This is a genomic window from Hyphococcus formosus (assembly GCF_046736345.1).
In the GTDB taxonomy this organism is placed as follows: domain Bacteria; phylum Pseudomonadota; class Alphaproteobacteria; order Caulobacterales; family Parvularculaceae; genus Hyphococcus; species Hyphococcus formosus.
Map to the genome: position 1 here is coordinate 3006082 of NZ_CP157210.1, position 115343 is coordinate 3121424.

General features: G+C 50.9%; 101 protein-coding genes, 1 tRNA gene and 1 pseudogene (2 of these 103 only partly in view). 62 read left to right on the plus strand and 41 right to left on the minus strand.

Annotated elements, in window-relative coordinates; genetic code table 11:
- The 4 genes from ABFZ83_RS14040 to hisS all read left to right on the plus strand — a co-directional run.
- Window positions 1-1766, plus strand: the 3' portion of a protein-coding gene (locus tag ABFZ83_RS14040) for a protein-disulfide reductase DsbD family protein (protein ID WP_411817177.1). It extends 331 nt beyond the left edge of the window; the window shows 1766 of its 2097 coding nt (coding positions 332-2097); the start codon falls outside the window, past its left edge; the stop codon is at window positions 1764-1766.
- A 275-nt stretch (window positions 1767-2041) separates the two neighbouring features.
- Window positions 2042-3703, plus strand: coding sequence for a glucose-6-phosphate isomerase (gene pgi / locus ABFZ83_RS14045; protein ID WP_411817178.1), 1662 nt, complete (start codon window positions 2042-2044; stop codon window positions 3701-3703).
- 7 nt (window positions 3704-3710) lie between these two features.
- Window positions 3711-4307: a peptidylprolyl isomerase gene (locus tag ABFZ83_RS14050; protein WP_411817179.1), complete on the plus strand. Its 597-nt coding sequence runs from the start codon at window positions 3711-3713 to the stop codon at window positions 4305-4307.
- 66 nt (window positions 4308-4373) lie between these two features.
- Window positions 4374-5846 (plus strand): histidine--tRNA ligase, encoded by a 1473-nt coding sequence (gene hisS, locus ABFZ83_RS14055; protein WP_411817180.1) that lies wholly within the window; start codon window positions 4374-4376, stop codon window positions 5844-5846.
- Here the strand turns inward: hisS and ABFZ83_RS14060 are convergent.
- Window positions 5843-6775, minus strand: coding sequence for an AEC family transporter (locus ABFZ83_RS14060; RefSeq protein ID WP_411817181.1), 933 nt, complete (start codon window positions 6773-6775; stop codon window positions 5843-5845). The two genes, hisS and ABFZ83_RS14060, sit on opposite strands and share 4 nt — an antisense overlap.
- Window positions 6776-7055: 280 nt before the next feature.
- Between ABFZ83_RS14060 and ABFZ83_RS14065 the strand changes: the two genes are divergently transcribed.
- Window positions 7056-7412 (plus strand): DUF2794 domain-containing protein, encoded by a 357-nt coding sequence (locus ABFZ83_RS14065; RefSeq protein ID WP_411817182.1) that lies wholly within the window; start codon window positions 7056-7058, stop codon window positions 7410-7412.
- Here the strand turns inward: ABFZ83_RS14065 and ABFZ83_RS14070 are convergent.
- From ABFZ83_RS14070 to ABFZ83_RS14080, 3 genes are all read right to left on the minus strand, one after another.
- Complete coding sequence (locus ABFZ83_RS14070) at window positions 7409-8632, minus strand: tetratricopeptide repeat protein (protein WP_411817183.1); 1224 nt, start codon at window positions 8630-8632, stop codon at window positions 7409-7411. The two genes, ABFZ83_RS14065 and ABFZ83_RS14070, sit on opposite strands and share 4 nt — an antisense overlap.
- Window positions 8633-8757: 125 nt before the next feature.
- A complete protein-coding gene (locus ABFZ83_RS14075) occupies window positions 8758-9486 on the minus strand; it encodes a Bax inhibitor-1 family protein (protein WP_411817184.1) in 729 nt (242 codons plus the stop codon).
- 179 nt (window positions 9487-9665) lie between these two features.
- Window positions 9666-11216 carry an RsmB/NOP family class I SAM-dependent RNA methyltransferase gene (locus tag ABFZ83_RS14080; RefSeq protein WP_411817185.1) on the minus strand — a complete coding sequence of 517 codons (1551 nt, stop codon included), beginning with the start codon at window positions 11214-11216 and terminating at the stop codon, window positions 9666-9668.
- 142 nt (window positions 11217-11358) lie between these two features.
- Between ABFZ83_RS14080 and ABFZ83_RS14085 the strand changes: the two genes are divergently transcribed.
- The 7 genes from ABFZ83_RS14085 (at window position 11359) to ABFZ83_RS14115 (ending at window position 19360) form a co-directional block, all read left to right on the plus strand.
- On the plus strand, window positions 11359-12081 hold the full coding sequence (locus tag ABFZ83_RS14085) for a YbjN domain-containing protein (RefSeq protein ID WP_411817186.1): 723 nt from the start codon (window positions 11359-11361) through the stop codon (window positions 12079-12081).
- Between the two features lie 158 nt (window positions 12082-12239).
- Window positions 12240-12788, plus strand: a complete 549-nt coding sequence (locus tag ABFZ83_RS14090) for a TadE/TadG family type IV pilus assembly protein (protein WP_411817187.1) — start codon at window positions 12240-12242, stop codon at window positions 12786-12788.
- 2 nt (window positions 12789-12790) lie between these two features.
- Complete coding sequence (locus ABFZ83_RS14095) at window positions 12791-13372, plus strand: TadE/TadG family type IV pilus assembly protein (RefSeq protein WP_411817188.1); 582 nt, start codon at window positions 12791-12793, stop codon at window positions 13370-13372.
- A gap of 168 nt (window positions 13373-13540) precedes the next feature.
- Window positions 13541-14518 carry a helix-turn-helix domain-containing protein gene (locus ABFZ83_RS14100; protein ID WP_411817189.1) on the plus strand — a complete coding sequence of 326 codons (978 nt, stop codon included), beginning with the start codon at window positions 13541-13543 and terminating at the stop codon, window positions 14516-14518.
- Window positions 14519-14653: 135 nt separating this feature from the next.
- Complete coding sequence (locus tag ABFZ83_RS14105) at window positions 14654-17035, plus strand: TonB-dependent receptor (protein ID WP_411817190.1); 2382 nt, start codon at window positions 14654-14656, stop codon at window positions 17033-17035.
- A 72-nt stretch (window positions 17036-17107) separates the two neighbouring features.
- A complete protein-coding gene (locus tag ABFZ83_RS14110; protein WP_411817191.1) occupies window positions 17108-18046 on the plus strand; it encodes an alpha/beta fold hydrolase in 939 nt (312 codons plus the stop codon).
- Window positions 18047-19360 (plus strand): spinster family MFS transporter, encoded by a 1314-nt coding sequence (locus ABFZ83_RS14115; RefSeq protein ID WP_411817192.1) that lies wholly within the window; start codon window positions 18047-18049, stop codon window positions 19358-19360.
- A gap of 76 nt (window positions 19361-19436) precedes the next feature.
- Here ABFZ83_RS14115 and ABFZ83_RS14120 read toward each other — a convergent pair whose 3' ends face one another.
- The 3 genes from ABFZ83_RS14120 to ABFZ83_RS14130 all read right to left on the minus strand — a co-directional run bounded on the left by ABFZ83_RS14120 (window position 19437) and on the right by ABFZ83_RS14130 (window position 23963).
- On the minus strand, window positions 19437-19640 hold the full coding sequence (locus tag ABFZ83_RS14120) for a cold-shock protein (RefSeq protein WP_411817193.1): 204 nt from the start codon (window positions 19638-19640) through the stop codon (window positions 19437-19439).
- 188 nt (window positions 19641-19828) lie between these two features.
- Window positions 19829-23257, minus strand: a complete 3429-nt coding sequence (locus ABFZ83_RS14125; RefSeq protein ID WP_411817194.1) for a hypothetical protein — start codon at window positions 23255-23257, stop codon at window positions 19829-19831.
- A 40-nt stretch (window positions 23258-23297) separates the two neighbouring features.
- The gene (locus ABFZ83_RS14130) at window positions 23298-23963 is read right to left on the minus strand and encodes a DsbA family oxidoreductase (protein WP_411817195.1); all 666 of its coding nucleotides are present in this window, start codon (window positions 23961-23963) and stop codon (window positions 23298-23300) included.
- A 127-nt stretch (window positions 23964-24090) separates the two neighbouring features.
- Here ABFZ83_RS14130 and ABFZ83_RS14135 point away from each other — a divergent pair, with 127 nt between their 5' ends.
- Window positions 24091-24627, plus strand: coding sequence for a DsrE family protein (locus ABFZ83_RS14135; protein WP_411817196.1), 537 nt, complete (start codon window positions 24091-24093; stop codon window positions 24625-24627).
- On the opposite strand, the gene ABFZ83_RS14140 is transcribed toward ABFZ83_RS14135, so the two are convergent.
- The 3 genes from ABFZ83_RS14140 to rplU all read right to left on the minus strand — a co-directional run bounded on the left by ABFZ83_RS14140 (window position 24624) and on the right by rplU (window position 26706).
- The gene (locus ABFZ83_RS14140; protein WP_411817197.1) at window positions 24624-25706 is read right to left on the minus strand and encodes a DUF2855 family protein; all 1083 of its coding nucleotides are present in this window, start codon (window positions 25704-25706) and stop codon (window positions 24624-24626) included. The two genes, ABFZ83_RS14135 and ABFZ83_RS14140, sit on opposite strands and share 4 nt — an antisense overlap.
- A gap of 148 nt (window positions 25707-25854) precedes the next feature.
- The gene (rpmA, locus tag ABFZ83_RS14145) at window positions 25855-26115 is read right to left on the minus strand and encodes a 50S ribosomal protein L27 (RefSeq protein ID WP_411817198.1); all 261 of its coding nucleotides are present in this window, start codon (window positions 26113-26115) and stop codon (window positions 25855-25857) included.
- A gap of 3 nt (window positions 26116-26118) precedes the next feature.
- Window positions 26119-26706: a 50S ribosomal protein L21 gene (gene rplU, locus ABFZ83_RS14150; RefSeq protein ID WP_411817199.1), complete on the minus strand. Its 588-nt coding sequence runs from the start codon at window positions 26704-26706 to the stop codon at window positions 26119-26121.
- A gap of 236 nt (window positions 26707-26942) precedes the next feature.
- Between rplU and ABFZ83_RS14155 the strand changes: the two genes are divergently transcribed.
- The 5 genes from ABFZ83_RS14155 to ABFZ83_RS14175 all read left to right on the plus strand — a co-directional run bounded on the left by ABFZ83_RS14155 (window position 26943) and on the right by ABFZ83_RS14175 (window position 33104).
- A tRNA-Ser gene (locus tag ABFZ83_RS14155) sits at window positions 26943-27032 on the plus strand.
- A gap of 337 nt (window positions 27033-27369) precedes the next feature.
- A complete protein-coding gene (locus ABFZ83_RS14160; RefSeq protein ID WP_411817200.1) occupies window positions 27370-27558 on the plus strand; it encodes an AAA family ATPase in 189 nt (62 codons plus the stop codon).
- Window positions 27559-28098: 540 nt separating this feature from the next.
- Entirely contained in the window at window positions 28099-30318 is a 2220-nt protein-coding gene (locus ABFZ83_RS14165; RefSeq protein WP_411817201.1) for a TonB-dependent receptor, read from the plus strand.
- 96 nt (window positions 30319-30414) lie between these two features.
- Window positions 30415-32073, plus strand: a complete 1659-nt coding sequence (gntH, locus tag ABFZ83_RS14170; protein WP_411817202.1) for a guanitoxin biosynthesis MBL fold metallo-hydrolase GntH — start codon at window positions 30415-30417, stop codon at window positions 32071-32073.
- An 11-nt stretch (window positions 32074-32084) separates the two neighbouring features.
- Entirely contained in the window at window positions 32085-33104 is a 1020-nt protein-coding gene (locus ABFZ83_RS14175) for a CobW family GTP-binding protein (RefSeq protein WP_411817203.1), read from the plus strand.
- Between the two features lie 25 nt (window positions 33105-33129).
- Here the strand turns inward: ABFZ83_RS14175 and ABFZ83_RS14180 are convergent, their stop codons facing one another.
- Entirely contained in the window at window positions 33130-34158 is a 1029-nt protein-coding gene (locus ABFZ83_RS14180) for an AraC family transcriptional regulator (RefSeq protein ID WP_411817204.1), read from the minus strand.
- Window positions 34159-34527: 369 nt separating this feature from the next.
- Here ABFZ83_RS14180 and ABFZ83_RS14185 point away from each other — a divergent pair, with 369 nt between their 5' ends.
- The 7 genes from ABFZ83_RS14185 to ABFZ83_RS14215 all read left to right on the plus strand — a co-directional run bounded on the left by ABFZ83_RS14185 (window position 34528) and on the right by ABFZ83_RS14215 (window position 41054).
- Window positions 34528-36024: a flavin-containing monooxygenase gene (locus ABFZ83_RS14185; protein ID WP_411817205.1), complete on the plus strand. Its 1497-nt coding sequence runs from the start codon at window positions 34528-34530 to the stop codon at window positions 36022-36024.
- A gap of 9 nt (window positions 36025-36033) precedes the next feature.
- Window positions 36034-36831 carry an SDR family oxidoreductase gene (locus tag ABFZ83_RS14190; RefSeq protein ID WP_411817206.1) on the plus strand — a complete coding sequence of 266 codons (798 nt, stop codon included), beginning with the start codon at window positions 36034-36036 and terminating at the stop codon, window positions 36829-36831.
- A gap of 317 nt (window positions 36832-37148) precedes the next feature.
- Window positions 37149-38447, plus strand: coding sequence for an acetamidase/formamidase family protein (locus ABFZ83_RS14195; protein WP_411817207.1), 1299 nt, complete (start codon window positions 37149-37151; stop codon window positions 38445-38447).
- A 171-nt stretch (window positions 38448-38618) separates the two neighbouring features.
- Entirely contained in the window at window positions 38619-39839 is a 1221-nt protein-coding gene (locus tag ABFZ83_RS14200) for an aromatic ring-hydroxylating oxygenase subunit alpha (protein ID WP_411817208.1), read from the plus strand.
- Window positions 39840-39859: 20 nt separating this feature from the next.
- The gene (locus ABFZ83_RS14205) at window positions 39860-40234 is read left to right on the plus strand and encodes a hypothetical protein (RefSeq protein ID WP_411817209.1); all 375 of its coding nucleotides are present in this window, start codon (window positions 39860-39862) and stop codon (window positions 40232-40234) included.
- Window positions 40234-40749, plus strand: coding sequence for a nuclear transport factor 2 family protein (locus tag ABFZ83_RS14210; RefSeq protein ID WP_411817210.1), 516 nt, complete (start codon window positions 40234-40236; stop codon window positions 40747-40749). The genes ABFZ83_RS14205 and ABFZ83_RS14210 overlap by 1 nt, the downstream gene beginning before the upstream one ends.
- A complete protein-coding gene (locus ABFZ83_RS14215) occupies window positions 40749-41054 on the plus strand; it encodes a non-heme iron oxygenase ferredoxin subunit (RefSeq protein ID WP_411817211.1) in 306 nt (101 codons plus the stop codon). The genes ABFZ83_RS14210 and ABFZ83_RS14215 overlap by 1 nt, the downstream gene beginning before the upstream one ends.
- A gap of 86 nt (window positions 41055-41140) precedes the next feature.
- Here the strand turns inward: ABFZ83_RS14215 and pcaD are convergent, their stop codons facing one another.
- Genes pcaD through ABFZ83_RS14245 form a run of 6 tightly spaced genes read right to left on the minus strand, consistent with a single transcriptional unit; the run spans window position 41141 to window position 46250 of the window.
- Complete coding sequence (pcaD, locus tag ABFZ83_RS14220; protein ID WP_411817212.1) at window positions 41141-41926, minus strand: 3-oxoadipate enol-lactonase; 786 nt, start codon at window positions 41924-41926, stop codon at window positions 41141-41143.
- Window positions 41923-43119, minus strand: a complete 1197-nt coding sequence (gene pcaF / locus ABFZ83_RS14225) for a 3-oxoadipyl-CoA thiolase (RefSeq protein WP_411817213.1) — start codon at window positions 43117-43119, stop codon at window positions 41923-41925. Before pcaF ends, pcaD begins: the two co-directional genes overlap by 4 nt.
- 57 nt (window positions 43120-43176) lie before the next feature.
- Entirely contained in the window at window positions 43177-43878 is a 702-nt protein-coding gene (locus ABFZ83_RS14230; RefSeq protein WP_411817214.1) for a CoA transferase subunit A, read from the minus strand.
- Window positions 43875-44780, minus strand: coding sequence for a dioxygenase (locus ABFZ83_RS14235; protein WP_411817215.1), 906 nt, complete (start codon window positions 44778-44780; stop codon window positions 43875-43877). The genes ABFZ83_RS14230 and ABFZ83_RS14235 overlap by 4 nt, the downstream gene beginning before the upstream one ends.
- A gap of 22 nt (window positions 44781-44802) precedes the next feature.
- A complete protein-coding gene (gene catC, locus ABFZ83_RS14240; protein WP_411817216.1) occupies window positions 44803-45087 on the minus strand; it encodes a muconolactone Delta-isomerase in 285 nt (94 codons plus the stop codon).
- A complete protein-coding gene (locus ABFZ83_RS14245; protein ID WP_411817217.1) occupies window positions 45087-46250 on the minus strand; it encodes a muconate cycloisomerase family protein in 1164 nt (387 codons plus the stop codon). Before ABFZ83_RS14245 ends, catC begins: the two co-directional genes overlap by 1 nt.
- Window positions 46251-46351: 101 nt before the next feature.
- Between ABFZ83_RS14245 and ABFZ83_RS14250 the strand changes: the two genes are divergently transcribed.
- The gene (locus tag ABFZ83_RS14250; RefSeq protein WP_411817218.1) at window positions 46352-47269 is read left to right on the plus strand and encodes a LysR family transcriptional regulator; all 918 of its coding nucleotides are present in this window, start codon (window positions 46352-46354) and stop codon (window positions 47267-47269) included.
- Here the strand turns inward: ABFZ83_RS14250 and ABFZ83_RS14255 are convergent.
- Genes ABFZ83_RS14255 through ABFZ83_RS14265 form a run of 3 tightly spaced genes read right to left on the minus strand, consistent with a single transcriptional unit; the run spans window position 47258 to window position 50045 of the window.
- A complete protein-coding gene (locus tag ABFZ83_RS14255) occupies window positions 47258-48484 on the minus strand; it encodes an NAD(P)/FAD-dependent oxidoreductase (protein WP_411817219.1) in 1227 nt (408 codons plus the stop codon). The genes ABFZ83_RS14250 and ABFZ83_RS14255 overlap by 12 nt on opposite strands.
- Window positions 48481-49692: an aromatic ring-hydroxylating oxygenase subunit alpha gene (locus ABFZ83_RS14260; protein WP_411817220.1), complete on the minus strand. Its 1212-nt coding sequence runs from the start codon at window positions 49690-49692 to the stop codon at window positions 48481-48483. The genes ABFZ83_RS14255 and ABFZ83_RS14260 overlap by 4 nt, the downstream gene beginning before the upstream one ends.
- Window positions 49689-50045: a hypothetical protein gene (locus tag ABFZ83_RS14265; protein WP_411817221.1), complete on the minus strand. Its 357-nt coding sequence runs from the start codon at window positions 50043-50045 to the stop codon at window positions 49689-49691. Before ABFZ83_RS14265 ends, ABFZ83_RS14260 begins: the two co-directional genes overlap by 4 nt.
- A gap of 338 nt (window positions 50046-50383) precedes the next feature.
- On the opposite strand from ABFZ83_RS14265, the gene ABFZ83_RS14270 reads away from it, so the two are divergent.
- From ABFZ83_RS14270 to ABFZ83_RS14295, 6 genes are all read left to right on the plus strand, one after another.
- Window positions 50384-51136, plus strand: coding sequence for an aspartate/glutamate racemase family protein (locus ABFZ83_RS14270; protein ID WP_411818845.1), 753 nt, complete (start codon window positions 50384-50386; stop codon window positions 51134-51136).
- Entirely contained in the window at window positions 51137-52165 is a 1029-nt protein-coding gene (locus ABFZ83_RS14275; RefSeq protein ID WP_411817222.1) for an AraC family transcriptional regulator, read from the plus strand. It begins immediately after the preceding gene.
- Between the two features lie 284 nt (window positions 52166-52449).
- Window positions 52450-54867 carry a TonB-dependent receptor gene (locus ABFZ83_RS14280; RefSeq protein ID WP_411817223.1) on the plus strand — a complete coding sequence of 806 codons (2418 nt, stop codon included), beginning with the start codon at window positions 52450-52452 and terminating at the stop codon, window positions 54865-54867.
- 59 nt (window positions 54868-54926) lie between these two features.
- Complete coding sequence (locus ABFZ83_RS14285) at window positions 54927-55412, plus strand: nuclear transport factor 2 family protein (protein WP_411817224.1); 486 nt, start codon at window positions 54927-54929, stop codon at window positions 55410-55412.
- A 28-nt stretch (window positions 55413-55440) separates the two neighbouring features.
- Window positions 55441-56694 (plus strand): aromatic ring-hydroxylating oxygenase subunit alpha, encoded by a 1254-nt coding sequence (locus ABFZ83_RS14290; protein WP_411817225.1) that lies wholly within the window; start codon window positions 55441-55443, stop codon window positions 56692-56694.
- 12 nt (window positions 56695-56706) lie between these two features.
- Window positions 56707-57054: a hypothetical protein gene (locus tag ABFZ83_RS14295; RefSeq protein ID WP_411817226.1), complete on the plus strand. Its 348-nt coding sequence runs from the start codon at window positions 56707-56709 to the stop codon at window positions 57052-57054.
- 349 nt (window positions 57055-57403) lie between these two features.
- Here the strand turns inward: ABFZ83_RS14295 and ABFZ83_RS14300 are convergent, their stop codons facing one another.
- The 6 genes and pseudogenes from ABFZ83_RS14300 to ABFZ83_RS14325 all read right to left on the minus strand — a co-directional run bounded on the left by ABFZ83_RS14300 (window position 57404) and on the right by ABFZ83_RS14325 (window position 62264).
- A complete protein-coding gene (locus ABFZ83_RS14300; RefSeq protein ID WP_411817227.1) occupies window positions 57404-58177 on the minus strand; it encodes a hypothetical protein in 774 nt (257 codons plus the stop codon).
- Between the two features lie 23 nt (window positions 58178-58200).
- Window positions 58201-58410 carry a helix-turn-helix transcriptional regulator gene (locus ABFZ83_RS14305; protein ID WP_411817228.1) on the minus strand — a complete coding sequence of 70 codons (210 nt, stop codon included), beginning with the start codon at window positions 58408-58410 and terminating at the stop codon, window positions 58201-58203.
- 107 nt (window positions 58411-58517) lie between these two features.
- Complete coding sequence (locus tag ABFZ83_RS14310) at window positions 58518-59414, minus strand: hypothetical protein (RefSeq protein WP_411817229.1); 897 nt, start codon at window positions 59412-59414, stop codon at window positions 58518-58520.
- Window positions 59411-60598, minus strand: a complete 1188-nt coding sequence (locus ABFZ83_RS14315) for a tyrosine-type recombinase/integrase (protein ID WP_411817230.1) — start codon at window positions 60596-60598, stop codon at window positions 59411-59413. The genes ABFZ83_RS14310 and ABFZ83_RS14315 overlap by 4 nt, the downstream gene beginning before the upstream one ends.
- Window positions 60599-60820: 222 nt before the next feature.
- A pseudogene (locus ABFZ83_RS14320) lies at window positions 60821-61551 on the minus strand (SDR family oxidoreductase).
- Between the two features lie 224 nt (window positions 61552-61775).
- On the minus strand, window positions 61776-62264 hold the full coding sequence (locus ABFZ83_RS14325; RefSeq protein WP_411817231.1) for a DUF2938 domain-containing protein: 489 nt from the start codon (window positions 62262-62264) through the stop codon (window positions 61776-61778).
- Between the two features lie 63 nt (window positions 62265-62327).
- Here ABFZ83_RS14325 and ABFZ83_RS14330 point away from each other — a divergent pair, with 63 nt between their 5' ends.
- Both ABFZ83_RS14330 and ABFZ83_RS14335 read left to right on the plus strand, forming a co-directional pair.
- Complete coding sequence (locus ABFZ83_RS14330) at window positions 62328-62738, plus strand: helix-turn-helix domain-containing protein (protein WP_411817232.1); 411 nt, start codon at window positions 62328-62330, stop codon at window positions 62736-62738.
- An 88-nt stretch (window positions 62739-62826) separates the two neighbouring features.
- A complete protein-coding gene (locus tag ABFZ83_RS14335) occupies window positions 62827-63225 on the plus strand; it encodes a hypothetical protein (RefSeq protein ID WP_411817233.1) in 399 nt (132 codons plus the stop codon).
- A gap of 13 nt (window positions 63226-63238) precedes the next feature.
- Here ABFZ83_RS14335 and ABFZ83_RS14340 read toward each other — a convergent pair whose 3' ends face one another.
- Window positions 63239-63421: a DUF3008 family protein gene (locus tag ABFZ83_RS14340; protein WP_411817234.1), complete on the minus strand. Its 183-nt coding sequence runs from the start codon at window positions 63419-63421 to the stop codon at window positions 63239-63241.
- 44 nt (window positions 63422-63465) lie between these two features.
- Here ABFZ83_RS14340 and ABFZ83_RS14345 point away from each other — a divergent pair, with 44 nt between their 5' ends.
- Entirely contained in the window at window positions 63466-64074 is a 609-nt protein-coding gene (locus ABFZ83_RS14345; RefSeq protein WP_411817235.1) for a YqaA family protein, read from the plus strand.
- A gap of 57 nt (window positions 64075-64131) precedes the next feature.
- Here the strand turns inward: ABFZ83_RS14345 and ABFZ83_RS14350 are convergent, their stop codons facing one another.
- Both ABFZ83_RS14350 and ABFZ83_RS14355 read right to left on the minus strand, forming a co-directional pair.
- On the minus strand, window positions 64132-65199 hold the full coding sequence (locus tag ABFZ83_RS14350; RefSeq protein WP_411817236.1) for a dipeptidase: 1068 nt from the start codon (window positions 65197-65199) through the stop codon (window positions 64132-64134).
- A 65-nt stretch (window positions 65200-65264) separates the two neighbouring features.
- Entirely contained in the window at window positions 65265-65894 is a 630-nt protein-coding gene (locus ABFZ83_RS14355; protein ID WP_411817237.1) for a helix-turn-helix domain-containing protein, read from the minus strand.
- Window positions 65895-66212: 318 nt separating this feature from the next.
- On the opposite strand from ABFZ83_RS14355, the gene ABFZ83_RS14360 reads away from it, so the two are divergent.
- Window positions 66213-68639 (plus strand): TonB-dependent receptor plug domain-containing protein, encoded by a 2427-nt coding sequence (locus tag ABFZ83_RS14360; RefSeq protein ID WP_411817238.1) that lies wholly within the window; start codon window positions 66213-66215, stop codon window positions 68637-68639.
- Between the two features lie 111 nt (window positions 68640-68750).
- On the plus strand, window positions 68751-69707 hold the full coding sequence (locus ABFZ83_RS14365) for a hypothetical protein (protein WP_411817239.1): 957 nt from the start codon (window positions 68751-68753) through the stop codon (window positions 69705-69707).
- Between the two features lie 91 nt (window positions 69708-69798).
- On the opposite strand, the gene ABFZ83_RS14370 is transcribed toward ABFZ83_RS14365, so the two are convergent.
- Window positions 69799-70776: a hypothetical protein gene (locus ABFZ83_RS14370; protein WP_411817240.1), complete on the minus strand. Its 978-nt coding sequence runs from the start codon at window positions 70774-70776 to the stop codon at window positions 69799-69801.
- Between the two features lie 19 nt (window positions 70777-70795).
- Window positions 70796-72337, minus strand: a complete 1542-nt coding sequence (locus ABFZ83_RS14375; RefSeq protein ID WP_411817241.1) for an aldehyde dehydrogenase family protein — start codon at window positions 72335-72337, stop codon at window positions 70796-70798.
- Window positions 72338-72741: 404 nt separating this feature from the next.
- On the opposite strand from ABFZ83_RS14375, the gene ABFZ83_RS14380 reads away from it, so the two are divergent.
- From ABFZ83_RS14380 to ABFZ83_RS14405, 6 genes are all read left to right on the plus strand, one after another.
- A complete protein-coding gene (locus ABFZ83_RS14380; RefSeq protein WP_411817242.1) occupies window positions 72742-73386 on the plus strand; it encodes a 4'-phosphopantetheinyl transferase family protein in 645 nt (214 codons plus the stop codon).
- 110 nt (window positions 73387-73496) lie between these two features.
- Window positions 73497-75575, plus strand: a complete 2079-nt coding sequence (locus ABFZ83_RS14385; RefSeq protein WP_411817243.1) for an HAD-IIIC family phosphatase — start codon at window positions 73497-73499, stop codon at window positions 75573-75575.
- Window positions 75572-78424, plus strand: coding sequence for a type I polyketide synthase (locus tag ABFZ83_RS14390; RefSeq protein ID WP_411817244.1), 2853 nt, complete (start codon window positions 75572-75574; stop codon window positions 78422-78424). The genes ABFZ83_RS14385 and ABFZ83_RS14390 overlap by 4 nt, the downstream gene beginning before the upstream one ends.
- A gap of 35 nt (window positions 78425-78459) precedes the next feature.
- Complete coding sequence (locus tag ABFZ83_RS14395; RefSeq protein WP_411817245.1) at window positions 78460-81759, plus strand: aminotransferase class III-fold pyridoxal phosphate-dependent enzyme; 3300 nt, start codon at window positions 78460-78462, stop codon at window positions 81757-81759.
- Window positions 81760-81778: 19 nt separating this feature from the next.
- On the plus strand, window positions 81779-83566 hold the full coding sequence (locus ABFZ83_RS14400) for a non-ribosomal peptide synthetase (protein WP_411817246.1): 1788 nt from the start codon (window positions 81779-81781) through the stop codon (window positions 83564-83566).
- Between the two features lie 2 nt (window positions 83567-83568).
- Window positions 83569-86904 (plus strand): amino acid adenylation domain-containing protein, encoded by a 3336-nt coding sequence (locus ABFZ83_RS14405; protein WP_411817247.1) that lies wholly within the window; start codon window positions 83569-83571, stop codon window positions 86902-86904.
- On the opposite strand, the gene ABFZ83_RS14410 is transcribed toward ABFZ83_RS14405, so the two are convergent.
- Window positions 86894-87637 (minus strand): thioesterase II family protein, encoded by a 744-nt coding sequence (locus ABFZ83_RS14410; RefSeq protein ID WP_411817248.1) that lies wholly within the window; start codon window positions 87635-87637, stop codon window positions 86894-86896. The two genes, ABFZ83_RS14405 and ABFZ83_RS14410, sit on opposite strands and share 11 nt — an antisense overlap.
- A gap of 174 nt (window positions 87638-87811) precedes the next feature.
- On the opposite strand from ABFZ83_RS14410, the gene ABFZ83_RS14415 reads away from it, so the two are divergent.
- The 9 genes from ABFZ83_RS14415 (at window position 87812) to ABFZ83_RS14455 (ending at window position 98952) form a co-directional block, all read left to right on the plus strand.
- A complete protein-coding gene (locus ABFZ83_RS14415; protein ID WP_411817249.1) occupies window positions 87812-88630 on the plus strand; it encodes a hypothetical protein in 819 nt (272 codons plus the stop codon).
- On the plus strand, window positions 88627-89493 hold the full coding sequence (locus tag ABFZ83_RS14420; protein ID WP_411817250.1) for an alpha/beta fold hydrolase: 867 nt from the start codon (window positions 88627-88629) through the stop codon (window positions 89491-89493). The genes ABFZ83_RS14415 and ABFZ83_RS14420 overlap by 4 nt, the downstream gene beginning before the upstream one ends.
- A complete protein-coding gene (locus ABFZ83_RS14425; protein ID WP_411817251.1) occupies window positions 89486-90991 on the plus strand; it encodes a lipopolysaccharide biosynthesis protein in 1506 nt (501 codons plus the stop codon). The genes ABFZ83_RS14420 and ABFZ83_RS14425 overlap by 8 nt, the downstream gene beginning before the upstream one ends.
- A gap of 181 nt (window positions 90992-91172) precedes the next feature.
- Window positions 91173-92036: a methylenetetrahydrofolate reductase [NAD(P)H] gene (gene metF / locus ABFZ83_RS14430; RefSeq protein WP_411817252.1), complete on the plus strand. Its 864-nt coding sequence runs from the start codon at window positions 91173-91175 to the stop codon at window positions 92034-92036.
- Complete coding sequence (locus ABFZ83_RS14435; RefSeq protein WP_411817253.1) at window positions 92036-93100, plus strand: homocysteine S-methyltransferase family protein; 1065 nt, start codon at window positions 92036-92038, stop codon at window positions 93098-93100. The genes metF and ABFZ83_RS14435 overlap by 1 nt, the downstream gene beginning before the upstream one ends.
- 12 nt (window positions 93101-93112) lie before the next feature.
- Window positions 93113-95758 (plus strand): methionine synthase, encoded by a 2646-nt coding sequence (metH, locus tag ABFZ83_RS14440; RefSeq protein ID WP_411817254.1) that lies wholly within the window; start codon window positions 93113-93115, stop codon window positions 95756-95758.
- Window positions 95759-95872: 114 nt separating this feature from the next.
- Complete coding sequence (locus ABFZ83_RS14445; protein ID WP_411817255.1) at window positions 95873-97078, plus strand: dipeptidase; 1206 nt, start codon at window positions 95873-95875, stop codon at window positions 97076-97078.
- A gap of 144 nt (window positions 97079-97222) precedes the next feature.
- A complete protein-coding gene (locus ABFZ83_RS14450; protein ID WP_411817256.1) occupies window positions 97223-98104 on the plus strand; it encodes an SDR family oxidoreductase in 882 nt (293 codons plus the stop codon).
- 5 nt (window positions 98105-98109) lie between these two features.
- Complete coding sequence (locus ABFZ83_RS14455) at window positions 98110-98952, plus strand: MOSC domain-containing protein (protein ID WP_411817257.1); 843 nt, start codon at window positions 98110-98112, stop codon at window positions 98950-98952.
- Here ABFZ83_RS14455 and ABFZ83_RS14460 read toward each other — a convergent pair.
- Complete coding sequence (locus ABFZ83_RS14460) at window positions 98949-99170, minus strand: hypothetical protein (RefSeq protein ID WP_411817258.1); 222 nt, start codon at window positions 99168-99170, stop codon at window positions 98949-98951. The genes ABFZ83_RS14455 and ABFZ83_RS14460 overlap by 4 nt on opposite strands.
- A 77-nt stretch (window positions 99171-99247) precedes the next feature.
- Here ABFZ83_RS14460 and ABFZ83_RS14465 point away from each other — a divergent pair, with 77 nt between their 5' ends.
- Window positions 99248-100177 carry a histone deacetylase family protein gene (locus ABFZ83_RS14465; protein WP_411817259.1) on the plus strand — a complete coding sequence of 310 codons (930 nt, stop codon included), beginning with the start codon at window positions 99248-99250 and terminating at the stop codon, window positions 100175-100177.
- Between the two features lie 40 nt (window positions 100178-100217).
- Window positions 100218-100832, plus strand: coding sequence for a histidine phosphatase family protein (locus tag ABFZ83_RS14470; RefSeq protein WP_411817260.1), 615 nt, complete (start codon window positions 100218-100220; stop codon window positions 100830-100832).
- Window positions 100833-100855: 23 nt separating this feature from the next.
- Here the strand turns inward: ABFZ83_RS14470 and ABFZ83_RS14475 are convergent, their stop codons facing one another.
- On the minus strand, window positions 100856-102049 hold the full coding sequence (locus ABFZ83_RS14475; RefSeq protein ID WP_411817261.1) for an NAD(P)/FAD-dependent oxidoreductase: 1194 nt from the start codon (window positions 102047-102049) through the stop codon (window positions 100856-100858).
- Between the two features lie 119 nt (window positions 102050-102168).
- Between ABFZ83_RS14475 and ABFZ83_RS14480 the strand changes: the two genes are divergently transcribed.
- On the plus strand, window positions 102169-102414 hold the full coding sequence (locus ABFZ83_RS14480; RefSeq protein ID WP_411817262.1) for an exodeoxyribonuclease VII small subunit: 246 nt from the start codon (window positions 102169-102171) through the stop codon (window positions 102412-102414).
- 2 nt (window positions 102415-102416) lie between these two features.
- Here ABFZ83_RS14480 and ABFZ83_RS14485 read toward each other — a convergent pair whose 3' ends face one another.
- Window positions 102417-103022 (minus strand): 2-hydroxychromene-2-carboxylate isomerase, encoded by a 606-nt coding sequence (locus ABFZ83_RS14485; protein WP_411817263.1) that lies wholly within the window; start codon window positions 103020-103022, stop codon window positions 102417-102419.
- An 8-nt stretch (window positions 103023-103030) separates the two neighbouring features.
- Window positions 103031-103771 carry an SDR family oxidoreductase gene (locus ABFZ83_RS14490; RefSeq protein WP_411817264.1) on the minus strand — a complete coding sequence of 247 codons (741 nt, stop codon included), beginning with the start codon at window positions 103769-103771 and terminating at the stop codon, window positions 103031-103033.
- 317 nt (window positions 103772-104088) lie between these two features.
- Here ABFZ83_RS14490 and dxs point away from each other — a divergent pair, with 317 nt between their 5' ends.
- Window positions 104089-106002 carry a 1-deoxy-D-xylulose-5-phosphate synthase gene (gene dxs / locus ABFZ83_RS14495; RefSeq protein ID WP_411817265.1) on the plus strand — a complete coding sequence of 638 codons (1914 nt, stop codon included), beginning with the start codon at window positions 104089-104091 and terminating at the stop codon, window positions 106000-106002.
- A gap of 31 nt (window positions 106003-106033) precedes the next feature.
- Here the strand turns inward: dxs and ABFZ83_RS14500 are convergent, their stop codons facing one another.
- A complete protein-coding gene (locus tag ABFZ83_RS14500; RefSeq protein ID WP_411817266.1) occupies window positions 106034-106606 on the minus strand; it encodes a type 1 glutamine amidotransferase domain-containing protein in 573 nt (190 codons plus the stop codon).
- A gap of 160 nt (window positions 106607-106766) precedes the next feature.
- Between ABFZ83_RS14500 and ABFZ83_RS14505 the strand changes: the two genes are divergently transcribed.
- The 3 genes from ABFZ83_RS14505 to ABFZ83_RS14515 are packed head-to-tail and all read left to right on the plus strand — an operon-like array spanning window position 106767 to window position 109842.
- Window positions 106767-107492 (plus strand): TlyA family RNA methyltransferase, encoded by a 726-nt coding sequence (locus ABFZ83_RS14505; RefSeq protein WP_411817267.1) that lies wholly within the window; start codon window positions 106767-106769, stop codon window positions 107490-107492.
- Window positions 107493-107520: 28 nt separating this feature from the next.
- Window positions 107521-108765, plus strand: coding sequence for a class I SAM-dependent RNA methyltransferase (locus ABFZ83_RS14510; protein WP_411817268.1), 1245 nt, complete (start codon window positions 107521-107523; stop codon window positions 108763-108765).
- A gap of 3 nt (window positions 108766-108768) precedes the next feature.
- Window positions 108769-109842 carry a class I SAM-dependent methyltransferase gene (locus ABFZ83_RS14515; RefSeq protein WP_411817269.1) on the plus strand — a complete coding sequence of 358 codons (1074 nt, stop codon included), beginning with the start codon at window positions 108769-108771 and terminating at the stop codon, window positions 109840-109842.
- Window positions 109843-109851: 9 nt separating this feature from the next.
- Here ABFZ83_RS14515 and ABFZ83_RS14520 read toward each other — a convergent pair whose 3' ends face one another.
- Entirely contained in the window at window positions 109852-110814 is a 963-nt protein-coding gene (locus tag ABFZ83_RS14520; RefSeq protein WP_411817270.1) for an alpha/beta fold hydrolase, read from the minus strand.
- A 43-nt stretch (window positions 110815-110857) separates the two neighbouring features.
- Window positions 110858-111961: a chorismate synthase gene (gene aroC / locus ABFZ83_RS14525; protein ID WP_411817271.1), complete on the minus strand. Its 1104-nt coding sequence runs from the start codon at window positions 111959-111961 to the stop codon at window positions 110858-110860.
- A gap of 104 nt (window positions 111962-112065) precedes the next feature.
- On the opposite strand from aroC, the gene pdxH reads away from it, so the two are divergent.
- Together pdxH and ABFZ83_RS14535 are read left to right on the plus strand one after the other, a co-directional pair.
- Complete coding sequence (gene pdxH, locus ABFZ83_RS14530; RefSeq protein WP_411817272.1) at window positions 112066-112722, plus strand: pyridoxamine 5'-phosphate oxidase; 657 nt, start codon at window positions 112066-112068, stop codon at window positions 112720-112722.
- Window positions 112723-112794: 72 nt separating this feature from the next.
- Window positions 112795-113133, plus strand: a complete 339-nt coding sequence (locus ABFZ83_RS14535; RefSeq protein WP_411817273.1) for a hypothetical protein — start codon at window positions 112795-112797, stop codon at window positions 113131-113133.
- Between the two features lie 4 nt (window positions 113134-113137).
- On the opposite strand, the gene ABFZ83_RS14540 is transcribed toward ABFZ83_RS14535, so the two are convergent.
- Both ABFZ83_RS14540 and ABFZ83_RS14545 read right to left on the minus strand, forming a co-directional pair.
- Window positions 113138-114043 carry an MBL fold metallo-hydrolase gene (locus ABFZ83_RS14540; RefSeq protein ID WP_411817274.1) on the minus strand — a complete coding sequence of 302 codons (906 nt, stop codon included), beginning with the start codon at window positions 114041-114043 and terminating at the stop codon, window positions 113138-113140.
- Between the two features lies 1 nt (window position 114044).
- Window positions 114045-114983: a hypothetical protein gene (locus tag ABFZ83_RS14545; protein ID WP_411817275.1), complete on the minus strand. Its 939-nt coding sequence runs from the start codon at window positions 114981-114983 to the stop codon at window positions 114045-114047.
- Window positions 114984-115116: 133 nt separating this feature from the next.
- Between ABFZ83_RS14545 and ABFZ83_RS14550 the strand changes: the two genes are divergently transcribed.
- Window positions 115117-115343: the 5' portion of a hypothetical protein gene (locus ABFZ83_RS14550; protein WP_411817276.1), read on the plus strand. The gene runs 124 nt beyond the window's last position; the window shows 227 of its 351 coding nt (coding positions 1-227); it begins with the start codon at window positions 115117-115119; its stop codon lies beyond the right edge, outside the window.

The following is a 115343-nucleotide window of genomic DNA, read 5'->3' on the forward strand; positions in this document are numbered from 1 at the left end:
AGGGCGAGCCGGTTTTTTTAGTACCGCTTGAGGTCCCCTCCGATGCGCCGGTCGGCAGCGACGTCGAGATTGTGATTGATGCCTCGTGGCAAACTTGTGAGGAAATCTGCGTCCCGGAGGAGGGGCAATTTTCCTTCCGCATGCCTGTCAGGGCTTCCGCGCCGCTCATTGAGGAGAATGCGGAAATTTTTGCGACCGCGCGGGAAAAATTACCGGATAATTTATCTGGTAGCGCGTCTGTCTCGCCGAACGGTGACCGGTATGAATTAGTAGTTGAAGACTTTTCTGACGCGCGTGGCCAAGAGGTTTTTTTCTTTGCGGAGCCCGAAGGGCTAATTGAGCCGTCTGCGGAGCAAAACGCAGAGCGGTTTGAAAATAACTTAAAATTATCCATGAAGCCGGGTTGGCTCGACCGGTTTGATGCGCAAACCCTCAATGGCGTCCTGCTTGTCGATGGGCAGGGGTATGCCGTGTCAGCGGCATTAACGGCACCCTTAGAGATTAAAAATTTAGCGCCCGCGCCAACGGTGCAAGCCGCCGGGCAGAACTTTGTCTTCCTTCTGATGCTGGCCTTGTTGGGCGGCCTCATCCTGAACATCATGCCATGCGTGTTCCCGATTGTTTTCATCAAGGCCGCGTCTTTCATGAAGAGCGCGCAGTCGTCACCAGAAGCCGTTCGATTGCATGGCCTTCTCTATACCGCTGGCGTGATCTCCATGTTCTTTCTACTGGGTGGGAGCTTGTTACTGTTACGCGCAGGTGGTGAACAATTTGGTTGGGGATTTCATCTGCAATCGCCGATCGTCGTCGCGTTTTCGGCATTGGTCTTATTGATGGTTGGCCTCAACCTCGCAGGGCTTTATTCGGTCGGTGCAGGATTGGCCGGTACCGGCCAGAACCTTGCGGCGAAAGATGGAGCGCTTGGGGCGTTCTTTACGGGTGTGCTTGCGGTGGTGGTCGCCGCACCTTGTATCGGGCCGCTAATGAGCGCGCCGATGGGGGCCGCATTAATCTTGCCACCACTTGCCGCGATGGGCATTTTCCTCGCGCTCGGTCTTGGCTTGGCATTGCCCTATCTGGTGCTTTCGCTAGCGCCAGCCTTGAGCGCTTATCTCCCAAAACCGGGACCTTGGATGGTGACTTTCAAACAAGCGCTCGCATTCCCTGTTTTTGCTGCCGCCGGATATTTTCTTTGGGTGCTGGCGCAACAGGCGGCCGGATCAGGGCTTGCGATCGCAATTGCCAGCGCAGTCGCATTGGCCTTGGCGGCGTGGCTTTTTGAAAAGAGTAAGACCGAAGATCGACGCGGATTTGTTTTGCGGATCGTTTCCGCCGTTATCACCGTTTTTGCGATTGCTCCCGTCGCTAACCTCGAATCGAATATGTCGCGAAAAACCGTGATGGTTGGCGAAACCCACGGCGCGATGCGGGCCGTACCCTATAGCGCCGAAGCACTCGACCAATATCGCCGTGACGGGGTGTCGGTTTTCATCGATTTTACAGCGGCATGGTGTGTGACCTGCCAGTTCAATAAGCTCACCGTCTTTTCTGATGAGGAACTCGGAGCCGATTTTGCGGCGGCTGGAAATGTTTTCATGGTAGCCGATTGGACTGTTCGTGATCCTGAGATCACAGCCGCGCTTGAGGCCTTTGGGGCCAGCGGTGTACCGCTATATGTGGCATATCCGGCGGAAAAAGAGCCAGTGATCGTGTCGCAGCCATTAACCAAAAATAGCGTCAGGGAGGCGATGGGCCTAACGCGTTAGCGTTGAAATTTGGGCGATCTGGGGCGGATTTTCATTGGCCCGGTGTTCCATTTCATATGCCTTGGCACCAAAAATAAAGGTTATCACCATGAGCGCTGTGACGCTCGTTAGGGCGCGTTTGAGCAATCGGGTTTTCAAAGATAATGTTGAATTGGGCGAGTTTTCCATAAGCGGTTGTTTACTGGGTTTTCCTTAAAACGCGTTGAGGATGACATTTAAAATCCGTATTACTTTCAGAAGTTTACTAAGAAATTGCTAGAAAGGTGCCGCACTCGATGATCGAGCCCTCCAAGACACCAGAATGGTCCGCGCTGAACGCTGACGCGGAAAACCTCGCTGACAGCCACATGCGGACCTTGTTCGCCGATGATCCGGCACGTTTCGAAAAATATTCACTCGAAGCGGCGGGACTGTTTCTGGATTATTCCAAGAACAAGATCACTGATGATGTTCTTGATCACCTGATTGCGTTGGCAAACGCCGTAGATCTCGAAGGTGCACGGGGGCGGATGTTCAGTGGTGAGCCCATAAACAGTACCGAAAATCGCGCGGTCCTTCACGCCGCTTTGCGCGACTTTTCCATGCGCGATTATTTCGTCGATGGTGAAAAGGTAACGCCAAAAATCCGTGCAGAACTCAAAAAGATGGAGAGTTTTGCGAGTGGCATTCATCGCGGTGGGCGTACTGGATACTCCGGTAAACCGCTCGATACGGTTGTGAATATCGGTATAGGCGGTTCTGATTTGGGGCCTCAAATGGTTGTTGAAGCGCTGCGCCCATACTGGATAAAGGGCCGCAGAAGCTTTTTCGTGTCGAATGTAGATGGACAACAACTGACCGATACATTGGCGCAGATTGACCCCGAAACAACCCTGTTTGTTGTTGCGTCAAAAACCTTCACCACGCAGGAAACCATGACTAACGCAGAAAGCGCGCGGAAATGGTTTATTGATAATGGCGGCAAAGATGTCGCGAAACATTTTGTTGCGCTTTCGACCAATCGATATGCAGTTGAAGCTTTTGGTATCGATACGGATAATATGTTCGAGTTTTGGGAATGGGTCGGTGGACGCTATTCCCTTTGGTCGGCGATCGGGCTCTCAATTGTGCTTCAAATAGGGTTCGAAAATTTCAAAGCGCTGTTGAAGGGCGCGCATTTGATGGACGAGCACTTTAGAAGCGCGCCCTTGCGGCAGAATATGCCGGCTTTGCTAGCATTGGTTGGTGTCTGGAACCGTAATTTTATCGGTGCCGCTTCGCATGCGGTCTTGCCTTATGATCAACATTTATTACGTCTTCCCGCCTATTTGCAGCAGGCCGATATGGAATCAAATGGCAAGCGAACAAATATTGACGGTGAGGTTGTAAAGCATGCAACCGGGCCAATTATATTTGGCGAGCCGGGGACCAATGGGCAACATGCATTTTACCAATTGTTGCATCAGGGTACGGATATAATATCTGCTGACTTCATTGCACCAGCGATCAGCCAGTCTGAAACCGGCGATCACCATGAAAAATTATTGTCGAACTTCTTGGCCCAAACCGAAGCGTTAATGCTGGGCAAAACCGAAAAAGAAGTGCGCAATGAATTGCGTGAAGACGGCACGGCAAAACCGCAAATTGATGCGCTGGCACCGCACAAGGTTTTTCCGGGCGATCGGCCAACCAACACCATTTTAATGGAAAAGCTGACACCAGAGACGTTGGGTGCGCTAATCGCGCTTTATGAGCATAAAATCTTTTGTCAGGGCATTGTTTGGGGGGTCAATTCTTTCGACCAATGGGGCGTCGAACTGGGTAAGGTGTTGGCGAAGTCAATTTTGCCGGAATTGTCACCCATTGCGGGTTCAAAGCCCGAGGCGGCGAACCATGATGCGTCAACAAATGGCCTTATTAACCGGATAAATAGTCTGCGCTCTCAAGCGAAAGATTGAGGTATTCATGATACGGAAAATTATAGCTTTTTTTGCTGCTAGTTTGCTGTTTGTCGGCATGGCGCATGCTGACGACGCAGTCGCCACGCACGCAAAGATTCAAACATCGATGGGCGATATAATCGTCGAGCTATATCCCGAAGAGGCACCGATTACGGTTGAGAATTTTCTGCAATACGCCACCAAAGGCCATTACGACCGCACGCTTATTCATCGTGTTGTGCATGGCTATGTGATTCAGGGCGGCGGTTATTCGCGGCTCTACACAGAGCGCATCACGCGTGATCCGATCCCCTATGAGGGCGATAACGGCGTGAAAAATGACCGGGGAACCATTGCGATGGCGCGCGGCAACAAACCCGACAGTGCGCAAGCGCAGTGGTTTATCAACCTCCAGGACAATCCCAAACTTAACCACCGGGTCACCGATCTCGGCCCGATCTATGGCTATACTGTTTTTGGCAAGGTAGTCGAAGGTATGGATGTCGTAGACGCAATTGGCGGCGTTTCTACGGGGGCCGCAGGGCCTTTCGACGCCGAAGTGCCAATAGATCAGATCTTCATCAACCGAATTGACCCAATTGAGTGGCCGGCGGCGGAATAGGGGAAATTGCCTCGATGCGCGGGGGATCATTGCCCCTAGCGGCGTTATCATATATCCCGCGCTATTATGGCGAAAAAACAAAAGACATTCCGACCCAAGGCGCGGGTACCGCGCGGCTTCCGTGACCGTTTAGGCGCAGAGATTGTTGCTGAGCGTGAAATGCTCTCGCGGATCAGTGCCGTTTATGAAGCGCATGGGTTCGACCCGCTCGAAACGCCGGCGTTCGAATATACCGATGCGCTGGGCAAATTCCTGCCGGATGTAGATCGTCCCAATCAGGGCGTTTTCTCGCTACAAGATGATGACCAGCAATGGATGAGCCTGCGCTATGATCTGACCGCACCCTTGGCGCGGTTCGTGGCTGAAAACTACGATAGCCTGCCAAAACCATTCAGGCGTTATCAGGTTGGGCCGGTTTGGCGAAACGAAAAACCGGGACCAGGGCGTTTTCGCCAATTTACGCAATGCGACGCCGATACGGTCGGAGCGCCTGCGCCATATGCGGATGCAGAAATGTGCGCCATGTTTTGCGACGTCATCGAAGCCGCCGGGATTAACAAGGGCGAATATTTTATCCGGGTCAGCAACCGAAAGATTGTTGACGGGCTATTTGAAAAAATTGGTCTTGATGGTTACGATAGCGCTGAGATGCGACTTACCGTCATGCGGTCAATGGATAAGTTTGATCGTCTGGGTGATACCGGGGTGGCGTTATTGCTCGGCGAGGGACGCAAGGACGAGTCCGGTGATTTTACCGAAGGCGCTAAGTTGGATGATGCCAATATCGAGGCGGTGCTTTCATTTTTGAAATCGGGGCAGGCGGACAATCCGCTTGGTGCCATCGAAGCCATTCTCGGAGAGACAAATAGCGGTAGCGCAGGACTTGCGGAGCTTAACGGCATTCAAAACGCTATTCCGGATTTTGCAGACCGGTCGATTTTGTTCGATTGCTCTGTGATCCGTGGGCTCGAATATTATACCGGGCCAGTATTCGAAGCCGAGCTAACCACTACGATCAAAGACGCCAAAGGGCGGCCCGTGCAGATCGGATCAGTGGGCGGCGGCGGGCGCTATGATGGATTGGTGAAACGGTTCAAGGGCGTAGAAGTGCCCGCCGTTGGCTTTTCGGTTGGCGTTTCGCGCTTGCTTGCGGCGCTTGAATTACAGCAGGGTGCACGATCAGCGGCAGAAGGGCCGGTTATTGTTCTTGCGCTCGAAAAAGATCAGATGGCGTCGTATCAAACCATGGCTGCTGAATTGCGCGCCGCAGGTATTCGAAGCGAAGTTTATCTCGGTGGGTCGAACTTCGCCAAGCAATTGAAATATGCCGATAAGCGTGCGGCACCGCTCGCGATCATTCAAGGCGAAGATGAGCGCGAAAAGGGTGAAATCACGATCAAAGATCTCATCCTCGGGTCCGAATTATCAAAGCAGATCGAAGATAATGCGGAATGGCGCGAAGAGCAGCCAGCGCAATTCTCTGTCCCTAGGTCCGAACTCGTTTCCGCCGTCAAAAAAACGATTGCGCGGCATCGCTAGGTAAAAATAAACAAGACCGTCGCGATTGTGATGACTGACAGCAAGGTCGTGAAGCTGACCGCTGCAGCGCTTTCGCTTTTGTAATGGCCATATTGGCTAGCCATGACAAATGATCCGACCGCTGACGGCACAAAAACAAACAGGGCTAACGCGCCACGATAGTTCGGGTCCGTAACGCCTAAGAAATGCCCGCAAACCAGCGCAATAATCGGGAGGAACACCAATTTCGCGGCAGCAATCATTGAAACCCGGCCCGCAACCGATTTGAATGCCGGGAATTGGTGTGTGGTCAAAAATAAGCCAAGCGAGAAAAGAGCGGTGGGACCAGCTGCACGGCCAAGCAGTCCAAAGAATGTCTCCGCAGCGCCGCCATAAGGAAGACCGATAGCAGAATAAATAAAGCCGGCAGCCATAGCGATCACGAGCGGGTTTTTAATCGGACCGCTAAAATAGTTTGCAAAACGGACAAGGCCGGTTCCGCCTTCGCGGCGCGGTGCCATTAAGGCGCTTGCAATGGCAATAATCATTGTCCCTTCGATCAACATTAACGTCACAAAGGGGCGTGCCCAGCCGTCGATTGCGAGCGCAATCGGCAGGCCGAGAAAAACGGCATTTCCAAGTGTCGAAGTGAGCGCATGCGCACCCGCTTCTTGTTTGGTAATGTGAAAGACTGCCCGCGATAAATGGTAAGAGCCAATAAGGGTTCCGAGGCTCGCAACGGCAAAGGAAATGGCAAGAGCAAGGTCTGCCTTGCCCGGGGGCGTCGTTCCGGCGGTCAAACCAAAGAGGGCCGCCGGCATCGCAAATCGAAACACAAATTTGTTCAGCGCTGCACTATCTGCAGCGTTCATTAATTTGGACCTGCCGGCGATCAGACCGACGGCAATAATCCCAAAAACAGGAAGTGCGACCGAGAAAACTGAGTTCATGAAAAAGGACTTGTGCGGCTAAAGCTGCACGGTCTCACAATCCTTGACCTATGCGTCAAGCTCAAATTTCTCGAAAAGATATGCCGGGCGGAGAGAAAGCCTGATCTCCCGGGGGCTGGGGGCGATGGTTAAAACCGGAAACTCCTGCCTTACCAACCGCCCGGCAAGGCTAATATGCTTGCCGATTGGGGCGCAGAAAGGGATCAATTAAGGCCATATTAAGGACGTTGCACGAGCCGAGGGGCTTGCCCCAACGGCCCTTACGGGCGAAACTTTGGTCATGCACAGCAAAGTCGCCAAGTTTTCCCCAGACCCTGCGCAATCGCAACGCCGGCCAGAGCCGGTGGCCTTTAACCGGACAGAACTGGGAAGAATTTTATCGGTTTATGGGTATTTCGTAGCGGGTGGGGAGTGGCGCGATTACGCGATCGATTCGCTCAATGACGTGGCTGTTTTCTCAATTTTTAGGCGTGCATCAGAAATGCCTGTTTACCGGATCGAGAAATGCCCCAAACTCGCGAAAAAGCAGGGCGCGTATTTAATTCGGTCCATGAGTGGCGAAGTCCTTAAACGTGGTCATGACCTAGGGCAGGTATTGAAATTGTTCGACCGCCAGAAACTCAAATTGGCCACCTAATGTTGCGCGGCGCTTAGGGGGGCTTTGCAAGCTTCGAAAGTCTCTACGAACAAATGCCGTTGCGCGTGGCTACCGCCGAGCAGATGCAAGTCATTCAAAACCGGTGACAAAACCTCCGCCGCTACGGGGCGGTTATTATCTGTAAAGGCAATAATTGCATGCGCGGTCGGCAAGCAGATTTTGCCCCATAAACGAGCGTCCGCGCCGGTAGCGGAATTAGCCTTTCGCTCAAGGGAGCGAATAAGATCCGTAGTCGCACGATCATTACCAACGCGCGACAGAGCAATGAGATAATGTAAATCATGAAATGGAAACAGATGTTCACCGATGCGTTTTTCTGCCTGTTCCGCGATGGGTTGCCATCGGTCGCCAACATCCATGCCGCGTAACTCAAGTCGCCAGAGCATTGATGCGGCACCAATTTTCTCTTGCGGAAATTCCGGCCATTCGCCCCAAAGGCGCTGATCGTATATTTTCAATGCTTCTTCATCGCACCCTAAAGCCAATTGGAATAAGGCTGCATGCCACCAATTGTGGATACGGATGAATATGCCCTTGGAATCCCAGATATGCGCGCAATGCGCGAGCCATCGGGCTCCTTCGTTCGCGCGCCCTTCGGTTTCCAAGACATGAGCCAATGCGTGATGTGCCCAAGCGTCGTCCATTGCGACTTCAGTTGCTCGGCGTGCTTCGTCTTCGGCTTTGCGCAGCTGATGGTTCTGTTCGAGCGCAAAGGCATGCATGCCATGAACATAGGGCGTATCTTCGTGAATGATTGCTGCGCGTTGTCCCATGCGTAGAAGAGCAGCCTGATCACCGAGATTGAATGCGTGATATTGCGCCCATTTCAGCGCGCATAAATCGGCGGGCCAACGGACGGTCAACTCGTCCAATAGCGACAGCGCTTTTCTGAATTGTCGGTTTTCCCATGCCTCTATCGCTGCGCAAAACAATTGCTCGCGTTCTGTGGCTGACCGTGCGCTGTCGCGCATCCGCGCCAGATAGGGCTGAGCTGCTTGCCAACCTTCTGCGCCCTCAAAGGCCATGTGCAGCGCCGCAGCGTGCGCGTTGATGAAGGGTGCGTCTGGCGCTGCGTCCGCCGCCGGAAAGAGCGCGCGGATATCCGCACCATAGGACAGAAATTCACGAACATATTGGTCGTAGGCGCTGACTGTGTCGGCAGGGGTATTGGTCAGCGGTAGGTCAAAACAATCACGCATAGGATAAACCTAAAAGGGCATTGGGTGTTTTCGCAAATCGCAATTGCTGACGGCCTCTCACGGCTATGTCATTTGAATCAAAAAGCCCCGCCGAAAGGCGGGGCTTTAAGATCGATTGATTGGGCCTAGTCGCGCATGATCCCGAGGATATTGAGGATATGCACAAACAGCGTCACGAAAGAACCGTAGAGCGCAAATGCACCAAAGATCGCAGCACGGTCATTCATAGAGCTACCTTCGCGATACATGGATTTGATCTGCTGGGTTTCGTAGGCGGTTACGCCGGCAACAAACACAACGACCAAAGATGAAATCGCAAGGCTACCCATCGTGCTCTTGAAGATCAGTGCATTGAGGACAATCGCGATCAACAGGCCGATGCCCGCCATGCCAAGGAAGACCGCCATGCCCGAAAGGTCTTTTTTAGTGGTGTAACCCCAAAGGCTCAGCGCGCCGAATACCGACGCCGTGATAAAGAAGGCGCGATAAATCTCAATCGCTGCGCCAGCTTGGGTGAACGCGTACAGCATTGGCGCGATCATCAGGCCCCAGAGCGCGGCGTAGGTCCAGAACATTGCGTGGGCCGCAGCTTTCGAACCTGAGAAAATGATTTTCGGTGCCATCATGCCGATGCCGATGATGCCGATGAAGCCAACCCATTTGAGCGGGGTGCCGGCAATCAGACGCATCAATTCGACATTGCTGGAAATCAGCATCGAAAACACACCGGTCGCGGCGATGCCGAGCGCCATATAGTTATAGACGCCGAGCATGTATTGGCGCAGGCCCTGATCAATCGCGACTCCGCCGGTTTGCGCGACTGAGCCGCCATAGTTTCTGCGGGGTTCGTTCATAAAAGGTAGTCCTTTCCATTCGCCATTAGACGGGAGCGCACTTCGCCCCGTACATTTCAACGGGTAATATCGTTGGCGTGGTGGAGCGGATCAAGAGGTTTCGGGAGGCTATTTGTCGATTTTCGGCGAAATTCGAACGGGTTAACCCCCCGAAGAACGAGCAATTTTAGCTAAATTGCCTAATCCTTGTGTTTGAACCTAACCGCAAAAAAGCCATCCAGACCGCCGTCGTCAGATAACATTGCCGGCGTGGTTCGCAGATCGCCGTCGCGATTGATCAGCTTTTCAAGGCCGCCAATCTCTTCTGGTCGAACTGGGATCCGCTCAATAGATGGATTGCGCTTGAGGGCGGCTTTCGCTTGGGCTTCGCCTTCTTCCCGCTGCAAGGAGCATACGCAATAGACGAAAACACCGCCGGGTTTGAGCAATGAGATCGCGTGATCGATCATTTTACCTTGTAAATCCGCGAGCGCGGTCATCGTGGTTTCGCCCTTGTTCCACGGAATATCCGGGTGTCGCCGAATGGTGCCAGTGGCCGTGCATGGGGCATCTAGGAGGATCGCATCGGCTTTTTCCTCGGGGCGATATCTCAGGACATCTTCCTCAACCAAAAATGCTGTGAGGTCTGATCGTTTGAGATTGGTGACAACGCGCTCCAAACGAGCACCGGATTTGTCGAGCGATGTCACTTTTCCGCCAAGGGCGGCCAGTTGCAGCGTTTTCCCGCCCGGCGCGGAGCACAGGTCGAAAACCCGCTTTCCCGCCACATCGCCTAGCAATTTCGCAGGGAGGCTCGCTGCCAGGTCCTGAATCCACCATGCGCCATCATCATAGCCTGGCAATGACGAAACATCGCTGATGCGGCTCATTCTGATCGTTCCGGTCGGCATGATCCGCGCGTCGTTTCCGGCCTCAACAAAGCGATCGCGCCAAGCCTCAAGGTCTTCACCCGGCTTGAAGCTCAGATCGAGCGGTGCTGGTTTGCGGTGTGCTTCGGCGATGGCTTTTACGCCGTTTGGTCCATAGGCACGTTCCCAGCTACGCCACAACCAAGAAGGCGTATCGGTTCGCGCGGGCAATTTTTCGAGGATGGCTGGACCATCAGCAGCAATTTTTCGGGCGATGGCATTCACAAGTGAAGAATAGCCCTTGGTTTCGGCGCGGTCATTGGCGAGATCAACAGAGGTTGAGACCGCAGCATGGGGCGGCGTGTCCATTAACAAAGATTGCGCAGCGGCAATCCGCAATATGTCCATCACGCGCGCTGATTTCTTCGGCAGCGGGCGGTCGAGATAGCCGCCGATTATGTGATCGATGGATCCGCGGCGACGAAGGGTTTCACTTGCCAGCGCGCGGGCGAAACCGCGATCCGAACCTTCGAGATTTTCAAAGGGCCGTGTTCGGGCCAGTGCGTCTTCGAGTGTCGCCCCTTCATGTACGCGATCCAGAATCTCGAGCGCGGCATACCGGCTTTCCAGCCCGGCGGGGAGGGGCTTGCGGGCAGGCGCTTCGTCGCTTTTCGGGCGGTCATTATCGCGGCCTGGCTTTACCGGCCCACGATCTGACCGTCGGTCACCCTTGGCACGGTCTGGGCCACCACGGTCTGGCCCACTACGGTGCGATCTTTGCGGACGGTCGCCGTTTTTTGCGCCGCGGTCGCGGGGCCCACCGGGCCGGCCAGAAGCGGCGCGCGGGCGGGCTGGGCGGTCATTTTTCGATTTTTCATTCATTTGCAGCGCTAAACCATGCCTTAGCCGGAAAGTCACCCGAAAAACGCGAAAAATATCATATCTGGCCGTTTGGGCAGTTTTCGCTTAAGGTTTTTGCCTGATCGGTGGTTTGCCGAGCAAGGTTAAGGGGAAGTGAGGGGTCATGAAATCGACTTTTGCCGCAATTAGTACCGCTGCTCTCATTGGATTGAGCAGTGTTTCCGGCGCATATGCGCAAAACCAGATGGGGAGCTCCGGCGGGCTGCAAAATCCGTCGAATGTCGTTTCGAATTTCAGTGTCCAGTCCGTGGGGCCTGTGTTGAACGAGCTTGGCATGCAATGGCAGGTCAAACAGCTCGATAACGGAAAGCAATTCATTCACGCAATCAGCGGGTCGATGCAATTCGTTTTATTTTTTACGGTCTGCAAGGATACTGGCTGTTCAGGCATGCAGGCCGTAACATTTTTCTCAAATTCCGGCGCAAACCCGCAGACGGTGCAGGCATTTAACGTTCGTTATCCTTTCGGTACCGCTGGTGTCGACGCGGATGGCGTTGCCTATGTCAGCCGGTATGACATCGCTGATTTTGGTATTCCGCGTGGAAACATTGCGTCCTCGCTGATCAATTTTATTGGGTTGGCAGAAGGCTTTGCGGCTGAACTCGCAAATTCTCATCAAACAGTTAGCCTTGATGGCTATGCTGATGACCTGGCGTCGGGGCATCTCAACCGGCAAGGGCTTGAAAGCTTTGGCGTCGTAACCCGCGAAACAATTAATGGTCCTAAAGGTCACCAAATTGGCTTTGAAGAAGGGGCCGAATTTATCGGTGAGCTTCTAAAGAACGAAGCGACACCGCGGAACAAAATCGAGAACAAGCTCGATTAATCGCGACATCCAATTGAACCATCAAAGGCGCTCATCGGAGCGCCTTTTTTGTTAACTCTATTTCATGACGCTTCATTAACCGGGTATCGGTAAAAGTTTAGGCTTATTAGCAAAATGCTAAAAACGACATCCAGAAGTGGCGTTAAGAGCCTTAAATTATGCGGCCAAGTATTTTTCGCGGGTGGGTGAAGAATCGGAGTGGTTCGACAGCGGTCGAATTCGCGATGATCATGCCGCTATTTCTAGCGATCCTCTTTTCCATTTTTGAGGCGGGCTGGTTCTATTTCGTCTCGACATCCGTTCAGCAAGCAAATGCGAATGCCGCGCGCCTAATCCGTACGGGGCAGGCCCAATCAGGGGCATTGTCAAAAGACGCATTCTTTAAAGAAATTTGTGACGTCGTCGACGCCTTTGGCTCCTGCGAAGAAAAGCTCACTATTGATATCGCAAAGTATGACAATTTTGCCCAACTCGCTGCGGATGTGTCCGAACCCGTCTGTCGGGATAAGGATGACCCCACAATTGAGGGCGCGCAATTTGGCTCAAATGATTACGGACATGGCGAAGAGATAATCAGGGTACGTGTTTGTTTTCTTTATAAACCCATGACCCCGGCACTGGGGCTAAATCTTGCGAAAACAAAACACGGCGACCGCAAGCTGGTGTCTGTTTCTATTTTCCGCAATGAACCCTTTGCGAGTTTATAATTATGGCTAGCAAGTTCTCATCCATATTATCGGCAAAGGGGAAGGCACTGAAAGAGTGTCAATCCGGCATTGCTGCAATTGAATTTGCGCTCATCGCGCCGGTATTGATCATTTTCTTGTTTGGGGTCATCGAAGGCTCGGATGCCCTTTCCCGCAGCCGCCAAGTTACACTCGCCGCGAATACGCTTGCCGATCTCGTTTCGCAGGAAAATGAATTACTGGTTTCTGATGCGGATGATCTTTTTGACGGCATCGAACAGATCGCGGCACCAAGTGGCGGATCAATTTCGATTAAACTTGTTAGTGTCATCAAGGATCCGCTCGGAAACAATATCGTTCATTGGAGCCGCGATAATTCCGGTAACACGCCATATCTACCGGGCACGCCGTATAATAAGCTTGCAACATCTACACTGATAGATGACGGCGCATCGATTATTGTCGGTGAGATCGACTACAGATATACGTCAAAGCTTAGCCGCATTGTGATGCCGGCAATCAGATTTCATCGCACAGCAACGCGGTGGCCTCGCCGCAGCGTTCGCGTGCAACTATGTCGGTATAAAGGCCTCTGTACGACCTGACACATGGATGTGTTTGTGCAAGCATGGCAAAAATGATTATGACCATGTAATTGTTTTACGAGTGATATTTTTCGTCGTGACGAGGTCAGGGTGACAGTCCATATTTCTGTTTCATCGAGCAGGCTTGCCCCTCTCATAGAGCAAGCTCGTGGGGCAAAAATTGACGTCTTGGACCTCGTGGAATCGTTAGGCCTGCCTGCAAAACTGCTTGAGTTTAATCCTGATGACCGCGTGTCCCTTGCGGACTACTACCGCTTGCGTAGTCGGTTGAGTATTTTGTTTGGTGATGAAACATTGCACCTTTCGACCCGCCAACTTCTGCCTGGCAGTACGGATTTCGTTCTTCAGCATGTGCATGATTGTAAGAACCTTTTTGAGGTCATGCGCGGTATCGCCCGGTCGTATAACATATTGCATGGCGGGCAATATAATTCGGTTGTTCGGCGGCAATCATCGGTAGATTACGTAATTGATGATCGCAAATTTCCATACTCCAATGATCAGCCTAAAGAGTATATATATTTTGCAATCGAAACTGTGCTGGTCTTTTGGCATTGCATGCTGATGGTTGTGTCCCCGCTCGCAACAAATGCGGTGAAAAGTGTTCACATCAGGCGGCCGACACCGGGCGGTGATTGTGCGCACCTCGGATATTGGGACGCCCCAATTAAGTTCGGTTCTGATGTGTATAGAATATCGGTTGATCCCGACATTGCTATGACGCCAATCGTCGTTCCTGCATCCGAGAATTTAAGCTCTAACGCGGTCTACCAGAAAATTTCATCGGTGATTGCAGAACGGGGTGGGCGCGGAAAGCCCATCCAGTCAACCGTATCGCATGTGCGGGATGCCTTGTCTCGCGGCGTGATTGAGCAAACAGATGTCGCTTCCCAGATGAATATAAGCGTGGCGACTCTTCGGCGCCGCCTCAGCGATGAAGGGACCAGCTTCCGAGAGCTTCGTCGAGACGTTTTGAACGAAACTGCCCAGCGCTTGCTACTGGATGGTCAAACTGTTGCCGACGTGGCTGAGGCCATTGGATTCTCGGAGTTTCGAGCCTTTAATCGCGCATTTCGCGATTGGAATGGCGTCACGCCAAAGGCATTCGTGCGCGAAGCGAAAAACCGCTTAGGCATTGAAAAATAAGCGAAAAATTAATTCCGTTGTTGTTTTTGAGCGAAAATGTTCACTTTTGTTGAGCCAAGCCGTCATTATGCGGTTGTTTCGGACAGCATAGCGTCATCAAAAAAATAAACGGGTAATTACATTGGGAGGCGACCTATGGCTGTTCACACTCAGTCGAAGACTTTTTCGTTTGCGAGCAAAGCTGGATTGTTCGCTTTTTGCTCAACATTATCGCTGACAGCAGGGGGAGGTGTAGCATCCGCGCAGGATAATGCATCAGCGTCTGGCGACGATGTCATCGTTGTTTCAGCGCGCCGCCGGGATGAATCTTTGCAGGATGTTCCCGTAGCGGTTTCCGCCTTTTCAGGCGATCAGCTTTCATCAATCGGCGTGGCAGACCTCACCGACCTCGAGGCCATCACACCAAACGTAACGCTCGAAACGTCACGTAGTACAAACTCCACTCTAACCGCCTTCATTCGCGGCGTCGGGCAGCAAGACCCCGTCGCTGGTTTCGAAGCGGGTGTCGGCATCTATCTTGATGATGTCTACCTAAATCGTCCGCAGGCGGCATTGCTTGATGTGTATGATGTAGAGCGGATCGAGGTTCTGCGTGGTCCGCAGGGGACGCTGTATGGCCGCAACACAATCGGTGGTGCCCTCAAATATGTAACCAAGGGTCTGAGCGACGAGCCAGAAGCGCGGCTCCGTTTGACTGGGGGGACCTTTGGACAGTTTGAAGGTGTCGGCTCTTTCAGCGTCCCACTTGCGACCGATTCCTCTATTGGTGACCTTAAGTTCGGTGGTGGTATCGCCTATCTTCGCCGCAATGGCTTTGGCGATAATCTGACGCTCACGGATCTTGAGAATTACAACAAGGATCTCCTTTCTGCGCGCGCAAGCATTGAGTGGGAACCTTCAGACAACATCTCATTCCGCGTGGCCGGTGATTGGACTGAAGATAATTCTGATCCGAAGCAGGGACACCGTTTGATTGAAATCCCCGGTGCGCCTGTCCTCGACAATGTTTTTGACACCCGCGCAAGCCTGAATACGCCGGAGCAAAAAGTTACGGCCAAAGGTATTTCTGGTGTCGCCGAATGGGCGGTGAACGAAAACTTTACGGTAAAAAATATTCTCGCCTATCGTGAGGATGACACATACTCACCAATCGATTTCGATAGTTTACCGGTTGCTGATCTGGACGTTCCGAGCTTCTATGGAAACTCGCAATTCAGCGAAGAATTCCAGATTCTTTATTCCAGCGATCGTCTAAACGGTCTCGTCGGTTTCTACTACCTTGATGCCGATGCAATTACGCAGTTTGACGTTGTATTGGATGAAACGGCAGCGCTACTAATGCTTCCGGGGATCAACGCCTTTACTTCAAGCGACGTAGGGACAAAAACCTGGTCGATTTTTGGTGATTTCACCTTTGATGTCACTGATCAGCTCGCCGTGTCTTTCGGCGGCCGATACACATCAGACGAACGGTCGATTGCACTTGATCGTTCTCGTTATTTCACAGCCGGATACTCGCCGACATTTGGTGGTCCGGATCGTGCGCCGACCTTGGTGGATGCTGATCTCGATGCGACAGCTGATTTCGATGATTTCAGCCCGCGTGCGTCAATTACCTGGCAGCCGACAGACGAACACACATTCTATGTGTCATACTCACAAGGCTTTAAAGGCGGCAGCTTCGATCCGCGTTGTGGCGCGAACGCAGCTCCGGATCTGGATGATGACGGACTTTCAGGTGCAGCAGACCCGGATGATCAAATCGAGTTCTGTAGCTTTGATCCGGAAAACATCACAACCTATGAAGGCGGCTGGAAGAACAATCTGTTTGATGGCCGCTTCCGGTCCAGCCTTGCGATCTTCTACAGTGACTACAGTGACGTTCAGGTGCCGGGTTCAATCGGTATCGATGCTGACGAAGATGGTGTTGCGGAAACATTTGCTGGCGTGACCACAAACGCGGCTGAAGCCACACTCTATGGTCTCGAATTCGAAGGCAATGCGATCCTCGCTGAAGATATGTTCCATGGCGGCGATTCATTGGCCTATCAATTCTCGCTCGGTTATATCAATGCGGAGTTTGACAGCTATACCGGACGTACAGGGACGGATATTTCTGATCTCGCTCGGTTCCAGAACACGCCAAAAATTACGGCGTTCAGTCAGTTGACCTACACCAAGCCAATGAGCCTCTTTGGGCGTGGTGGCGATATCAGCGTTTACACATCCGGCTCTTATCGTAGCTTGACCCACCAGTTCGGTTATCCTTCGCCGCAACTTGATCAGCCAGAATATGCACTGTTGAATGCTGGTCTGAACTGGGTCTCTGAAGATGGCGGATTGAAAATTTCAGTCCACGGTACAAACTTGACCGACAAAGAGTTCATTGTTGCCGGTTATGACTTCGTAACGACCTTCCCTGAGTTTGGTAACTCGGCTTTGGGCACGACCGGCGTGTTGACCGCATTTTACGGTAATCCGCGTCAGGTCTTCGGTACAATCGAAGTCGCGTTTTAACGACAGTCCAATCGTGACATGATGCGAAGGCGACCTCTGGGTCGCCTTCGGCGTCTCTGACTGAGGTCCTTTATGAAAAAGCTATCGGCTTTGCTTGTGCTGTTACTGGTGGGTGCGGGCGCGTATTTTTATTTAACGGGTCAAAGTCACGACAATACGGCCGAAATACGCGCGGCCTATTTGAAACCTAATGATCGTCTGGTCGAGATCGCTGGCGCGACTGTGCGTGTGCGTGAAGAAGGGGTGGCCGATGCGCCAGCGCTTCTTTTAATCCACGGATTCAGCCATAGCTTAGAGACATGGGATGGATGGGCCGAGGCACTGAAATCCGATTATCGCGTCATCCGTTATGATCTATTGGGCCATGGTCTAACAGGGCCCGACCCAATGGAGCGTTATGCACCGACCGAACGCGCCGCGTTTATCGGTGACGTTCTTGAGGCGCTTGACCTTGATCAGGTTCTGATTGCGGGCAACTCACTGGGGGCTCTTGCGGCATGGCGCTATGCGGCGACCAATCCTGAAAAAGTGAGCCGAATGGTGTTGATTTCGCCGGGAGCATATCCGTTTGGCGAGGTTGGCGATCAGCCGGCACCAATACCGCCTATGATGAAATTCTACCTTTTGAACGCGCCGGAGGCGGGCGTTCGCGCCAGTGCGGAATTGATTTATGCAGATGATGCAAAAATCACTGATGAGCGGGTAAAGGTCATGGGTGATATGATCCGCATCAAGGGAAATGGCGAGGCAATGATTAAGTCATTGGAAGAGTTTTCCCTGCCCGACCCGACAGATGATTTGGCAAAGGTTACGGTTCCGACCCTGATAATGTGGGGCGAAGGTGACAATATCATTCCAATCGCCCATGGTTCCAAAATGGAAACCGTTATGCCAAACGCAAAATTGCTGACCTATCCCGGCGTTGGGCATGCTGCACAGGAAGAAGCCCCCCAACAAACGGCTCACGATGCCGACACGTTTTTTAAAGACAACCTTACGGACGTTGAATAGATGAAAGAACCATCACCACTTTATCGTGGCTATGTCTTGTTCATCCTTGTGGTGGTTTACACCTTCAATTTTATAGACCGGCAGATCGTTGGAATTCTGGCAGTTCCGATCAAGTCAGAATTGGTACTCACTGATACCCAATTAAGCTTGATGGGCGGATTGGCTTTTGCCTTGTTTTATACATTGCTTGGAATACCGATCGCGATGTTGGCTGACCGATCATCAAGAACATGGGTGATGACGGTCGCCTTGGCGGTATGGAGCGCAATGACGGCCGCCTGCGGGTTCGCGCAGAACTTCATGCAATTGTTCCTAGCGCGCCTTGGGGTCGGCGTTGGAGAGGCCGGCGGCGTAGCGCCGGCATATTCACTTATTTCTGATTATTTCCCGCCGGAAAAAAGGGCGCGGGCATTGTCAATTTATTCGTTTGGAATCCCCGTGGGTTCCGCGCTCGGTATTCTTCTCGGGGGTGTGCTGACAAGTTATCTCGGGTGGCGTTCAGCATTTATCATTGTTGGTTTGGCGGGGTTAGCGATTGCGCCAATTTTCCGCCTGACTCTTCGCGAACCAAAGCGCGGTGGGTTAGATGGTGCGGCCGCAATTACGACGCCGGCCAAAATTGGTGATGTGGTTTCGACATTAGTTCGTAAACCAAGCTTTTGGGGCCTTTCGTTTGGTGCGGCGAGTTCTTCGATGATGGGCTATGGCCTGATTTTCTGGTTACCGTCGTTCTTCGTTCGTAGCTTTGGAGACGCGTTACCGGAATTTTTCAGTTGGATGCCAGCATTTTTGATGCCTGAGAATCCGTCACCTTTATTGTTTGCCTCATATTTCTACGCCACGATCCTTTTATTGGGCGGTGTCATTGGTATTTGGCTTGGTGGGGTCATGGCCGACAAATATGGTCCCGATAAAAAAGCAACCTATGCGATCGTCCCGGCCGTAGCCTTTTTAACAACTATCCCGTTTTTCGTTGTCGGGGTTACCGCATCCTCGCTTTGGCTGGCATTTCCCGCGTTTCTGGTTTTGCAGGCCCTAAGCCTCGTGTGGCTTGGTCCGGTCTTGACTGCATTCCAGCAGCTTGTTCAACCAAATATGCGGGCAACGGCCTCTGCTGTATTCTTGTTTGTCAATAATTTGATTGGCATCGGATTAGGGAACCTCGCGATTGGCGCAATTTCAGACGGCTTGAAAGCTGCCTATGGCGATGAGTCCCTACGTTACGCGATATTGTCAGGAACCGTTTTCTACTTCATTGCTGCAGGGTTGTTTTTATTGACCGCGCCGCGATTGAAAAAGGACTGGGCTGAATAAAAGGTCCATACGGAGCAATGATATATCAAAAAACGCCGCCCCAAGGGGCGGCGTTTTCATTACATTAACATGACTTTTAGGCGGGCTTGAGATTACCAGCCGAAGTTTTTCCGCGCTGTTCGGTAAGCTCATAAGAAATACGCTGACCCTCTTGAAGGTCGGCCATTCCAGCTTCTTTAACCGCAGAAATATGTACAAATACGTCCTTACCGCCGTCATCGGGAGCGATAAATCCATATCCTTTTGTGGCGTTGAACCATTTGACAGCGCCTGTAGCCATATTTGATCTCCTATTCATGGCATCGTCCGCATATTGCTATGCGGGTTGGGTGGGCAACCATGTCTTGGGATCTTATCATTCGGCCGTAGGCAGGCATGGAAAGGTCGGGCAAAACAGAGTCGCATGTAATTTAGAATACAGCTGTGCTTACGCGTCAAGACTGCGCACTCAGCGCAACTCTTTCCAAGTCATTCGGAAATGATGATTTGGTCGGGTGAAATACGGGCCGCATTAACGCCGCGAAGCGTTATCTGGCCTGCGTTCGCGGGAAATTGGATGACCGCGCCATCAACCTGATTAGTTGTCGCTGATTGCACCGCCTTAAAGCTTGGAAAGATTTCTTTCGAAAACATTATGCGGTCCTGTGATGGATCAAAATCCGAAATCGTTTTGTTGCCCAGATTTGGGACATTTCTGATAAACGCGAAGCTGAAAATGTCTCGCCCAATCCCGCCAGTCAGGTTGTCATTGCCGCTTGATACAACCAGGTGGTCATCGCCCGGACCGCCATCAAGAGTGTCGTCACCGCGTAGACTGACGATGATGTCGTCTCCCCGCCCGCCGGAGAGTTTGTCATTTCCATTATCACCGACGATAAAGTCGTGGGTGTCATTGCCATTCTTACCGAATATAATTTGATCGCGTTTATATGAAATGCGTCCATTACCATTCAGTGCAAAGAAGAAATTGTTATAACGTTTTACGCTGCCCGGCGCATAAGGTTCCCAAATGCGTGCATTCTTGTTCCGCTTCAAAGACGTCGCGAGTGCGATGAAACTCCGAGGGGAGCCCGATGTAGAGGCGAGCGCAGTCAGCGCGGCTTGCGCAGAGGAGACATAACCATAGGCGAGACCCGGATACCCGGCAGTCCCTTCTTCCAGCGCGTCGGGGCTATTCTTTATTTTGTCCGCGAGCAATGACCAACTCGTGACGAGCGATTTTTCGTCTTCTGACTTCGCGGGGAAGCGGTAAGCATTCGCATAGTCGTTACGAAATTCGAGATAACGACCAGTATGGAAGTTCTCAGTCCATGATAACAGCGATTTGGCGATTTCATTATTGCGGCGGGCCTCTAGCCATAGGGCCAGCACAACATAGTCATTTTGCCATGGTGAGATCCGTTCAGGTTCCCCATAAACAGACTCTTCGAAAAAACCCTCTAACTCGCCTGCTGCGGAAAATGTTCGCCTGTCCACATATTTCTGTTTCATTAGGGAAACATTCTCGTCGAGGGCGCGCTGTAGGTATTCTTTCGATGTATGATTATCGGGCAAGAGCCACGCGGCGTTTGAAATGTCCCGTAATGACCAGGCCGAGGCGCGTACTTGTTCGACATCAATTGCTTTAAGCCCGCCTTCCCTCAGGGCGGGCCATCGACCGAAAATAGCCCATGCCGCCTGCATTGCCATTTCATCCGCATAGTAATGATCGGCTGAGACAAGATAGGGAATATAGAATAGATCAGGTTTATGGGAGTGATCGGGGGACCAGCCACCGTCGCTGGATTCGAATATATCTTTGTGCGGTTGGTCAGGCGTGTATCGCTCTTCCAGTCCGCGCTCATCGGCCCAGAAATTAGGACGTTGTTCTATCGATAAAGCGGCACCTGTTTTTTCGTCGATAAAATGCCAAGGCACAGCGCCGCCAGCGATGGCATTATCAAACATTACCCGGCGTGCAGCCTCACTTTGGGTTACAAGGTAATTCGCGACCCAGCGCGGATAGATGCCTATATCATCGCGCCCACCGGTTGACGGAAAGTATTTCGTGATTTCCGCTTGGGCGAGGGGCGGTAAGTCGTTCAGCGCTGCGTCTGCTTCTGCGATGACGGCGGCATTGATACCGATCGTTGGATCAAGGGGTAGGACCGCGTTTGCTGCGATTAGTTGATCAAGGTCGAATATCACATGGGCTGGGCGATGCGGTTTTGACCAGAAGACGCGGTGCCAATTTGCAGACCGATGGTGCCCGATTTTTTGTGCGCTAAAAGCCGGCGATGATTTTTCGCCAATGATAACGTCATATACGTTGTGGCGAATGCCCGGCGAAAAAGTTTTACTGTTATCGAATGTAACGGCGGTACGGATGTCGCCATTACGGTAAACCCGAATGTCAAATCGAAGCTTGAGATGAGCGGCTATATCTTGCTCAATCTTGAGCTCTTTTACTAAAGCCCCGGCCAGCCAAAAATCGGTATTTTCAGATAACGCATCAAGCAATAGGTCGCGCGCATTTAGCGAGATGTTTTTTGCGGGCCCAGTCTCCGAGTAGAGTGTTACGGATACGGGAAAAGAGTAGTATTTTTCGATCAATGCCCGAAGCTCAACTTGCGACGATACGCCTTTAGAAACTGACGTAAATTTGACATCGATCACTTCATCAGGGGCGAGCGTCGGCGGCTCAATCGTAATGGCGGCATGCCGAACACTTCCGTCTTGATGAAGCGCTTTTACATCGATCTGTACAGGGATGGTATTGCCGGAAGCTTCCGCGGCAAGTTCGCGGCTAGGGTTTAATACGCCCTTCGGGAATACCATGCCGAAGGTCACGGGCGCGCTTGTAGGGTCGTTCCAGTTATTTTGCAGTTTGATCTGTGCGACGGAATCCGAGGCTTTGTTGAAAGTAATCGGTCGCACGGTGCCGGACTTTTTGATATTGCGTGGTGCGCGCTCTTCTAAGGTCAAGCCGCTGGCATCCGGGTAATCGCCTCGCAGGGTTGCCGCAGGACTTTCAGTTTCAGCGTATTCAAATGTCCCGCCAGTTTCGTCGCGGATGATATTTTGAAAGATGCGGGGTTCCACAGGGGATTGGTTTCGAAGGAGCTGACCATTGCGTTTGCGGTTGGTGATCCGGTTTCCGCGAATTATTAATCCATCGGCGGACCCGCCACGTGTCAGGTCATAATTTATAATGGCGGGGTTGTCGGCATTCGCAGCCTGCAAAAACTTATTATTCGTGATGTTTGCGTCGCCGCCTTTTGAGAGATCGATCGAATAGCTTGTTCTTCCATCGGCGTCGTCAAATTCAGTTTCTGCAATCGCCGTTTGCGTCGCTAGCGACTTAACGTGATGACCGATTCTCGTGCCGATAAATTTGCTTTTATAAACTTTTGCCATCTGTCCGCGCACGATGTAGATGCCATGAGAATAGCCATCACCATGGCCATTACGTATAAATTGACTGCGCTCGATGGTGATATTTCCGGTTTCGTTGCCGGTTGCGAGAATCCCATTCTCGTTCTCGATAAAGCGGCAATTGATAACCGTTAGGTCGTTTCCGTCATGGCGAATACCTGCGCCATTTTGATCGGGTGAAGTTGCGCCTTCGAACGTAATATTCTCGATACGAACATTGGTATTGGGCTTCGGGTTTAACAGCCCCTTGGCGACCGGCGAAGAAGAGTAAAGCGTCACCGCTCCGCGGCCAGTAATACTTATATCGTGCCGTATCTTAAGATCGGCGATATCATATCGCCCTTGTGACAGAGAAATTTCATCACCATCCGAGGCGCGTTCTACCGCCAGCGCAAATCCACGAGCGCTATCGACGATGGTCTCAGCAGCCGCGCTTTGGAAAAGGAGCAAGTAGATGAGTAATGACGTAAGAAAATTTTTCATACGCCAATTATAGCGAAATAATTCGCAGATTTTATTAAATTCAGCTTTGCTGCTGAGGATTCAGGGCGTGCCGCAAGGTTTCCGCCAGCCGTACCGGCGGCAGGGCACCCGAAAAACCGGTGCGCTCGTTCACGATAAAGGTTGGAACCCCGGTAACGCCAGCTTGTCGAAAGGCATCCGCTTCGGCTTTCATCTCTTCGGCGCTTTTGGGGTTTTCAAGGTCCTTACGCGCGTTATCACCATCAAGCCCGGCGTCGACAGCGATTTGAACCAGCGTGTCATTATCGCCAATATTGGCGTTATCGTCCCAATATGCCGAATAAAGCGCAAGCGCCAACCGCTCCTGTGCGCCGTCAAAATGGGCAAGGCGAATAATTTGGTGGGCTTTGAGTGTGTTTGGCAGAAAGGTTGGTTTTGAAGGGTCAAATGAAAAACCCGCGCCAACCGCCGCCGCTTTCAACTGAAGCGCCATTTCTTCACGCTTTGTCTTGTCAGGAAATTTCTTTTCGTAATATTCCTGCCGGTCGACGCCCTGTTCAGGGGTGTCCGGGTTGAGTTGATAGGCGCGTATGCGAGGGAGGATAATGAAGTCGTCTTTCAGACTATCCCTCGCTGCGAGAAATGACTTGAGGCCCACATAACACCACGGACAAACCGGATCGGAAACGATATCCACTAATATACGTTGGCGATCGGTCTCAGTCATAGGTATCTTTCCCGCAGGTTACGTCATCATTGAATATAGGGATTTGGAAAAAGATTTGAACCTGTGGCCTATCAATTTACCGTCAGCACATTCACGATCATTACACGGCGTATATGAGGAGTTCAAAATGAGACAATGGATAGCCGCTTTTATACTGGTCGCTGCGTCATTGCCTGTGGCAGCGCAACCGGCGCAGTTTTCGGCGGGCCCTGTCATTGAAAAATACGGCAAGGTCGCCGAGGTCGATGCGAGTTTTGAAATCCCGGACGATATCGAATTCCGGATCAGTTTTGATGCGGTAAAGGGTGCAGAGCCGGGTGAGCTTAACCGAACACTGACGAGCGCCGCCCGGTTCATTAACATGCACGCGCGCGCTGGTGTCGATCCCGACGAAATCAACATCGCGATTGTCGCGCATGGGAAAGCTGTCCTTGACCTCACCAATCCGGAATTTTACGACGCAAATATTGGCGGCGAAAATGCGAACGCCGATCTCATCTCTACGTTATTGAGAAACCGTGTTAGAATCGTCGTGTGCGGACAAAGTGCGAGCGCGCAGGGTGTCAGCAATGGAGATCTGTTACCGGGCGTAGAAACAGCATTATCGGCGATGACCGCGCATGCGGTATTGCAATCCAATGGCTATACGCTCAATCCGTTTTAAAAACCGACAACCCAGGCGGCATTTGGTGGCGTTTTACCGGCATAGACTTCTTGCCACGCGTCACTAACCGCCGTTGCGCCAGTTTCGTGTTTAATGGTCAGCCATTCACGACTTTTGATGGCCGCATCGCGCCAAAAGGCCAAGGATTTTTGTTCGAACTGTCCCGGGCCCCAATCTGCGTTTCGTTTTTGGATATGACCCGGTGCGAAAAACATCTGGCTACGATCTCTGATGAAATCGGGACCCATCGCGTTGTCTTCATAATGGGTAGCGCCAACATTTGATGTGTATTTCATATTGTCGCCCAGTCGTTTGTGCAGTTCGTTCAAAACTGCTCCGTTACCGGACATATCGATGATCGCTGAAGGTTTTGACGCGTCGATCTGGTCAAGCTGATCATAGGTCAGGACGATGTCATAAAGCGCTAATTCATCCATCGCGGATTTGTTTCGGGGCGACGTCAGGCCGACCAGAACTGGTGCAGAATCATCGGCTTTAATGGCATAGGCGGTGCCGATAGCGGTTTTGCTGGAGGCGCTGGGGATGAGGATTTGTTCTGCGCCAAACCAGTCATTGTCCTTCATGAAATCGTATAAACAGAACGATGTCGCATAGAGCGGCAGCAAAACCATTCGGTCGTCATCAAAGGTGTTGTCGTAGCCCGGTTCTGCGTTCACCCGGCTATAGCTATTATAAACGGGCGGCAGTTCGGCCCGGTGTTCAGCGCCGTCGAAAAGACGATGTTCGCTAATCCGGGTGGGCGACATCACAAGGTGGCTCGCCATTGGCCAATAGCCGTAAAGCCGGTCGCCAACGGGCACGTCCGGGTGATTTGATTCAATGATGTCGGCAAAGCCCCAAACCGGGATGATGCCGTCGCCATCTTTCTCGACCGGGAAGAACTTCCAATAGCCGATGCGTTCGCCAACGACGCCATAGGTGACGTTGTTCGCTGTCAATGCGAAGCGATCGACCTTTGCTAAGACCTGACCGTCATTCAAGGTCGGGGCATCACGTTCGGCGATCCGTGTTTGGCCAAGATTGTTCTTGTCGACGATGAACTCTGTGATGGTGGTCATGGCGTTCCTCTCATGTGATATTGCCAGAGACTACCATTCCCGCCTCAAAAGGTTGAGCGGCCCAACTGCTATTGCCCAAACGAAAAAAAGGGAAGGCGGAGTGCCTTCCCTTTACGCAATTCAATTCGGTGTCTTTACACCAGTATTCTTATTGATCGCCTGGAATGATCGAGACAAAATTCTTTTTGCCGCGCTTTTCCGCGAATTTCACGCGGCCCGGGACCAAGGCGAAGAGTGTGTGGTCTTTGCCCATGCCAACATTCTCACCTGGGTGGAATTTGGTGCCACGCTGACGAACAATGATGTTCCCTGGGATGACGTCTTCGCCGCCAAATTTTTTCACGCCGAGCCGGCGACCAGCCGAGTCGCGCCCGTTGCGGGATGAACCACCTGCTTTTTTATGCGCCATCTCTTACTCCTTTTCGCCTTTTGCGAGTTCTTTCGCCTGCTCAACCCAGCCTTCGCGTTCGATGCGGCCTTTGAAGTTAAGCAATTCGTCAAATTTTTCGATGTCTTCCGGGCCCCAAGCGGCGATCTGTGCGAATGACGTCACGCCAGCATCATGCAGCTTGGTTTCCAATACAGGACCAACGCCTGAAAGTTTTTTAAGATCGTCGCCACTGGCTTCAGCTTTAGGGGCAGCCTTTGGTGCTGCTTTTTTCTTTGCTGCTGGTTTTGGCTTCGCACCGTCAGTAAGAATTTCGGTCACCCGAAGAACCGTCAAATGCTGGCGGTGGCCCGCTTTGCGGCGATAGTTCTGACGACGGCGCTTTTTGAAAACGATGATTTTCTTGTCGCGCTTTTGTTCAAGAATTTCGGCCGCAACCGCTGCGCCGTCGACGGTTGGCGCACCAACAGTCACATCGCCGCCATTGCCGAGCATCAAAATCTCGTCAAGCGTAATAACGTCACCAGCCTCACCGGGCAGGCGCTCTACTTTCAGAACATCATCTTTGGAAACGCGGTATTGTTTACCGCCAGTCTTAACGACTGCGTACATATTCGACTCCTGTCAGCGTCGCTCTTTGGCGCGCGAAAGTCCTTTTTCACCCCGGTTTCTTGTGCCCGGTTGTTAAAATGAGCGCGCTCTCTAGCCCGCCTAAGAGGGGGCGTCAAGCGCCAAAAGCCCCGAAATACGCGGGGTTGAGGCAGATTTCCCCAAAAACGGCGATTTCGGCCAAATTCAGGGGTAGTTGAAACCATGCCTATGACCCGCTAGACAGCAACCCCCTTCGCGGAGAGGTGCCGGAGTGGTCGAACGGGGCGGTCTCGAAAACCGTTGTGCCTTTACGGGTACCGAGGGTTCGAATCCCTCTCTCTCCGCCATGAATTTTGTGAGTCCTTTGTTTTTGTTGGCATAATCAGTTTGCGTTATTGTGAGACCCACAAAAACACCCCCGGAATATTTTTTCGCTCAGGAAATAGTGTTTTAGCTATCTCGCTCGCCATCTTCGATGACGTTCGTCCAAAAACAGTAATTACTGGATCATTCGCAGGTCCGCCGACCGCTCGGAGTTGATTCCGTCGCCGGAGAATCCGATCATATTAAGCTATGAGCTATTATGGTGAGAGGTGAGACAGAACCCGCCGTCAGGCCACGTTGTCCAGAACGCCATGCGCCGTATCTTGGAGCACTGCTTTAAATTTTTCGGTGGGATTAAGCTTGGCGGGAGCCACCGAAAAATTTGACGGCCAAGAGAAGCTGATTTGCGGGTCTCTTTTCTCGTGGATCAATGACGGTTCTCACTTTGCTATCGACGATTTCTACATAAACTGCGATCCGGAAAAGATCGAACGTTACCTTTCAGTCTTACAGCAAATATTCGAAGCATCCAGCCATGACGGACAGTAAAGAATGATGATGGGCGATGATCATGTCGCCCTACCAATTGTAATTGAAGAGTAAGGCGCGAAAACAATCGTGAATTCATCTCGGTAAAAACAATTTATGGTTGCTAACAAGAGAAATTTCTCCGTGGACCACTATTTCAAATAGCGCTTACAACGACTTATTCTATAAAGATACTATTTCCTGCGCCTATGTGGGGGGGCAATATTTCTGACGGGTCGTCACCCAGAACTTGACCGCAATTGCTGCGATTCCGTGTTCAATGGAGCATTGCTGGGCTAGCCAGTTGTGAGCGACAGGTGCGTAAATTCGCGGGTGGATAAACCATCACTGCGCCGTAAAAAAACAGTGCGCCGGGGTGAGCCTACATTTAGGTTATAAGAGGGAAAGTAAGTGATGCGAGAAAGAATACTGTGTGCGGGGCACGGAACATACGAACGCCGGTTTAAGCTTAACGTCATGTGCGGAACGGCATTGGGGGCAATGATTGCGATTGGTTTCGCAGATGCGAATGCGCAAAATGGTCCGGTTTTAGACGATATCGTGGTTACGGCGCAGAAACGCGAACAGACATCGCAAGACGTACCAATTTCTCTATCTGCAACGGATGGGAAGTTTATTGCAGAAGCCGGTATTGGTGATATCGAGGTTCTTTCCTCATATGTACCAAATCTCACGGTAACTACTTCGCCCGGCATATCGCAAATTATGATTCGTGGCGTAGGTAGCGCCGCAGCGACGCGTTCATTTGAACAATCAGTTGGCCTCTATATTGACGGTATTTATTCGCCACGATCAGTCGGCGTTCATCTGCCTTTTCTCGATGTTGAGCGAGTTGAGGTTTTGCGTGGGCCTCAAGGGGTATTGTTTGGTAAAAACAGTATTGCCGGTGCGATCAGCGTGATTAGTGCAAAACCGACAGATGAATTCGAAGTAGGTGTGAATGGTAAATACGAATTCGAGTATGGAAGCTATCAAGTTGACGGTTATGTGTCTGGTCCGATCACAGAGCGGCTTTTCGTTCGTGTAGCTACAATTGTTGATAAAAATGAAGGTTACGTCCAACCTGTAGTAACGGGCGGCGACGATCAGGCTGAAAGTGAATTATCCGGAGTTCGCGGAACTGTAGTTTGGGAGCCAACTGATACGACGAGAATTACGACCAAAGCGGAGTACTTTGATAATGATACGACGGGTACGACGCTTCAAATGGTGGGGTTTGATCCAACCGCTCCGCGCTCTGGGTTGGCCAATTATATAATTGGGTTGATGAATTCTGCGGGCGAAGATTATACCCGGAACGACAAACATTATTCCGATTTTGTGAATTCAATTGATCAAGAGAATACCAACGTAACTGTTGAAATCGAACAGGGAATTGGCAGTTTTGATCTGACCTATCTGTTTGGTTTTTCTAAGCATGATCGTGTACAGAATAATGCCTTTGATTTCTCTGCGGGTGATATCATCATCCAGACGTTAGATGAGCAATATGAGCAACAATCCCATGAGCTTCGATTGTCGTCACCGCAAGGGGAGACGTTCGAATTTACTGTGGGCGCGTTTTACATTGATCGCTCATTGTCTTTTCCTGGGAGTCGGGTTCGAGTTAGCTTGCCGCCGCTTCCCGTTCCTCCCCCATCGGGAGCGCTGACTGATATTTCGCACACATTCGAACGGCCGTACCTTGAAGAATCCGACGCATGGTCGATTTTTGGACAGGCCACTTGGAATGTAACTGATGTATTGCGGGTAACTGCCGGGGGGCGTTATACCGACGAAACTAAATCGGCCCAGATGACCGGTACATTGAAGGACCCGATTCAAACGCTTGATCAACAAACGTCCGCCATCACTGATATGCTAACGCTTATCGGGATCGCGAACAGCCCCCTTGGTTTTCAAAACTTCAATGTATCTGGTGAAAGAAACGAGACCTCGTTTGATCCGTCCGTAAATATTCAGTGGGATATGACGGATGAGCATATGGTTTATGCGCGGTGGGCGCAGGCATCCAAATCGGGTGGTTTTAACAATAATGATGCCGCAGGCGGAAACTTTGAATTCAATGGAGAGGATGTAACGTCGTATGAGGTCGGCCTAAAGTCGCGGTTCTGGAATGGTCGAGCACAAGCCAATATTGCGCTTTTCTATAACAACTATGATGACCTTCAAGTATCTTTCTATGACGGGACAGGATTTCAAACTGGGAACGCCGCTCGCGCGCGAGTTCGCGGTGTGGAATTGGACAGTCGCGTAGCAATAAGCGATACACTGACAGTAGGAGCTGATGCAGCCTATCTTGACGCGCAGTACAAAGATTATTCTGGGCCGTGTTCTACGAATGCCAATGTGTGGGGGGCTGAGTGTGTTTCAAGTGGCGGTGCGTTTCAGGATTTAACCAGTCGGCAAATGGATTCGGCGCCTAAGTGGAGCACCCATGTTTTCGCTGACAACGACTTACCGTTAGGGCGCGATTTCTATTTCAACACCCGAGTCGATCTATCCTACACAAGCGATTATCCACTTCAAACCGACCAAGACCCTAACAATATTGCTGATTCGTTATTCTTAGCTGATGCCCGCATCGGCCTTGAGAGCGCGGATAGCAATTGGAGTATTGCATTAATTGCAAGAAACCTATTCGATAATCGTATTACCGCTTTCGGTGGTTCGGCACCGCTTCTTCCTGGTGTTTATTGGGGTGACATTACTCCGCCGCGGCAGATCGAGCTTAGTTTTTCCTATCGCTTTGGCGGTTAATAGCTCAACATGGAATCATAGCAAGTCGAAGTAACTGTGACCCTTTCTGTTCAAAGCAACAGCGAGGGGCAGACCTTAAAATACGGAAGGTATGTTGTGGCTGATACCGAAAATGAGAATCCTGACGAAGAAGTAGGTAATGACGGCACTGAAGCGCCAACAGAAAACGCCAGCGAATCCGACGATGAGGTGGTGACAAAAGGCGATCAAGATTCCGGTGATTCTACTCCTCTAGAAACTGACGATGACGGGAATATAAAGGGCACCAATGCGCCGTGGGCATCGTTGGATGTTCATAATCGCCGCAATTTTCTGATTGGTGGTGGTGTGGCCGCGACAGCTGCGGCCGCCGTCGCTATCCCGGCTGTCGTAAATCGCGATAAAGAAACGCCGGTCGCTCCGACAAAAGTTGCAGCACCGGCCTCGCCGCCTTCCGAAGCTGCTGCAGAAAGCGCAAATTTCTATGGTGATCGGCCCGGCGGAGGGATAACACTCCCGGATTATTATCGTCCGTGGGCCGGCATAAAAAATAATAACATGTATATTCCGGGGCAGGAAATTTTGCCGAAACATGAAATGCGGGTGAGTTTTCTTGGAAGTACGCCTTGGCCACCCACGCATGCACAATCAGGAACGTCGATATTAGTGGAGCTCGGTAATGATACGCCAGAACCACGACGTTTCTTTTTTGATTTGGGAAATGGTAGTGTAAAGAATGCGATCGCAATGCAGGTTCCTGCGGCGCTTATCAATGATATTTTCATTAGCCATCTTCATTCAGATCATTTTGCCGATTTGCCTTATTATTACCCTTTCCGGGCTTTTTCAGGTGGGTATAAGCCGTTGCGTGTTTATGGCCCCTCAGGAAGAACGCCAGAACTAGGCATCAAGCATATGATTAAGCATATGAAAGAAATGATGCGTTGGCATGAGGAGAACTTTAGCGCCTGTCCTGTTGGTGATGGTCTGGAAATTGACGTGCATGAATTTGATTGGCGGGAAGAAAATGGCATCTGTTACGACCATGAAGGAGTTGTTGTGCGTCATTGGCCACGTTCTCACGTAAAGGATGGCGCATCGGCATTCCGCCTTGATTGGGAGGACGCTGGCTTATCATTTGTGTGGACCGGCGACGGCAGGCCTGATGAATTGACTGTAAGATATGGGAAAGGCGCGGATGTCTTTGTGACAGAAGGAATGATGGATACGCCAATGCTTTCAGCAATGAAGATTGGCGCGCCCCCCGCGTTATGGGCGTATGTAATCGATATGTACCATACGCCGTATTACGCCGTTGGGTATATGTTTAACGAAGTACAGCCACGCATTGCGTGTGTATGTCACTACGAAGGTGGTGCCGGTCCTCAATTGATGAACGAAGCTACCGCGGAAATCAGAAAAAATTGGGATGGGCTATTCATGTTTGGTGGTCCGGATGTGCAGGTCATTAATGTGACTAAAGACAGAATTTGGTCGCGAGAAGCAATGATCCCGCATGGACCAGCGCCAGCTGCGTTTGATCCGCGATGGTTGTTTCCCAAAGGTGAGCGTCTACCAGATTCCTATACTTTCCCTAATCCGCCGATTGAACGCTTTGAACAGCAATCGCAATTTGTACGCGATCGCGAAATTGACCCACATTTATATTATCCAGAAGGTCTATATCGCGAGCCAGCACAGAAATGGCCGGGTCTGACGGTAAATCCAAGGGCGATGCTGAAAGCGCGTGGCGTTGATCTTGGTGATGATGAATAATGTAATTGTATATGAATATTAATCGAGAAGACATCCTCGCACCAGCACCCAATACGGATTCTGTTATCCAGTCCGATCGGGGGCCTGTTCCTGTAACGTTACTAACTGGCTTTTTGGGGGCAGGTAAAACGACGTTATTGAATCGGATACTGAATGGAGGACATGGTCTGAGGATTGGCGTATTGGTCAACGATTTCGGCGCAGTCAATATTGACGCTGAGCTCGTTGAAGGCGTCGAAGAAAATACAATTCGCCTTACCAATGGATGTGTATGCTGTGAAATTCGAGATGACTTGGTGCGCTCGCTAGATAGTCTGCTTCAGAGGAATGATGATATTGATTATGTGTTGCTAGAAGCCAGTGGCGTTTCTGACCCAGAAGGGATTGTAATGACCTTTCTGAATCAGAAATATGAACAAGTTCTGCGTTTGGATAGCATAACTTGCCTTATCGATTGTGAGGCATTGTTCGAACATAACGAAAACGATGACCTTCTGGGATTGAAGCTACGTCAGATCGGCTTCGCGGATATGGTGGTATTAAACAAAATCGATCTCGTGAGTTCCAAGCATTTAGAAGTCGTACGCGAGTGGGTGGATATTCATTTTAATAGGGTGCGAATGGTCGAGGCCCAACATTGCAATGTGCCTCTTGAAGTTTTGTTGTCTGTCGGTCGGTTTGATCCCGCTATACAACTGGGGGAGATGGACGGGCCAAGTGTTCATCGAAATGCTGGGGATAAATTCGATACGTGGCGGTTCGATAGCACGCGGCCATTTAGTTCTACGGCCTTAAAGACCATGATTAATCGCGAGCTTCCTTCCAGTGTTTTTCGTTGTAAAGGAATTATTCAGTTAGAAGATGATTTGAGCATGCGATATGCGTTGCAGGCTGTGGGGCGTCGAGTAAACCTTACACCGCTTTCACCTTGGCAGGAGGGGCAAGAAAAATCCTCTAGGATCGTATCAATTGGGCGGGAGTTTTCTTCTGAAACTTTGGGTGTCTTGTTTAAAAAATGCTTGAACGCCTAAGTTCCAAACGCTCGACCCAAATGGGTTATTGATATTTTTTGAGAGTCTGAGACGGGAGCTCGCCAAAAAGTTCATTATAATCACGTGCAAATTTGCTTAGATGTGTAAATCCACAAGCCATTGCAACGTCGGTCACCGATTCGTTCCGATCTACGGCTTCTTTCAATCGCTTCCGCGACAATTGCAGGCGGTATTCCTTTAGATAACGCATCGGGGTGGTGTTTCGGAATTGTTGAAACCCTGTATGGAGTGAACGCGCGCTAACTCCGGAAATAGCCGTCATATCCGATAGACCGATGGAGTTTGTGGCGTTGGCGCGTATGAATTCCTCTACCTTTCGAACATAATACGGTGCCGCAGGTGACCTATTCCCGACATATAAATCTGAATGATTGTGAGGCGCTGCAGAAAATATCAGGTGTTTGATTGCGTGTTCTACAGCATTACACGAACGCTCGTGACTATAGGCTTCTACGTCCTCGTCGACATCAGCGCAAATTGTTCGAATAAGGTTGGAAAGGCTACGTGCTTCGCCCTTCAAATCAATTGGTCCCGGTGCAAATTTTAAAGCTGGTCGCACCAACCCTATTTCCTGAAATAATGCAGCCTCTAGGCTGCTTTTTGAAATTTTTACAGTGAAGTGTTTATAGTCGTGTTCTAAAGTTTGGATTATGTCGTCATCAGGCCCAATGACGCAAAATTGGTGAGGGGTTAAAATGAAACTCTCACCATTTTGAATGATTTCAGCCGACCCAGCTAACGTAAATTGTAAAAGATAGATGCCGCCGGACGGAGGAATTTTTATATTGACCCGGCCATAGGGATTTCCATAATCAGTTGCGTTAAACGTGATGTTGGTAAGCGTTTTGCTGTTGTGTCGAAATGCGATAGGTGGCGAACCGCCAGTAAGGGTAAGGCTGTGGTCGCAAAAAACATTGCTCATATGAGCATGTATTTCGTCAATATCCTCCGTGCACAGTTTATTATAGCGGTGAAGGGGAAGGTCGCGCTGCGGTGAAGCGGCGTTGAGTGCGTCGATGTCAGATGTTTTCATAACACGCCTCCCTAACCCTCGGTATTATCAGTCATATTTTTGTAATAATCAAGATTGTCTATCGAAATGCGCATCGGAGACGTAAGCTTTTACGAACATCATAATCGTTAAGTATAGCGGTATACTGAAAACGTATGATGATGAACGATGCTGTAGCTATAGTGGCTCTCGACAGTTTCCCATGAAAATTCTGAAGAATAGGGATCATCTGTTCTGCGATTCGTGAAGGGGATATCGTATGCGCAGGAGTGTTACGGTGCGATCAAAAAACGCCGTATCATAGTTGAATTGTTGAATAGAGTAACGGTCAGGTAAAGCACATACTTTGTTCCCGCGAGTTGGATCAGGGAGAGTTGGAGATGAATTTAGATGACGGTGAGAATTGCGATTATTGGGGCGGGGTTCGCAGGGGTATCGACAGCCAAAACACTATCGTCATTGGGGTACAGCGTTTCTGTTTTTGAAAAAGAGAGTGAGGTTGGCGGGGTTTGGGCTAGTTCGAGGCGATATCCTGGTCTGACAACTCAAAACCCCAGATCCACTTATGCCTTGTCTGATTTTCCGATGCCGGATGATTATCCTGAATGGCCGAGCGGAGAACAGGTTCAGCGATATTTTGAAGATTATATCACAAGATTTAAGTTGCGGAAGTTGATACGTTTCAACACGATGGTGACTGCTGCAGAATTAAGTGCCGACCAAAGCTATTGGACGGTCACTAGCAAGGACGCAAATGGATCAGGTGACGACTTAAAAGAGGAGTTTGACTATCTAATTATCTGTAATGGGATATTCTCAACCCCATCGATCCCACAATATTCGGGAGTGGACGACTGGAAAGCGGCTGGGGGAGAAATTGTTCACACTTGTCAGTATACAGATTTGGAGTCCGTAAGAGATAAAAATGTAGTTGTTATTGGGTACGGAAAATCGTCATGTGATGCAGCAGTAGCGACATTGGGCGTGAGCAAATCAACTACGGTACTGGCGCGAAATCTAATCTGGAAAATTCCAAAAAAAATCGCAGGGGTCTTAAATTTTAAGCATTTGTTTCTCACTCGTTTGGGGGAGGGACTGTTTCCCTATATTGAGTTAAACGGGTTTGAAAAATTTCTTCACGGAACTGGTCGACCTATACGGAATGCGATGCTGGCTACTGTTGAGGCGATTATTGCCGCGCAGCTAAAGTTGAAAAAGATTGGGTTACATCCTGGGAAGCCGCTTGAAACTATTGCGCGTAGCACAGTAAGTCTCGTTACGCCGGGTTTTTATGAGGCTATCGAAAAGGGGACCTTGGCGGTAAAAAGAGAAGCCGAGATTGTCGCGCTTCGCCCTGGGCATGCAGAGCTTTCAACCGGTGAAGTGATACCCGCAGACTACATAATTGCAGGTACGGGGTGGATTCAGCATGTTCCGTTTTTGCCCAAAGACCTTATGGCAAAGATTACGGACACAAACGGAGATTTTAGATTATACCGTTCCATGCTACCTGTGGGCGTGCCAAGGCTGGCATTTAATGGGTACAATTCTTCATTTTTTAGTCAACTTAGCTGTGAAGCAGGAGCGATGTGGATAGCTGAGTACTTGCGCGGTGCTATTGAAGTTCCCTCGGTGAGTGAGCAAAAAGTTGACATCGATAGGCGTCTTTGTTGGATGCGCGAACGCACGGACGGTAAGCATTGCCGAGGAACAAATATTGTTCCGTTCTCGTTACATCACATCGACGAGTTGCTTGACGAAGCGGAGTTAAATGTAAGCTCTCGCGTAAAATTTACGCAATGGTTTTCAGCTGTAGACCCTTCCGTCTACGCTAAAAACTACGAAATACTTGAAGCTAGAGCGATGACTTCATCACAGAAAGAGTAGGTTAAAGCGATGGGTATTCTGCAAGGCCGGGTCGCAATTATTACTGGTGGAGCGGCGTCTATTGGTGCTGCAATCACAAAGAAGATCCATCATGAGGGTGCGCGGGTAGTTGTTGCTGCGCGTAGTGAAGATAAAGGGCACGCTATCGTTAAGGAGTTGGGTGGGAATTCACTTTTCGTACAGACGGACATAACCGATGACAACGCATTGAAATTATTGATTTCAGAGACTCTTGAGGCATTTGGTAGTGTGGATCTTGTGGTCAACAACGCTTGTTCGTATGGCGATGATGGGCCCGCGACGGCACGTGAAACATGGCTATCCACACTAAATACCAATATTGTTTCAGCGGCGATTTTGGGTGAGTTAGCGCGCCCGCATTTAAAGAAAAAAAATGGGTCAATTGTAAATGTTGGATCGGTATCAGGAAATTTTCCTCATATTGGCCGATGGGCGTACCCCGTATCCAAGGCAGCCCTTAAACATCTAACAAAATCACAGGCCGTTAATTATGCGAGTGATAGAATCCGGGTGAATATGGTGACTCTCGGCCATATATGGTCTGATCCATTTGAGGGATTGACAGGAAACAATAGGGCGCATGCCGATAAAGTATCAGTTCCGTATAATCTAATGGGGCGGGTGGCTGACCCAGAAGAAGTCGCAAATGTAGTGGCATTTTTGGCCTCTGAAGCAGCGTCTTATATGAATGGCGGCGAAACACTTGTAGATGGCGGTTATAGTGCGCTTGGTCCTGAGCAGCATTTTCCCTTAATGCCATTGCTCGCAGGCGGTGAACAAAATTGAGGCTAATTTTAAAGCTAACTGGTTTCCAAAGTGCGAGGCATTCTCGGTAAGCGGAGACATACCCTCGTGGTGGAGTTTTTGCTTCACTGTATGGCTATTCATTGCGCTAATACGGTTTTCGGCCTGTCATCACATTCGGTACTCATGCGTGAGTGACGCGGGTCTACCCTGATTTGCTTCAAGAACCGATGTTATTGCTAAGTAGTGGTCACGAAGTTTTCGTATGTCGAAAAGTTTTTTGGGCTCAATAGCTTTTTCGGTAATGGCAATCATGTCGGCAAATGATCCGGATTGGTTGTTGTAACGAGGAGCTTTCCATGGCCGGAATACGCGATGAGGTGGGTGTTTTTGAATATAGCGGCGGTATTGTTGGCCCCGGTATTAGTCCCGCTGCTACAATTAAGAATGGCGGAAAAATCCGTACTGGTACCCCGCCTGGGTGCTGGGGGCCAATGATCACGCCCAAGTTTCAAGGTGGTCACGAGGTTACGAAACCTGTGATGATCGATGGCGCGGAAGTTGGCGATTCTGTTGCAATACACTTGAACAAAGTTCAGGTCACATCACTGGCGACTTCATCAGGTGTTATGGAGTTTGTGGATGGTCGCTATATCGGTGATCCATTTGTTGCAAAACTCTGTCCCGAATGCGGTACAACAGCTCCGTCAAGTCATATCGAGGGCATTGGCGATGATGCCGTTCATTGTGACGTTTGTAATGCGGAAGTAAACGCATTCCGCTTCAGCAATGGATATGTCATCGTACTTGACCGCGAAAACCAAGTTTCTATAACGGTAAATAAAGCGGCGGCCGAAAAGATTGCGGCAAATGCAGAGGTCAATGCATCCATACCGGAATATTCGGACCAACATTCAATTTTAGCTCTCGCGCGGGCGGATATTTCCGGGCTCGCAGCGCGGATGCAACCCTTCCTTGGTAATATCGGAACGATTCCGTCGCGCGATTTGCCAGACTCCCATAATGCTGGTGATTTTGGAGCATTCCTCGTGGATGCTCCGCATGGGTATAGTTTTACCCAATCGGAGCTTGATGAGCATAAAACTGACGGACACATGGACACCAACTCTGTTCGGGAGGGAGCGATTCTTATTTGTCCGGTCAAGGTACCTGGCGCTGGTGTTTATATGGGTGATATGCATGCCCAGCAGGGAAATGGTGAGATTGCTGGTCACGCCACCGACGTATCTGGTGAAGTTGAGCTTCAGGTCGATGTAATCAAAGGGTTGCAACTTGACGGCCCAATTTTGCTGCAAAGAATTGATGATTTGCCACTTCTTGCAAAACCGATGTCCGCAGAAGAGAAAAAGGCCGTTTTCGCTTTAGGCGAAAAATATGGTCAGCACGAAATCGAAGATAATGCCCCCATCACCTTTATCGGTTCTGGTGCAAATCTAAATGCGGCAACTGAAAACGGACTTCAGCGTGCCGCGAGTGTAACTGGTTTGCCGTACGATGAAATTTTGAATCGGGCAACAATAGCTGGCTCTATTGAAATTAGTCGTTTGCCTGGCGTGGTCCGCGTAACCTTCCTGTGCCCGCGTCCAATTTTAAAGAAGATGGGCATCCTCCATCTAATTGAGAAGCAATACGGTTAGGGTTCTTTGTAATCCTGCGGGGTACGCCTAGCACTCTGCGGGATCGGGATAGTGCAGGACACACTATGTCGGCAGGATATCTCCACGGGCAACGCAAAAGAGTTGATCTCTGAGATGCTTAGATCGTGCCGTTCAGAAAAGTAGAACGGAATAATTGGAGAGGAGTTAAAAGTGGCTATACAGACAGGCGCAATTGATAAAGATCCAGGAAGATGGGCGCGTAAATACCCGGAATTGGGCGAAGAGCCGCTACCCGTTTCTCCATATATTGATCCAGAATATTACGAAAAAGAGAAAGAGAAAATTTTTAAGAAAGAGTGGCTTTATGTTGCTCTCGAACGCGAAGTGCCGTCGCTAGGAAGTTACAAGGTAAGGCGAATTGACTGCGCAGACACGTCGGTAATTATTATACGCGGCAAAGATAATGTAATCCGGGCATTTCATAATGCATGCTCGCATCGCGGCAATACGGTTGTAACTGAAAAGGGGCAGGAAACCTACGGAAGAAATCGTGCCGGTGTTGTTACATGCCGCTTTCATGGCTGGGTGTATGATGCGAAGGGTGATCTGATAAGTGTACCTCAAGAAGACCGTTTTTACAGTTGCTTCGATAAAAAAGATAACGGCTTAACGGAAGTCCATTGTGAAAGCTGGGCTGGTTTTATTTTTGTCAATGTAGACCCTGAGCCAGTAAAGCCTTTAAAGGAATTTCTTGGTGGGTATGCAGACCATTTTGGCGGATTTGATTTCGACGCATGCGATCACGGCTTTACCTATCACACAACATTAGATTGCAACTGGAAAGTCGCATCTGACGCTTTTGCAGAAGCGTATCACGTTGATACTATTCATGCTGGCTCGTTCCCGAATGTTTTTGAAGGGGCTATCGAGGACGTAGAATTGTTTGGCCCTCACAGAACATGTTCTGTGCGATTACAGGTCGAGAATCTTCCCCAGACCCCGATTGGTGATTTGGCCAACCAACGGTCGCGAGGGTCACTGGCATCGGTAGGTGGGGCGTCAACTCTTCCTCCAACACTTAATCCAAATCGCGATGAGGATTGGGGATTTGAATTAAGTGTGCTGTTTCCAAGCGTATTGCTCCACGTTTCAGAAGGAATTTGGTTCACCCATCAGTTCTGGCCAATTGCTCACGATAAAACTCTTTGGGAGGGTAAATACTATCTGACCAAGCCGCGAACACATAGCGAGTTGTGGGGATTTGAGCGGTCCATGGTTCTGCAACGTAATGCATGGCTCGAAGATACGGCCACTATGGAAGATACATATCGTGCGATGCTGTCGGGGGCGAAGAAATACCAACATCTGCAAGACGAAGAAATTTTAATCCGTCACAATTGCAAAGTTGTTGACGATTATATTGCTTCTTAAAGGCGAGGAGATTTAGTCCGATGCAAGATGAAATGACCGTGCCACCAGGATTTGAAGCGTTGCAAAGTTTCGCGAAATGGAACCTGATGACTGCGAACGAACGCACTACCGCCCGCCGGGAGGCGACTAAGGATGAATTGCGCGCGTTTTATGATGGTGTGTTGCCGCATATAGAGTCAATACTCGACGAATGTGACAAGTTTGAACTCGGCGCGCTGCCGGAGAGCCATCGTGGAATTTTTAATATTGCGTTGTCGATGGCAGAAATCGCACCGCACATAGAATTTTATAAGGGCGATACAGGGGTACCTTTCGCTTTCGAAGAAGAACGATTTATAGCCGTACACGGAGAAGACGAAACGTGGCAGGCATTGCCGCCTAATGGACCGAGATAATGAGTGTCGATGCATTTGATCTGCGCTTGCGACGCGTAGAGGCATCTGAAGCCATTCGACAGTTAATTGCAGTTTATGCCGTGGGGGCTGATCGCAAGAACGATCCAAATATCCTTGGACCGTTGTTTAGTGAGAATGCTGTATGGGAAGCAAACGGAATTGTTCGTTTGCAAGGTCGTGATGCAATTGCGAAGGGGCTATCGAAGCTCGCCAAAGAATTCGTCACCTGGTCCCTGCATTATATGGTTTCACCGCTAATCAATCTTGATAACACTGTGCAAAAAGCAACCTGTCGTTGGTATTTGTGGGAGCTATGTACAATGAGCCACGAAGACGAAGGAGTGGCGGATACTTGGTATGGCGGATGGTATGATAGCCGATTGAGTTATCATGAAGAAGGCTGGTTATTTGATTGGGTAAAGCTGGACCCACGATTAGCAAGTTCGACCGAAACTCCTTGGACAGGAAAGACTCCCCTCGACCTGAACGCCAAGCTACCTTTCGAGGAAATTTAATGGAACATATACTATGTAGGGCGGAAGACGTTTCTGATGATGAACCGCTGCGTGTGACGCTTGCTGATGGTCATGCAGTTACTGTTTATCGATGGGAAGATAACTTTTATTGCACTGATGATTTGTGTACACATGGAGATGCTTCATTAGCGGAGGGGTATGTAGAAGATGGGGCAATTATTTGCCCGTTCCATTTGGGATCATTCTGTATCAAAAGTGGTGCCCCCCGTGCGGCACCATGCTCCGAACCTATTGCTGTTTACGAGGTTAACGAGAGAGATGGAAACCTTCTCATTCAGCGGTAACGCCCATATATTGTATCGAATTTCAAAGTACTCACACATTCACACGCATGCCTGAGTAGTCGACGTTGGCGAATGGATTATAGATGCTAACGAACAAAATCTAATACGGCCGCGTTGAACTGGGTGGGACATTCTATATTGGACAAATGCGCGGTATCGAGCAAATCGCTTTTGGCTCCGGGAATGTTGTCAACCAAAAATTCTCCCAATACTGGCGGTGTAGCGGGGTCACGTAAGCCAATAATAACCAATGTAGGGCATTTTATTAGCTTAGTAGTGGGGCGCATATCCATATCGCGAATAGCGGCGCAGCAGCCTGCATACCCATGTGGTTGACATTCGTTAAGGCTGGCAGCTAATTCTTCTATGGCGGGTAGGTTTTGCTTGAGGTATTCTGGTGTGAACCACCGATCTAACACGTCCCGTGAAATTGCTTTTATTCCTTTTGATAGGACGGTTTCGATGCGGGTCTGCCATCCTGTTGCCGGGCCCATATAAGCAGCGGTATTTGCAAGGGCCATTCGCTCAATTCGCTCCGGTGCGTGAACGCCAAGCCATTGTCCTGTCATTCCACCTAGGGAAACACCACAAAAAAAAGCTTTCTGTATATCGAGCGCATCGAGTAATTCTAACGCATCACGCCCGAGACGATCGAGGCCATACCCCCCTTGGGGCGCGTCGGATAGGCCGTGTCCTCGAGTGTCATATCGAAGAACACGGAAGTATCGTGTGAAATCAGTAAGCTGATATTTCCACATTTCCCGGTCGGTGCCGAGCGAATTTGAGAGTAACAATGTAGGCGCATCAGCGGGGCCGTCCAACTGCCAGGCAATCGATGCTCCATCACTCATGACGAGCTTGTCTTTGTTCATGATACGCGCTCCATTGCTAGAGAAAGGCCTTGTCCTACGCCAACACACAAGGTGATAATGGCGCGCTTTGCGTCCAAATGTTCAAGTGTACGCATGGCTGTCAGAGCAAGACGCGTACCGGACATGCCCAGAGGGTGGCCTAGCGCGATTGCCCCCCCATGTGGATTAACGTGATCAGCATCGTCTGGTAGGCCAAGGCTACGCAGTACGGCGAGCGATTGAACTGCAAATGCTTCATTCAATTCAATGACGTCGATTGACGAAATATTCCAGCCAAGTCGGTCCAATAACTTCTGTGTTGCGGGCACAGGGCCGATCCCCATAATACGTGGTGCCACGCCTGCAGAAGCCATGCCGCAAATTCGCGCGCGGGGTGTAAGGCCATGTTTTTCAGCGGTACGCGAATTTGCAAGAATTACCGCAGCCGCACCGTCATTTACACCTGAAGAGTTACCGGCCGTAACTGAACCGTCTGAACGAACAATTGGGCGTAAATTTGCCAGAGCTTCAATGGTGGTTTCTCGCGGGTGTTCGTCAACATCAAGAGATCGAGACACTTTGCGGGTGCTTATGTCGAGCGGCAATATTTCACCCGATAGAAATTTGCGAGACGCGGCCACGCGTTGCTGACTGCGTAACGCAAAATAGTCCTGATCCTCGCGTGAGATGTTAAGTTCATCTGCCAGATTTTGTGCCGTTTCGGGCATTGAATTGACGCCATAAGCTTCACGCATGGCCGGGTTTATCAATCTCCATCCAATAGTCGTGTCTTCTAGGCTTTGAGACCTGTCAAATGGTTTATCGGATTTGCCCAACACAAATGGTGACCGGCTCATGCTTTCGACACCGCCAGCAATGATTAGATCACAGTCACCGGATTTGATAGCTCGCGCGGCTGATCCTATTGCATCGAGGCCAGATGCGCATAAACGATTTATAGTCATTCCGCCGACTGACTCGGGAAGGCCGCTTAAAAGCGTCGCCATTCGCGCCACGTTGCGATTATCTTCACCCGCCTGATTTGCGCAGCCCAGATAGACCTCATCTATTGCCGCTGGGTTAAGGTTAGGATTGCGTTTTACAATCTCGCGGATTACCAGCGCGGCCATATCGTCCGGCCGGATATTTGCCAACGCACTGGCGTAACGACCGATCGGTGTTCGTATTCCGTCACAAATGAATACTTCCGTCACATGTTACTCCTGATAAATTAATTTCGCCGATCATACGTTGTGGACGTGGGCGTATAATTACTTACGTGCCCGAACCGTTAGCTTTTCAATGCGCTTTTCATTAATTGTTGAGCGGACGATTCTATCAACATAGATGCCCGGTGTGTGCACGTGGTCGGGATCAAATGTGCCATCAGGAACTACTTCTTCGACTTCGGCAACCGTAATTTTTCCTGCCGTTGCCATATTCGGATTAAAGTTCCTTGCGGTCTTCCGGTATTGTAGGTTGCCAGAGTGATCTGCTCGCCATGCTTTTATAATAGATAGGTCTGATCGAAGCCACGTTTCACGAATATATTCTTTGCCTTCAAATTTTTCTGTATGCTTTCCCTCGGCGACAACCGTACCTACGCCGGTCGCCGTATAGAAGGCAGGAATTCCTGCACCGCCCGCGCGGATTCGTTCGGCAAGAGTGCCTTGTGGTGTTAACTCAAGTTCCAACTCACCAGAAAGGTATTGTTGTTCAAATAATTTATTCTCACCAACATAGGACGAAATCATCTTGTCGATTTGCCGAGTTTCGAGGAGCATCCATAACCCGAAACCGTCAGCACCCGCATTGTTAGATATCACTGTCAGGCCCGTGACGCCCGCAGCTCTAATTTCAGGAATCAGGCTTTCTGGGTTTCCGGAAAGTCCGAAGCCCCCGGACATAATAGTCATTCCGTTAAACAGGATCCCTTCCAGAGCGGCTTTCGGCGTTTCATAGATTTTATTCATATTGAAGCGCGAGCTCGCTTTGAAAAGCGTTCGTCATCGTCCGATTGCGCTTTTTGTAACGTGAAATCGAAATGAATTTCCGGAGAACCGCCGACACGATCAGGGATTGGAAGCAAACCTTCACGGGTTCCGAAAGCGAAATCATCATGTGCGTGAGGGTCGTCACCAAAATTGATTTGTGTTGTGAGGGTGCGATAGCCTGGTGCCTCAATAAAGAAGTGAACGTGCGCAGGCCGGTTTCCGTGTCGCCCGAGTGCTTTCATCAGTTGATCCGTTGCACCATTGGGTGGCACGGCATAGCCACTCGGCATTTTTGAGCGAAATGAATATCGGCCATCTTTCCCAAGCCGGATGCGCCGCCGATTATTAAACGCGCTTTGCGCACCGGTCGGATCAAAGTGTGAATAAAAACCTTTGGAGTTCGCATGCCAAACATGCATGATCGCGTTTCCGACTGGTTCGCCGTCGGGGCCAGTAATCTGTCCCGACATCACCATGTCTTCGGCATCATCAGGATCATCAGTTAAATTGACATCATTTGTTTTTGATAGATCGCCCTCGATTAATGGAGCTCCTTCAACATAAAGTGGGCCTTCGATAGTACGTGGGGTGCCACCTTCCAGGCCTGCTTCTGCGTCCTTTGCGTCCATATGCAGATCCAAGAAATGTTCAATACCAATGCCGGGAGCAATCAGACCAAATTCATTGACGCCGTCTTGAAGAAATTTCACTGCAACCCAGAATTCGTCTTCACTAATGTCGTGTTTTTCGATCGTGCACATTAACCCTTCAAGCAGGTCACGCAGAATAGATTTTAGGCGCGGGTTACCGCCGCTTTGATTAACGCCAGCTGCGGTATCAAGCAAGTTTTGAACTTGTTTTGATTTGACAATATCCGTCATCGTTTCCTCCAGAACTATTTATTCAATCATTTTCAATTGCAGATGGGTGTCTGCATAGCGCCGTCACTTCTGTCGACATGAATGGAAAAAGTGGTAAACTCATCATGATATCGTGCAACTCGTTGGCATCGGCGACATCGAATATGCTTATATTTGCGTACTGACCAGCGATGCGCCACAAATGCCGCCACTTACCAGCGCGTTGTAATTCTTCTGCACGCGCCTTTTCTGTTTTCTTCAAATTTTCAAGCTCTGTTTGATCAAAATTCAGTGGGACGTTTACATCCATTCGTACCATGAACAACATTATACGGTTCTCCTGTTGATACTGCTCGATACTGTTTTTGCTGGCGCATTGCGCCGGAAGTGCTTCACTTTATCCATGTCGAGTTTAATGCCGAGGCCAGGGGCGTTTGGTACCTCGAGTGAAAAATCACGGTACACCAGTGGCGTGGCCAGTATATTTTCAGTCTGAAGAAGTGGGGCAAAAAGCTCAGTTCCCCAATCTAGGTTTTCGAACGTGCTGAATAATTGCGCTGAGGCTATTGTGCCCACACCGCCTTCAAGCATTGTCCCTCCGTAAATCCCAATATTTCCAGCGGTTCCAATCGCAGCAATCTGTCCGGCAGCAAACAAGCCCCCCGCCTGAGCTGGTTTAATTGAGAAGGCATGAGCACCATTCCGCCGCGCGACCTCTAATGCGTCGCCGGGGCCATTTAAAGTTTCATCTGCCATTATTGGCACAGGCGAATACCGCGTTAGTTGTTCAAGGCCGGCTCGATCTGCACGATGCACCGGTTGTTCGATTAAGTCGACGCCGGCATCTGCGAGCATTTTCGTACCGCGGGTAGCTGTATGTTGATTCCATGCTTGATTTACATCTACTCGTATAGAGGCGCGATCTCCCAATGCTCGCTTAATTTTAGCAACATGCGCAACATCATCCTTAAGCGGACGTTTTCCAATTTTTAGCTTGAAGACATTATGGCGGCCGCTTTCGATCATTTGAGTAGCTTCGTCAATGTCCTGTGCAGTATCGCCACTCGCCAATACCCAAAGCACAGGCAGTTTTTGACGTAAACGGCCACCCAGCAACTCTGACATCGCCAGTCCGGAGCGTTGGCCGGCGGCATCAAGAAGCGCGCATTCAAGCGCATTTTTAGCAAAGTGATTGCCGACCACTTGATTACGAAGCAAGGACATTGCGCTTGCCGGTACTTCTGCGCGCTGACCAATCAGAATCGGCGCGCAGTATAAATCAATGGCGAGTTTTATACCTTCCGGACTTTCGTTTCCATAGCTCAGTCCACCAATGGTAGTGCCTTCGCCAACGCCGGTAATGCCGTCTGAGCAGGAGACAAAAACAAGTGTCATTACCTGTTTGTTGATTGAGGTCATCGATAAAACATGTGGCCGAATTGTAGGAACCTCAATAATCCAGGTATCAATCCGATCTATGGTAATTGCCATCCGGCCCTCGTCTAATGTATTGAATTATCGTTATTAGTATGGCTGGGTGTCTTGTCGGTCAAAGACCATTGATGCAAAGTGGAATACCTGAAAGGTATTTTATGGAAATCCGTCATCTTCGATATTTTGTGGCAGTTGCCAATCAGCGGAATTTTACTCGTGCGGCAGAGGCGCTGAATATTGCTCAACCCCCATTGAGCCGACAAATCCGGCAACTTGAAGAAGAGGTGGGTAGCGAACTGTTTGATCGTGCGGCTCGACCGATAAGGCTGACGCAGTCGGGGCGGTTGCTCTACGAATATGCCGTACAGGTCCTTTCCGGCATGGACCAGTTGCAATCCACAATGAAACAAGCTGCGAACCCGAAAAAACGTCGATTTGTGATTGGATTTGTAGGCTCTACACTTTACGGATTGCTTCCCGAGGTTATTCGCCAGTTCCGAAAACATCTTGTCGAGGTTGATGTATCCCTGTTGGAGTGTTCCACCGTAGAACAGATCGCGGCGCTTAAAGACGGCAGGATTGATATTGGGTTCGGCAGGTTGCGAATAAAAGACCCGGCCATCCGACGTATTGTTTTGGCGAACGAGAAGTTGGTTGCTGTGCTGCCAAATGACCACCCGCTTGTAAGTAAAAATCCACCGATATCTCTTGACGATCTGGTGAATGAGCGTTTGATCGTATATCCGCGCCCGGTCCGTCCAAGTTATGCAGATCAAATTTTGGGCGTGTTTCGCGATGTTGGACTTCAGCCGCGATCGATTGCGGAAGTGCGAGAATTGCAAACTGCGATCGGGTTGGTTGCGGCTCACGAGGGTATTAGCATTGTACCGGAATCTGTAAAGCGATTGCGGCGTGATGATATTGCTTATGCACCAATTTCTGATCATGAGGCGCGGTCGCCAATTATGATGATCCATCGCATTGGCGATGTTTCTGACGAGTTGGTCGCGCTCATTGAAATAAGTCGAGAATTGCACGCGACAAATGGCATTGACCATCTTGAATCAAACGAGTGACCTGAGCGGGATGGAGGCATCAGCTAGTTGACTTTGGTCTGTTTGTGCGCAGTTTTGGATAAGTTTACGTGCGGCCATGAAATCCCGTGGAGAATTAACGCAATCAATAGCAATCACTTTTCCATCGCGAGTGTATATTATTGAAAATTTCTTACCATTAATTGGACCACGAATTACTGTGTCATAGTCTGTCCCTAATAAGCCGGCTGACTGCAGTCGAATATCATATTGCTCCGACCAGAAGGTGGGAACATGAGAGTAGGGAATTGCTTCGCCAAGAATTAATTCGGCGGCGACGGCGGCAGAGTCTTGTGCATGTTGCACGGATTCTAATCGCCAAAGTCCACCGGCAAAAATATTGGGATGACGAGAACAATCGCCGATTGCCAACACATTAGGTGCGGCGGTGCGAAAGCTCTCATCGACGATAACGCCGCGATCACATTCTAATCCCGCCTTCTCGGCAAGAGTAGTTTCGGCATCTATTCCAATTCCGCAGACGGCAAGTTGTGTGGGTATATGAGTACCATCGTTCAGGACTGTGGCAGATATATGATCGTTACCAATAAAGGAGGAGACGCCCTGATTTAGATAGAATTGAACGCCCTGCTCTCGATGCTGAGCTTCAAAAAACTTTGAAACAACGGGAGAGGTTACTCGCGCCAGAATGCGGTCTTGTGCCTCAATGACGTTAACCGTTTTTCCTAAAGCTCTTGCGACCGCTGCGAATTCTAAGCCAATAAAACCGGCACCGATGACAGTTACATCGTTTATTTTCATAAGCTCAAAGCGGATACGCTCAACATCGACGATATTTCGGAGATAATGAATTCCCGAAAGAGTAGCTCCAGGACATATTATTTGTTTCGCGCGTCCACCTGTCGCTAAGACGCACCAATCAAAGTTGATACGCTGACCATCAGACAATGTGATCGTAGATTGCCGATGATTTAGCCTTTCTGCTGTATAACCCAGTACAAGATCAATGGACTTTTCGTTCCAATAGGTATCTTGTCGAATAAGTAACTGAGCTTTTTCGGTTTTGCCGAGCAAATAATCCTTAGAAAGGGGTGGCCGTTCATAGGGCGGTGTTGTCTCCTCACCGATAAGTAAGATTGAACCTGCGAAATCTCGTTGCCGTAGGGAGGTAGCTAAGGCTGCTCCAGCATGACCGCCTCCAACGATGACGACATCGTATTTTGTATGTGTACTCAAGATAGCCTCGACTGACTCGAAAAATGTTCATTGATGCAAGCTTCGACGCCACTTCCTAAATGGCGGGCGAGAATCTCTTCATCCTGGAAGTGTATATGGTCTTTAGCGCCGGATTTTAGTTGGGCGCAGATTAGTTCATGGGTATAGCAATCTTCCATCATAGGGTCGCGTAAACTTACTTTTGAATACTCTCGCGCAAATAATTCCCCAGCATTTTTTACCGGGGGGTAGTACCCTTTAATTTCCCATACGCTTCGATCGACGGCCACGGGCCAAATGTTGAATGTGAAGTAAAGGCCGTTCAGAAGGCCAACAAAAAGGTTCGGAAAAATATGCCAAAAATCGAATGATCCGCGAAAACGATAACCGTCACCACTTGTTTCGGATTTGCTGCCGAACGCTTGCATTGTCCCCGTGCCGAATTGACTGGCGAGGGCGGCCGTCGGGGATAGCTCATGAGTGTCCGGAGGTGGAGATCCCAACACCCCATGCAAACCATGGAGCTCGATGCCCGCATGTCGGTATTGACGACCATCAATTTTTACGGCTCTCGCCAAGGTTTTTTCATGCAGGTATGGGAGATGCCACCCTTCCAGCTGTGCTTCCTGAAGGGTCTTCCAGTTTACGTTCTCGTCAATGCGATAGGAAAATGCGGGTGTAAACCCTTCGAAGTCAAACCGCCCAATATCATCCGATACCGGCGCAAGGTGCTCCGTAAGGGTCTCTTCTGGTGTTGGTGCCATGTTGATAAAGATAAAACTTTTCCAAACATCACAATGGACTTGGGCTAGACCGTTCTCTTCTTTCTTTACTGACGGAAAGTTCTCTGCGTCAGTAACTTGGACTAATTTACCTGTCAGATCGTAGACCCACCCATGAAACCGGCATGCGAGATAACCTTTACAGTTACCTTTCTTATCCCACGCGACTGGTGCGCCACGATGGGAGCACATATTGTGAAAAGCTCGGAAAATTCCATCTTTACCATGAATAACAACTAACGATGTTTCAAGAATATCAAGGTCAACAATAAAATAGTCACCGGGGTTTGGTGCTTGAAGTGTATTGCCAACATTGAGCCATTTGCGCCGAAAAACTGCATCACGCTCTTTTTTAAAGTAGTCTTCTGAGGTGTATCGCTCAATCGGAATTGGTTCCTGACTTTCTTCAGGATATCTTTTCATAAAACGACGAGGCGCATCTGTCATTTTTTATCTCCCTGCTCGGCGAGAGGCCATTCGTCATGCGTCGGTATGAATCTCTGAATTGGAAAGACATATTTAGGTTGAGGATCTTCATACATCTCAATGGTGGCGGCAGCCTCAGCGAGGGCCAGACACAGATCGAGTAACGCTCTGTCAGGACCTACAATTTCGTGGAGTGAATACTGGCTCAGATATTCAAGCGCGGCGGGGCCGCGAGCCAACATCGTGTCATAAAACTGCTTGCTTTCCTCTAATGTCGCAGACCAACGTTTTTCATTTCGCCCTAATTCTGTTGGTCGCGCCCAATCGATGAAAGGGGTGAGGTCCTTAAAGTCTTCGGGAAGTTCAGAGGTCACGACGGTGCGCTCCATTTTTATCTTGATGTTAAAAATGATGCGGTGGCGATCACATTGCAGCTATCCGGTCGGTGCAAGATATGGCCCATCAGCGCGACAATGGGGGCTATAAAATCCCCTCGAAGAAAAGGTAAAAGAAGATCTCTTAATGCGCGCAAAGCTTAACAACAGCGCGCCCAATACCCTAAAGGTCTGATGCTTTCGTGTTTGGGTATTGGACAACCTGCCGCAGAGTGCGCATTTTTTGCAAGGTTACTGACGTGAAGCGGTTGGTGGTTTTGCGCGGTCTGTAAGTCAACGGATATTGATGGGTGGCCAAATTGGGTATCAAAATAAAAATGATTGTCCCCGTACCGGTTCCCAAGGACGCATTAGATGCATTTGCTAGCCAAATTCCGGCGGAGATTATTTCATCTGATACAAAGATTGATTTTGTCTGCGCTGCAAAGGGAGGGGCTACATTAGACTCCATTTACGAAGGGGTTATTGCAGATGCTTTTTGCTTAGAAGCGGGCGCGCGCTCAGAAGACGAAGGGTATGACGCTGTTTGCGTTAACTCAATGAGTGATTCTGGGGTGGCAGCGCTTCGTTCGCGACTTTCTATTCCTGTGGTGGGGACGGCTCAGGCAACATACCATTTAGCAAGTCAGCTCGGAAAGAAGTTTTCTATACTGAGTATGTGGGATAGATGGCAGTGGCTTTATGAAAAAGTCCTTCAAGAGCAAGGGTTACTTGATCGATTGGCATCTATCCGGTCAATAGGGGTCAGGCCCGATACAGCAGCACTGCTGGCCGGAAAAGAAGATAGTGTTTTTCCAGAGCTGTTGAGGGCGGCGGAGTTGGCCGTGGAGGTGGATGGTGCAGACCTGCTGGTATTAGGATCAACGACAATGCATCAATCCCATACTTTTCTGTCCGAAAACCTATCCGTACCGGTCTTAAATCCGGGATTGGTGGGATTTGCAACTTGTACCATGTTGATTAATCTTAATGCTGCGCACAGTAAACGCAGTTTCATACCCCCAGAGCGAGTAATCGACGACATATTTGCAACTCGTATGTGTGGGATGAGGCGTGAAGAGAAAATTTAGATGTTAATGCAGGCTCAAGATCATCAACAATGGGATGGAACAGGCCTTCCGCTTTCGTCTATGGCGCGGATGACTAGTCAGGATATTGATGAAGTTCATAGCCATATGAGCCAGATGTTTTGCCCTCATGAACTGCATATAACAGGTGGATGCCCGCCTATTGAATTTAGACATAATCAAGCGTCTTTGAATTCGGTCACATTCAATGCTACGGATTATGGCCATCCTTATGGTAACGTAGTAGTCAGCATACCGCCAATGGATAATTTGTATTTGGTGCAGATAGCATTGAGCGGAAAGGCGGAAATAACACAGGGAAAATCTACATTTGCGTTAAGTCCGGGCGAGATGTGTGTGCTTGACCCTGAAGAAAGAGTCAAGCAAGTATTTTGTGAAGGCTACAAACATTTTACAGTCAAAATGTCCAAAGAAGGGCTAGAGTCTGTGTTAATGCAAGAGCTTGGGTTCCGTCCTCGTGATCTGCATTTTTCTCCCGCACCTGTGCGATTTGAGGGGCATGCGGTTGCGTTTGCTCAAATGGTTCGTACGGTTTGCGACGATTTGAATAATGGTTCGTCCGCGTTTGGACACTCGCGGGCGTCGAAAAGTGTCGAGCAAATTTTACAACGGCTTCTTCTTGCAGCCGTTCCACACAACCATAGTGATCTTTTTGATGCTCCGGCGTCTGTCGCTGCGCCGTACTATGTTCGCCGTGTCGAAGAATTTATTACGCACCGTCTTGGCGATCCCATTACAATGGATGAATTGGTCTCTGTTTCTGGCGTGTCTGCGCGATCATTACACGCAGGATTCCGAAGGTTTCGAGACACAACCCCTATGAATTATTTAAAGAACCGCCGATTGCTTCTTGCACATCGTAGATTGCTAAATGGTGCAGATTCTGGCGCGACGGTTACGGACGTGGCGTTGGCTTGCGGCTTTACACACCTCTCGAAATTTGCGCGTGATTACCACGAACGATTTGGAGAGCGGCCGTCGGAAACACTTAAGAAGATAGGTCAGGTTTGACGGCTGAATATGTCAGCGAATATTTTTTTACTTATTCTCACCTGATAAAAATCATAATCGCGTGCGGAAATTCGTGGCATGAGCCGCGTCAAAGTAAATAGAACAGCACTGTGGTGTTTCATTCAGCACTAGCGGGCTAGTTGGTTTTCTCAGAATGGCAAAACATCGCCTTGTACAGAAGGGGCGGGCTCTTTGCACCCGAACAGATCGTCCTACTGACAATTCGCTTTCTTTTATAGAAACAGGTCAATTGGAAAAGGGTGTTTGGATTTACGGAGAAAACGATGACTATTGAGGGCAATAAAACTAAAAATGAGGATTTCTCCCGTGCTGATGTTGTATTGCGGCGTTGGCGCGGTGGCCTACTACTAGGTGCTTGCGTGTCTTGTTTCATGTTGCCGACGACGAGTGCCGTCGCGCAAGAAAAGGCCAATGCAGAGCAATCAAATGCTGGGATTGAAGTGATTACCGTTACGGCACGCCGACGCGCGGAATCATTGCAGGACACACCGATCTCAATGTCAGCGGTCACCTCAACAGGCCTTGAGGATCGCGGTATCGATACGGTAACAGAGATTGGAGATTTTACCCCGAATGTTAAATTTAATAGTTCGGTACCTGTCTCAGCAAGTAACGCAACGGCTGCGATCTATATTCGTGGGATTGGCCAAAATGACTATCAGCTATCTGCCGATCCAGGCGTAGGACTTTATTTGGATGGGGTTTATATTTCGCGGGGTGTTGGCAATGTGCTTGACGTTCTGGATGTTGAGCGGATTGAGATTTTGCGGGGGCCGCAGGGTACACTTTTCGGGCGAAATACAATTGGTGGTGCGGTTAGTGTTGTAACGAAAAAACCTCATGAAGAACTCAGTGGAAATTTATCCCTTACTACGGGGCGGTTTGATCGGTTTCAGGCAAAGGGATCTGTTAATCTTCCGATAGCTGACGGTGTGTATGCCAGTCTCGCGGGCTTTTATCACACCAGAGACGGGTATGTTGAAGGTGTTGTTACCGATGCGCCGGGCTTGGGTGATACAGATCAGCTGGCAGGTCGATTCGCTCTTCGTCTCGAACCATCGTCGGATCTGACAATTGATATTTCTGCAGACGGCTCTCGTTCGCGCGAAAACTCCGCGCCGGTCGTCGCGCTTGACATTAATGAAAATGCTCCCGCTGCGCAGGTATGGAACGGAGTATATTCCGGAGCGCCAGCGATATGTACTGATCTTTCAAATGCATCACGTTTATCAGATCAGCGATGCTTCAATAGTCAATGGGCGCTCGCGCCATATCAGCATGGCGGCACATTCACTGCAATTTCAGATGCATTTACGAACGGTAACCCCGAGCCTTATCGTTCCGGTTCAGACGTAAATATTTGGGGCATTTCAGGCACGGTCAATTGGCAGGCGACGGATAGGTTGTCGATAAAGTCGATAACCGCATATCGCAAAGTTACAGGCTTTTGGACGCGAGATTCCGACCACAGCCCCGCCAGCATTGTTCAAACCAACAGTGATTGGACGCAGGACCAGTTTTCGCAAGAAATACAATTTTTAGGTGATCTGCTTGATGGACGGATTAATTGGGTCGTTGGCGGATACTATTCCAATGAAAGCGGTAATCATAAAGACCTTGTCAATATCGTTGATGCCATTTTTCTAAGTGGCGCTGTTTTAGAGGGTGAAAGTCTTGCGTTTTTTGCACAAAGCACGGCTGAGATTCTTCCCAACCTGAATTTGACCGCCGGTGTGCGCTGGACGCAAGACGAAAAAACTTTCGATAATGCCAATCAGTATGTTGTTGAAGCTGGATTCCTTACTGGCGCGCCGTTTAACCCCGACGGGTCTGGGCTACAGAATGGTGATCCATTAATGGGGCCATTGGGACAGGCTACAACCATCAAAGACGAAGCCTGGACACCAATGGTAAGTCTATCCTATCGGTTTAGCCCAGAGGTAATGACCTATGTGTCGTATTCGCAAGGGTTTAAAGGGGGCGGTTTCACGCAAAGGGTCTTTCCTCCTTTCGCCTTTATTCCATCATTTTCTCCGGAAACCAGCACGACCTATGAATTCGGTTTTAAATCTGACCTATTAGACCGGCGGGTACGGATTAATGGCGCGGTATTCCAAAATGATTATGATAATCTTCAGATTACGGTGAACGATCCCACCTTGGGTTTTGCGCCAATTATTCAAAATGCAGCGAAGGCGCAAATCAGAGGGTTTGAGCTGGAAATGCAATCGCGCCCTATAGGTGAGTTATCTATAGAGGCCGGACTAGGTTATCTTGATGCTAAATATAAGAGCGTTGATATTCGGGCGTTAAGCGCCGGTGTTACAACGGACACGAAATTGCAAAATGCACCCGAGTGGACATTGAGTGCGAGCGCTTCGTACTCGATTGAAGCCCCTAGTTTAGGTGTTTTTCGGCCTCGGGTAGATTGGTCATATCGTTCTCGCGTTTACAATGATGCGGTCAACACGCCTTTGTTGGTGCAAGACGGTTATCATCTTCTCAATGCTTCAATCGCGTTCGAAGCAGACGATAGCGATTGGGGTTTGTCACTGGGCGTGAAAAACCTGACTAAGGAAGTGTATTTGGGGTCAGGTTACATTGATGACTTCGGCGGATTGGTCGAGGGGGTCTATGGCAGACCGCGCGAATGGTATCTAACTGCGAAATATTCTTTCTAAGGATCTTATTTCTCGTAGCGAAGTGATGAGCTTCGAAACGCAATTATAGATGGCACGTGATGTCGAGTTTATCTATCGAAAATCGTATTCAGCGTCTTGAGGCTTTGCGGTCAATTGACGATCTGATTGTTAATCTGAGCAGGGCTTTTGATGCTGGTCCCTCGGCGTCCGCGCTACTGCCTCTTTTTTCTGATAATGCTGTTTTTATAATTGATCAGTATGGAACTCTAAGCGGTGCCATGAACATTGCCAACGGAGTCGCGGGAAATGCTGAGGCGGGCTTTCGCTGGACATTGCACTACTTGGCTTCCCCTAGGGTGGAGCTCGATGATGGCTACGCATCTGCTAGCGTTGAGTTCTACCTTTGGGAAGTGGCGACGTCGGCGAGCGAGAAAGCATATTGGATTGGTGGGCGTTATGTAGCGAAAATCGAGTCCGATAGTAATGGAGTATGGCGTTTTATACGCCTTGAGCTCATTGCAGACTTAATTTCTCATTATCCGGATGGTTGGCGCGAAAAGCCAACCAATTTGGATGATGCATAAAACGTACACAGAGTTAAGAGAGGAAACTATGAGTAATTCTGAGGCGGGAATGCGCCGGAAGGGTGCGGATAAATTTAGCCATCTTGGTCGATCGGTTGAGGCAATTCGTTCTGAATTGGGCGTAGCCCCTGTTTCGGTAGAGGCAATAAAAAATCCGGATATTTATGATATAGAGCGCGAAAAAATATTCGCAAAGTGCTGGCTCAAAGTTGCCACAGATTGGGAAATTCCAGAGAAGGGTGACTACAAGGTAAAAGAGTTAGACGTTGCTGATACGTCGGTACTAATTGTGCGCGGAAAAGATGGAAAGGTGCGAGCGTTCCATAATGTATGTACACATCGCGGAAATAAGGTAGTTCCAACTGAAGATTTCGAAACATTTGGAAATGCTCGAGCCGATGTACTGTCGTGCAGGTTTCATGGGTGGGTTTTTGGAACGGATGGTACCTTGCGCTCTGTGCCATTAGAGGACCATTTCGGATCTCTTGATAAATCCTGTTTGGGGTTGAAAGAAATTTCTTGTGATACTTGGCAAGGGTTTATCTATATCAATCTTGCCGGCAAACCAGAACAATCGCTCGAAGAGTTTCTGGGGGATTTTGGGAAGCTTTTTGCCGGATATCCTTATCATGAAGCTACGACTTCATTTCGGTACTCAACGATTCTTGAGTGTAATTGGAAAGTCGCGCTGTATGCTTTTTCCGAAGGATACCACGTGCCTACTATTCACGCAGGTTCGTTGCCTGGGTTTCGCGGCATAGAGCACAGTGAATTTAAATTGATTGGTCCCCATGCGTCTTCGACTATATTTGGGTTAGGGATGGAAACGGCAGAATCGACGGCGAAGTTTGCCGGGTTGTTGCATAGCGATGAACATCATGGTCCGCGTCGCGACTTCCTCCCGCCCGGGATTAACCCGACTGACCGTAGTGATTTCCAATTTGAATTGCCGAATATTTTCCCAAATTTTATAATCCATCTTGCGTCTGGTTGTGGTTATCCAGGCATGGCGTACTTCACCCACCAGTTTTGGCCTCTTGATCATGGAAGAACACTCTGGGAAGGGATCAATTATTTTAGACCAGCTCGAAATGCTGCGGAGCGGGTTGCACAACTTCATGTAAATGCGCTGCACCGAAATGCGTGGCTCGAAGATACCGCTACGATGGAGGATACATTTTCTGGAATATGTTCCGGTGCAATCAATGAAATGCAGCTTATGGATCAGGAGTTTTTGATTCGACATGCAGCCCGAACCCATGAAAAATTTCTCAACGCCTAAGGAGGTAGATTTATGATAACCCTGCCAGGAAAGTTCAGCGATTTGGATGATCTTGTACAGAAATGGGCGAGACCTACTGAGCATCAGCGAAATGAAATTCGTTGGTCAGCATCAACGGAGGAGTTTGCAGAGTTTTACGATCGTGTATTGCCGCGGGTCGATTCAATTCTAGATGAGCTGACAAAATGCCAACTCAATAAACTGAGCGCATCAGAGGAGAACCTGTTCAACTTGGCGGCTGCATTCGCCGAGGCAGCACCGCATCATGAATTATACGGCGGAAGTTCAGTTGTTCCGCATAGCTTTTCGGCAAGACGCTTTGTTCCGGGACACGGTCACCAGCCGAGTCATCAAGTATAGAACGATGAATGCGTAGCATCGTGTGAATTATCCGGATAATGCATTGATACTTTCGTGTGGTATTAATTGCTTATTATAGGGCGCTGAAAAATTGATCGCTTTGTTTTTCGGCTTAGGTCAAAGTGATGTGAGATATACAGATTAACACAATTTTCGATGAGGTTATGGGATGTGACTGTTGGCTTGGTTCCGTGATTACTCTCCAAAATTGCATTTTGGATTGGGTTTTGCTTGCAGCAATACGGTTTCAGCGACATGAAAAAAAATTTCCTGAAACTTGCGCGCGGAAAAATGCGCCTCATCCGGGCGGTCTCTTGCTAAACCTTTCTAACTTTTACCTCCCCCCTCCCTATGTGGTCGGGATGGGAATGTCGCAGGCATTAAGTAAGGCAAGGCATCGCGCTTGGACGTTCTCTCGGTCATGATGTAGCGCGTCCATGATTTCTTGAATACGCTGCCCAGCATTTCCGTTTGACGAAATGCTGTTTCCTCGTAAGGCGCTTAACGCATATTGCGCTGCCGTCATTGCGCCAGGGGATACGCTGAAATTCGCACCTCCCGGTTCGACAAAGCCTTCCTCGCAGGAAGATCCCTTAATTAGCCACGAGACCATGGCTTTGGTGATTCTTACATTGTGATCAGCCTCACTATGATCAACGAAATCGCTCGATGATCTTGCAAAATCATTCGTACGCTTTGTGTTTGTATAGTCAGTATTGTTAGTTACTGTTCGACCATGATTGGACCGATCTACAGGTCTGGGAGAGCCATGGTTAGGTTCAGCCTGAGCGATAGTGGGAGTGCTAAGGCCTGCTTTTTCATTCTTATGGAACGCTAATTTCTTCTCACCGGAAAGGAAGGATAACAGCACTTCGAGGTTGACAGTGTAGTTGCAGCGATAGTTCCTTTCAGGACCGGCCCTTGTGCGTCTGATCAGACCAACGTCCTCCAACTCATGGAGGCACCGTTTCAACGTGGCGACGGAGAAGCCGCAATCTGTTGCAAGAGTGGCCTGCGACAAAGTTTGCATTGGATGGCCAGAATGATCGCAAATATCAGCGAGGCGCGCCAGCGCGGCTTTGCCATGTGCGCTGAGCTCAGGAATGCGTGCGCACCATACCATTCCTTGGAGACGCCCACTCACCGCTACTGACCGTTAGCGCTGAGCTGTTCAATCAAGGTCTCAATATCACTCGCGCGCCACGCGCTAATATTGGCCGATAGCCGAACCGGTGCCGGGAATTCGCCGGTTTTGACGCCAAGATACCATCGCGAGCGACTGACGGGGATAAGCTCAAGGACTTGTGGAAGCCTTAGAAATCCTTTGAGCGGTGGGCTGGTGTTCTCGATACTCATTTTATTGATCCGACATTGGCTGCGCCCCGGTGGGATGCGCTGAGACAATCGAATCAATAAATGGGTGGCCCCGCTAAATCGGCGTTTTAGCGGGTTTGACTATCGGCTCAATCGTAGTTTCGAACCGCACCGTGTTTTTTCTTTGCTTTGCTTATGTGCTTTTCGAAAGTACGGAAGGTAATCGCAGGACCGTTCGCATTTCCATCATCATCTTCGACAAACAGTTTTTCTTGTCCAGCACCGAACTGACGGGAAACGAAGTACCGTTCGTCAAGATCAACAAAATCCTTTGCTCTATTTGGGAACTCTTCTGAGATACTCTCCCAGTGTTCTTTCGCGGATCGTACTGGTGCGGTGGCCACTAGTTTTTGGGCGAGCGTTGTTGCCCAGACCGCACCCTTACGACCGCCGCCGGTCGCACTATTCTTTTCTTCATCATTTAAAATTCGTTGGAGTATCAGGAGACACAGTTCAAATCGTCTGGCAAAACGAATTACAAATTCGCGAGGACAGTTTGGGTGCAACAGTTCATTTCCATAGTAGGCAATTTTCGCACAGACTATAGGGTAATCTAATTCACCGAGACCGAGCCGGTTTGTTAGGAATGAAGCGATTGTACTCGAGGCATAGAATTGATTGGCCGGGCATATATTGGCCATTTTTTCTATTCGCCAACTGCCATCAGGGCACCATACGTATATCTTGCCTTCTGGTGTTTCCGGCTCTCGTGGCAGTCCCATTTCTGCCAATAAATCTTTGGCACATTCTGTGATCTCACGGACGTTCGCTTCGTCACAGAAACTGTTTTTTCGGGAAAACATTCTCTTTAAGGACGCTCCGATTTCGTCCTCAGTCATTTCCGGACGTTGCAGCGTTACCCTAGATGTTTCAAAACCCGACCGTCTAAAAGTTGTCTTAATCTCTCCATTTGGCAATTTCTCTACGGAGTTTTTATGACTCTTGCATTTTCTTAAACGGTTTAAGTCTGCCTTATACATACTCATTTGTTCAATAACTCCCTATTTTCATGCGCTTCGAGAAATGCACACCAATCTTGCATCATCGCTCGCCGTTGCTCAACGAGCGTCGTTCTGCGATAGGCAGCCTCGACCTTATCCCGAGTCTTATGGGCAAGAGCGGCCTCTTTTACGGTATGTGGGTAACTTGTTCTCTCTTCCGCCCAGTCGCGGAAGGAAGATCGGAAACCATGGGCGGTATAAGGTTCATCCATGCGCTTCAATGCCGTCAAAAAGACCATATTAGAGAGCGGCATGCCTCTGCGCCGTCCTGGGAAGATCAGCGAGCCATCGCCGAATAGTTCCTTTGCTTCCTCTAGGATGGCCACGGATCGTGACGAAAGCGGCACTTGATGCATTTCGCCCATTTTCATGCGCTCAGCGGGGATCGTCCATAGCTTGCCGTCGAGGTCTATTTCGCTCCATTCCGCCAGCAGGACCTCGCTTGTACGCGATGCGTTCAAGACCAGAAACGCAAATGCCAGCTTTGCGGCTGGATCCATCTGTGATGTGGCGATCCGGCCTAAAAATTGTGGCACATCACCGTAAGCCATTGACGCAAAATGGCGTTGTTTCGGTCGCTTTGACCCAAGCGCCGTAGTCGCATCGATCGCCGGATTGGGCGCGTCTCTTAGGCCTTCACCGATCGCGGCGCTCAGCACTTTTGAGATGCGTTGTTTGACGCGCCGCGCCGTCTCTGGTTTTGCCGTCCACACCGGCTCGAGCGCTTCTTTGACATCAAGCGCCGTGATCTGGTCAAGCGCCTTGTGACCGAGCTTCGGAAAGGCATATCGTTTTAGCGTACTAATCCATTGCGCGGCATGCTTTTCATTTTTCCACTCATGTTTGAGGGCGGCGTGTAACCGCAACGCATAATCGCTGAATGTCGGCGTAGCGGAATTGCGCCGGTGCCTTGGAAGCGGGTGTTGGCCATTGCGAATCTGTGCTCTGATTTCGTCGCGGCGGTCGCGCGCTTCTCTGAGCGATACCTCTCGGGCAGACCCCAGCCCAATATCCATTCGACGCCCTGCTGCCGTGACGCGCATAACCCAGCGCCGCGATGTTGGGCTGACCACATGCAACATCAATCCTAAGCCATCCGTATACCGGCCGGGCTTTTCAAGGCTCGCTACGCGGCGCGCCGTCAGTTGGTTATAAACAGTCCTCGGCATCCTGATTCTGTCCCACTAAGCGTCCCACTTTGGGTACGAGATTCGTTTGGAATCCATGAGACAAAATGAGACTGGAAATGTCTATAGCCTTTTGTATTTATTGGAGAAAATAGACGGCACAGGACGCCGCTGGACACGCTTCAGGAGGCCTCTCTCTCCGCCATTTTTTCGCTCGGGGGCTATCACGTCTCGGCGTCTGTTGTGGCCGATAGCGCTCGCCGGTTAAATCATGCCGCCATTTGCCCGCAGAACCTGACCGTTGATCCAGTGTCCATCGGGGCTTGCTAAAAAGGCGATTGCATTCGCAATGTCTTCTGGCGTTCAAGTGGCGGCATTTTTGCCAAGCGATCAACAACCTCTTTTGGTTTGCCGTCAAGAAAGAGGTCTGTTGCGGTTGGTCCGGGCGCAACGGCGTTCACGGTGATATCTCGCCCGCGTAGCACTTTAGCGAAGATCTTCGTCATGGTCTCGATAGCCGCTTTCGTGCTTGCATAGACCCCATATGTTTCAAGGTTTAACCCGACAACGCAGGTTGACAAATTAATTACGCTGCCACCGTCTTTAAGGCGCGCCGCGGCCTCTCTCATTGTATTGAATGAACCTTTAAGGTTCGTCGCGATTTGCGTATCGAAGAGGGTGTCATCACTCTCGGCAATCGTGGACAGGTTCATTATGCCGGCATTGTTGATGAGTGCATCGACGCCATTGAAGGCCTCTTGGGCTATGTCAAAAAGTCGCTTTACCGCTTTAGGGTCCGCAACATCCGCTTGCACGGCGATCGCTTCACCGCCGAGTTGCTCAATATTTTGAACAAGATCCTGTGCGGCTTTTTCATTGCCGGCATAATTGGCGACGATATTAAAGCCGTCATTTGCCAACCGGCTGGCAATTGCGCGACCGATCCCGCGGGATGCGCCGGTTACAATTGCCGTTCTTTCGAACGCTTTTGTCATTGATGCTCTCTCAACCTTTTCAAGACTGTGACGGAAGGACGAATATTGAGTGCAACACTTCCCCATATGACGGACACATTTATTTGGTAGGCAGGACTAATGTTGAGCCGCTTTTTTGGTAGTCACGCTAATTATAATGAATGTGCAGATTTTGAAACCGTGGAGCTGGTCATTCTGAATCAATTAGCTTCCGTTCCAGGAGATATATCGCAAATGTGTCGTGATTAAATTTGCGATACTAAAATACCGCCGATGTATAAGCCTACACCGAATACAAAATGGGAGATAAGGCTGCGTTGCCTCGCGGTCCAAGGCGCAGGGGTTTTTGACGCGGCGATGCCCATACCAAATGCAGGTTGCATTATAAAGAAAGGCGCAATCACGCCCAAGACACCGACGGTCAGCGCAGGCATGAACGAAACGGTTTCGAGCCACCGGCCTGGGAACAAAAGAAGACAGGCAGCAAAGGCAACCCCAATCACATAGTGGATGGTCCATCCGATGACCGCTTCGTGGCGCATCGCGGGGCTATCTATAATTGTGTTGTGTTGGAATTTTCCTTTCGTCATCCAAAGTACCCAGCGCCCCACAAGCGCAAAGTTGAGTGACGGGATATTCGCGAATTTCGCGCGGGCCCAATTGAATAAATCCAAAATAAAGGTGGCAATCACGCCTATTGCGATAATCCGTAAAGTTGTTTCGATGATTGTCATTTCCGGTTCCTGCTATTCGATGAATAGCGTAACATGCCACTTCAAGTTAACTTGAGGTCAAGAATGAAATCGCTGGAAATATCGGAAGTGGCTAAGCGTTCGGGGTTGCCGGCTTCAACCTTGCGTTACTATGAAAGTTTGGGCCTCATCGAATCATCGGGGCGGCACGGACTAAAACGGCTTTTCCATCCGTCCGTATTGGAACGGTTGGATATTATTAGTCTGTCGCGCTGGGCCGGATTTTCTCTGGAGGAAGTCGGCGACTGGTTTGGCCGTGATGGAAAAGTTTCAATTAACAAGGCGCAGCTCGCGCAAAAAGCCGATGAAGTTGAAAAGCGTGCGGCCCAAATGCGGGCACTATCAAAAATTATTCGGCATACCTCGCAATGTCCGAAAAATAATCACCTTGAATGCGAAAATTTTAGAAAGCTGATGAAGATCGCCAGGCGATACCGGCCGAGAAAAGCGAATTAAGCAATAAATACAATCGTGAAATAAACTGTATTTTGCCAAAACTTATCCTGCATATTATAGTCACGATGTGTGATCAGGTGCCGGCGAGATGTCAATCAAAGAAAAACCGTTGATCAAGGCCGTCGGTCGGCTAGGGGCGTTGCCGGGTTTTTTGTTTTCGCATCCGGTTTTTACTGGTTTCTTTGCAATGTTGATGTGCGGTGTATTCGGCGCAGTATTTTCTATTTTTAATGTGGCCGGCCGCGGCATGGTGGAGGCGCAGGCGCTCTATGAAGCTGTGGTTGCCGGTGCTTTCTTGTTTATGGCTGTGGCGTCCGTAATCTATATTGGATTATTTTTGAGCGCCTATAAGGAGCCGGACGAGGCTTCGGTCAGGCGACAGTTCACGCTTGGTGGACTAATGGCGATCATTTTGACATTAGTGTTATATTTAAGCATCAATCAGTGGTTGACCGACTATTTCATGACCGCGGGGCCGCTGGTGTAAATTGGTAGGCTGATCAATCTTTCTTGTCCGGAAGATCATCATGATCGGTTGACGCCAGTTCTTCCAACTCGTCTTCGGTCATTGTTTCATACATTTCTTTTGACGCGCCTTGAAGGTCAGATTTTTTGGTTTCTCCGCGTTTTGCGGAAAGAGCGGCTCCGGCGGCTTGTTGCTGGGCTTTTGATTCTGCAGGCATGGCAATCTCCCTTGTTTTAATAGGGGAACAACGGGCGGGTATAATTGTTTCCAATACTCATCGTAAAAAATCAGTATGGATTGGGTGTGGCGCGCTATTTGAAATCTTTAAGCGAGAACCGAAAATGGATGGGCCCGAACTCCGCTTTTCTTGGCTTTCTTGAGGGGTCTTTTGTGCCTTTTCCAATGGAGCCTCTATTTATTCCGATGATGGCTTCGGTGCATCGTCGCGCCTGGCTTTTGGCGCTGTGGATGGTGGTGGGAAATGTGGCTGGCGCGGCCCTCATGTATGCGCTTGGTGCTATGTTATTAGAGCCGGTGGTTGAGCCGCTTATGGCAACGCTCAACATGACCGAAGATTTTGAAGAGGCGAGTAAATCACTAAAGGAAAACGCGTTTATTGCGCTTTTTACCGTGGGGATAACGCCTATTCCGTTTCAGGTGGGGGCCGCTGCGGCGGGCGCAGTCGGTGTGTTGACGCCAATTTTCCTGTTTGCGGTGTCGCTTTCGCGCGGTATTCGGTATCTTGCCCTCGCTGGCTTGGTTATGTTGGTTGGCCAACGGGCAAGCGCGCTCTTGAAGAGATATGAAAAGCCAATTTTTATTGGCGGATTATTACTCTTTATAGGAATAATCGCGGCCGCCATGCTTTAATAAAAAAGCCGCGCCCGAATGTCTGGCGCGGCTTTGGTGTTGGTCAAAAGTAGGGCGCTATCCGATCGTCTCTTTGTAAAGTCGCTTCAGATTGGTGCCCATAATTTTTTCGATGTCTGAATGGCTGTATTTGCGTTTTTTGAGGCCATCCCAGATCACTTCCATTCGGCGTGGGCCATTAAGCGCATCGATGAACAGGGGCCAATCTTCAATATGGAAATTGTCGCCTTCTTCGGCGGCGAGTTCGGCAATATATTCATCGGTCATCGTGATAACGCGGTGGTCGCGGTCACTACCGATTGCAACATGCTCAACACCAATGGTGTTCACAGCGTGGTCGATATGATCGAAATAGGCCGGAAGCGCGACGTCAGGCCGTTTATCGGTCAGGAAGGGCCGCATCTGGCAAATACCGACTACGCCGCCTTTTGCCGCCATTGCTTTCAATACTTTATCACTGGTGTTGCGGATATTCGGGTAAACTGCCTGACAGCAGGTATGCGAAATAACGATTGGCTTTGACGACATCTCAATTGCGTCGAGCATGGTTTTTTCATTGGCGTGAGACAAATCAATCAGCATGCCAACTTCGTTCATCTTGTTGATGAGTTTCCGGCCGAATTCGGTAACGCCCGAACCACGAAGCTCCTTACAACCCGCGCCCGCCCAGTTTTGATAGTTGTAAGTCAACTGACTGCTACGTACACCCGCATCATAGAATTCCTGAACCCGATTAATGTCGCGGCCGAATTGGGTCGAGGTCTGGAACAAATAATAGACCGCGATTTTGTTTTCGCGCATGGCGCGGTCGAGGTCAGCGGTCTTGGTAGCCTTAATCAACAGATCCGGATGTTTGGCGATATATTCGTCGTGCTCAACGACGGCGGCTTTGCCCTCTTCATAGGCTTGTTCTTCGAATACCTTCGGATCGGTCAGCGTAACCGTAATGGCGTTCAGGCCGCTTGCGCGGATTTCGTTAAGAAGGGCGACGTCATAAGTGGTCCGTAACTCGCCCATCGCGTCGAAGATGAGAGAGCCTTTCGGTGTTCCTTTAGCATTTGCGCCGGTAGCGGATAGAGCAGCGGTCGCAGAGACCCCTGCTAAAAAGTTTCTGCGATCAAGCATTGGGCGTTTCCTCGAAATTATTTTCCAATAAGCAAAAAATAGCCCATTGGAATAATGAATTCAAGTTAGCCCGTGTTGATCCAGAGAACCTTCGCGTCTTTCTTGCTGGTGGAAATGCAGGCGTGGCGCATCGCGCTGTCTATATAGACGCCATCGCCGGCTTCGAGTTCGGCCGGCTCGTAATGTTCGGTGTAGAAGCGTACCGAGCCTTCGAGGACATACATGAATTCCTCTCCGTCATGGCTGCCCCACTCTTTAAATTCGTCGATTGAGCGCGCTTTAACGGTCGTGAGAAAAGGCAAAATCTGTTTGCGCTTTAACTCTGCGGCGAGGAGCTGATGGCTATAGACTTGCGCGTCCAGAAGGCGGCCTTGCCCTTGGCGCACAATGCTTCGGCGCGCTTGCGGCGGCGTTGTGGCGCTGGAAGAAAAGAGGTCTGTTATATCGATGGAAAAGCCGTGAGCCAGCTTTTGAACCACGTCAAAGGTTGGCGACATTCGGTCATTTTCAATCTTCGACAACGTCGATGCTGCGAGCCCGGTTGCGGATGCAACATCTTCGAGCGTCCATCCTTTCGAGCGGCGTAATTCGCGAATCTTCTTCCCAAGCTGAATCGTGGGGCGGGGCTGAGTTTCCCTAGCCGGTCCAACGGCGGATTGAAGAATATCTGTTGGGCTGGCTTTTAATTCCGACATTTACGAGGTCTCAAAGGTTGGGTGCGTCGCTGAAAGTCGCAGTAAGATACGACATTTATTTACGCGTTTAAAGCGCCGTATTTTTCTATGGGTTTATTCAAGCGAACCAGCCTTTTAGTTGCTTGCCGCATATCGCATTGATTTTCCACAAGAAAAGTAATGACCACAAAATGGTATTTTCGCAACAGAAAATTTCCTCTCATGACAGTCTTGTGAAGAAAGCCTTTACAAGAGAAAAAATTTTATGATAGGAAAAATCTTGGCTACCCGTGTCGAATATCGGGGAAGCACGGGTTTATTTAATAGGGAGGCGATTTCATGAAGAAACTGCTGGGTATTATGGCGGCCGCGTCGCCACTGGCATTAGCGATCAGCGCTCCAACAGCATATGCTCAAGAGGGTGATGCTGCTGAGGCTGGTTCAACTGACGTAATTGTATCGATTGGTACGCGCCGTAAGGGCCGGACCGATACTGAAAGTGTTATTCCGATCGATGTGGTCGGACCTGAATTAATCAAGGCGTCGGGTTATGTTGACCTGAATGACAGCCTGCGGACGCTGGTTCCGGCGTTCAACGCGCGCCGCTTGCCACTGAATGATGGCGCATCTTTCGTGCGTCCGATCACGCTGCGTAGCTCGCCTGCTGACCATGTCTTGTTGCTATTGAACGGTAAGCGTCGTCACCGCTCTGCGACCGTGCAGATTGGTACGGGTCACGCAACCACATCTGGCTCGCAGGGGCAGGATTTCAACCTCATTCCGCCAATCGCGTTTCAATCGGTTGAGGTGCTGCGCGACGGTGCATCTGCGCAATATGGTTCGGATGCGATTGCCGGCGTCGTAAACCTTTCGCTGAAGAATGCGCGTGAAGGCGGTTCGATCACCGCGCATGTTGGTCAGTATTATGCTGGCGATGGCGAGACCTATGACATTCAAGCGAATATGGGCTTTGGCCTGACTGATGCGGGCTTCCTGAATGTCAGTGCACAATATGTGAATGAAGCTGGTACCAACCGGGCTGGTGTTCATGACGGTGCCGCTGCGCTTGCAGAAATGGGCATTACGGGCATTCCAAATCCGCCAATCAATACTGGTGATCCGCAATATGAAGCGATCAAAACCGTATGGAACAGTGAATTGGATCTGGGCGGCGGTGCGTCGGCATATCTCTTCGGTAACTATGCTTGGTCAGACTCGCTGATTGGCTTTTCTTACCGTCAGTCACAAGCTGCTGGTGGACTAGGTCAACACGCAACTTTTGCGGATTCAGCCTATGAAGGCACGGCTGCGCACCCAGAAGATTTCGATCTTCAGTCAATCTACCCCGGCGGCTACACGCCAAAATTTGGTGGCGAGCAGTCAGACTTCTCGACAGTTGTTGGTGTACGCAGCAATGATGATGGCCGGTTTGGCTATGACGTATCATTCCGTTACGGCAATAACGAAGTCGATTACACACTGTCTGAATCAATCAACGCTTCGCTTGGTGTGAATTCGCCAACGACGTTCAAGCCAGGTGGATTGGCACAGCGCGAAATTCAGGTCGATGCCGAACTTTCTTATAGCTTGCCGACTGAGCTTTTTGCCGATGATATTTTCTTCTTCGGTGGCGCGTCATATCGGAACGAAGCCTATACAATCTCTGCCGGCGACAAAGCATCTTATGAAGTCGGTCCGCTTATCGATCTTCCGGTCGGCTCAAACGGCTTCCAAGGCTATAGCCCAGACACAGCGGGTACTTTCGCGACAAGTAGTTATGCCATCTATCTAGAGGCGGAAACGAATGTCACCGATGCGTGGACCCTTTCTGCGGCTGGTCGTTACGAAGACTACGAAGCGTTTGGCGACAATTTCAGCTATAAAGTCGCGACGCGCTATGACTTTGCTGAAGAATTCGCGGTTCGCGGTGCGGTTAGTACCGGTTTCCGTGCGCCAGCGGCGGGTCAGCTTTTCGGCCAGAGTCAGACATCACAGCTGAATGGTCAGGACTTTATTCTTGATGCGGTTCTCGTCCCGGGTTCACCTGCGGCACAGATCTTTGGATCGACACCGCTTGTGCCTGAGACTTCGTTCAGCATGTCAGCGGGTGTCGTCTTTACGCCAGCGAGCAACTTTAATGCGACCCTCGACTTCTATCAGATCGATGTCGATGACCGTTTGTTGCTGACGGATTCAATTGTCGTGACGCCTGCGCAACAGGCTGAGCTCGCGGCATTGGGTTATCCGAATGGCGCATCAGTTGAAGAAGTTCGTTATTTCCGTAACGCAGTTGATACACGTGTACGTGGCTTCGACTTTGTTGCGTCATACGATCTTGACTGGAATAGCGGTGCACGGACGAATATCAGCACCTCGGTTGCCTATAACGAACAAATCCTTCGGGCAAATCCAGACAATATCATTCCGCCGAATAAGGTCATCGAATATGAGCAAGGTATCCCGGCTTGGCGCGGTAACCTGACGGTCAATCAATATATCGGTGATTTCCGCTTGATGGCGCGGGGCGTTCTCTACGGTCCATGGCTCCGGTCCGGTGGCTTGGAACGCGATGCGGCTGTGCTTGCGGATGTCGAAATCGAATATAATGGTTTCGAAAACATCACGATCGCTGCCGGTGCACGTAACGTGGGTAACAAATTCCCTCCGGGACGTGGCCTCGATTTCCTCGGCATCATCTATGACAATCACAGCGTCTTCGGGACAAGTGGCGGTTATTACTACGCACGCGCTACCTATAATTTTTAAGCGCAAACTATAATGAAGATGGCCGGTTAAACCTTGTTTGACCGGCCTTTTTTGAAACTTGAGTAGATTGAGGCGATTTTTTTGCTCCCTCAAAAAAATAGGTGACGAGAGATGTTCTACCCCTCTGTAAACAAATCAAATTGCCGTCGCGCTTTTCGATCTACTCTTTCCGCCGTTGCTTTCGTATTTGCGGTATCCCTCCCAATTGCCTCGGCAACGGCGGACCCTTATTCCGGCCAGACCACCCTGTTGGGCGATCCACTGCGCGCGCCGGATTTTCCGAAAGAATATCTTGAAAAACTAGAACTCGATCTTGCAATCGCGCAGGCAGCTTTTGAGGTCGCGCACGACCGTGAGGATTCATATATCTGGTTGGGCCGCCGTTATGGTTATCTCGGACGGAATGCCGAAGCGATTGACGTGTTCACGCGCGGTCTCGCAAAATTTCCGAACAGTTATAAGCTTCATAGATTCCGCGGGCGGCACCGCGCACGAAATCGCGACTTCGATGGCGCGATTGCCGATTACAAAGCAGGCCTTTCGAAAATGGAAGGCATCGCCGATTCGTTCGAACCCGATGGCGCGCCTAATGCTATCGGACTAACCATTTCGACCTATCGCAGTAATTTACATTACTATCTCGGGCAAACCAGTTTCGCGACGGGCGATTACCAACAGATGATCGATCAGCTTGAGCTGTCCACGCAATCACCCATCGCCTTACCGATAAGAGATCACGAAGTCGCCGTTGTCTTTTGGCAATATATCGCGATGAAAAAACTGGGTCTCGACAAGCAGGCTGCAAAGCATTTAGCGACGATCCCCCAGCGCCTGGATTTAATCGAAAATCATTTCTATCACCGCGCGGTAAAGGTCCTTCAGGGGCGTATTCCGGCGAGTGAAGTGCTGGAAAATGGTGATAGCCTTGCGAAATTTGCGCTCGGCATGAAACTCGAATTTGAAGGGGAGAGAGCGCGGGCGAAAAACATTCTCCGCGATATCGTTAAACAAAATGCGCTGGGTTACTGGCCCGCCGAGGTCGAGCTTATCCGTATGGAAAGCGATTGATATATTCTCCGCAAATTCTTCCCAGCCTTTGAGCACAAAAAAACCTGCTGTTGCCAGCAGGTTTTTTCTTTGTCTTGAAATTGCGTCGTTTTTATTTTTTGACGCGCGCGTTCGCTGCGGCGAGGTCTTTTTCCGCTGCGATGTAACCAAAAGCGGCCCAGCTTGGTCCGTCAACTAATTCGTTCATTAGCGCATAGGCTTTTTCTGGCTGGTCATTATAGAGATACCAATTCGCGATGCCGTAAACGATACCGGCTGAGCCGATGCTCGCGACTTCGTCTGGCATGGCTTCCTCATAGGAAAGCTCACCTTTGTAGAACAAGCCCGCGCGGTGGTAATAGGTGTTTTCGATGATTTCCATGTCTGGGTGAATACGCTCCAACACCTTGGCAGCTTCTTCATCACGGCCCATCCGGCGCAAAATCATATAGAGCCAATGACCAGAAGCGACGATGCCGTCATCATTGTCTGAAAGTTCGAAATCTTCTGCATAGACGCGGCGTGCATTTTCCCAATCATGCTTGAGATAATAAGCAAGACCGAGATGATAGCGGATATTGCCGTGGGTTGTTGTCAGCGGAATGTTCATCGCATTTGGCATGCCATCAGGTTCGATTTGATCCTCGGTGCCGACAATCATATCTGCCGCTTTGCTCAGATCAGCGATTGCTTTATCGAACTGGCGCGTTGAAATATAGCGGTGGCCGCGATGGCGCAGCATGCGAGGGTCATCCGGGTGCTTCTCAACGCCCATCGTAAAGATATCGATGGCATCTTGGTAACGCCCAAGATAAGCCGTGCGGCGGCCATACCAGATTAATGCATCCGGATCTTCCGGATTGGCTTCATACTCTGCTTTTGCAGTTTCAAGCTTCGCAAGAGCATTTGCGGAAGGCTCGCCCGCATATAAAGGTTCGCCGAAAAGCGACATGGCTTCGGGTTCACCCTGAGCAATCTCGGTCTGAGTAATTTCGGTTTTTGTTTCTGTTGGTGCTTCTTTTGTTTCTGGTGCCGAACAGCCAGCAACCAAGACCGCAGGTGCGATCGATAAAAGCAGTAGTCTTTTCATTTTTGTTTCCTTCCCGGTTTTAAGCACCGAATTCCACCCCTTGGGCAAGCGGTAATTCAGATGAGTAATTGATTGTGTTCGTCGCGCGGCGCATGAAGTTTTTCCATGTATCCGACCCCGCCGCGCGGCCGCCGCCAGTATTTTTCTCGCCGCCAAATGCGCCGCCAATTTCTGCGCCACTTGTGCCGATATTGACATTGGCGATGCCGCAATCACTGCCCGCAGCCGAGAGGAAATATTCCGCTTCACGCATATTATTGGTGAAGATTGCCGATGAAAGCCCTTGGGTCACACCATTATGCAGGGCAATCGCTTCTTCGATCGTGTCATAGGTTATGACATAAAGAATCGGCGCAAATGTTTCGTGTTTTACGATTTCCGTTTGTGCCGGCATGCGGACGATCGCCGGTTTGACGTAATAGGCATTGGGTAGACTGTCCGCCATAACCCGCTCGCCGCCCCACACGTCACCGCCTTCTTCCTTGGCTTTGGCGAGGCTATCAGACATACCTTTATAAGCGGCCTCGTCGATCAGTGGCCCGATATGGATGCCGCGTTCCTGCGGCTGACCAATGACGAGTTGGCTATACGCCTTCCGGAGGCGGTCACAGAACTCAACGGCGATTGATTTATGAATGATCAGCCTGCGCATTGATGTGCAGCGTTGACCGGTTGTGCCCACAGCGGCGAAAACGACGCCGCGAATAGCAAGCTCCATATCAGCTTCGGGGGTAACGATCGCGCCATTATTGCCGCCAAGCTCTAGGATCGACCGACCAAGGCGTGCACCGACGGTTGCGCTGACATGCTCACCCATGCGGCAACTACCCGTGGCGCTTACAATCGGAATTTGCTTGCAGGATGCGAGCATGTGACCGAGATCGGCACCGCCGATAATCACTTGCGCCAAATTATCCGGTGCCTGATCATATTGCGAAATCGCCTGTTGCAGCAGACCGTTCATAGCAATCGCGGTTAGCGGTGTTTTCTCAGATGGTTTCCAGATGACGCTGTCACCGCAAACCAGAGCGATCATTGCGCCCCAAGACCAGACAGCGACCGGAAAGTTAAACGCCGTAATCTGTCCGAAAATGCCAAGAGGGTGCCAGGTTTCAGCCATGCGGTGGTTTGGGCGTTCGGTCGCAATGGTCAAACCATAAAGCTGGCGCGATAATCCAACAGCGAAATCACAAATATCAATGACTTCCTGAACTTCGCCCAAAGCCTCTTCATGGGTTTTGCCGCAATCAAGGGTCACCAGCGCTGCCAGGGTGTCTTTATGGGTGCGAACATGTTCACAAAAGCGCCGAACCAATTCGCCGCGCAGCGGTGCGGGCGTGGTGCGCCATTTCAGGAAGGCCGCCTGTGCTCGATCTACCGTTTCGTTGAATTGGCTTTCTGACGTTGTCGCGAGGGTGCAAATCGCTTCCCCATCGCCGGGTGACGATTTAACAAGCTCGTCGCCGAGAAAATCGGCGAGCGGCACATTGAGTTTTTCAAATATGTCGCAAACGTCTTTTCGCGTTTCGATAGCTTTTGCATTGGCTGGTTGAGCGAGCATTCCGGTGTCCATATTGTTGAAAACAGTCACTTTTTTTACTGGTTTGGCCGGGCTTCCCCCCGCGCCAGAAGATCATCGTGCTGCTTTTTGTTAAAGCAAAGAATTTCTATTAAACTCCAAAAAATTCTTATCGGAAAAAAATTTCCTGTCAAGTTTTTGGAGGATTGTACTGCTGCTACAAACGCAAAAAAGCGCGTAAAAATGCGCCAATAACTTGAGAAAATGGTCTCAAAGTTTTGGTATTATTGCAAACTTCACTTGTTTAGCCGTAACAAACGTTACGGCCCAATCAAAACAGGTGAAATTTGGAAAAGTCGATGGGTGAATTCCGACCTGATTTTACATCCTTTGGGATAAGGGGCAGCGCCCCGGCCTTAGCCCCAAGGGACATTCATTGTTGGTTAGTGCCAATCTCTGGTCCCAGAACGGATGATACTGTCCTTGATGCGGATGAGCGCTCGCGCGCCGCACAGTTTCACTTTGAGAAAGATCGCAATCGGTTTGTGGCTGGCCGGGTTTGGTGCCGCGAAATATTGGGCCTTTATCTGGGGCAAGCGGCGGGAACGCTTACCTTCGAACGCCAAAGCGGCGGCAAGCCAATCGTGACCGGTGAGCCAATTTCGTACAATTTTTCGCGCTCGGGGGATTGGGGGCTCATCGCGATAAGCCAGCCTTCCATAATCGGGGTGGATATCGAGAAAATGCGGGCGACCGATGATTTGCCCTATGTCGCGCGGGGGCATTTTTCTTCGGCAGAGCAAGCCAGTTTGGCGAGGTTAAAGGGTGATCGTTGGTTCGATGGTTTTTTCGCCTGTTGGACGCGGAAAGAAGCGGTGGTCAAAGCAATCGGCGAGGGGATTTTGATGCCGCTTGATTGTTTCGATGTTTCGCTTGATCCAGCGTCGCCCGCGACGATAATTGATGCGCGAGCCGACGCGGCGGTTGCGCAGGGGTGGTCATTAATTGGGTTTCGGCCAGATGATGGATATTGGGGGGCGATCGCGACCAATATTCCGGAACCGAAACTAAGCTTTTATACGCCGGCATGAGTGCGGCCCGATTAGTGCATGGAAATTCACCGAATTTAGGCAATTTCCATAGTTGAACATTATGATGGTCGGGATAATCCGATTAATACGCCAGATGGACGGGGGAGAGAGTGACGTCAGGCACGAAGGATAGGCTTGTGGTATCAGCGACTTTTACCGCTGATCTGCTTAATGACGTCGGCAGCTTTCTTGCGCGCGACCTCGGGGTGCCGGGTGGTTTCGACATCGCAGCTTATGGTCAAGTCTACCAACAGCTATTGGACCCCGGCAGCGCTTTGCGCCAAAACGGCGACGGCGCGAATGTCCTGTGCATTCGATGGTGCGACCTAACGCAAACCGGAAAAAGCAAACAGGATTATCTCGATGCTGCGCACGAAATTAAGCGCGCGCTCGGTGATTTTACCCATCAGGTCCCGTGTTACGTCGTGATTTGTCCGCAACAAGGGCAAGAGGATTTTGCAAAGGCGGCAAGTAACCAATTGGCTGCGGCGGTCGAGACGATACCGCATGTGAGCATAGTGGCCGCCGTTGATATTTTTCGTGATTTTGAAGTTACAAAAGTTTTTGATATCCGAGGCGATAAAACCGCTCATATTCCGTACACCGAAGAGGCCTTTGCGGCGTTAGGGACTTTTCTATTCCGACAACACCACCAGCGGTCGAAAACGCCGATGAAAATGGTCGCGGTCGATTGTGACAACACCCTATGGTGCGGTGTTGTCGGCGAAGATGGGGTTGACGGAATTGTTCTCGACGAGGGAGCAATAGCGTTGCAACGAAGGCTCGTCGCGCTTTCCGAAGCGGGCGTGATCGTTTCGCTTTTGAGCAAGAACCAGGAAAACGATGTCAATGCGGTGTTTGAAAAGCGCGCTGATATGGTGCTTCAAAAAGCGCATATCCTCGATCAGGCGATCAACTGGAATAGCAAGGCGGAAAATCTTGCGGCATTGGCGTCGAAATATGGTGTTGGTCACGACGCCATCGTCTTTCTTGATGATAATCCGGTCGAATGCGGTGAGGTAAGTGCGCGCATGCCGGCTGTGCGTACGGTCCAGTTTCCGCACGATAGGCATCTGGTGCCGGACTTTGTCAATAATCTTTGGGCGCTCGACCATGTTGCGAATACCAGTGAAGATCGCAACCGTATTCAAATGTATCGCGACAATGCTGCGCGCGAAGAGGCGCTGCAGACGTCGAATTCTTTTGCAGAGTTTCTTGCCGGTTTGAAGCTGGAAGTTGATATCGAACCATTGAACGCAGATACCGCTAAGCGGATCGCGCAATTAACGCAGCGTACAAACCAATTTAACATCAATCTCAGACGATTAGAAATTGCGCAGCTTGAGCGCGAGACCGATCAACTATTTTCTGTGAGCGTGCGTGATCGCTTTGGGGATTACGGCATTGTTGGCGCAATGTCTGGAACCGCCAGAAACGATGTTTTTTCGGTCAATCTCTTTTTGTTGAGTTGCCGCGCTTTAGGGAAGGGCGTCGAGCATAAAATGCTGGCCTTTCTGGCGCAAACAGCCCTCGAACATGGATGCAAGAATTTGGTGGTCGATTTTCAACAAGGGCCGCGGAACCAGCCAGCACGTGTATTTCTGGAGACCGTATTTCAAACGCCGATCAGCGATGAGCGGCCGCTGCAGGGTGATATATCGGAATTAATTGGATTGACGTTCAGTCCGTCCGATAGCGTGCGTGACATAGAGGTTACGGGCAAAGCAGTATCGCGCAATGAAGGCGTCATTCCCGCCTATCAGGACATTGCCGAAATATTCACGACCGGTGCAAATATTTTGGCGGCAATGTCAGCGCGTCAGCGCGCGCGGCCAGAATTGTCCATCCCATATATCTCACCATCAACGAAAGTTGAGACAGAAATCGCGGCGATTTGGCAGGAAATATTGCGGGTGCAACCCGTTGGGATCAATGATGAGTTTCAGGACCTCGGCGGAAAATCAATTCACCTCGTCCGCATACATAGTTTGTTGGAAGAGCGATACGGCTACAAGGTCGATTTAGTCACGCTCTTTGCTCATTCGACCATCAAGAAACTCGCAGATCGCATCAATCAGGAAAGCCAGTTTCCGCTTAACGTGGAGTTTAGCGCCGCCAATCGCGCAGTAAAAATGCGCGCGGCCAGAAATAACAATCGACGCCGTTTAAGCCGAAAAGAGGCCGTATGAACACCGGCAATCTACATATCGAAAACCTCGCAGACAGCGATGACGTACCAACCGAAGGCATCGCTATTGTTGGGATGTCCGGACGTTTTCCGGGTGCGAAGAATGTCGATGCGTTCTGGGCGAACATCAAAAATGGTGTTGAATCGATTACGCATTTTTCGCCTGATGAATTAGAAATTACCGATCCGTCAGCAAGCGAAGAAGACGCCGGTAAATATGTTTGCGCCAAGGGAATGCTCGATGACATCGATATGTTCGATGCGCGCTTCTTTGGTTATTTACCGCGCGAAGCAGAGGTGATGGACCCGCAACACCGGATCTTTTTGGAGATCTGCTGGGAAGCGATGGAAAATGCCGGTTACGATGCGAAGCGCTATCCCGGTTCTGTAGGGGTTTATGGCGGCTGCTATATGGACACTTATATCCTATGGAATCTGTGTTCGGACGAAAGTTTCCGTGAACGGCTTGTCGAGTCAATTCAGGTTGGATCGCTGCAAACCGAACTCGGGAATGACAAAGACTATCTGGCAACGCGTGTCGCCTATAAGCTTGGGTTGCGCGGCCCCGCCATGACACTGCAGACAGCCTGTTCAACTTCGCTCGTCGCAATTGCGACGGCATGCCAAAGCATCGAAGCCTATCAGTGCGACATGGCCTTGGCAGGCGGCGTAACCATTATCCTTCCGCAGAAAAAAGGCTATTTTTATAAAGAGGGCGGCATGCTTTCGCCCGATGGTCATTGCCGTACATTCGACGAAAATGCGGCGGGGACAGTCTTTAGCCATGGGGCGGCGGTTGTTCTTTTAAAACGCGTAGAAGACGCAATCGCGGATGGCGACACAATTTACGGAGTCATTCGCGGTTATGCGACCAATAATGATGGCGGCGACAAGGTGAGTTACACGGCACCAAGCGTCGAGGGGCAGGCGGAAGTCATTTCTCTAGCGCTCGGCATGGCAGATATCGACGCACGCAGCATTGGGTATGTGGAGGCGCATGGGACCGCGACTCCGTTGGGTGATCCGATCGAGGTGGCCGGCCTGACGACAGCGTACCGTACAATGACGAATGATAATCAATATTGCGCTATCGGTTCGGTAAAAGCCAATCTTGGTCATCTAGATGTCGCATCGGGCGCGATCGGGCTTATTAAAACATCATTGGCGCTGAAGGATAAAATTCTGCCGCCGATGATCAACTTCAAAAAACCAAATCCAAAAATCGATTTCGAAAGCTCACCGTTCTTTGTGAACACTGAGTTGAAAACCTGGGATGAAACAGAGTGGCCGCGCCGTGCGGGCGTTTCGTCCTTCGGCGTGGGCGGCACGAATGCCCATGTGGTTGTTGAAGAGCCGCCGCGCGTTGTTCACGACGATCAAAAACGCGATGCTGAATTGTTCCTATTATCCGCGCGTTCGAAAGATGCCTTGGCCGCGCAAGCAGAACAACTAGCCGCCTTTTTGGAAAATGACGCAGACACACCGCTGGCGGATATCGCGCATACATTGCGAGTAGGGCGGCGTGAGTTTGAACATCGGAGAGCCGTTTCGGCGAAGGACCGTGATGATGCGATCACGAAACTAAGAGGGGTCACAGCCCCCGGTTTATCTGGCGTCGCCGTAACCAATAGCCCTCAATATGTTTTCATATTCCCCGGGCAAGGCGCGCAATATCCAGGCATGGGGGCAGACTTATATGCGACTGAGCCGGTATTTCGCGAAACGATTGATAAAGTCTCGGCGGTTCTACTCGAATTGCCGGATTTCTCCATCGACATAAGAAAATATATTCAGTGGACAGATCATGAAACCGCTTTGGCCGATGAATTGGCGCAAACCAAAATCGCACAGCCGGCGATTTTTGCGGTCGAAATCGCGCTTGCGCGGCTATTGCAGCATTGGGGCATCGCGCCATCAGCGATGATCGGCCATAGTGTCGGTGAATTTTCGGCGGCGGTTTTGGCGGGTGTCTTTTCTCTGGAGGATGCGACGCGATTGGTTGCTGCGCGCGGACGTTTGATGCAGGCCATGCCAAAAGGCCAGATGCTCGCGGTTATGGCAACGCGTGCGGAGGTTGAAGCGCTCCTTCCGAAGGCACTTTCGATCGCCGCGGTGAACGCGCCCGGCGCAACCGTTGTCAGTGGTCCGGAAAGTGACATTAATAGCTTCGTGGCCGCTCTTGAAGACAAAGATATCGGCACAAAAGCGCTTAAAACGTCTCACGCCTTTCATTCAACCATGATGGCCGATGCGCGCGCGCCCCTGGAAGCCTTGATCGCAGATTTACCGCGCGGGACGGCATCAATCGATATTTATTCCACCGAACGCGGGGCGCAAATCGATGGAGCAGCGTTCAGCGAACCATCCTATTGGGGTGAGCAGTTGATGAACCCTGTGCTATTCGCCGATGCCGTTATGGCGGCCGCAGAAGCTAATCAACATAGGGTCTTTATTGAGGTCGGTCCCGGTCAAACACTCAGCGCACTGTCAAAGCAATCGCTGACCGGAGAGCTAAAACGCCCGATTACGCCTGTGTTGGGTCCGGTCAATGCGTCGGGAAGTGATGTTGAAAATATTCTCGCCGGTCTAGGCCGAATTTGGGTCGCGGGCGGGACGCCGGATTGGGCAGCGTTCACTTTGGGCCAACGTCGCCGAGTTCCATTGCCAACTTATCCATTTGAGCGAAAGCGCTATTGGGTTGACCCGAAACAAAATCGGGCTGCAAGCGCAAGTGATGTGAAAGCCGAAGAGAAACCCGTCGGTTCTGCGAATCCGACCGAAGTCGAAGAATTAATACAGCGACAGCTTGGGTTGATTTCAACCCAATTGAACCTTTTGAAACAGCATTAGAATTGACTCATAAGAGCGAGATACGGGGAGTTTCGATGACCAATCAAGAAAACCAAGGAGGAAATCGTTCGTCGCGCATTTTATCGCGCTTGACGTCGATCGCCGCCGATTTATCCGGATATGACCCGAATGACCTCGCTGCCGACCAAACCTTTTTGGAATTGGGATTTGACTCGCTCTTCATGACGCAGCTCGCGACGTCGTTTCAAAAAGAATACAATGTCAAGGTGACTTTCCGTCAGCTGATTAGTGAGTACCCAACCTTAAGTGCAATTGCGGCCTTTCTTGATCAATCATTGCCAGAAGATAAAGAACCAGAACCAATTGCCGCAACTCCCGTTAAGGAACCAGCAGCACCGATCACACCAGAGGCTGCTGCCCCTGCGGAGAATATTCGCGTGAGTGGTGATTCTGGCGCACTTGCCGCGATATTTGCCGAGCAAGTGTCGCTGATGTCGAAACAGCTCGAATTGTTACGCGCGTCGAATGGCGCAAAGTCCATTGCGCCAAATCCAAAAATCGAACCAGCACCAGTAACTCCGGCGAAAGATGCGCCAAAAATTGCTGTTCCCAGCGGGTTTGGACCCAAGGTTGATGTGGCGGAAGGTGAGAATTCTAACCTGACAAAACAGCAAAAGGCGCATATCGATCAATTGGTCGCGCGCTATAACAAGCGTACTGCCGGTTCAAAAGCACAAACCCAGGCGGATCGCGCCCATCATGCGGACCCACGAACCGCGGCCGGATTCAACCCTCTATGGAAGGAGATGGTTTATCCGATTGTCGTCAAAAAATCGCTGGGCGCGCATTTATGGGATATCGACGATAATCAGTATATTGATATTCTGAATGGATTTGGGCCCAACTTCTTTGGGCATCGCGCGCCGTTTATAACCGACGCCTTAAAAGCGCAGCTCGACAGCGGCTATGAAGTCGGACCGCAAACACCGCGCGCTGGGGATGCAGCAAAACTTTTGTGTGAATTGACCGGGATGGACCGGGTGAGTTGGGTCAATACCGGATCCGAAGCGGTACAGGCGGCGATACGTATTTCTCGCACCGTAACCGGACGAGACAAAATCGTTGTGTTCAAAGGCGATTACCACGGTAACTTTGACGAAGTGCTGGTTCGCGGCGTGACGACCCCAAAGGGCGAGCCCAAGACGATGCCGCTCGCGCCCGGCATACCGTTTAAATCGGTCGAAAATGTTGTTGCGCTTGATTATGGCGAGGCCTCAGCTTTGGATTACATTCGCAAAAACGCGAATGAGATTGCGGCAGTCCTCGTTGAGCCAGTCCAAAGCCGCCGACCCGAATTCCAACCGAAAGAGTTCCTCCACGAATTACGGGCGCTGACACATGACGAAGGAATTGTGCTGGTATTTGACGAGGTCATCACCGGGTTCCGCATTCGCCCGGGCGGCGCACAGGAATATTTTGGCATCAAAGCGGACCTTGCGACCTACGGAAAGATTATCGGCGGCGGGATGCCTATTGGTGTTGTCGCCGGACGTTCCGAGTATATGGACACCTTTGATGGCGGCATGTGGCAGTATGGCGACAACTCCATACCATCCGCAGGCGTGACCTTTTTTGCGGGGACGTTCGTCCGTCATCCGATGGCAATTGCGGCGGCATATGCCTCGCTACAATATCTTCAGAATGCGGGGCCGGGGCTGCAAGAACGAGTGAACAAGCTCGCGACCCGTATGGCGACTGAACTCAATGACTTTTTCACGGAGCGAAACGTCAACATTTTCGTGGCGCATTTTGCGTCGCAAATGTTCATCCGTGTGAAAGAGGAATCGGAACTGGCGACCCTGTTTTTCTATCATATGCGGGATCGCGGGATTCATGTTTTAGAGCATTTCCCATCCTATATGACTGCGGCGCATACAGATGAAGACGTCGATAATATTGTCGCCGCGGCAAAAGACAGCATCCTGGAAATGCAGGCCGATAATATTCTCCAAAGGCCGCAGGGCGAGATCGGGCCCATCCCCGGTTGGTCACGGAAAATCCCACTGACAGACGCGCAAAAAGAAGTATGGATCGCATCCCAGATGGGGGACATGCAATCTTGTGCCTTCAACGAATCCGACTCGATCTCCATAAAGGGGTCGCTAGACGTGAATGCGTTTTGCAAATCGGTCCAGGATACCTTGAATAGCAATGAGGCATTTCGCTTCCGGATCAGCGCTGACGGTGAATATCAGGAGATCAATAGCGATCATCAATTGACCGTTGACGTGATCGATTTGTCGGGTGGGGCAAATGCGAATGAGCGATTGTCCACCTATCTTAAAGACCTCGCATTAACGCCCTTCGATTTGGAAAAAGGGCCGCTGGTGCGAGCGAAGCTATTCCGGCTAAGTGAGACGCATCACATTTTTGTTGTTTACTGCCACCACATTATCTTCGACGGTTACTCAGCGGACTTGATGATGCAGGAGATTGCTGGTCGTTATACTGGCGAGCGTAAAAACGATGGATCAGCGCTATTACCGTTTAGCGTCTATGCCCAACAGGTCACCGACGGCACAGAAAAACATAACGCCTATTGGTTAGAGGTCTTTGCTGACGGTGCACCGGAACCCTTGGATTTGCCGACTGACTATCCGCGGCCGCCAAAACGGTTGTTTAATGGAAGCACCGTGCATCGCGAATTGCCAAAATCGCTTTGCAATGGCGTAAAAGAAACCGCCAAAGCGCTGGGCGTTAGTCAATTCTCGTTGTTATTGTCGGCCTATTCGGCGCTGTTGTCGCGCCTTACAAGCCAGGAGGATATCGTTGTCGGTGTTCCTACGGCAGGGCAGGCGCGCGAAGAAATCGACACGATCGGTTATTGTGTCAATATACTTCCGGTACGAACAAAACCGGGTTTTGAAGATGATTTTGCAATTTTTGCAAAGGGCATTCAGAACGCCACTTTTGATGCGTTCAGCAACCAAAACCTATTGCTGAGCGATCTTGTGACTGCGCTCAATATTCCGCGTGACGCGAGCCGGCTTGCATTAATCGAAACTGTCTTCAATTTCAGCCGTTATTTTTCAGAAGTCTCGATTCCGAATTGCGAAATAACGGCGAGTGAAAATCGCAGATATGCTGTCTATCACGATATGTTTTTCAATATCGTCGATACCGGCGAACATTTAGTTATAGACTGGGACTATTCTTCCGACCTGTTCGAAGAGGAAACGATCAATCGCTGGATAGATCATTACGCAGCCTTATTGACGGATATTGTTTCAAATCCGGCCCAACGAATCGGTGACTTATCCTTGATCGCGCCGGAAGGCAGCGAGGGCATGATGTCTGTACCGTCAAACCCATGAGATTATTTGAGTAAGCATTATGTCCGTTGTGATCGACCCGAAAAAGCTGGAAACATGCGTCGACATGTTGATCGATGAGGTGGCGCAGGCCAATCCGGACCGTGTCGCGGTTAAATGTGGCGCGGTTGAATATACCTATCACGAATTAATGGCCCGCGCAGAATCAATTGCGGCAACGCTAAAAGAAAATAGCGTTATGCCCGGCGAATATGTCGGGGTGATGTTGGAACGGTCCTTTGACATGCTCGCGGCAGTATTGGGCATTATGCGTTGCGGCGCAGCTTATGTACCGCTCGATCCGGATTTCCCTGCAAAGCGCCTACAACATATGGTCGATGATTGCGGCGCAAAAATTGTTTTGACACAACAATCACTCACAGAGACCGGACCTAGCGGCAGTTTCGCGTTTGTTGTTGTAGAAAACGTCAGGCCAAATGCGGCCGAGCGTTCGCCGGTCAGGCCAAATGATCTTGCCTATATCCTTTACACGTCTGGATCGACCGGTCTTCCCAAGGGTGTGGCTGTCGAACATAAGAATGTGGTGAACTTTTTGCTGAGTATGGCGGAGAGCCCGGGGGTCACTGCAAACGACAAGCTTTTAGCGGTTACCACGCTATCTTTTGATATTGCTGGGCTTGAACTTTTCCTGCCGCTCATCACCGGCGGAACTGTGGTGATCGCAGAACGAAATGACGTTTTAGATGGTGATCAATTAAAAACATTGATCGCGCAAAACGACATCAATGTGATGCAGGCAACACCATCGACATGGCGGCTATTGTTAGAAGCCGGGTGGGAAGGCGGCCAAAACTTTAAAGCGCTTTGTGGCGGTGAAGCGCTGCCCCGCGACCTTGCGAAAAACCTTAGTGCCTGCGTGGGTGAGCTATGGAATATGTATGGGCCAACGGAGACAACGATCTGGTCGACCTGTTACAAAGTACCCGCAGCGGGTGAGCCTATTTTAATCGGTACACCAATAGCGAATACTTCGGTTTATATTCTTGATAAGGCCGGACGTCAGGCACCGCCGGGCATTCCCGGGGAAATATTCATCGGCGGACTTGGTGTGGCTCGCGGTTATTTAAACCGAGACGAGTTAACAAGCGAAAAGTTCTTACCGGATCCGTTTTCAAAAGTAGAAAATGCGCGCATGTACCGAACAGGGGATTTCGGACGATATCGGGCCAACGGCATCCTCGAATATCGCGAACGCGCCGATGCTCAGGTCAAAATCAGAGGATTTCGCGTAGAGCTGGGCGATGTCGAAAACGCAATCGCAAAGTGCGAAAATATTCAGCAAGCGGTCTGCAAGATAATTGAGCCAAGCCCCGGCGATACACGATTGATCGCATATATTAAATCCGGTGACATCGATTTAAGCGCCTTGCGCGAGGCGCTTTTCGAAATCCTGCCAAACTATATGGTTCCGCAACATTTCGTCATTGTCGATGACTTTCCGATGACGCCAAACGGAAAGCTTGACCGTCGCGCGCTGCCCGAACCAGAATTGCATGAGACAGAGATGGAGAATTACAAAGCTCTATCGACACCGACCGAGAAACTTGTTGCTGAGAGTTTTGCTCACGTTTTTGAGCTGGAGAAAGTCAGTGCGAACGCAAATTTTTTCGATTTAGGTGGGCACTCGATTTTGGCAATGCGGGTTTTGTCAATCTTGCGCCGGGCAATTTCGCCGCGCATTAATTTGCGGATGATATTTGATGCGCGGGATGTTGCCTCGCTTGCCGCAACGATCGATGAACTCGTTTCCGCAGATCAAAATGAAGAACGCGAAGAGTTGCTGTTTTGACCATGGCTAACGGCAAAGAGAATATATACTTGTTTATCGAAGAATGGGCGAAGAAAGGCGTTTACTTTTCTGCGCAGGACGGGGCGTTGAAAGTCTCTGCGCCCAAAGGCGCAATAGCACCGCAAGATGCACAAGAGATCAAAGCCCGCAAACCCGAAATATTAGACGCGCTCAAAAATGCTGGCGCGCCTGTCTCTAGCCAAATCGAGAAAGTGGATAGGGCGATTGCACATCCATTGGGGCTGGTTCAGCAACGCATTTGGGCCCATGAGCAACTGCAGCCCGGTTCGACGCTTTATCAAATCCCATCGGCTTGGTGGTTTTCCGGACCGCTAGACCTTGATGCATTTATCCGGGCGTTCAATGGCGTCATTGAGCGGCACGAAATTTTGCGCGCGCGATTCGAAACCAATGATGGCATTCCGGTTCAAGCGATCGTATTGCCGAAAAAATATGAGTTACCGTTTTGTGATTTATCGTCTCTGCCGGAAGATGAATCAGAAAAGCGATTGCAGGCCTATTTATTAGAGGCGCAAAGAACACCGCTCGATCTTTCTGATGGAGAGGTCTTTCGCGCGCGCTTGTTTAAATTATCGGCTGATCGGCATTTATTCTTTTTCATGCCCCACCATTTGGTGTGGGACGGCTGGTGTTTTGAAGTGTTCTTGCAGGACCTTTCAAGCCTATATGAGGCAGCCGTAAATGGTACCGCACATAACTTACCCCCGTTGGCGGCGCAGTTTCTGGATTACGCACAATGGCATCGAAAATGGGTTGATAGCGCGGCGCTCGAAAAAGAACTAGCGTATTGGATGGGGGCATTATCCGCTGAGATCCCGCCGTTAGATTTCGCAACGGATAATCCGCGACCGTCATTATACTCCCATGAGGGCGAAACGGTTCGGTTTGAAATTGATCACTTGGTCAGTGAAAAGATCAAATCCTTTAGTGCGGATCGAAACTGCACAGCGTTTACGGTGGTGCTTGCGGCTTGGCAAAGTTTCCTCATGCGGATTGCCGGCCAGTCCGATATTGTCGTTGGTGTACCGGTACATGCGCGCCAACATGATGCGGTCGGCGGCGTAATCGGGTGTTTCGTAAATACAATATGCTTGCGCGGCAATATCGAGAAATCCATGACCTTCTCGGAAATTCTCTCGCAGGCAACGGAAGTAACGACCCAAGGCCTCGAACACCAGAACGCGCCCATTGAATTAATCGCAGAGCAATTGGTCGATCATCGCGATCCTTCGCAAACGCCTTTGTTCCAAACAATGTTTACCTATCAACGGCGTGATGCTCAGCCCGCGAAATGGGGTGCATTGCAAATTACTGAATGTGATCTGCACCCGAATGGCGCAGCAGTCGATCTCGAACTGGAAATTTTCGATTTGGGTGACAGCGTGCATGGCGAACTAATTTATTGCAGCGCGCTCTTCGCCCGCGAAACGATTGAGCACTATGTTGATTGCTTCAAAACCTTTTTAGGTGCCTTGCTTGATGCGCCTGAGCAGCCCATCGGCGATGTCGAGATTTTATCGCAGCATGCACGCCTGATGTTGGAGCGGGATTGGAATCCGCCGCGATCAAAATATCAGCGCGAGAGTTTGGCGTTTCAATATTTTGAGACGGTCGCACATCAACTAGCGGATAAGACGGCGATCATTTGTGATGGTCAGACAATCAGTTTCGATGATCTAAGCGTGCGATCAAACAAAATCGCAAATTATTTACAACAGGCCGGCATCGGCGCGGGTGATTACGTCGGCGTCGTTCTGGAACGATCAATCGATATGGTCGCTGTTATGCTCGGCATTTGGAAGGCAGGCGCGGCCTATTTGCCGCTTGATCCATCCTTCCCCGAAAGTCGGTTGCGCTACATGCTAAACGACGCGGGCGCAAAAATGGTAGTGGCCAGTGACGACACCTGTGACGTAATCCCTGAGATCACGACACGGATTATAAATCTCGACGAAGAGGATGAGGAAATTGACGCTGCGTCCGGTGATGAGGTGCCGATCGCCAGTTGGGACGCCGAAAATCCGGCCTATATCATTTATACGTCGGGTTCTACGGGTCGTCCCAAGGGCGTTGTCAATTCTCACCGGGCTTTATGTAATTTCCTCGAGAGCATGATCAGCGTGCCGGGCATATCGCCAGATGATCGATTGCTCGCAGTGACGACGATATCGTTCGATATTTCGATATTGGAAATATTCTTACCGCTTTCGGTTGGGGCAACGCTTGTTATCGCAACGGCGGATGATGTGACCGATGGCATAACTCTAAGCGATCTGATCGACGATCACGAAATTTCTATCCTCCAAGCGACACCCGCCACGTGGCGATTATTACTCGATGCCGAATGGGAGGGCGCGCCGAAATTAAAGGCCCTTTGCGGCGGAGAGCCATTGCCGCCCACACTGGCAAAGGAAATATTGCCGCGTGTCGCATCGCTTTGGAATATGTATGGGCCGACCGAGACAACGATCTGGTCAACTTGTGAAAAGATCGAAACGTCTGGCGACATTAATGTCGGGCGGCCAATAGCGAATACGATCATAAAGGTACTTGATCGGGATCATCGTTTGGTGCCAATCGGCGTTGCGGGTGATTTATGGATCGGCGGTGATGGTGTTGCGATCGGGTATCACAACCGCCCGGATATTACCGCAGAGCGGTTTGTTACCGGTACGGATGGAAATGCACGACTTTATAACACCGGCGATCGCGCGCGTTGGCGGTTTGATGGCAAGCTTGAAATTTTAGGCCGCGATGACAATCAGGTGAAATTGCGCGGATACCGTATCGAGTTGGGGGAAATCGAGGCATCGATTGAAGCGCATGACAAGGTTGCGCAGGCCGCTGCGACGGTACACACCGATACGGACGGCGAAGCGTCTTTAGTCGCCTATGTTGTCTTTGAAGGCGGTGAACAAGCGACGGGGAGTGAGCTACGGAAATGGCTTCGGCGTAGCCTGCCGCAATATATGATACCGCAATTTTTTGTACCGCTTTCGGCTCTGCCTCTGACCAACAACAACAAAATTGATCGCAAGGCACTACCGGCACCATCAGGGCAGGCCCTGCGCCAGTCGCGTATCGCGCCGCGCAGCGAATTGGAAATCAATATCGCGAATGTTTGGTCCGATCTGCTTCGTGTTTCGGATATTTCTGTGACGGATAACTTTTTCGAACTGGGCGGCCAGTCTCTTCAGGTTGCGCAGATGGTTGCGCGCCTGCGTGAACATCAGGGCATTTTGATTTCGCCGCGCGCGGTGATTTTTGAAACCCTTGAACAATTGGCCGATGGCGCGGAAACGGGCGCTAAGCGGTAAGTTTTGAAATCATGTCTTGGGTGAGTTCGCTTTGATGCGACTCAAGGAAGAAATGCCCACCATCAAAAGACAAATGGGAGAATTGATTTCCGGTCTCCTGCCGCCAGCTATCTAAATTGGTGTTTGTCGTAATCGGATCATGTGCGCCGGAATAAACCGTCAACGGACAATTTATCGGCTGAGCCGTTGCGTAATTGTAGGAATTCAAGAGCTTTAAGTCCGCGCGAAGGCTGGGGAGCGTTAATTCCCGTATCTCATTTATTTTAAGGGATGGGTGCAACTCACCGTATCGTTCCCGCATCGCTTGAAGGAACCCGTCATCGTCAAGCGATTCTATCGACGCCAATTCGGCGGCATGGGGTTCGCCGGGCCAGGGCCTCGCTGCGCAAAAAAGATGGCTGAGTTGTGCGGGCCGTTCATTATCAAATAATCGCGCGAGTTCTAACGCGATAACCGCCCCGAGGCTGTGCCCGTAAAGTGCAATGGGTAGTTGGGGCCATCGCAATAGAGCGTCGGCACACGCGTCGAACATCGCCGGCCAGTTGGTGAATGGGGCTTCGTCGATGCGCTCTTCCCGGCCGGGGAGTTGAAGCGCAAAGACTTCTATGTCAGCGGGGAAGGCGTCTGCCCAGTGCCGAAAGATGGTCGCGCCGCCACCGGCAAACGGGATCAGCAATAACCGCCTCGTCGCCATCGGACGCGGTTGTAGGCATTTTATTGCGACCTTGGGCATAGATATTTCGCCGTCCCCATTCGGCATTTTATTTGCAGTCTTTCGGCCGTGGTAAAGCAGTGTGCTGCGCCAATCCACAATGGCTTATAAATACGCGCGAAATAGCATAAGTGAAATTAGTTAACAGCCATTGGCCGCGTTTGTCATTGGCACATTTTTCTGTGGAGGCTCAACATGGCGGTGACGCCGTTTCATTTCGGCGACAATGATCGAACCATGTTCGGTGTGTACCATCACCCGGAGCAACGGGCTCCTCGTGCGCCCGCTGTTTTGCTGTGTAACCCTTTCGGTGAGGAGGCAATTCGCAGTTTCAGGATAATGCGTATCCTTGCGGAGCGTCTGGCTCGAGCCGGATCACCGGTTCTGCGCTTTGATTATTTCGGCAGCGGAGATTCCCTTGGGCCCTGTGATGCGGTTTCGATCAGCGGCATGCGCGCGGATATTTTAACGGCCCATGAGGAGTTGATCGACCTATGCGGGAAACAACGGATCGCATGGGCCGGTTTGGGATTGGGCGCGAGTGTTGCGTATTTAGCCGCTCAGAAATTGCGCCCCGCGTTGACTGACTTGGTCATGTGGGACCCGGTCATTGAGGGCCGCCAATATTTCGACGGACTTTTGAGCGCGCACATAAAAACGAAAGCGCATTTTCTTGAGCAGCCCATCGACAAAGTAAGAGCCCGCGAGTTTCCCGATGTGACGGCGTTAGACGAAGTGCTGGGGTTTATAGTGCCGCCGAAGTTCAAAGCCGAGTTATGTGCGCTCGATCTTGGTGCGGCCCCTGAGCCTTCATCACGGAAGGTTGCAATCATAGGCACCGGTACCGCAGAACAGGAGCGCTTTGCCACAGTGTTACAAGATAAAGTGCGCGACGTTAATCTTGGTAAGGAAGAAGATGCAAGCGCATGGAATTCAGACGAGGCGATGAATGCATTCGTCGTGCCGGTAAGGGCATTGGACAAGGTAATCGAGTCGATTGGTGGCGGTAAATGACCGAGCGCATAGTTCAATTCGGCGACAATAATCGCTTGCACGGGATCATGAATATTGGCGGCTCCAATGATCGTCCCACGATATTGCTTTTTAATGCGGGGATCGTACATCGCATCGGTGCTCACCGCCTGAACGTCAAGCTTGCCCGAAATTTGGCAGATCAGGGCTATAACTCAATTCGGTTTGATTTGAGCGGACTTGGCGATAGCGCGCCCGCGCCATCGGGGCTGGGCTATGAAGAGCAAGCGATTGCGGATATTGCCAGCGCGATGGACCGGATGGTTCAAGAGGCCGGGGCGCATGCGTTTGTTGCAATAGGTATGTGCTCGGGGGCCGATAATGCGTATCGCGCGGCGCTGAGCGATCAACGCTTGCGCGGTCTAATTCTATTGGACCCCTATGCCTATGAGAACCCTGCGGCGGCATTAGAGAATGTTATTGCGCGCGCGACCGACATAGATCGGTGGAAACGCAAAGCGAAAAAAATCGTCGGGTTGGAAAAAACAGAACTCGCAACGCCAGTACCCGCAACGCCTGTATCAGTGCCAAGCGACGACGATGATGATCAGGCCCGGCCGATACCGCCCCTTGAGGAGTTTGGGTCGGATCTTGAAAAATTATGTAATCAGGGCACGCGGATTTTCACAATCTATACCGGGTTCGTAAAGCGTCAGATCACAAAGCCGGAGCAGTTCTTTTCGACATTCGCATCATATGATTTCAAAAATGCGATTGACGTCGATGTGTTTCCAGCTTTCGATCATACTTATACGGATCTATCAGCCCAAGAGGTCCTTTTCGCCAAGATTTCTGATTGGCTGGGCAATGTGTTTCCGCCCGGGGCAGAGATAATCGATGAGTAAGACCCCTGACACACCGGAACCGGCACAGCGGCCATTGGGCGAGCGCGTGGCGCGCGGCGCAGCGTGGATCATACTCGCGCGATTTGTTATTCGTTCATTGGGCCTTATCAATACGCTCATCCTTGCACGCCTGTTGGTGCCCGCAGATTTTGGTATCGTGGCTGTTGGTCTTGCCTTGATGCAATTGCTTCAAAATGTTTCCGATATCGGCGTTTCACAAACGGTGGTGAAATTTAGAAAGGCAGGCCGCGTAACCTTCGATACGCTATTTACGATGTCGGCAATTCGCGGCGCGATTGTTTGCGCTCTCTTATTAATTGCTGCGCCCATCGCCGGGCATTTTTATGATGACCCGCGCGCAGTGAATGTCTTTCTTCTGGTGAGCATCGTACCGGTCTTTCATGCCCTCATAAATCCGCGGTTTTTTGAGTTTGAGCGCGATCTTGATTTCTCAAAGGAATTCATGACAACGGCGCTCAACAAATTATTGGGGATCGCATTTTCGATCACCATTGCGGTCATCTTTCAAAGTTATCTCGCGATTCTCGCAGGGCTGATTGTAAGTGCATTCTCGCAAACAGTGCTGTCTTATATCGTGCGCCCCTATCTGCCGCGATTTACCTTGAAGGCGTTCAAGGAGTTATTTGGCTTCACCGGCTGGCTGACCGGTGTCAGCTTCATGGCGGCGCTCAATAACAAACTCGACATGCTTTTTCTGACAAAGCTGATCGGTCCGACTAATGCCGGCGCATATTATCTGGGCGACAGCATTGCGGCGCTACCGTCGCAGGAAGTGGCGACGCCGATTGCGCGCGCGATCTATCCGGGCCTTTCTGAGTTGCAATCAAAACCTGAAAATATGCGCGAAGCCTATCTTCGCGGGGTCGAGGTCTTGGGCCTTATTGCGATGCCGGCTGCATTTGGCAGTTCATTTGTCGCGGCTGACCTTGTGGCCATTTTGCTCGGTGATCAGTGGGAGCTTGCTGTTCCCTTGGTCAAATATTTCACGCCGGTAGCCGGGTTAATGGTGCTATTTTCGGCGACTCAGGGATATGCAATGGCGTGCGGGCGCACGCAATTGATCTTCCTGCGCGAGCTTATCTATTTTATCATCCGTATGCCCATATTTATATGGGCAAGTGCGGTCTATGGCTTGATGGGGGCGGTATTGGCGACAGCCGCTGGCGGCGTTCTGCACATGTTGCTAAACCTGTCGCTGTTTAGCCGCATTAGCGGCCGACCGTTTTATGAACTCATCTTCCGCGTAAGGCGAAGCTTTGCCGGCGTTGCGGTGATGGCGCTCTATTTTGTTTTCATTCGTCCCGAAATCGATGCGATTGAGATGTTGCCCTTGCTGCCGCGTTTCGTTTGTGATGTCGCAGTGGGGGCGGGGCTTTATATGATTGGTCTTGTCGGCTTCTGGTTTGCGGAGGGGCGTCCCGCTGGCGTTGAACGCAGTTTGTGGCGGCAAATTTCATCCCGCTTTATCGCGCAATAAACCGTCAAAAAATCCGGCTAGAATGTTGGTGAGTGCCAGCTGCGGATGAGTCGCGAGCGGAATTAACTCTTTCTTTTCATATAAGGATATGTTTATATCATTATATAGCAGTCGAGTGCGTGATTCTGCGCGCCTCGAAATACGGAATTAATACGGAATTTCAATATGTTAAGGCTGTCTCATGGGTGAGCTCGCGATATCCTTTGAAATGTTTCCCCCGAAAACGCCTGAAATGGAAAAGCGTTTATGGGACAGCGTCGAGCGGCTTTCCGCGCTTGATCCGGCTTTTATCTCGGTCACCTATGGCGCGGGCGGTTCGACCCGTGAGCGCACCCATGACGTTGTCGAGCGGATCGCAAGGGCCGGACGGGTAAAGTCGGCAGGCCATATCACTTGTGTTGGTGCGACTCGGGCAGAGGTCGACGACGTGCTTAAGCGCTATTGGGCGGCTGGCGTCACCAACATCGTGGCGCTTCGGGGCGATCCACCAGAAGGGGTAGGCGCGGCCTATACCCCGCATGATGGCGGTTACGCTTATGCGTCGGATCTAATTGTGGGTGCGCGCGAAATTGCGCCTTTTGACATTTCTGTCGGCTGCTATCCGGAATGCCACCCAGAGGCAAAAGACCTCGCGCATGAACTTGAAACCCTCAAGCGGAAGTTTGATGCAGGCGCGGATCGAGCGATCACGCAATTCTTCTTTGAACCGGACGTATTCTTGCGGTTTGTCGATGCAGCAAGGAATGCCGGCATCGATAAGCCAATTGTGCCCGGGATCATGCTGCAGTCAAATTTTGCGGGCATTGCGCGCATGGCGAAGCTATGCGGAACAAAGATACCGACACGGATTATTGATTTATATGATGGGCTCGAAAACGACCCGCAAACACGCGAACTGGTAACGGCGCAGCTCGTCGCTGAGCTATGTAATGTATTGCGCGATAAGGGCGTATCGCATTTTCATTTTTACACGATGAACCGCGCGAATCTTTCCTTGTCGACATGTCGTTTGCTTGGGTTAAATCCGAAAAAAGAGGTTGCGTAATGAGTAGGAAAGACCGGATCGCGGCGCTGCGGCGCATCGCAAAGGAACGGATTCTTATTCTCGATGGAGCGTGGGGTGCAATGATCCAGCGTCGTGGCTTAGAGGAAGAAGATTTCCGCGGCGATCGATTTGCGACCCATAACTCGCCCCTGAAAGGGAACAACGATATTCTCTGCTTGACGCGTCCTGACATCATTCGGGATCTGCATGGCGAATATTATGCGGCTGGCGCTGACATTTCGGAAACCAACACTTTTTCCGCGACCGTGATTGCGCAAGATGACTATGCGCTGGGGCCGCAGGACGTCCGCGATATCAATTTTGAGGGCGCGAAAATCGCCCGTGAGGCGGCCGATGAATGGACGAAGAAAGAGCCTGAAAAACCGCGTTTCGTTGCGGGCTCAATTGGTCCACTGAATAAAATGTTGTCGATGTCGTCAGATGTGAATGACCCCGGTGCGCGGTCGGTCACTTTTGACGAAGTTTATGATGCCTATGTGATGCAAATTCGCGCCTTGAACGAGGGCGGCGTTGACCTTTATCTGATCGAAACGATCACCGACACCTTGAACTGTAAGGCTGCGCTAAAGGCGATAGGCGATCTCGAAGCCGAAGGCATGGAGAAATTGCCGATCTGGATTTCGGGAACAATTACAGACCGGTCCGGGCGGACGCTATCAGGCCAGACGGTCGAAGCATTCTGGAATTCCGTGCGGCATGCCAAGCCTTTTGCCATTGGGCTGAATTGCGCGCTCGGCGCTTCGTTGATGCGGCCGCATATTGCGGAACTTGCCAAAATTGCAGACACCTTGGTTGCGGCCTATCCCAATGCGGGGCTGCCCAATGCGTTTGGTGAATATGAAGAGACGCCTGAGCAAACCTCGGCGATGCTTAAAGAATGGGCGGAATCGGGCATTGTAAACATGCTTGGCGGGTGTTGCGGTACAACCCCGGATCATATCAAAGCGGTGGCGAATGCCGCAGACGGGGTTAAACCCCGTGAAATTCCTGAGCGGCCTCGGGCAATGCGTCTTGCCGGATTAGAGCCATTTGAACTTGCGTAAGAAAAATTTGTGATGACCAATCAAACTGCCAGCTTCGTAAATATCGGTGAGCGGACAAATGTAACCGGGTCCGCTGTATTCCGCCGAATGATCACCGAGGGTCGCTATCCCGACGCTGTAGAAGTCGCGCGGCAGCAGGTTGAGAATGGTGCGCAGATTATTGACGTCAATATGGATGAAGGGATGCTTGATGGCGTTGAGGCCATGCAGACTTTCTTGAACCTGTTGGCGGCTGAGCCCGATATCGCGCGTGTGCCGATCATGATCGACTCCTCTAAGTGGGAAGTGATCGAAGCCGGCCTGAAATGTGTACAGGGTAAGGCGGTCGTTAATTCGATCTCGCTTAAAGAAGGTGAAGAGCCGTTTTTGAAACAGGCTCGGATTATCCGCAGCTATGGTGCTGCGACGGTTGTGATGGCCTTTGACGAGCAAGGGCAAGCCGAAACCGCAGACGAAAAAGTGCGGATTTGTACGCGCGCCTATAAATTATTGGTGGATGAGGTTGGTTTTCCGCCGGAAGACATCATTTTTGACCCGAATATTTTTGCTGTCGCTACCGGCATCGAAGAACATAATGACTATTCGCGCGCATTTATTGATGCGGTAAAACGTATACGGAATGAATTGCCAGGCGCGCATGTGTCTGGTGGTTTGTCAAATGTCTCGTTCTCGTTTCGTGGTAACGAACCCGTTCGCCGTGCGATGCATTCGGTATTTCTATATCATGCCATCAAGGCCGGTATGGACATGGCGATTGTCAATGCGGGTCAGCTCGATATTTATGACGATATTGATCCCGAATTACGCGAACGCGTCGAAGATGTCATTCTGAACCGCCGCGATGATGCGACTGACCGCCTATTGGAAATTGCCGAACAATATCGCGGACAAAAAGGCGCGGTACAGGAAAAAGATTTGAGCTGGCGTGAAGGCAGCGTGAAAGAACGCCTGTCCCATGCGTTGGTGCACGGTATCAACGAATATATCATTGAAGACACCGAGGAAGCGCGCTTGGAAGCGGAGCGTCCGTTGCATGTGATTGAAGGTCCGTTGATGGACGGCATGGGCGTTGTTGGCGATCTTTTTGGCGACGGTAAAATGTTCCTGCCGCAGGTTGTGAAATCTGCGCGGGTCATGAAACAGGCTGTTGCCCATCTTCTTCCGTATATGGAAGAGGAAAAAGAGCGGCTTGGTACTGCTGATAAATCGAACGGCAAAGTATTGATGGCCACGGTCAAGGGTGATGTCCACGATATCGGCAAGAATATCGTTGGCGTTGTTTTGCAATGTAACGGCTATGAGGTGATCGACCTTGGCGTTATGGTTCCTGCAGAAACCATTTTGGAAGAAGCCAAGAAAAACGACGTCGATATTATTGGCCTGTCAGGTCTGATTACGCCGTCGCTCGATGAAATGGTTTTCGTTGGCGCGGAGATGCAGCGTCAAAATATGACCATGCCGCTCTTAATTGGCGGCGCGACGACGTCGCCTGCGCATACTGCGGTGAAAATTGAACCGGGTTTTAAAAATGCGCCAACGGTCCATGTGGCTGATGCGAGCCGGGCGGTTGGCGTCGTTTCTGCGCTGCTGTCTGATGAAGAGCGTCCGCGATTTTGGGAAAAAACCAAGGACAAATACGAGAAAATTCGCCAGTCGCGATCGGGCGGGGCCCGCAAGGAGCGTTTGGCGATTGACGACGCGCGGGCGCAGGCGATGCAGCTTGACTGGTCGAAACCAGCAGCAAAGCCAAATCTATTAGGTGTTCAAACCATTGATGACGTCTCTCTCGAAGATGTTCTGCCCTATATGGACTGGACCCCGTTCTTCATGAGTTGGGACCTTAAAGGCCGCTATCCGCAGATCCTTGATGACGACAAGCGTGGTGAGGCGGCCCGTAGTCTTTGGCGTGATGCGCAAGTTATCCTTGATAAAATGGTTAGCGAAAAATGGCTGTCCCTTCGCGGTACCGTGGGCTTTTGGCCTGCGAATGCCGAGGGTGATGATATTGTTCTTTGGACAGATGATGAGCGAGAGAAGGAGTTAGCCCGCTTTTTCTCTTTGCGTCAGCAAATGAAAAAAGAATTCGAAAATACAAATATGGCACTGTCTGATTTCCTGCGTCCCCAATCCGTCGGTGATGATTGGATTGGCGGTTTTTGTGTGACCGCAGGGCACGGCGAGGCTGAACGGTCAGAGGCGTTTCGTAAGAACAACGATGATTATTCATCAATCATTGTGAAGGCCTTGGCGGACCGATTTGCCGAAGGGTTCGCTGAATTGTTGCATGAGCGCGTAAGGCGGAAATTGTGGGGCTATGCGCCCGACGAAAGCTTCGACTGTGATGCATTGATCGAGGAAAAATACGATGGCATTCGTCCCGCACCGGGCTATCCATCGCAACCGGATCACACCGAAAAAGAAACTTTGTTCAAGTTGCTTGAGGCTGAAAAACGCGCGGGCGTCTCGCTAACCTCGAGTTGTGCCATGACGCCGCCTGCAAGTGTATCAGGCCTTTATTTTGCGCATCCACAATCGGCGTATTTTGCGGTTGGCAAGATTGAAAAAGATCAAGTCCAAGACTACGCCAATCGAAAAAATTGGCCATTAAGCAAGGCCGAGCGCTGGCTGGGGCCGATCCTCAATTACACGCCTGAATAAAAAATGGCTCGCGCAGAGCAGCGGTTTTCGGGTTGATTTGATATAAGCTTCCTGCACAAATTGTGATTCGAGTGAGTTGGCTTCGTTGCGCTCTGATATTGGAAAGTAGACTTGATGAAACACCTATTGCCTGTTCTTCCCTTCGTTTTAGCCGCTGGCGTGCTTCCTGCGACTGCTGACGCTGCGCCGTCTGAACGCGCGGTCGAAATTGCACATAAATATATTATTGTGGACGGCCATGTTGATGCGCCGATGCATGTTGTCACCAAGGGCGCTGACCTTTCGACTGGCGAGAAAACCGCTGAGTTTGATTTCGAGCGGGCGAAAGAGGGCGGGCTCGACGCGCCTTTCATGTCAATTTATGTGGCCGCGACCTATGAAGAGGCAGGCGGCGCAAAGGCGCGGGCGGATATTTTGATTGGCCTGATCGAAGGTGTGGCCGCTCAATATCCTGACAAATACGAAATTGCCTATTCGCCAAAAGATGTGCGGCGGATATTCAAGGCTGGCAAGATCGCTTTGCCCTTAGGCATGGAAAATGGCTCTCCGATCGAAGGCGACTTAAAGAACCTCAAACATTTTTACGACCGCGGCATTCGTTACATCACGTTGGCGCATTCAAAATCCAATCACATCTCGGATTCGTCCTATGACGATAATAAACGTTGGGGTGGTTTGTCGCCATTCGGCTTCCAGCTTGTGGATGCGATGAATGATCTTGGCATCATGGTCGACGTTAGCCATCTGTCAGACGGGGCCATTGAAGATGTTCTAGATGTGACGCGCGCGCCGGTGATCGCGTCGCATTCTTCGATGCGTCATTTTACGCCAGGCTTTGAGCGGAACCTCTCTGACGAGCTTGCCAAAAAGATCAGTGACAATGGCGGCGTGATCATGATCAATTATGGTTCCGCGTTCCTGACGGAAGAAGCGAATAAATATTCGGATGCCCGTTCAGCCGCCCAAGCCGCCGAAGAGGAAAAGCTGGGCCGTAAAATGACGAGTGAAGAAATCGCTGCATTCCGCGAAGTCTGGTCTGAATCTAATCCATATCCATTCGCGACACTCGAAAATGTTTTGGACCATATTGACCGTGCCGTAGAAATCGCAGGTATAGATCATGTCGGTCTTGGTACGGATTATGATGGTGTCGGCGACAGCCTGCCCACCGGATTGAAGGATGTACGGTCTTTCCCGGTATTGGTCGATGGCTTACTGGAACGCGGTTACGACGAAGCCGCGATCGAGAAAATTCTTGGCGGCAATTCGCTGCGGGTTTGGGAAGAGGTCGAAAAAGCGCGTCGTAAGCGCAAATTCTAAATACATATCCGCAATGCCGCATGGTCTGCGGCATTGCGGTTTGGTCTATCGTTGCGTCCGGTTCCTAAACTGCCAAGAAATATGGACCTCAGTGTTTGCTGGTTTTATTGATAAAGCCAGCAATTCATTAGGAAGGACAGGTCGATGGGCAATCTCAACGGCAAGACTTTATTCATCACAGGCGCGTCACGTGGAATTGGCCTCGCAATTGCGTTGCGCGCCGCAAAAGACGGTGCCAATGTCGCAATTGCGGCCAAATCCGCGGAACCGCACAAACACCTACCGGGCACAATTTATACGGCTGCAGAGGAAATCGAAGCTGCCGGCGGCAAGGCGTTACCGCTGGTCTGCGATATTCGGTATGAAGATCAGGTTCAGGCGGCGGTCGATGCGACGGTCGAGAAATTTGGCGGCATCGATATTTGCGTCAACAATGCGTCTGCGATTTCGCTGACGGGTACCGAAGCAACCGATATGAAGCGCTGGGATTTGATGCATCAAATCAATGCGCGTGGTACATTTTTGACCTCTAAAACTTGTATCCCTCATCTTAAAAAGTCGGACAACCCCCATGTCTTGATGCTTTCGCCGCCGCTGGATATGCGGCCCAAATGGTTCGGCGGGCATGTGGCCTATACGATGGCGAAATTCGGAATGTCCATGTGCGTTCTGGGCATGGCCGAAGAATATAAAAATGCCGGCATCGCATTTAATGCACTATGGCCGAGAACAGCGATCGCCACGGCGGCCGTCAAGTTCGCACTCGGTGGTGAGGCAATGATGCAGGCGTCGCGTACGGTCGATATTCTCTCTGACGCTGCGCATCTTATTTTTACGAAACCATCAAAAGAATTTTCAGGCAATTTCATTATCGATGACACCTTCCTTTATGAGAATGGCGTCACCGATTTTGAAAAATATCGCGTCGATTCTTCCAAGAAATTAGCACCGGATTTCTTTGTCCCTGATGAATCAACGCCGCCACCGGGTGTTGCCGAAACCCTTATGGATAGCATGCTCGGATAAGGAAGATGAATGTCGCGTCACTCCATATCTACCCGGTAAAGAGCTGTCGCGGCATTCGCCTAGAGCGAACCTTCCTCGAATGGCGGGGTTTAACGCGCGACCGCCGCTGGATGATCACTGATGCGGACAATCATTTTCTCACGCAACGCAATTGTGGGGCGCTTGCCCGCATCGGGGCGCAGGTTACCGATGCGGGACTGGTTTTATCGGTAGACGGATCAAACTCAATAGAAATAGGTTTTCCGTCATCGCATCAGCGCGAAGCCGTAACGGTTTGGCATGATACCGTAGAAGCATTACGGGCGAGCGAGATCGCCGAGAATTGGATTAGCCAAGCCATCGGGCGCGACGCACGATTGTTCTACATGGATGATGAAGCCGAGCGCAAAACGAGCGCTAAGTGGAGTGAAAGAACGCCTGTTAGTTTCGCTGACGGGTATCCGGTTCTGGTAACGTCTATGTCTTCCTTGGCTGCGCTTAACGAAGACATACGAGAATCCGGAAATGGCGAACCAATTGCGATGGAGCGGTTTCGGCCCAATATTGTCATTGATGGTGCCGACCCTTGGGCAGAAGATCATTGGTCGCGCTTGCAAATAGGGGAGGTCACAATTGACCTCGTTAAACCTTGTAGCCGTTGCATCATAACAACCAGAGATCCGCAAACTGGCGAGGTTACGGGGCGGGACCCGTTAAAAACATTGGGCCAGATCCGCCGCTCCGCGCATCCTGACTCGCCTGGGGTTTTGTTTGGCTGGAATGCAATCGTGCGCAATCAGGGTGCTGTTCACGTTGGTGATACGGTCAATGTGGAAAGCACGCGCGAAGACGGGTGGCCGCTCGGTTAGTGGTGGTGCGGTTCGCGGTTGAATTTTCCGCATTTTCCGCATTTGATAATCGCACCATGGGCGTCGTGGTGGTCGACGTTCACAAGCAATTTTGTTTTGCATCCGCCGCAACGGTAAGTCTCGTCACCGCCGCCCTCTCTTAAGGGCGTTCCGGCGGTATGGGTTTCAAAGTCTCTTGCTGCGTTCGGTTCAATGACAATCATGTCGAATTGAGGCATGATGAATTTCCCTTAGGGGTTTTTATCCAGATATAGTGTCGTGGCCCGGTGGAATATGCAATGATGTCGGTAAGGTGATGTCAACTTTACTTTATACCCACGCGTCTTTTGCGCGCCATGAGGTTCCACCCGGTCATGTTGAACATCCGGGACGGTATCGTGCAGTTGAAAAAGCGTTGGATGCGGAGGAATTCTCGCAGCTCCAACGGTGCATGCCGCCGCGCGCGACCGCAGAACAGATAGAGCGCGTGCACCCAACTGCTTTTCGCGAGCGGATAGAAAGTAAAATTCCCTCAAGCGGTCTCGCACAGTTTGACGCGGATACGTTTGCGGGGCCGTCTTCGCTGGACGCAACTTTGCGCGCCGCGGGCGGTGCCATTGATGCGGTCGATGCACTATTCAGTGGACATGCAAAAAATGCGTTCATCGCGGCGCGGCCACCGGGGCACCATGCTGAGCCTGATCGTGCGATGGGGTTTTGTCTATTTAACGGGGCGGCGGTCGCCGCTCTACATGCCCGCGCGGCGCATGGCGTGTCGCGCGTAGCGGTTGTTGATTTCGATGTTCATCACGGCAACGGAACGGAAGCCGCATTTTGGCATGATGAAGGCGCATTCTATGCGTCGTCACATGAATGGCCGCAATATCCGGGCACCGGACGGCAGAGTGATCGAGGTGCTTTCGATAATATTGCCAATGCCCCGTTGGAGCGGGGTGCGGATGGCGAGGCGTTTCGCCGAGCATGGGGCGAAAACCTATTACCAGCGCTTTCGGAATTTGGGCCGGAAATTATTGTTATTTCTGCGGGTTTTGACGCCCATAGCGCCGATCCGTTGGGTGGTTTATCGTTGATCGAGGAAGATTTTGCTTGGATTACCAGCGAAATTGGGGCAATTGCCAAAGATAAGGCTGAGGGGAGACTGATTTCCATTCTTGAAGGGGGTTATGATTTGCCCGCGCTGGCCTCCAGCGTTTCGGCCCATGTCAAAGCCTTGATGGCACTATAAAAAATACGCCATAAGAATAAATCAGCGAATCGATGGACTCATGATTGGACGCATAATCACCGCACGCCACGGGCGTCCTGATTTATCTCGGGACGTGAAAATCACTGCGCGAGAATATGGCGACTGGTGGGCCCGCTATGACGAAAGCGGCCTTGCCCCCGGTGAGGCACCACCAGAAAATCTGGTCGAATTGGCGGCGAATGCAAAGACCGTCATTTCGTCAACCTTGCCGCGTGCAATCGAAACGGCTTCCATGGCCACTAAGGGTGCACGAGAGGTCCCCGCTGATTCGATCTATGTGGAAGCGCCGCTCCCGCCACCGCCATTTCCCGATTTCGTAAAATTGCAACCGGCCCATTGGGGCGTGCTATCGCGGCTTTGGTGGGTTCTGGGCCATGCCCCCGATGGTGTTGAAAGCAATCAGGATGCCTGGCAACGGGTCGCAAAGATTGCGAAAAACCTTGAGGCCCATGCCGAGCATGGCGATGTGCTGCTTTGCGCGCATGGCTATTTGAATTGGATGATCGGCAGGCATCTGCGTAAAGATGGCTGGACGTGCACGGAGCACCATGGCGGCCATCATTATTGGTCATGGCGAATTTATGAACCGCCAGGCGTTAAGAACGAGGTCCGCGCGCACGCCGCCGCTGAATAGGCGCGGGCGAATTGCGCTTTGCGTTAGGCCACCTGTCCGGCGGCCCAGCCGCTTGCCCAAGCCCATTGGAAATTATAGCCGCCGAGCCAGCCGGTGACATCCACGGCCTCGCCGATGAAGTAAAGTCCGCTTACAGACTTTGCTTCCATCGTTTTTGACGAAAGCGCATTGGTGTCTATACCGCCCAGAGTTACTTCGGCGGTGCGATATCCCTCGCTACCGACCGGTTTGACGCGCCAATGATGAGCGGCATCGGCCAATTGTTTCAGGTGTTTATCCGATAAGTCACCGAATTTTTGCGGAAATTGCTTACCGCTCAATACCCATTCGGCGAGGCGCTTTGGCAGGTGACGCGATAGCACAGTTTGCGGCGCGAGCTTGCCATTTGTTGTCCGTTCCGCCTTTAGCAGCGAAAACAGATCGAGATCAGGAATAAGATTGATCTCAATTTCGTTGCCTTCGCGCCAATAGGAAGAAATCTGCAAAATGCTCGGGCCCGATATGCCGCGATGGGTAAACAATAAAGCTTCGCGGAAGGTGGTTTTCTTATGTTTGACTTCCGCATCAGCGCTGATCCCGCTGAGCGTACTTGTTTGTTCCAAAAGCTCAGGCCCAAAGGTCAGCGGCACCAGCGCGGGCCGCGTTTCAACAACGTTGATGTCAAATTGATCTGCGATCCGATAAGCAAAATCGGTCGCGCCCATTTTCGGAATGGATTTGCCGCCGGTCGCGATCACCAGCGATGTCGCGACAACGGGCCCTTCGCTTGCCATTAGATGAAAGCGATCAGCGTTTTTCTCAACCCGCGTAACTTCGGTGGATAAATGCATTTCGACATTTGCGTCCCGGCAGTGATCAATCAGCATATTGATGATTTGAACTGAAGACCCGTCACAAAAGAGCTGGCCAAGTGTCTTTTCATGCCATGCGATATTGGCCTGATCGACCCATTTGATGAAATCAGCCGGCGTGAATCGCTTAATCGCGGATTTACAAAAATGCGGATTGTCCGAGATGAAATTGGCCGCGCTGGTCCGAGTATTGGTGAAATTGCATCGACCACCACCGGAAATGCGGATCTTCTCGCCCGGTGCCTTGGCGTGATCAATCAATAAAACGCTGCGGCCACGGCGCCCGGCTTCAATTGCGGCCATCATACCAGCGGCACCGGCACCAATAATCGCTACGTCATATTCTGCTTGGGAAATTTTGCTCATGAGGGTGGGTCATATTGAGTTATGGGCTGGGGTCAATCTCTGTCCCCGCAGTAATGCGGATATTCGGGGCGGAAAATTCGGGCTTGCCATGGGTCGGTGGCCGCCGCTAAACCGTTCCTATGGCAAAGAAACCTGACGACATATCGACCCTTTCTTTTGAAAACGCCCTCGCTGAGCTTGAATCTATCGTTCAAAAGCTCGAAAGCGGGCAGGCTGCACTTGAGGATTCAATCGCGCTTTATGAGCGTGGTGCGGCGCTCAAGGCCCATTGCGAGACCACGCTGAAAGCGGCGCAAGAAAAAATCGAGAAGATCGTTGTAGGCGCAGACGGCAAGCCCAAAACCGAAGCGGCGAGTTTTGAATAAACTCAACCCTCGGTGATCGCTTCGGCCACCTGTTTGAGCCGGTCCTTACCGAAGAACATCTCATCACCCACAAAAAATGTCGGCATGCCAAAGACGCCGCGCTCGACCGCTGTGTTGGTTTGATCGATCAATGCCGCTTTTATTTCCGGATCTTGCGTCGCGGCCAAAATGCCCGATCCGTTAAACCCGGCTTCGGTCAATGTCGCTTTTACGATCTCGGGGTCATCCATTTTGCGTGGGTCTTTCCACATGAAATCGAAAACTGCATCCGTATAAGATTCGAGGAAGTCGTCGCGCTGCGCGACCATCGCACCGCGCATGATCAAAAGCGTATTGACCGGAAAGTTTGGATTATACGCAAAGGAAATACCGTGCTTTTTGATAAAACGCGCCATTTCAAGCTGTTCGTAAGCTAGCTTTCCTTTGACCTGGGCGTAGGCCACGAAGGGTGATTGGTTATTGGTGGCTTTGAATATGCCGCCCAATAAACACGGCTTTAACGTAATGGTCGCGCCCGTTTTCTCAGCGATGCCAGGAAGTAATTTATAGGCGAGATAGGCATTCGGGCTGCCATAATCGTAGAAAAATTCGATCGCTTCAGGTTTCATCTTTGTACCTACCAATTCTCTTTCCACGGGCGTAGGTCGAGTTCGTGTGTCCACGCGCTGCGCGGTTGATTATGGAGCCATACATAATTCTTGGCGATTTCGTCGGGGGACAGGATTGTGTCTTCTGCGCGCGCTGCATTCGCATCAGGATGGATCTGGCGGATGAAATCAGAATCGATCATGCCATCGATGATGACGTGTGCGACATGAATATTTTTCGGCCCAAGTTCCCGTGCCATTGATTGCGCGAGGGCCCGCAAGCCGTGTTTGGCACCGGCAAAGGCCGCATAGCCGATACCGCCCCGAATGCTGGCGGTAGCGCCCGTAAAAATAATGGTCCCGCGTTCGCGCTTGGTCATGACCCGTGCGGCTTCGCGCCCCATCAGGAAGCCGGCGAAACAGGCCATTTCCCAAACCTTTTGATAGACCCGGGCGGTCATTTCCGTGATTGGAAAATTGACATTCGCGCCGATATTGAAAACCGCGACTTCCACCGGCGCAATATCGCGCTCAATCTCTTCAAAAAGCGCAATCATTGCACTTTCGTCACGGGCATCCACCGGTAGCGCGTGTGCCTCTCCGCCATCTGCGCGTATTGATTGTGCCAATGCTTCCAGGGCCTCGCTATGGCGCGGTCGGCGGCTGAGACAGGCAGCGAAACCCTCGCGGGCGAAGGCGCGACCGATTGCGGCACCAGTCGCATCGCCAGCGCCTATGATCACGCAAGATTTATCGGCTTTCGTTGTCATAAGGCCTGCTCGCAACAGAAGGTCATATCGCGCAGGATGCGCCCCTCAAAGGCAAGGTGCAACGCGTTAGCGCAGTATGTATGGGCATTTTGGGCCTCGCGACTGTTTGGCAACAATCGCTGCGAAATCGTAATCCACGCGCAATGGTTTCGCTCAAAAAGGGGTGGAGAAAAATTCGTAAAGCGCTAGAACGGTCGTCTCAATTTCGACGCCTTCTTTGGTTATCGCCGAAACAGGGCCATTTATTTTCAAGGTCTTGGGGATAGCGCCCTTATTACTGTTGAATATTGAGGCGCAGAATTACAACGAGGTAGATCATGGCTGTAGAGACGCCGCTTCTGGACACTGTCAAATTCCCAGCGGATTTGCGCAAGCTTGAGAAATCGCAATTGCGCCAGTTGGCCGATGAATTGCGCGCGGAGATGATTGACGCTGTTTCGGTTACGGGCGGGCATCTCGGTTCCGGTCTTGGTGTTGTCGAACTGACGACAGCGATTCATTATGTGTTTAATACGCCGGACGACAAACTCGTATGGGATGTTGGCCACCAGTGCTATCCGCATAAAATCCTGACCGGTCGTCGTGATCGTATCCGCACCTTGCGCCAGGGTGGTGGGCTTTCGGGTTTCACCAAGCGTTCTGAAAGCGAATATGATCCGTTTGGCGCGGCGCATGCGGCGACATCGATCTCAGCGGCAACCGGTTTTGCCGAAGCTTCGCGTCACCTCAAGAAAGACACCACTTCAATTGCGGTTATCGGTGATGGCTCTATGTCCGGCGGTATGGCCTATGAAGGGCTGAACAATGCCGGTCATTTGGGGTCGAAGCTTGTCGTTATCTTGAACGATAATGACATGTCGATCGCGCCGCCAGTCGGGGCAATGAGCGCCTATCTCGCACGGGCATCGTCCTCCGGCGTCTATCAGGGTTTCCGTTCATTTGGCAAACAGCTCGCAAAACGCCTTCCTAAAGCGATTTATAATCAGCTGGCCAAAGCCGAAGAATATGGTCGCGGTATGGTTTCCGGCGGCACATTGTTCGAAGAGCTGGGCTTTTATTATGTCGGGCCGATTGATGGTCATAATCTCGACCAATTGGTGCCTGTCCTTGAAAATGTCCGTGACATGAAAGATGGCCCCGTTCTAGTGCATGTGGTCACGCGCAAGGGTGCTGGTTATCCGCCTGCGGAGCAATCGCACGACAAATATCATGGCGTTGCGAAATTTGATGTCGTATCCGGCAAGCAGCAAAAAGGCACGCCGAATGCGCCAGCCTATCAAAAAGTATTCGCCAAAGCGCTCATCAAGGAAGCGGAAACAGACGATAAGATTATCGGCATAACCGCTGCGATGCCTTCGGGGACCAGCCTTGATATGTTCGCCGATGTCTATCCTGACCGTTGTTATGATGTTGGTATCGCGGAACAACATGCGGTTACTTTTGCGGCGGGCTTGGCAGCCGATGGCATGCGTCCCTTTGCGGCGATTTATTCGACCTTTATGCAGCGCGCGTATGATTCGGTTGTGCATGACGTTGCGATCCAGAACTTGCCGGTTCGGATGCCGATGGACCGCGCGGGTCTTGTCGGCGCTGATGGCTCAACCCATGCCGGTGCGTTTGACCTCGCTTATCTCGGCTGTTTGCCGAACATGGTCATCATGGCAGCGGGTGATGAGGCAGAGCTTGTTCACATGACGGCGACAGCGGCCGCATATGACGAGGGCCCAATCGCTTTCCGCTATCCGCGCGGTGAAGGCGTAGGCGTTGACCTGCCGGAAAAAGGTAAAATCCTCGAGATCGGTAAGGGCCGGATCATGCAGGAAGGAACGAAGGTTGCGCTGCTTGCGCTGGGCGGTCGTCTCGCCGAAGCCTTGAAAGCTGCAGAGACGTTAGAAACGCAAGGCATCTCAACGACTGTTGCGGATGCGCGTTTTGCCAAACCGTTGGATCAGGATTTGATCATGCAACTGGTTCGTAATCATGAGGTTCTGATCACGATCGAAGAAGGGTCTCGTGGTGGGTTTGGTGCGTTTGTGCTGCACTATCTATCGGATCAGGGTGTTCTTGATAGCGGTCTGAAAGTGCGGACTATGACTTTGCCGGATATTTTCCAAGATCAAGATAGCCCCGCAAAAATGTATCAACAGGCCCAGCTTGATGCTGCGAGCATTGTTGAGCGGGCGAGGCAGGCCTTGGGCGTTTCATCGAACGTCGTCAACTTACACGGATAAAAAATAGCCCCGCTTAGAGCGGGGCTTTTTTCTAGGCCGCAACTGATTTTGCTTGCCGGTCGTGTTTGCCTTCGCAAAACTCCTCGACGATTTTGCGGTTAAATGCCGCCAAATCATCCGGGTTGCGACTGGTGACCAGACCTTGGTCCACAACCACCTCTTCATCTGTTACATTTGCGCCTGCGTTCTCCAAATCTTTTTGGATCGCGGCAAAGCCTGTCATCTTCCGGCCTTTAACGACATCCGCACTAATCAGAACCTGCGGGCCGTGGCAGATAGAGGCGACGGGCATTTTTCGTTCGAATGCACCGCGTACGAATGAAAGGACTTTATCATTCTGCCTTAGCGCATCTGGATTATAAAGGCCGCCGGGGATCAGGATACCATCAAATTCATTGATGTCGGCATGGGCGATTTCCTGATCGACCTTGATCGATTTCCCTTTCTCGCCATGTTCAACCCCTTGGATTTCACCTGACTTTACGGAAACAACATCGACCTTCGCGCCGGCCTCTTTTAGTGCATCGAGTGGCGAAAACAGCTCTGATTGCTCAAAGCCATCGGTGGCAATGATTGCGATCTTTTTGTTCTCAAGCTTACTCATGAATTCTCCTTTACGTCTATTTTGTGCCCGGATGACACAAAGGCCCAACACGATGAGGCGGTGTATGTTCCGCGCGATCACATGAACGTTAGATCAGGCGAACTCTGTTCGCCCGGTCGATGACGCGCTAAAGAGAGGGAACGACAGGAAAAGAGATCCAATGCGGCTCGATCAATATCTAACACAGAATGGCTTTTTCGAGAGCCGTGCCCGCGCGCAGGAGGCTATCACTGCGGGGTTGGTGCTGATTGGCGGGAACATTGCGACCAAAGCCGCGCAGAAAGTGCCGGACGGTGCCGAAGTACGCATCATTGGCGCTGTGCATGATTATGTTTCGCGCGGTGGATTGAAACTCGAAGCCGCGCTTGACGCATTTGATTTCAATCCGCACGACAAAACCTGCCTTGATCTGGGCGCGTCGACGGGCGGGTTTTGCGACGTTTTATTGCGGCGAGGGGCGACGCGGGTCTATGCGGTTGATGTTGGTCAGGGGCAATTGCATCCACGAATTGTTGCCGATGACCGGGTGATCAATCTTGAAAAGACACATGCAAAAGATCTGAACCCGGCGATTATACCTGATCCGATTGATCTTATTGTTTGTGACGTTAGTTTCATCAGCTTGAAAAAAGCATTGCCATTTGCTTTGGCCTTGGCGGGCGAAAGGGCGATGCTCGCCGCGCTCGTCAAACCACAATTCGAGGTAGGAAAAGCCGGGCTGGGTAAGGGCGGGATTGTCAAACCGGGATTAAGTGAACCCGTTCCTGACGACATCACCGCATGGGTGAACGAACAGGCCGGGTGGTCAGTGGTGACAACAATCGATAGTCCGATCGCAGGGGGCGACGGCAATAAGGAATTTCTTCTTGGCGCGACAAAACAATAATAAACAGCGGCCGCGCCGGAAAAAGCAATTGCCCGAACATGTTGCGAGCGTCACCATAGAAACGCTTGGTCATCGCGGCGATGGCATCGCCGGGCTTGCGGATCAGCGCATACATATTCCGTACACGGTCCCCGGAGATGAGGTTAAAATCCGCTATCGTGGTGATCGGGGGCGTCTTGAAAAACTCATCGCGCCCGGCCCGGATCGGACACAGCCGCCATGCCCTTATTATGGCAAATGCGGCGGCTGCTCGGTTCAGCACATCACATCCGAATTTTACAAGCGCTGGAAATGCGAGACGGTTACAACGGCGCTCGAGCGCGTCGGAATCGCTAGGTCAATAGTAGCCCCAATGATCTCCTGTCCGCCGAACACCCGCCGGCGGGCGCAATTTGCGGTTCGCAAAACCAAGGGGCAAATCCATCTCGGTTTTTTTGAGCGTGGTTCGATCACGCTCGTGAATATCGATGCGTGTCTTGTTTTGTCACCCGGCCTTAACGCTGCGATCCCGGCGCTCAAAGCCCTCGCCGCAGCGACACCGGAAAACTGGCAGAAATTCAATATAATGGTCACGCAGTGTGACAATGGCTTGGATGTATCTTTGACGGGCAGCGATGTTGACGAAGACCTATTCGGTGCGGCGCTCTCGCGATTGATCGATGCGGCGCGCGATCATGAATTCATCCGGTTATCCATTGGCGATCTGCCAATCGTCGTATTTTCGGAGCCGGTTATATCATTGTCCGGTGTAGACATTACAATTCCGCCGGGTGTTTTTTTACAAGCCAGTCGTGAGGGCGAACAAGCGCTCGTTGATCTTGTGAAACCGCATATCGCAAAGGCGAGGCGCGTTGCAGATTTATTCTCCGGTTGCGGAACATTTTCATTTATTGCTGACACTGAAGTCCACGCATTTGACATCGAAGGCCCGGCGATTGAGGCGCTCGACATTGCCGCAAGGCGCGCGGATCGTCGTCATCCCGTCAAGGCGCATAAACGTAATTTGTTTGAACAGCCATTGGTCCCCGATGAGCTAAAAGATTTTGATGCGGTCATTTTTGATCCGCCCCGTGCCGGGGCTTCGGCCCAGGCAAAACAACTGGCATCCTGTGAAGTCCCTGTCATTATTGGGGTTTCTTGCAACCCGGCCAGCTTCGCGCGTGATGCGGCAAAATTAATCGAAGGTGGCTACCACCTGTCGCACGTGACGCCGGTTGATCAATTCGTGTATGCTGCCCATGTCGAGCTTGTTGGGGTATTTCGAAAAGGATGACCCGTGGCACCGCTAAACACGATGATCGCGAATGGCGCAAAACGCGCGGCCTATAGCGCCTCTCAGGCCGCACGGGTGTTATGGTATACCGGACATTATGCCTATGGGCGTCGTCTTATGGGGCCGCTTACAGACCCCGGTGATGCGCCCTATGCGGAGGAGTTTGGGCCACTTGATCGCGCCCGATTGAAAACGGCCTTTCGCGAGCTTTTTCAGCGCGATTGGAAAAACATTGCCGAGGGCGAGTATCGCCTTCCGAAAGAGTCTCGACAATTGCCGGCGGTAGGGCGTTTGTGGCGCGAAAGCCGCGATTATTTAAACGATGCGCGCAAAGTTGCGCGGCGGAAATATGCGCGCGGGCATTCGGAAGTTTTGACAGAAACACTGCGTGAAAAATTTCCGCGCTATTACCTTCAGAATTTCCACTATCAAACCGATGGCTGGCTCAGTGAAAGTTCAGCCGAGCGTTATGACATGCAGGTGGAAACCCTGTTCACCGGGGCCGCAGATGCGATGCGCCGCCAGGCATTGCCGTTTGTTCGCCGTGCGTTGGCGCAGCGCGATATTGCGCAAGCGAGCTTTCTTGATTTGGGTTGCGGCGTCGGACGATTTTTAGAGACCATAAAAGATAACTGGCCGGCCTTGCCGGTGACTGCGCTTGATTTATCTCCGGCCTATCTCAGTAAGGCACAATCGCGGTTGGGTAAGTTCAAACATGTGCGTTTAGTACAAGAAGCCGCAGAGAAAACCGGACTTCGAGAAAATTCATATGATGTCATAACGGCGGTTTATCTATTTCATGAATTGCCGCCATCGGTACGGAAAGAGGTCATGACCGAAGTTGCACGGTTATTAAAGCCGGGCGGCGTGATGATCCTTGTGGATACTATCCAATATGGTGATGAGCCGGGCTTTGATGTCCTGCTGGAGAATTTTCCGCGCGGGTTTCATGAGCCCTATTATGACAGCTATTGCCGAACTGATCTTTCTGCGCTTTCTGCTGCGGTCGGATTGAAAAAGACCGAAGAAACGGTTGCGTTCTTGACCAAGGTGACAGCTTTCGAAAAAGCGAAATAGGTTCGCGATTTATTCGCCCGCTGGGAAATGCGTCTCTAAAAACTTGTCTATGTCTTGGGCCGTTTGTTCCGGCGCTTCTTCCATCGGAAGATGACCAATGCCCGGATAGATAACTGCCTCGGCATGGGGCAGGCGTTCTGAAAAGCTCTTTACCGCACTCGCATAGATGAGCTGATCTTCCGCACCCCATATAATCAGGGTGGGAATGGTCAATTTGCGGATTTCCTCTGCAAAGTGAATTTCGCGGTCGGCGCGTGCCCTGAGTGCTGCGGCTTTTCGGTTGCCGGGCAGGCGCAATAGTTCCCAATAACGGTCAACCATTTCATCGGTGATGATGGATTTAACCGATACGCTTTCCAATGCAGAACGCTCAACAAGGGCGCGGGGTGTATATTGCTGCATTAAAAAGCGGCCAATGGGTGTGCCTAATAACCTGAATCCAATATTCAGAGGCGGGTTTTCTTCACCGTCGCGCAGCGGCATGCCCGAAGCATCTAGCAAAATGAGTGCGCTGACCTTATCCGGGTTGGCGACGGCATAACGCCAAGAAACCCAACCGCCCATAGAATTGCCGCCCAAAACGAACTGGTCGAGGTCAAGTGTCTCGACCAATAGATCAATCGCGTCGGCCATGCCGGAGAATTGATAATTATCTTCCGGATGCGGACCTGTTAATCCGTGGCCCGGTTGGGAATAGGTGATGATGCGATATTCATCACCCAACAGCGCCACAAGTGGTTCCCAATTATGAAGTGATGCCGATGTGCCGTGGATCAATACAATCGGAATGCCATCCGGGTTGCCTTGGTCGCGGTAATGTACCCGAAGCCCTGCGCCATTATCGGCGAATTGCGATTCGGCATTGGTGTATTTCTCCGCCATCGCAACTGGGTCGGTATCCGGTGTGCGTAATAAAACAAGAACGCCAAATAAGACGATGAGCGGCAGAGCTATGTAGGCAATTTTCTTCATGCGCCGAGCGTAGCGGCTATGATCTGCGTTGGGAACGATTTTATCAGCGCCCACACTGCGCACGGTGGAGGAGGGCGTGATCCGCCAGCACCAGCGCCATCATCGCTGCGCCAACGGGAACGCCGCGAATACCCACGCATGGGTCATGACGGCCCTTGGTTTGGACGGTGGTATCTTCACCTTGTGTGGTGATCGTATCGCGCGGCGTCAGGATTGATGAGGTCGGTTTCACGGCGAAGCGAACAACCACATCTTGACCGCTTGAAATACCGCCCAAAATGCCGCCAGCTTTGTTTGACTGAAAATCAGGCGCACCATTCCGCATGCGGATTTCATCAGCGTTTTCTTCGCCTGAAAGTGCAGCGGCCTCAAATCCGGCACCGATTTCAACGCCTTTCACCGCATTGATCGACATCATCGCGCTGGCAAGGTCTGCGTCCAGCTTTGAATAAATTGGCGCGCCGAGGCCCGCTGGAACGCCAGTGGCAACGACTTCGATCACCGCCCCCATGGAGGAGCCGGATTTGCGCGCCGCATCTAGCTGTTCGGCCCAGCGTTCGGCCGCCTTTGCGTCGGGACACCAGAACGGATTGTTATCGACTTCCATCCAATCGAAATTGGCGCGATCAATTTTGTCCGGTCCCATCTGCACCATGCAGGCGCGGATGGTCACTGCCGACCCGAGAACCGCCTCAAGCGCTTTTTCTGCAACGACACCGGCGGCGACACGCGCAGCGGTTTCGCGGGCGGATGACCGACCGCCGCCGCGATAGTCACGAAAGCCATATTTCGCGTCATAGGTGAAATCCGCATGGCCGGGGCGGTATTTGTCACGTATATCTGAATAGTCTTTCGAGCGTTGATCGACATTTTCGATCATCAGGCTAATTGGCGTTCCGGTCGTGCGCGGGCCATCGGTCCGGTCGTCTTCAAAAACGCCAGAAAGAATTTTAACCGAATCCGGTTCTTTCCGCTGGGTCACGAATTTTGAGGTGCCCGGCTTGCGCTTATCGAGCGCCGATTGGATGTCCTCGGCCCGTAATAACAGGCCCGGCGGGCACCCATCGATGACGACCCCGAGGGCAGGTCCGTGAGATTCGCCCCAGGTTGTGAAGCGAAAGGCTTTGCCAAAACTGTTGAAAGACATGCTTGATCCGTATTAAGCCGTGGCCCTTAATGAGCGCGTTATAGCCCTAAAGGCATTTTCTTCATAATTCCCTTCCCTTATCGGGAGCGGCAAAGGAACCGTCAATGTCCGATATTATCCCGCCAAGCCCCTCAACCGAAGCCTATAGTGCCGACGAAGATCAGGGCGACGTTTTTACGATTAGCGATCCGACCGCATTATTCGCGGATTGGCTGACCTTGGCACGGGAAAAAGAGATCAATGACCCCAATGCTATGGCGCTCGCGACCGTGGACAAGTCAGGTATGCCAGATGTGCGCATGGTTCTGCTCAAGGATTTTGATGCGTGTGGCCTGACTTTTTTCACCAATACTGATAGCGCCAAGGGTGAACAACTTGCCGCAGTGCCAAATGCCGCAGTCTGTTTTCATTGGAAATCGATTCGCCGACAGGTTCGTTTCCGCGGTACAGTCACTCCGGTCAGCACCGTGGAAGCCGATGCCTATTTCGCGAAACGGGCTCGCGGGGCGCAACTCGGGGCGCATGCATCGGCGCAATCGCGTATTATGGACAATCCGAAAAAGTTGAAGCGCGATATTGAAAAGCTGGATGCGAAATGGAGCGACCGCGAGGTACCCCGTCCGGAGAACTGGTCCGGCTACCGATTATTACCGCTGGAAATTGAATTTTGGGTCAATCGCCCGTTCCGCCTGCATGATCGTCTTTGCTATCGCCGCGAAGACGCCAAAGCAGATTGGGAAATTGTAAGATTATATCCGTAGTCAAATTTGCATAATTCGTTTTGAATTGTTTATGGTCATTTATTTTCTGAGGTCCAAGGGAAGGGAACGATTATGATGAAATCTATTATTGGCGCGGCTGCCGCTTTTGTTTTGGCCAGTGGTGCAGCAATGGCCAATGATTGCGTGCTGGAAGCAGAAGCGCCAGTCATGCCGGATCCAAAAACCGCAACCGCAGAAGATCGCGCAGCGACAATCGCGGCGATTAAGGACTATCAGGCCAAGCTGGGCGAGTATCGCGAATGTGTGACCGCAATTTCTGATAATGTCGAGCTTGATATCGAAGTCCGCAAACAGGCGCTAAAAGACTTCAACGCAACCGTCGAATCCGAGACAGAAGTTGTGAAAGCCTGGCAAAAATTCAGCAAGGCTTACGAAAAAGCGAATAAGTAATATCCTATTCGGCGGGCCGGTATTCTGATTTCATTCCCGGTTCGCCGTCACATTTGACCACGCCATTTTTCTCAAGACGGATTAGATGCGCCAAAACATTCAGCGCCGCCGCGCCATGAAGGCGTTTATCAACATCTGCATACATCGCCGTCACGATTTCTTTGATCCGGGTGCGGCCATTTTTGATCTGATCGATGATTTGCGCATCGCGCATTAAGCGATGCGTTCTGACGGCCCGAACAAATCGTTTTGGATTGTCGATGGGCGCGCCATGGGTCGGAAAATACACCTCGTCGTCGCGCTTAAGTAAAATTGCCAAGCTTTCGAGATAGGCGTTCATGTCACCATCAGGCGGTGCAACCACCGTCGTCGCCCAGCCCATGATGTGATCGCCGGTAAAGAGGGCTTTTTCAGCGGGCATCGAAAAACACAGATGGTTCGATAGGTGCCCGGGCGTGTGGACGACCTCTAAAGACCAGTCATTGCCCGTTAGAACCTCGCCGTGAGCGATCAATTCATCGGGGGCGTAATTATAATCCGCCCCTTCATCCAGCGCCGGGGCATCTATTTTCAAATCTTTTACCGGATGCGCACCAAAGCCAAATATGGGCGCACCCGTCGCATCCGCGAATTTTCGTGCCAATGCGCAATGATCGCGGTGGGTATGGGTCACGAGGATATGCGTGACTTTTTCCGCATCAAGGGTTTTTAAAAGCGCCGCTAAATGTTCATCATCATCAGGGCCCGGATCGATGACCGCAACGTCGCCCGTGCCGATGATATAGGTTCCACTACCGGTATAGGTGAAAGGGCCGGGATTATTGGCGATAACCCGCCGCACACCGGGGCGCAACAGATCTGGCGTTCCGGGGGTGAAGTGAATGTCTTTTACAAAAGGAATCGCGGGCAACTTATTCCGCCTTTAACTTCTCATCGACCATTTCCGCAAAGGCTTTTGCCAAGCCACGCATCGCGGTCAGTTTATCTTGTGCACGCATGGCTGACGGCGGCCCCATATCGGTTTTGTTTGCATCGACGATATAAATGCGTCCGTCATTGCGGTTACGTAAGACATCAAGGCCACCAAAATCAAGCCGCATTGTTCTTGCAAAGGCGGTGATTTTTTCCTGCTCGTCAGCCGAAAGCATTGCGTCGATCGGGGCTAGGTCAACGCGGTGGTTATCATTGGTGAAGCGACGTTCTTTGGTGCGCCGTTTCAGAAATACATAAGGTGTCGTCTTGCCGCCAACGATTGGTGTACGGATATCGACATGCTCGATCCCATCGAACGTATTCTCGATGACTTGCTGGTAGACATGGCCTTGCTTGGGAGCCGCAATCGGGCATTCGATTAAGCGACCATCATGCTTGCCATTGGCTTCGGATTTCTCAACAGCAGTGCCGACAAAGGTTGTCGGTTCAATGGTCAGCCCATAACCGAAAACTTCTTCAAAAGCGCGCGCGACAACGCTTTTGCGAATGTCGAAACAGCCAATGTTCAGGGACGGCTTGTTTGATGGGGCTTGGCGCGGCGCGGTCAGAAATTCGCGGTCTTCGAAATAAAAATGGAGATCCGCTTCCGCCGGATCATCAACAATTTTTACGTCTGCTAATTGGCATACGGGCCAGATGGCGTAATAGGATCGCGGCTTTTTCGGAAAGAACGAAATACGTGCTCGTGGTTCTCTGCCGCGCATCTTGCGGGTCGCTCTGAGCGCATTGATTACCCAAACGAATGTGGCCATCCGCCAGGCATCCAGCGCAAACTCTCGGTTCAGCGGTATTTCTGCGCCGGTTTCAATCGCAACCAGCTGATTATTGTTAATTTTAAACTCGCCAAAAATAGACATAGGGTCTCCGCCAGCCCGTTCGCCGTATCGCAATCAACATGGCTTTTCCGTCTAAGACAAGGAAATAAAGCTTTGGTGAGCCGCTAAAATGTGATGATGCGGCAGGCGGCGCAGATATTGCGACAAAGCGGGCATGTGTACCGAAGTAAAACATTTCCCGCGTCATGCCGTATTTATTTTCACGGCACTGTTAACCTTGGCCCTTTTTAGCGCGCCAGCCTTTGCGGGATCTATGGGCAGTATTTCCATGGGGGATGGATCAGGCGGTATTACTGATCGCGCCTATGTCGCTGCGCCGCCGCATTATCTTTATGTGGTCGAAAAAGAGCGCGGTAGCTTTCTCGATTGCGGTGAAGGGCA

Coding starts and splice junctions, on each gene's coding strand:
- pgi (WP_411817178.1), top strand. CDS start 2,042: ATGATCGAGCCCTCCAAGACACCAGAATGGTCCGCGCTGAACGCTGAC.
- ABFZ83_RS14050 (WP_411817179.1), top strand. CDS start 3,711: ATGATACGGAAAATTATAGCTTTTTTTGCTGCTAGTTTGCTGTTTGTC.
- hisS (WP_411817180.1), top strand. CDS start 4,374: ATGGCGAAAAAACAAAAGACATTCCGACCCAAGGCGCGGGTACCGCGC.
- ABFZ83_RS14060 (WP_411817181.1), bottom strand. CDS start 6,775: ATGAACTCAGTTTTCTCGGTCGCACTTCCTGTTTTTGGGATTATTGCC.
- ABFZ83_RS14065 (WP_411817182.1), top strand. CDS start 7,056: ATGCACAGCAAAGTCGCCAAGTTTTCCCCAGACCCTGCGCAATCGCAA.
- ABFZ83_RS14070 (WP_411817183.1), bottom strand. CDS start 8,632: ATGCGTGATTGTTTTGACCTACCGCTGACCAATACCCCTGCCGACACA.
- ABFZ83_RS14075 (WP_411817184.1), bottom strand. CDS start 9,486: ATGAACGAACCCCGCAGAAACTATGGCGGCTCAGTCGCGCAAACCGGC.
- ABFZ83_RS14080 (WP_411817185.1), bottom strand. CDS start 11,216: ATGAATGAAAAATCGAAAAATGACCGCCCAGCCCGCCCGCGCGCCGCT.
- ABFZ83_RS14085 (WP_411817186.1), top strand. CDS start 11,359: ATGAAATCGACTTTTGCCGCAATTAGTACCGCTGCTCTCATTGGATTG.
- ABFZ83_RS14090 (WP_411817187.1), top strand. CDS start 12,240: ATGCGGCCAAGTATTTTTCGCGGGTGGGTGAAGAATCGGAGTGGTTCG.
- ABFZ83_RS14095 (WP_411817188.1), top strand. CDS start 12,791: ATGGCTAGCAAGTTCTCATCCATATTATCGGCAAAGGGGAAGGCACTG.
- ABFZ83_RS14105 (WP_411817190.1), top strand. CDS start 14,654: ATGGCTGTTCACACTCAGTCGAAGACTTTTTCGTTTGCGAGCAAAGCT.
- ABFZ83_RS14110 (WP_411817191.1), top strand. CDS start 17,108: ATGAAAAAGCTATCGGCTTTGCTTGTGCTGTTACTGGTGGGTGCGGGC.
- ABFZ83_RS14115 (WP_411817192.1), top strand. CDS start 18,047: ATGAAAGAACCATCACCACTTTATCGTGGCTATGTCTTGTTCATCCTT.
- ABFZ83_RS14120 (WP_411817193.1), bottom strand. CDS start 19,640: ATGGCTACAGGCGCTGTCAAATGGTTCAACGCCACAAAAGGATATGGA.
- ABFZ83_RS14125 (WP_411817194.1), bottom strand. CDS start 23,257: ATGAAAAATTTTCTTACGTCATTACTCATCTACTTGCTCCTTTTCCAA.
- ABFZ83_RS14130 (WP_411817195.1), bottom strand. CDS start 23,963: ATGACTGAGACCGATCGCCAACGTATATTAGTGGATATCGTTTCCGAT.
- ABFZ83_RS14135 (WP_411817196.1), top strand. CDS start 24,091: ATGAGACAATGGATAGCCGCTTTTATACTGGTCGCTGCGTCATTGCCT.
- ABFZ83_RS14140 (WP_411817197.1), bottom strand. CDS start 25,706: ATGACCACCATCACAGAGTTCATCGTCGACAAGAACAATCTTGGCCAA.
- rpmA (WP_411817198.1), bottom strand. CDS start 26,115: ATGGCGCATAAAAAAGCAGGTGGTTCATCCCGCAACGGGCGCGACTCG.
- rplU (WP_411817199.1), bottom strand. CDS start 26,706: ATGTACGCAGTCGTTAAGACTGGCGGTAAACAATACCGCGTTTCCAAA.
- ABFZ83_RS14175 (WP_411817203.1), top strand. CDS start 32,085: ATGAATATTAATCGAGAAGACATCCTCGCACCAGCACCCAATACGGAT.
- ABFZ83_RS14180 (WP_411817204.1), bottom strand. CDS start 34,158: ATGAAAACATCTGACATCGACGCACTCAACGCCGCTTCACCGCAGCGC.
- ABFZ83_RS14185 (WP_411817205.1), top strand. CDS start 34,528: ATGACGGTGAGAATTGCGATTATTGGGGCGGGGTTCGCAGGGGTATCG.
- ABFZ83_RS14190 (WP_411817206.1), top strand. CDS start 36,034: ATGGGTATTCTGCAAGGCCGGGTCGCAATTATTACTGGTGGAGCGGCG.
- ABFZ83_RS14195 (WP_411817207.1), top strand. CDS start 37,149: ATGGCCGGAATACGCGATGAGGTGGGTGTTTTTGAATATAGCGGCGGT.
- ABFZ83_RS14205 (WP_411817209.1), top strand. CDS start 39,860: ATGCAAGATGAAATGACCGTGCCACCAGGATTTGAAGCGTTGCAAAGT.
- ABFZ83_RS14210 (WP_411817210.1), top strand. CDS start 40,234: ATGAGTGTCGATGCATTTGATCTGCGCTTGCGACGCGTAGAGGCATCT.
- ABFZ83_RS14215 (WP_411817211.1), top strand. CDS start 40,749: ATGGAACATATACTATGTAGGGCGGAAGACGTTTCTGATGATGAACCG.
- pcaD (WP_411817212.1), bottom strand. CDS start 41,926: ATGAACAAAGACAAGCTCGTCATGAGTGATGGAGCATCGATTGCCTGG.
- ABFZ83_RS14230 (WP_411817214.1), bottom strand. CDS start 43,878: ATGAATAAAATCTATGAAACGCCGAAAGCCGCTCTGGAAGGGATCCTG.
- ABFZ83_RS14235 (WP_411817215.1), bottom strand. CDS start 44,780: ATGACGGATATTGTCAAATCAAAACAAGTTCAAAACTTGCTTGATACC.
- catC (WP_411817216.1), bottom strand. CDS start 45,087: ATGTTGTTCATGGTACGAATGGATGTAAACGTCCCACTGAATTTTGAT.
- ABFZ83_RS14245 (WP_411817217.1), bottom strand. CDS start 46,250: ATGGCAATTACCATAGATCGGATTGATACCTGGATTATTGAGGTTCCT.
- ABFZ83_RS14250 (WP_411817218.1), top strand. CDS start 46,352: ATGGAAATCCGTCATCTTCGATATTTTGTGGCAGTTGCCAATCAGCGG.
- ABFZ83_RS14260 (WP_411817220.1), bottom strand. CDS start 49,692: ATGACAGATGCGCCTCGTCGTTTTATGAAAAGATATCCTGAAGAAAGT.
- ABFZ83_RS14270 (WP_411818845.1), top strand. CDS start 50,384: ATGATTGTCCCCGTACCGGTTCCCAAGGACGCATTAGATGCATTTGCT.
- ABFZ83_RS14275 (WP_411817222.1), top strand. CDS start 51,137: ATGTTAATGCAGGCTCAAGATCATCAACAATGGGATGGAACAGGCCTT.
- ABFZ83_RS14280 (WP_411817223.1), top strand. CDS start 52,450: ATGACTATTGAGGGCAATAAAACTAAAAATGAGGATTTCTCCCGTGCT.
- ABFZ83_RS14285 (WP_411817224.1), top strand. CDS start 54,927: ATGTCGAGTTTATCTATCGAAAATCGTATTCAGCGTCTTGAGGCTTTG.
- ABFZ83_RS14290 (WP_411817225.1), top strand. CDS start 55,441: ATGAGTAATTCTGAGGCGGGAATGCGCCGGAAGGGTGCGGATAAATTT.
- ABFZ83_RS14295 (WP_411817226.1), top strand. CDS start 56,707: ATGATAACCCTGCCAGGAAAGTTCAGCGATTTGGATGATCTTGTACAG.
- ABFZ83_RS14300 (WP_411817227.1), bottom strand. CDS start 58,177: ATGGTATGGTGCGCACGCATTCCTGAGCTCAGCGCACATGGCAAAGCC.
- ABFZ83_RS14305 (WP_411817228.1), bottom strand. CDS start 58,410: ATGAGTATCGAGAACACCAGCCCACCGCTCAAAGGATTTCTAAGGCTT.
- ABFZ83_RS14310 (WP_411817229.1), bottom strand. CDS start 59,414: ATGAGTATGTATAAGGCAGACTTAAACCGTTTAAGAAAATGCAAGAGT.
- ABFZ83_RS14315 (WP_411817230.1), bottom strand. CDS start 60,598: ATGCCGAGGACTGTTTATAACCAACTGACGGCGCGCCGCGTAGCGAGC.
- ABFZ83_RS14325 (WP_411817231.1), bottom strand. CDS start 62,264: ATGACAATCATCGAAACAACTTTACGGATTATCGCAATAGGCGTGATT.
- ABFZ83_RS14330 (WP_411817232.1), top strand. CDS start 62,328: ATGAAATCGCTGGAAATATCGGAAGTGGCTAAGCGTTCGGGGTTGCCG.
- ABFZ83_RS14335 (WP_411817233.1), top strand. CDS start 62,827: ATGTCAATCAAAGAAAAACCGTTGATCAAGGCCGTCGGTCGGCTAGGG.
- ABFZ83_RS14340 (WP_411817234.1), bottom strand. CDS start 63,421: ATGCCTGCAGAATCAAAAGCCCAGCAACAAGCCGCCGGAGCCGCTCTT.
- ABFZ83_RS14350 (WP_411817236.1), bottom strand. CDS start 65,199: ATGCTTGATCGCAGAAACTTTTTAGCAGGGGTCTCTGCGACCGCTGCT.
- ABFZ83_RS14355 (WP_411817237.1), bottom strand. CDS start 65,894: ATGTCGGAATTAAAAGCCAGCCCAACAGATATTCTTCAATCCGCCGTT.
- ABFZ83_RS14360 (WP_411817238.1), top strand. CDS start 66,213: ATGAAGAAACTGCTGGGTATTATGGCGGCCGCGTCGCCACTGGCATTA.
- ABFZ83_RS14365 (WP_411817239.1), top strand. CDS start 68,751: ATGTTCTACCCCTCTGTAAACAAATCAAATTGCCGTCGCGCTTTTCGA.
- ABFZ83_RS14370 (WP_411817240.1), bottom strand. CDS start 70,776: ATGAAAAGACTACTGCTTTTATCGATCGCACCTGCGGTCTTGGTTGCT.
- ABFZ83_RS14375 (WP_411817241.1), bottom strand. CDS start 72,337: ATGCTCGCTCAACCAGCCAATGCAAAAGCTATCGAAACGCGAAAAGAC.
- ABFZ83_RS14390 (WP_411817244.1), top strand. CDS start 75,572: ATGAACACCGGCAATCTACATATCGAAAACCTCGCAGACAGCGATGAC.
- ABFZ83_RS14395 (WP_411817245.1), top strand. CDS start 78,460: ATGACCAATCAAGAAAACCAAGGAGGAAATCGTTCGTCGCGCATTTTA.
- ABFZ83_RS14400 (WP_411817246.1), top strand. CDS start 81,779: ATGTCCGTTGTGATCGACCCGAAAAAGCTGGAAACATGCGTCGACATG.
- ABFZ83_RS14405 (WP_411817247.1), top strand. CDS start 83,569: ATGGCTAACGGCAAAGAGAATATATACTTGTTTATCGAAGAATGGGCG.
- ABFZ83_RS14410 (WP_411817248.1), bottom strand. CDS start 87,637: ATGCCCAAGGTCGCAATAAAATGCCTACAACCGCGTCCGATGGCGACG.
- ABFZ83_RS14415 (WP_411817249.1), top strand. CDS start 87,812: ATGGCGGTGACGCCGTTTCATTTCGGCGACAATGATCGAACCATGTTC.
- ABFZ83_RS14420 (WP_411817250.1), top strand. CDS start 88,627: ATGACCGAGCGCATAGTTCAATTCGGCGACAATAATCGCTTGCACGGG.
- ABFZ83_RS14425 (WP_411817251.1), top strand. CDS start 89,486: ATGAGTAAGACCCCTGACACACCGGAACCGGCACAGCGGCCATTGGGC.
- metF (WP_411817252.1), top strand. CDS start 91,173: ATGGGTGAGCTCGCGATATCCTTTGAAATGTTTCCCCCGAAAACGCCT.
- ABFZ83_RS14435 (WP_411817253.1), top strand. CDS start 92,036: ATGAGTAGGAAAGACCGGATCGCGGCGCTGCGGCGCATCGCAAAGGAA.
- metH (WP_411817254.1), top strand. CDS start 93,113: ATGACCAATCAAACTGCCAGCTTCGTAAATATCGGTGAGCGGACAAAT.
- ABFZ83_RS14445 (WP_411817255.1), top strand. CDS start 95,873: ATGAAACACCTATTGCCTGTTCTTCCCTTCGTTTTAGCCGCTGGCGTG.
- ABFZ83_RS14450 (WP_411817256.1), top strand. CDS start 97,223: ATGGGCAATCTCAACGGCAAGACTTTATTCATCACAGGCGCGTCACGT.
- ABFZ83_RS14455 (WP_411817257.1), top strand. CDS start 98,110: ATGAATGTCGCGTCACTCCATATCTACCCGGTAAAGAGCTGTCGCGGC.
- ABFZ83_RS14460 (WP_411817258.1), bottom strand. CDS start 99,170: ATGCCTCAATTCGACATGATTGTCATTGAACCGAACGCAGCAAGAGAC.
- ABFZ83_RS14465 (WP_411817259.1), top strand. CDS start 99,248: ATGTCAACTTTACTTTATACCCACGCGTCTTTTGCGCGCCATGAGGTT.
- ABFZ83_RS14470 (WP_411817260.1), top strand. CDS start 100,218: ATGATTGGACGCATAATCACCGCACGCCACGGGCGTCCTGATTTATCT.
- ABFZ83_RS14475 (WP_411817261.1), bottom strand. CDS start 102,049: ATGAGCAAAATTTCCCAAGCAGAATATGACGTAGCGATTATTGGTGCC.
- ABFZ83_RS14480 (WP_411817262.1), top strand. CDS start 102,169: ATGGCAAAGAAACCTGACGACATATCGACCCTTTCTTTTGAAAACGCC.
- ABFZ83_RS14485 (WP_411817263.1), bottom strand. CDS start 103,022: ATGAAACCTGAAGCGATCGAATTTTTCTACGATTATGGCAGCCCGAAT.
- ABFZ83_RS14490 (WP_411817264.1), bottom strand. CDS start 103,771: ATGACAACGAAAGCCGATAAATCTTGCGTGATCATAGGCGCTGGCGAT.
- dxs (WP_411817265.1), top strand. CDS start 104,089: ATGGCTGTAGAGACGCCGCTTCTGGACACTGTCAAATTCCCAGCGGAT.
- ABFZ83_RS14500 (WP_411817266.1), bottom strand. CDS start 106,606: ATGAGTAAGCTTGAGAACAAAAAGATCGCAATCATTGCCACCGATGGC.
- ABFZ83_RS14505 (WP_411817267.1), top strand. CDS start 106,767: ATGCGGCTCGATCAATATCTAACACAGAATGGCTTTTTCGAGAGCCGT.
- ABFZ83_RS14520 (WP_411817270.1), bottom strand. CDS start 110,814: ATGAAGAAAATTGCCTACATAGCTCTGCCGCTCATCGTCTTATTTGGC.
- aroC (WP_411817271.1), bottom strand. CDS start 111,961: ATGTCTTTCAACAGTTTTGGCAAAGCCTTTCGCTTCACAACCTGGGGC.
- pdxH (WP_411817272.1), top strand. CDS start 112,066: ATGTCCGATATTATCCCGCCAAGCCCCTCAACCGAAGCCTATAGTGCC.
- ABFZ83_RS14535 (WP_411817273.1), top strand. CDS start 112,795: ATGATGAAATCTATTATTGGCGCGGCTGCCGCTTTTGTTTTGGCCAGT.
- ABFZ83_RS14545 (WP_411817275.1), bottom strand. CDS start 114,983: ATGTCTATTTTTGGCGAGTTTAAAATTAACAATAATCAGCTGGTTGCG.